The organism is Acerihabitans sp., from assembly GCF_036398755.1.
Taxonomy (GTDB): domain Bacteria; phylum Pseudomonadota; class Gammaproteobacteria; order Enterobacterales; family Enterobacteriaceae; genus Acerihabitans.
In genome coordinates this window covers 1-85857 of sequence record NZ_DASWOM010000123.1, presented here as the reverse complement: position 1 = coordinate 85857, position 85857 = coordinate 1, and the positions used below count along the sequence as shown (strand labels likewise).

General features: G+C 60.0%; 80 protein-coding genes, 1 tRNA gene and 2 pseudogenes. 53 read left to right on the top strand and 30 right to left on the bottom strand.

What is annotated here, in order from left to right:
- Positions 1-165 precede the first annotated feature (165 nt).
- Positions 166-241, bottom strand: a tRNA-Asn gene (locus VGC33_RS20605).
- Positions 242-665: 424 nt separating this feature from the next.
- Here VGC33_RS20605 and nifH point away from each other — a divergent pair.
- From nifH to VGC33_RS20580, 5 genes are all read left to right on the top strand, one after another.
- A complete protein-coding gene (gene nifH / locus VGC33_RS20600; RefSeq protein WP_331122638.1) occupies positions 666-1550 on the top strand; it encodes a nitrogenase iron protein in 885 nt (294 codons plus the stop codon).
- A gap of 77 nt (positions 1551-1627) precedes the next feature.
- Positions 1628-3076 (top strand): nitrogenase molybdenum-iron protein alpha chain, encoded by a 1449-nt coding sequence (gene nifD, locus VGC33_RS20595; RefSeq protein ID WP_331122637.1) that lies wholly within the window; start codon positions 1628-1630, stop codon positions 3074-3076.
- Between the two features lie 62 nt (positions 3077-3138).
- The gene (nifK, locus tag VGC33_RS20590; protein ID WP_331122636.1) at positions 3139-4710 is read left to right on the top strand and encodes a nitrogenase molybdenum-iron protein subunit beta; all 1572 of its coding nucleotides are present in this window, start codon (positions 3139-3141) and stop codon (positions 4708-4710) included.
- Positions 4711-4758: 48 nt separating this feature from the next.
- Positions 4759-4974: a putative nitrogen fixation protein NifT gene (gene nifT / locus VGC33_RS20585; RefSeq protein WP_331122635.1), complete on the top strand. Its 216-nt coding sequence runs from the start codon at positions 4759-4761 to the stop codon at positions 4972-4974.
- A 24-nt stretch (positions 4975-4998) separates the two neighbouring features.
- On the top strand, positions 4999-5676 hold the full coding sequence (locus VGC33_RS20580; RefSeq protein WP_331122634.1) for a NifB/NifX family molybdenum-iron cluster-binding protein: 678 nt from the start codon (positions 4999-5001) through the stop codon (positions 5674-5676).
- 70 nt (positions 5677-5746) lie between these two features.
- Here the strand turns inward: VGC33_RS20580 and VGC33_RS20575 are convergent, their stop codons facing one another.
- Positions 5747-6817 (bottom strand): ankyrin repeat domain-containing protein, encoded by a 1071-nt coding sequence (locus VGC33_RS20575; protein WP_331122633.1) that lies wholly within the window; start codon positions 6815-6817, stop codon positions 5747-5749.
- Between the two features lie 104 nt (positions 6818-6921).
- Complete coding sequence (locus tag VGC33_RS20570; protein WP_331122632.1) at positions 6922-7827, bottom strand: hypothetical protein; 906 nt, start codon at positions 7825-7827, stop codon at positions 6922-6924.
- Positions 7828-8078: 251 nt separating this feature from the next.
- Here VGC33_RS20570 and nifE point away from each other — a divergent pair, with 251 nt between their 5' ends.
- From nifE to nifM, 10 genes are all read left to right on the top strand, one after another.
- The gene (gene nifE / locus VGC33_RS20565) at positions 8079-9461 is read left to right on the top strand and encodes a nitrogenase iron-molybdenum cofactor biosynthesis protein NifE (protein WP_331122631.1); all 1383 of its coding nucleotides are present in this window, start codon (positions 8079-8081) and stop codon (positions 9459-9461) included.
- 10 nt (positions 9462-9471) lie between these two features.
- Positions 9472-10851: a nitrogenase iron-molybdenum cofactor biosynthesis protein NifN gene (nifN, locus tag VGC33_RS20560; RefSeq protein WP_331122630.1), complete on the top strand. Its 1380-nt coding sequence runs from the start codon at positions 9472-9474 to the stop codon at positions 10849-10851.
- Positions 10848-11303, top strand: coding sequence for a NifB/NifX family molybdenum-iron cluster-binding protein (locus VGC33_RS20555; RefSeq protein ID WP_331122629.1), 456 nt, complete (start codon positions 10848-10850; stop codon positions 11301-11303). Before nifN ends, VGC33_RS20555 begins: the two co-directional genes overlap by 4 nt.
- 159 nt (positions 11304-11462) lie before the next feature.
- Positions 11463-11783: a hypothetical protein gene (locus VGC33_RS20550; RefSeq protein WP_331122628.1), complete on the top strand. Its 321-nt coding sequence runs from the start codon at positions 11463-11465 to the stop codon at positions 11781-11783.
- Between the two features lie 68 nt (positions 11784-11851).
- Positions 11852-12721 (top strand): Fe-S cluster assembly protein NifU, encoded by an 870-nt coding sequence (gene nifU / locus VGC33_RS20545; RefSeq protein WP_331122627.1) that lies wholly within the window; start codon positions 11852-11854, stop codon positions 12719-12721.
- A gap of 9 nt (positions 12722-12730) precedes the next feature.
- The gene (nifS, locus tag VGC33_RS20540) at positions 12731-13939 is read left to right on the top strand and encodes a cysteine desulfurase NifS (RefSeq protein WP_331122626.1); all 1209 of its coding nucleotides are present in this window, start codon (positions 12731-12733) and stop codon (positions 13937-13939) included.
- A gap of 18 nt (positions 13940-13957) precedes the next feature.
- Positions 13958-15118 carry a homocitrate synthase gene (gene nifV / locus VGC33_RS20535; RefSeq protein WP_331122625.1) on the top strand — a complete coding sequence of 387 codons (1161 nt, stop codon included), beginning with the start codon at positions 13958-13960 and terminating at the stop codon, positions 15116-15118.
- 1 nt (position 15119) lies between these two features.
- Complete coding sequence (locus tag VGC33_RS20530; RefSeq protein ID WP_331122624.1) at positions 15120-15479, top strand: nitrogenase-stabilizing/protective protein NifW; 360 nt, start codon at positions 15120-15122, stop codon at positions 15477-15479.
- Positions 15476-15919, top strand: a complete 444-nt coding sequence (locus VGC33_RS20525; protein ID WP_331122623.1) for a nitrogen fixation protein NifZ — start codon at positions 15476-15478, stop codon at positions 15917-15919. The genes VGC33_RS20530 and VGC33_RS20525 overlap by 4 nt, the downstream gene beginning before the upstream one ends.
- Positions 15916-16851, top strand: a complete 936-nt coding sequence (gene nifM / locus VGC33_RS20520) for a nitrogen fixation protein NifM (protein WP_331122622.1) — start codon at positions 15916-15918, stop codon at positions 16849-16851. Before VGC33_RS20525 ends, nifM begins: the two co-directional genes overlap by 4 nt.
- Positions 16852-16926: 75 nt before the next feature.
- On the opposite strand, the gene VGC33_RS20515 is transcribed toward nifM, so the two are convergent.
- On the bottom strand, positions 16927-17829 hold the full coding sequence (locus tag VGC33_RS20515) for a LysR substrate-binding domain-containing protein (protein WP_331122621.1): 903 nt from the start codon (positions 17827-17829) through the stop codon (positions 16927-16929).
- 106 nt (positions 17830-17935) lie between these two features.
- Here VGC33_RS20515 and VGC33_RS20510 point away from each other — a divergent pair, with 106 nt between their 5' ends.
- From VGC33_RS20510 to VGC33_RS20500, 3 genes are all read left to right on the top strand, one after another.
- Positions 17936-18181, top strand: a complete 246-nt coding sequence (locus VGC33_RS20510) for a hypothetical protein (RefSeq protein WP_331122620.1) — start codon at positions 17936-17938, stop codon at positions 18179-18181.
- A complete protein-coding gene (locus VGC33_RS20505; protein ID WP_331122619.1) occupies positions 18168-18791 on the top strand; it encodes a pyridoxamine 5'-phosphate oxidase family protein in 624 nt (207 codons plus the stop codon). Before VGC33_RS20510 ends, VGC33_RS20505 begins: the two co-directional genes overlap by 14 nt.
- Positions 18792-18946: 155 nt before the next feature.
- Positions 18947-19267, top strand: a complete 321-nt coding sequence (locus VGC33_RS20500) for a PTS sugar transporter subunit IIB (RefSeq protein WP_331122618.1) — start codon at positions 18947-18949, stop codon at positions 19265-19267.
- A 20-nt stretch (positions 19268-19287) separates the two neighbouring features.
- Here the strand turns inward: VGC33_RS20500 and VGC33_RS20495 are convergent, their stop codons facing one another.
- The 8 genes from VGC33_RS20495 to rsxA all read right to left on the bottom strand — a co-directional run bounded on the left by VGC33_RS20495 (position 19288) and on the right by rsxA (position 25161).
- Positions 19288-19815 carry a flavodoxin gene (locus VGC33_RS20495; protein ID WP_331122617.1) on the bottom strand — a complete coding sequence of 176 codons (528 nt, stop codon included), beginning with the start codon at positions 19813-19815 and terminating at the stop codon, positions 19288-19290.
- A 177-nt stretch (positions 19816-19992) separates the two neighbouring features.
- Positions 19993-20253, bottom strand: a complete 261-nt coding sequence (locus VGC33_RS20490; protein ID WP_331122643.1) for an RnfH family protein — start codon at positions 20251-20253, stop codon at positions 19993-19995.
- Positions 20253-20954: an electron transport complex subunit E gene (rsxE, locus tag VGC33_RS20485; protein ID WP_331122616.1), complete on the bottom strand. Its 702-nt coding sequence runs from the start codon at positions 20952-20954 to the stop codon at positions 20253-20255. The genes VGC33_RS20490 and rsxE overlap by 1 nt, the downstream gene beginning before the upstream one ends.
- The gene (gene rsxG / locus VGC33_RS20480) at positions 20947-21618 is read right to left on the bottom strand and encodes an electron transport complex subunit RsxG (RefSeq protein ID WP_331122615.1); all 672 of its coding nucleotides are present in this window, start codon (positions 21616-21618) and stop codon (positions 20947-20949) included. The genes rsxE and rsxG overlap by 8 nt, the downstream gene beginning before the upstream one ends.
- The gene (locus tag VGC33_RS20475) at positions 21615-22592 is read right to left on the bottom strand and encodes an RnfABCDGE type electron transport complex subunit D (RefSeq protein WP_331122614.1); all 978 of its coding nucleotides are present in this window, start codon (positions 22590-22592) and stop codon (positions 21615-21617) included. The genes rsxG and VGC33_RS20475 overlap by 4 nt, the downstream gene beginning before the upstream one ends.
- Positions 22586-24037, bottom strand: coding sequence for an electron transport complex subunit RsxC (gene rsxC, locus VGC33_RS20470; RefSeq protein ID WP_331122613.1), 1452 nt, complete (start codon positions 24035-24037; stop codon positions 22586-22588). Before rsxC ends, VGC33_RS20475 begins: the two co-directional genes overlap by 7 nt.
- Positions 24030-24572 carry an RnfABCDGE type electron transport complex subunit B gene (locus VGC33_RS20465; RefSeq protein ID WP_331122612.1) on the bottom strand — a complete coding sequence of 181 codons (543 nt, stop codon included), beginning with the start codon at positions 24570-24572 and terminating at the stop codon, positions 24030-24032. Before VGC33_RS20465 ends, rsxC begins: the two co-directional genes overlap by 8 nt.
- 10 nt (positions 24573-24582) lie before the next feature.
- Positions 24583-25161, bottom strand: a complete 579-nt coding sequence (gene rsxA, locus VGC33_RS20460; RefSeq protein ID WP_331122611.1) for an electron transport complex subunit RsxA — start codon at positions 25159-25161, stop codon at positions 24583-24585.
- A gap of 338 nt (positions 25162-25499) precedes the next feature.
- On the opposite strand from rsxA, the gene VGC33_RS20455 reads away from it, so the two are divergent.
- Both VGC33_RS20455 and nifA read left to right on the top strand, forming a co-directional pair.
- Positions 25500-27011 carry a PAS domain S-box protein gene (locus VGC33_RS20455; protein ID WP_331122610.1) on the top strand — a complete coding sequence of 504 codons (1512 nt, stop codon included), beginning with the start codon at positions 25500-25502 and terminating at the stop codon, positions 27009-27011.
- Complete coding sequence (gene nifA / locus VGC33_RS20450) at positions 27008-28591, top strand: nif-specific transcriptional activator NifA (RefSeq protein ID WP_331122609.1); 1584 nt, start codon at positions 27008-27010, stop codon at positions 28589-28591. The genes VGC33_RS20455 and nifA overlap by 4 nt, the downstream gene beginning before the upstream one ends.
- 34 nt (positions 28592-28625) lie before the next feature.
- Here the strand turns inward: nifA and rlmF are convergent, their stop codons facing one another.
- Positions 28626-29600: a 23S rRNA (adenine(1618)-N(6))-methyltransferase RlmF gene (rlmF, locus tag VGC33_RS20445; protein ID WP_331122642.1), complete on the bottom strand. Its 975-nt coding sequence runs from the start codon at positions 29598-29600 to the stop codon at positions 28626-28628.
- A 298-nt stretch (positions 29601-29898) separates the two neighbouring features.
- Between rlmF and VGC33_RS20440 the strand changes: the two genes are divergently transcribed.
- The 3 genes from VGC33_RS20440 (at position 29899) to VGC33_RS20430 (ending at position 34037) form a co-directional block, all read left to right on the top strand.
- On the top strand, positions 29899-31893 hold the full coding sequence (locus VGC33_RS20440; protein ID WP_331122608.1) for an ArnT family glycosyltransferase: 1995 nt from the start codon (positions 29899-29901) through the stop codon (positions 31891-31893).
- 177 nt (positions 31894-32070) lie between these two features.
- Positions 32071-33492 carry a nitrogenase cofactor biosynthesis protein NifB gene (gene nifB / locus VGC33_RS20435; RefSeq protein ID WP_331122607.1) on the top strand — a complete coding sequence of 474 codons (1422 nt, stop codon included), beginning with the start codon at positions 32071-32073 and terminating at the stop codon, positions 33490-33492.
- Positions 33492-34037 carry a nitrogen fixation protein NifQ gene (locus VGC33_RS20430; RefSeq protein WP_414636968.1) on the top strand — a complete coding sequence of 182 codons (546 nt, stop codon included), beginning with the start codon at positions 33492-33494 and terminating at the stop codon, positions 34035-34037. The genes nifB and VGC33_RS20430 overlap by 1 nt, the downstream gene beginning before the upstream one ends.
- Before the next feature lie 42 nt (positions 34038-34079).
- On the opposite strand, the gene hutG is transcribed toward VGC33_RS20430, so the two are convergent.
- The 3 genes from hutG to hutC form a co-directional block, all read right to left on the bottom strand.
- Positions 34080-34880 (bottom strand): N-formylglutamate deformylase, encoded by an 801-nt coding sequence (gene hutG / locus VGC33_RS20425; protein WP_331122606.1) that lies wholly within the window; start codon positions 34878-34880, stop codon positions 34080-34082.
- A 39-nt stretch (positions 34881-34919) separates the two neighbouring features.
- Entirely contained in the window at positions 34920-36140 is a 1221-nt protein-coding gene (hutI, locus tag VGC33_RS20420) for an imidazolonepropionase (RefSeq protein ID WP_331122605.1), read from the bottom strand.
- Between the two features lie 77 nt (positions 36141-36217).
- Positions 36218-36928 (bottom strand): histidine utilization transcriptional repressor HutC, encoded by a 711-nt coding sequence (gene hutC, locus VGC33_RS20415; RefSeq protein WP_414636969.1) that lies wholly within the window; start codon positions 36926-36928, stop codon positions 36218-36220.
- A gap of 175 nt (positions 36929-37103) precedes the next feature.
- Between hutC and VGC33_RS20410 the strand changes: the two genes are divergently transcribed.
- The 7 genes from VGC33_RS20410 to hutU all read left to right on the top strand — a co-directional run bounded on the left by VGC33_RS20410 (position 37104) and on the right by hutU (position 45423).
- A complete protein-coding gene (locus VGC33_RS20410; protein WP_331122603.1) occupies positions 37104-38477 on the top strand; it encodes a formimidoylglutamate deiminase in 1374 nt (457 codons plus the stop codon).
- Complete coding sequence (locus VGC33_RS20405; RefSeq protein ID WP_331122602.1) at positions 38474-39076, top strand: HutD/Ves family protein; 603 nt, start codon at positions 38474-38476, stop codon at positions 39074-39076. Before VGC33_RS20410 ends, VGC33_RS20405 begins: the two co-directional genes overlap by 4 nt.
- Before the next feature lie 402 nt (positions 39077-39478).
- On the top strand, positions 39479-40369 hold the full coding sequence (locus tag VGC33_RS20400) for an ABC transporter substrate-binding protein (protein ID WP_331122640.1): 891 nt from the start codon (positions 39479-39481) through the stop codon (positions 40367-40369).
- 10 nt (positions 40370-40379) lie between these two features.
- Positions 40380-41243, top strand: a complete 864-nt coding sequence (locus VGC33_RS20395; protein WP_331122601.1) for an ABC transporter permease — start codon at positions 40380-40382, stop codon at positions 41241-41243.
- Positions 41240-42025, top strand: a complete 786-nt coding sequence (locus VGC33_RS20390) for an ABC transporter ATP-binding protein (RefSeq protein ID WP_331122600.1) — start codon at positions 41240-41242, stop codon at positions 42023-42025. The genes VGC33_RS20395 and VGC33_RS20390 overlap by 4 nt, the downstream gene beginning before the upstream one ends.
- Positions 42026-42160: 135 nt before the next feature.
- On the top strand, positions 42161-43720 hold the full coding sequence (hutH, locus tag VGC33_RS20385) for a histidine ammonia-lyase (RefSeq protein ID WP_331122599.1): 1560 nt from the start codon (positions 42161-42163) through the stop codon (positions 43718-43720).
- 17 nt (positions 43721-43737) lie between these two features.
- The gene (gene hutU / locus VGC33_RS20380) at positions 43738-45423 is read left to right on the top strand and encodes a urocanate hydratase (protein ID WP_331122598.1); all 1686 of its coding nucleotides are present in this window, start codon (positions 43738-43740) and stop codon (positions 45421-45423) included.
- Between the two features lie 154 nt (positions 45424-45577).
- Here the strand turns inward: hutU and VGC33_RS20375 are convergent, their stop codons facing one another.
- The gene (locus tag VGC33_RS20375) at positions 45578-46450 is read right to left on the bottom strand and encodes a DMT family transporter (protein WP_331122597.1); all 873 of its coding nucleotides are present in this window, start codon (positions 46448-46450) and stop codon (positions 45578-45580) included.
- A gap of 276 nt (positions 46451-46726) precedes the next feature.
- Here VGC33_RS20375 and VGC33_RS20370 point away from each other — a divergent pair, with 276 nt between their 5' ends.
- From VGC33_RS20370 to VGC33_RS20360, 3 genes are all read left to right on the top strand, one after another.
- Positions 46727-47383 carry a metallophosphoesterase gene (locus VGC33_RS20370; protein WP_331122639.1) on the top strand — a complete coding sequence of 219 codons (657 nt, stop codon included), beginning with the start codon at positions 46727-46729 and terminating at the stop codon, positions 47381-47383.
- 180 nt (positions 47384-47563) lie between these two features.
- Positions 47564-47812 (top strand): GlsB/YeaQ/YmgE family stress response membrane protein, encoded by a 249-nt coding sequence (locus VGC33_RS20365; protein WP_331122596.1) that lies wholly within the window; start codon positions 47564-47566, stop codon positions 47810-47812.
- A 770-nt stretch (positions 47813-48582) separates the two neighbouring features.
- Positions 48583-52779 carry an Ig-like domain-containing protein gene (locus VGC33_RS20360; RefSeq protein ID WP_331122595.1) on the top strand — a complete coding sequence of 1399 codons (4197 nt, stop codon included), beginning with the start codon at positions 48583-48585 and terminating at the stop codon, positions 52777-52779.
- A gap of 55 nt (positions 52780-52834) precedes the next feature.
- Here VGC33_RS20360 and VGC33_RS20355 read toward each other — a convergent pair whose 3' ends face one another.
- Together VGC33_RS20355 and pdxR are read right to left on the bottom strand one after the other, a co-directional pair.
- Entirely contained in the window at positions 52835-53935 is a 1101-nt protein-coding gene (locus tag VGC33_RS20355) for an ABC transporter ATP-binding protein (protein ID WP_331122594.1), read from the bottom strand.
- Between the two features lie 351 nt (positions 53936-54286).
- Entirely contained in the window at positions 54287-55762 is a 1476-nt protein-coding gene (gene pdxR, locus VGC33_RS20350) for a MocR-like pyridoxine biosynthesis transcription factor PdxR (RefSeq protein WP_331122593.1), read from the bottom strand.
- 129 nt (positions 55763-55891) lie between these two features.
- Between pdxR and VGC33_RS20345 the strand changes: the two genes are divergently transcribed.
- From VGC33_RS20345 to VGC33_RS20325, 5 genes are all read left to right on the top strand, one after another.
- On the top strand, positions 55892-57160 hold the full coding sequence (locus VGC33_RS20345; RefSeq protein ID WP_331122592.1) for a 4-aminobutyrate--2-oxoglutarate transaminase: 1269 nt from the start codon (positions 55892-55894) through the stop codon (positions 57158-57160).
- 21 nt (positions 57161-57181) lie between these two features.
- Positions 57182-58642 carry an NAD-dependent succinate-semialdehyde dehydrogenase gene (locus VGC33_RS20340; protein ID WP_331122591.1) on the top strand — a complete coding sequence of 487 codons (1461 nt, stop codon included), beginning with the start codon at positions 57182-57184 and terminating at the stop codon, positions 58640-58642.
- A gap of 251 nt (positions 58643-58893) precedes the next feature.
- Positions 58894-59922, top strand: coding sequence for a polyamine ABC transporter substrate-binding protein (locus VGC33_RS20335; protein WP_331122590.1), 1029 nt, complete (start codon positions 58894-58896; stop codon positions 59920-59922).
- A gap of 43 nt (positions 59923-59965) precedes the next feature.
- Positions 59966-61231, top strand: a complete 1266-nt coding sequence (locus VGC33_RS20330) for an ABC transporter permease (RefSeq protein ID WP_331122589.1) — start codon at positions 59966-59968, stop codon at positions 61229-61231.
- A 13-nt stretch (positions 61232-61244) separates the two neighbouring features.
- Complete coding sequence (locus tag VGC33_RS20325; RefSeq protein ID WP_331122588.1) at positions 61245-62072, top strand: ABC transporter permease; 828 nt, start codon at positions 61245-61247, stop codon at positions 62070-62072.
- Positions 62073-62148: 76 nt separating this feature from the next.
- On the opposite strand, the gene VGC33_RS20320 is transcribed toward VGC33_RS20325, so the two are convergent.
- Entirely contained in the window at positions 62149-62832 is a 684-nt protein-coding gene (locus VGC33_RS20320) for a GntR family transcriptional regulator (protein ID WP_331122587.1), read from the bottom strand.
- Positions 62833-63083: 251 nt separating this feature from the next.
- On the opposite strand from VGC33_RS20320, the gene VGC33_RS20315 reads away from it, so the two are divergent.
- The 3 genes from VGC33_RS20315 (at position 63084) to btsR (ending at position 66841) form a co-directional block, all read left to right on the top strand.
- Positions 63084-64094, top strand: coding sequence for a zinc-binding alcohol dehydrogenase family protein (locus VGC33_RS20315; RefSeq protein ID WP_331122586.1), 1011 nt, complete (start codon positions 63084-63086; stop codon positions 64092-64094).
- Between the two features lie 336 nt (positions 64095-64430).
- The gene (locus VGC33_RS20310; RefSeq protein ID WP_331122585.1) at positions 64431-66131 is read left to right on the top strand and encodes a LytS/YhcK type 5TM receptor domain-containing protein; all 1701 of its coding nucleotides are present in this window, start codon (positions 64431-64433) and stop codon (positions 66129-66131) included.
- Entirely contained in the window at positions 66116-66841 is a 726-nt protein-coding gene (gene btsR / locus VGC33_RS20305; RefSeq protein ID WP_331122584.1) for a two-component system response regulator BtsR, read from the top strand. The genes VGC33_RS20310 and btsR overlap by 16 nt, the downstream gene beginning before the upstream one ends.
- 31 nt (positions 66842-66872) lie before the next feature.
- Here btsR and VGC33_RS20300 read toward each other — a convergent pair whose 3' ends face one another.
- Positions 66873-67715, bottom strand: a complete 843-nt coding sequence (locus VGC33_RS20300; RefSeq protein ID WP_331122583.1) for a helix-turn-helix transcriptional regulator — start codon at positions 67713-67715, stop codon at positions 66873-66875.
- Positions 67716-67884: 169 nt separating this feature from the next.
- Between VGC33_RS20300 and VGC33_RS20295 the strand changes: the two genes are divergently transcribed.
- From VGC33_RS20295 to VGC33_RS20280, 4 genes are all read left to right on the top strand, one after another.
- A complete protein-coding gene (locus VGC33_RS20295) occupies positions 67885-69273 on the top strand; it encodes a CoA transferase (protein ID WP_331122582.1) in 1389 nt (462 codons plus the stop codon).
- Positions 69274-69384: 111 nt separating this feature from the next.
- Entirely contained in the window at positions 69385-69699 is a 315-nt protein-coding gene (locus VGC33_RS20290; protein WP_331122581.1) for an ArsR/SmtB family transcription factor, read from the top strand.
- The gene (locus VGC33_RS20285; protein WP_331122580.1) at positions 69696-70049 is read left to right on the top strand and encodes an SRPBCC family protein; all 354 of its coding nucleotides are present in this window, start codon (positions 69696-69698) and stop codon (positions 70047-70049) included. Before VGC33_RS20290 ends, VGC33_RS20285 begins: the two co-directional genes overlap by 4 nt.
- 68 nt (positions 70050-70117) lie before the next feature.
- Positions 70118-70738 carry an ATP-dependent Clp protease proteolytic subunit gene (locus VGC33_RS20280; protein WP_331122579.1) on the top strand — a complete coding sequence of 207 codons (621 nt, stop codon included), beginning with the start codon at positions 70118-70120 and terminating at the stop codon, positions 70736-70738.
- Here VGC33_RS20280 and VGC33_RS20275 read toward each other — a convergent pair.
- Positions 70701-71534 (bottom strand): EamA family transporter, encoded by an 834-nt coding sequence (locus tag VGC33_RS20275; RefSeq protein ID WP_331122578.1) that lies wholly within the window; start codon positions 71532-71534, stop codon positions 70701-70703. The two genes, VGC33_RS20280 and VGC33_RS20275, sit on opposite strands and share 38 nt — an antisense overlap.
- A 1016-nt stretch (positions 71535-72550) precedes the next feature.
- Here VGC33_RS20275 and VGC33_RS20270 point away from each other — a divergent pair.
- The gene (locus tag VGC33_RS20270) at positions 72551-73819 is read left to right on the top strand and encodes a flavin-containing monooxygenase (RefSeq protein WP_331122577.1); all 1269 of its coding nucleotides are present in this window, start codon (positions 72551-72553) and stop codon (positions 73817-73819) included.
- Positions 73820-73832: 13 nt separating this feature from the next.
- Here the strand turns inward: VGC33_RS20270 and VGC33_RS20265 are convergent, their stop codons facing one another.
- Positions 73833-74408 carry a TetR/AcrR family transcriptional regulator gene (locus VGC33_RS20265; protein ID WP_331122576.1) on the bottom strand — a complete coding sequence of 192 codons (576 nt, stop codon included), beginning with the start codon at positions 74406-74408 and terminating at the stop codon, positions 73833-73835.
- Between the two features lie 152 nt (positions 74409-74560).
- On the opposite strand from VGC33_RS20265, the gene VGC33_RS20260 reads away from it, so the two are divergent.
- On the top strand, positions 74561-75295 hold the full coding sequence (locus VGC33_RS20260) for an SDR family NAD(P)-dependent oxidoreductase (RefSeq protein ID WP_331122575.1): 735 nt from the start codon (positions 74561-74563) through the stop codon (positions 75293-75295).
- 190 nt (positions 75296-75485) lie between these two features.
- Positions 75486-75692: pseudogene (locus VGC33_RS20255) on the top strand (hypothetical protein); the annotation flags it as partial.
- Positions 75693-75785: 93 nt separating this feature from the next.
- Here VGC33_RS20255 and VGC33_RS20250 read toward each other — a convergent pair.
- Positions 75786-75980: pseudogene (locus VGC33_RS20250) on the bottom strand (tyrosine-type recombinase/integrase); the annotation flags it as partial.
- An 89-nt stretch (positions 75981-76069) separates the two neighbouring features.
- Complete coding sequence (gene ychF / locus VGC33_RS20245; RefSeq protein WP_331122574.1) at positions 76070-77161, bottom strand: redox-regulated ATPase YchF; 1092 nt, start codon at positions 77159-77161, stop codon at positions 76070-76072.
- A 296-nt stretch (positions 77162-77457) separates the two neighbouring features.
- Here ychF and VGC33_RS20240 point away from each other — a divergent pair, with 296 nt between their 5' ends.
- A complete protein-coding gene (locus tag VGC33_RS20240; protein ID WP_331122573.1) occupies positions 77458-78933 on the top strand; it encodes a SulP family inorganic anion transporter in 1476 nt (491 codons plus the stop codon).
- Between the two features lie 14 nt (positions 78934-78947).
- Here the strand turns inward: VGC33_RS20240 and pth are convergent, their stop codons facing one another.
- Positions 78948-79532 carry an aminoacyl-tRNA hydrolase gene (gene pth / locus VGC33_RS20235; RefSeq protein ID WP_331122572.1) on the bottom strand — a complete coding sequence of 195 codons (585 nt, stop codon included), beginning with the start codon at positions 79530-79532 and terminating at the stop codon, positions 78948-78950.
- A 292-nt stretch (positions 79533-79824) separates the two neighbouring features.
- Between pth and VGC33_RS20230 the strand changes: the two genes are divergently transcribed.
- The gene (locus VGC33_RS20230) at positions 79825-80247 is read left to right on the top strand and encodes a GNAT family N-acetyltransferase (protein ID WP_331122571.1); all 423 of its coding nucleotides are present in this window, start codon (positions 79825-79827) and stop codon (positions 80245-80247) included.
- On the opposite strand, the gene VGC33_RS20225 is transcribed toward VGC33_RS20230, so the two are convergent.
- Positions 80222-80344: a hypothetical protein gene (locus tag VGC33_RS20225; RefSeq protein WP_331122570.1), complete on the bottom strand. Its 123-nt coding sequence runs from the start codon at positions 80342-80344 to the stop codon at positions 80222-80224. The two genes, VGC33_RS20230 and VGC33_RS20225, sit on opposite strands and share 26 nt — an antisense overlap.
- 251 nt (positions 80345-80595) lie before the next feature.
- Between VGC33_RS20225 and ychH the strand changes: the two genes are divergently transcribed.
- Positions 80596-80865: a stress-induced protein YchH gene (gene ychH / locus VGC33_RS20220; protein WP_331122569.1), complete on the top strand. Its 270-nt coding sequence runs from the start codon at positions 80596-80598 to the stop codon at positions 80863-80865.
- Between the two features lie 362 nt (positions 80866-81227).
- Here the strand turns inward: ychH and prs are convergent, their stop codons facing one another.
- The 3 genes from prs to lolB all read right to left on the bottom strand — a co-directional run bounded on the left by prs (position 81228) and on the right by lolB (position 83809).
- A complete protein-coding gene (gene prs, locus VGC33_RS20215) occupies positions 81228-82175 on the bottom strand; it encodes a ribose-phosphate diphosphokinase (protein WP_331122568.1) in 948 nt (315 codons plus the stop codon).
- Positions 82176-82325: 150 nt separating this feature from the next.
- Positions 82326-83189: a 4-(cytidine 5'-diphospho)-2-C-methyl-D-erythritol kinase gene (gene ispE / locus VGC33_RS20210; RefSeq protein WP_331122567.1), complete on the bottom strand. Its 864-nt coding sequence runs from the start codon at positions 83187-83189 to the stop codon at positions 82326-82328.
- Entirely contained in the window at positions 83186-83809 is a 624-nt protein-coding gene (gene lolB, locus VGC33_RS20205; RefSeq protein ID WP_331122566.1) for a lipoprotein insertase outer membrane protein LolB, read from the bottom strand. The genes ispE and lolB overlap by 4 nt, the downstream gene beginning before the upstream one ends.
- A gap of 221 nt (positions 83810-84030) precedes the next feature.
- On the opposite strand from lolB, the gene hemA reads away from it, so the two are divergent.
- Together hemA and VGC33_RS20195 are read left to right on the top strand one after the other, a co-directional pair.
- Complete coding sequence (gene hemA, locus VGC33_RS20200; RefSeq protein WP_331122565.1) at positions 84031-85287, top strand: glutamyl-tRNA reductase; 1257 nt, start codon at positions 84031-84033, stop codon at positions 85285-85287.
- A 32-nt stretch (positions 85288-85319) separates the two neighbouring features.
- Positions 85320-85857 (top strand): PCRF domain-containing protein (locus tag VGC33_RS20195; RefSeq protein WP_331122564.1); only part of this gene is annotated, 538 nt, incomplete at its 3' end.

Below are 85857 nucleotides of genomic sequence, written 5' to 3'. Positions count from 1 at the left end.
ACATATGGGGGTCACTCCATAATCGAACCAACCTGACCCCAAATCTGACCACCAATTTTTCCCGATGCAGAGGAAAAACTGAAAACGCATCGGGAAGATTTTTCACGCTAACTTATTGAATCTGAATCACATAAGAATTCGCAAAGAGGCATGAAAACAAGAATTTGGCTCCTCTGACTGGATTCGAACCAGTGACATACGGATTAACAGTCCGCCGTTCTACCGACTGAACTACAGAGGAATCGCGAGAACGGGGCGAATACTAAAGGGGCCGGCCGCGTTTGTCAAAGTTCTTTTCAGCATTTCCCGCCAGATGGCCAGGAGATCGCCAGATTGCTGATTATCCGCGCAATTTCGCCTTATCCAGCGCCGCTTTCACGTCTTCAAAGCCCACTTAAAATGGCGACGCGCGCCACGTGGCGCTGTGCATATCGCATGTATCCGCCCTATGTCCATCGCGTGCCAACCCGGACTCACGACGCGGCCACAGGCCGCACAGGCTGTGTCCGCTTTATGACAAAAGGGACGGTCTTTGTTCACAACCCGGTGGCGAGTAGCCTGCCACTAAAATAATAAACATTATATTTCAATAAGTTATAATGTGTCGTCTTCTGGTACGTTCCCTGCTTAATAGAAAGGGTCAATCCACTAACAGGAGAATGCACATGGCTATCCGTCAATGCGCCATTTATGGCAAAGGTGGCATAGGTAAATCCACCACCACACAGAATCTCGTTGCCGCTCTGGCCGAGATTGGCAAAAAGGTAATGATCATCGGCTGCGATCCAAAAGCGGATTCCACCCGTCTGATCCTGCACGCCAAAGCGCAGAACACCATTATGGAACTGGCCGCCGAAGTCGGCTCGGTAGAAGATCTGGAGCTGGAGGACGTGTTGCAGATCGGCTATCGCGGCATCCGCTGCGCGGAATCAGGCGGCCCTGAGCCGGGCGTCGGCTGCGCCGGACGCGGCGTTATCACCGCCATTAACTTCCTGGAGGAAGAGGGCGCTTACGAGGAAGATCTGGATTTTGTGTTTTACGACGTGCTGGGCGACGTGGTCTGCGGCGGGTTCGCCATGCCGATCCGGGAGAACAAGGCGCAGGAAATCTATATCGTCTGCTCCGGCGAAATGATGGCGATGTATGCCGCCAACAATATTTGCAAGGGTATCGTCAAATACGCCAAAACCGGCAAGGTGCGCCTCGGCGGCCTGATCTGCAACTCGCGCCAGACCGACCGCGAAGATGAACTGATCATGGCGCTGGCGGACAAGCTCGGTACGCACATGATCCACTTCGTGCCGCGCCATAACATCGTGCAGCGCGCTGAAATCCGCCGTATGACGGTCATCGAATACGATCCGACCTGCGAGCAGGCCAATGAGTATCGCACGCTGGCCCAAAAAATCGTCGACAACAAAAAAATGATAGTGCCCACCCCGGTCACCATGGACGAGCTGGAAGCGCTGTTGATGGAATTCGGCATCTTGGATGTGGAAGACGAAACCATTATCGGCAAAACCGCGGCGGAAGAAGCGCAGTCGGCCTGAAACCGTAGGCGCAGGTCCCTGAGCCGGCAACGGCTGGCTTGGGTCAACTACCCTGATTATTATGTAAGGACATCGCCATGACCGATATAACCGGCGAACACACGCTGGCGCTGATTCAGGAAGTTCTGGAAGTCTTTCCCGAGAAAGCCCGCAAAGAGCGTGCCAAGCACTATATGCTGAGCGATCCGGAAATGGAAAGCGTTGGCAAATGCATTACTTCCAACCGTAAATCCCAGCCCGGCGTGATGACGGTGCGCGGCTGCGCCTACGCCGGCTCGAAAGGGGTGGTGTTCGGACCCATCAAGGACATGGCCCATATCTCCCATGGCCCCATCGGCTGCGGCCAGTATTCCCGCGCCGGCCGCCGCAACTACTATACCGGCGTCAGCGGCGTCAATGCCTTCGGCACCCTGAACTTTACCTCGGATTTCCAGGAAAAGGACATTGTGTTCGGCGGCGATAAAAAGCTGACCAAACTGATTGAAGAAATGGAAACCCTGTTCCCATTGACCAAAGGCATCTCCATCCAGTCCGAGTGTCCGGTCGGCCTTATCGGCGACGATATCGAGGCGGTGGCGCGGGAAATGCAGAAAAAACTCGATAAACCGATCGTGCCGGTGCGTTGCGAAGGGTTTCGCGGCGTGTCCCAGTCGCTGGGCCATCATATTGCCAACGACGTGGTGCGCGACTGGATTTTATCCAACCGCGACGATAAAGCGTTTGAAACCACCCCTTACGATGTGGCGATTATCGGCGATTACAATATCGGCGGCGACGCCTGGGCCTCCCGGATCCTGCTGGAGGAAATCGGCCTGCGCGTGGTGGCGCAATGGTCGGGCGACGGTACCCTGGTGGAAATGGAAAATACCCCCAAGGTGAAGCTGAACCTGGTGCACTGCTATCGCTCCATGAATTACATCTCGCGCCATATGGAGGAAAAATACGGCATTCCCTGGATGGAGTACAATTTTTTCGGCCCGACCAAGATTGCCGAGTCCCTGCGCAAAATCGCCGCGCTGTTCGATGCGGCCATCCAGGCCAATACCGAGGCGGTGATCGCCAAATACCAGGCGCAGACCGAGGCCGTTATCGCCAAATACCGCCCCAGGCTTGAAGGCAAGCGCGTGCTGCTGTATCTCGGCGGCCTGCGTCCGCGCCATGTGATCGGCGCGTATGAGGATTTGGGGATGGAAATCATCGGCAGCGGCTATGAATTCGCCCATAACGATGACTATGACCGTACGTTGCCGGACCTGAAAAAAGGGACGCTATTGTTCGATGACGCCAGTAGTTACGAGCTGGAGGAAATCATCAAGGCGCTGAAACCGGATCTTATCGGCTCCGGCATCAAGGAAAAATACATCTTCCAGAAAATGGGTTTCCCGTTCCGCCAGATGCATTCCTGGGATTATTCCGGCCCTTATCACGGCTACGACGGTTTCGCCGTTTTCGCCCGCGATATGGACATGACCCTGAATAACCCGAGCTGGACCCAGTTGACCGCGCCCTGGCTGAAAACCGCCTGAGATTGTTTGCCTGAAGCCTGAACCCGCCGGTTCACAGATTTGTGGCGCGGGAGGAGAGAATCATGAGTCAGAGTGTAGAAAAAACCAAGGCCTGCTATCCGCTGTTCGAGCAAGCGGAATACCAGGCGCTGTTTACCAGCAAACGCGAGCTGGAAGAGGCCCACGGCGAAGCCCGGGTCAAGGAAGTATTCGAGTGGACCACCACCCGGGAATACCAGGAGCTGAACTTTAAGCGCGAGGCGCTGACCATCGACCCCGCCAAGGCCTGCCAGCCGCTGGGCGCGGTGCTTTGTTCGCTCGGTTTCGCCAATACGCTGCCCTATGTGCACGGCTCGCAAGGCTGCGTGGCGTATTTCCGGACCTATTTCAACCGCCATTTCAAGGAGCCCGTGGCCTGCGTATCGGATTCGATGACCGAGGACGCGGCGGTGTTCGGCGGCAATAATAACCTGAACAACGGCCTGCAGAACGCCCATGCGTTGTATAAGCCGCAGGCCATCGCCGTCTCCACCACCTGTATGGCGGAGGTGATCGGCGACGACCTGAGCGCCTTTATCGCCAATGCCAAGAAAGACGGCTTTATCGACCCCGCGGTGCCGGTGCCTTATGCCCATACCCCGAGCTTTATCGGCAGCCATATCACCGGCTGGGATAATATGTTCGAGGGTTTTGCCCGCGAATATACCGATAAAACCGACGCCCGTGATTACCAGCCCGGCCGTAACGGCAAAATCAACCTGGTGGCCGGTTTTGAAACCTATCTCGGCAATTTCCGGGTGCTGAAACGCATGATGGATCAGATGGGCGTCGGCTACAGCCTGCTGTCCGATCCTTCCGACGTGCTGGACACCCCGGCGGACGGCGAATACCGCATGTATGCCGGCGGCACCACCCAGGATGAAATGCGCGACGCGCCGAACGCCATCGATACCCTGCTGCTGCAACCCTGGCACCTGCTGAAAACCAAAAAAATGGTGCAGGAAAACTGGCGGCAGCCCGCCACGCCGGTGGATGTGCCGCTGGGGCTGGAAGCCACCGATCGGCTGCTGATGACCCTAAGCCGGCTGACCGGCAAGCCGATTCCGGACGCCCTGACGCTTGAGCGCGGCCGGCTGGTGGATATGATGCTCGATTCCCACACCTGGATCCACGGTAAAAGCTACGGCCTGTACGGCGATCCGGATTTTGTCATGGGCATGACCAAATTTCTGCTGGAACTGGGCTGCGAGCCGACGGTGATCCTGTGCCATAACGCCAATAAACGCTGGCAGAAAGAGATGAAAAAGGTGCTGGCCGCGTCGCCCTATGGTCAGGAAAGCGAGGTGTATATCAACTGCGATCTGTGGCATTTCCGTTCGCTGATGTTTACCCGCAAGCCGGATTTCATGATTGGCAATTCCTACGGCAAGTTTATCCAGCGCGATACCCGGGCCTTGGGCGAGCAGTTTGAAGTGCCGTTGATCCGCATCGGCTTCCCGATTTTCGACAGGCATCATCTGCATCGTATCTCCACCTGGGGCTATGAGGGCGCCATGACGGTATTGACCACGCTGGTCAACGCCACACTGGAAAAACTGGATCGCGATACCATGAAAATGGGCAAGACCGATTATAACTTCGACCTGATCCGCTGACCGGCCGGTCCAGGCGCGTCCTGGGCCGCCCTTTGGGAGAAAGCCGCTATGCCGAGTGTGTTATTCAGTGAAAAGGGCGCCGAACTGTACTGCTATATCGCCAAGCAGGATTTGGAAGCGCGGGTGGTGCGTATTGAATTTGACGATGCCGACTGCTGGGGCGGCATGTTCGAGCTGGAGGGCGGCAAGTCGTATTATATCTTTCCACAGCCGGGGAAACCGCCGTTCCCGGTGCGTTTACGCGCCAGTAAAAATGCCGGCTAAAACCATGGCAACAGGAGCCTAACGATGAATGTCGCAACCGACGATCCTTTATTCTGGCGTTTATTCGCCCTGGCGCAGACCTTGCCGCAGATGGCGCCCAGGGAACTGGTGCTTTGGCTGGAGAAAGCCGCGGGTGAGGCGTTGACGCCGGCCCGTCTTGCCCAGCTTCCCCTTGACGCCCTGGCGCGGGAATTTCCGGCGGGCAGCGGGAAGCCAACGCTCGCGCTATGGCAGGTGGTGATGTCCTGCCTGTCCGGAACGCTGCCGCAGCACCTTACCACCTCGCCGGAGCGGGCGCAGCCGTTGCAACTGCGCGTCGCCTTTGCCTCCAGCGACGGTCTGATGGTGGACGGTCATTTCGGCCAGAGTAAGCTGTTCTTCATTTACGCTTTTGACCACCGCCTGCCTTTTCTGTATCAGGTGCGCCGTTATCGCGACACGCCGGATGCGCGGGAAGAGGGTAATGAAGCGCGGGCCAGGATGATAAGCGATTGCCATTTGCTCTTTTGCGAGGCCATCGGCGGTCCGGCCGCGGCCCGGGTTATCAGGAACAATATCCACCCGATAAAAATCAAGCCGCCGATGCCCATCGGCCAACAACTGCAGGCATTGCAAATCATGCTGGCGGGACGGATCCCGCCCTGGCTGGCGAAAAGGATGGGTAAAACGCAACCCTTTACGCAACCCGATTTAACAGTGTAACCCTATAATAATTTTACTTTCAGTTAGTTAGCCATTGCGCATCTGCGCATCTGCGCAGTGGCGAGTTCATTTACACACTTTCCGCTAGAAAGATAGCCATAATATTTTCATTGCCGGGGATGCTTGCCATCATCATTGGTGTTATGCCATTTTTATCCATGATATTTATATCAATAAGCCGTTTTTGCAATAGCGCCCGAACTATGGCTTCATTACGCATGGCTACAGCAATATGCAATGCGGTCCGGCCCTTCGCATTACACCGGTTCACGTCGAGATCGGGTGAGGTAAGAAATAATTTCACAATATCCAATCTTTTTTCTATTATGGCTTTGCACAATGGGTTATAACAACCGTCACGACTGTTGATATCGATGTTGTTGTGCTTAACGATGCTTTCCACAGTGGGGAAATCATGCAATATCGATAAATATAAAACCGAATGGCCCTTGTTATTAATTAAGTTGATATCATTTCGGCCGTCATTTATAAGATGCTTCATCTTATATTTTTTCCCCCCTATTATTGCATGAAATAAGGCGGTGTTCCCATCGCAATCCTGAATATTGACATTGATAAGGTTGCTTTTTAGCAAACTTGAGACCTGGGCTGTCGTGCCGTATTTAACCGCCAGCACCAACGCAGTCATACCGAACTCGTCTTTGCAATTGATATCAACGTCCGTGCGTTTCATCAAACTGTTGATGGCCTCTTTATTTCTTATGATAACGGCCGCCATCAACACGGTCCTGCCGTGCCTGTAAGCTTTATTGGCTGACAAAATATTATTGCTGACGCAAAGCAAGGCGACGGCAAAAATGGCCGGGTGGTCTATTTCATAAAACATATCTGAGGATTGTTGAAACCATGATGGCGTAAAATAGGTCTCTATGTGGTCAATGGTCGAGTTGCATATGGCAAATTTAATCATGTTCACATCAAGCTTATCGACGATATGTTCCTTCCTTAGCACGGCCAAATCAAGAGGGAATTGCTTACCATTGGATTTTTGTTCAACCCAATATAATCCTTCGACGAATTTTATCTTTACATTCATCGTCTCCATCGCCAGCCTGATTTTAAAATAACATTGGCTTAAGTCCTGTGTTTCTAACTGAGCCGCGATGGCGCTACAAAACATATCCGGGTATTCCAAAAGATATTTATTTGTGCTGTTGCTGACTTTAATGCAATCTGTAAGCTTGAGGTAAGGGTGGTGATTTTGCAGGTAGTCGGTGATGGCTTTTAATAACTCATGACTGAAAACATTATCATTCCCACGCAGTTTTTTTTTAAGATTGCACAGATGTTTTCATATATGCCAGTGCCTAAAAAAATGATTATTTTTCCCAGAGTGACCTTTTGTTCCAGCTCTTTCATCAGTCTACAAAGAGAATTTTCAGCCTCAATGAGATTATGTTGCTTGATAATCTTGTTGTCATCCGGGTAATCAATGCCCCAAGGCGTGTCCCGCAATAGGTGGTAATAGGCGTTAACGTAACTTTCGTTATCATATTTACCATGAGTTTGAATAACATAATCAAAAATCACTTTTCTGATAAAGTCTATTTTTATCTCCCATATTTTTTCATAGATAGCCCCTTTGACCATACTGTTGATTTTTTCATAGAAGGCGGGAATGACATTTAATGCTATCGCCAAGCCTTGATCTATATTGGAAAACATCCTTGCTAAAATTGGGGGTATGCGACGATCGTTTTGTTCGGCGCTCAGCTGATGTAAACCCAGCAGATAGAGGCCGAGATCGTGATAAACAATTGATTTCAACTCGTCAAGGAAATAATCGCATAAGGAAAGTTGGACGATGAATGTATCGATTATCTTGTGCAAATCAACTGACGAATTCGCCCGGTACGCGAGCTGATGCAGCGAATCGCTGATCCAGCTGATATAGACGTAGCCAGGATGCCCTCTTTCGTATTCTGCGAGATTTGCATAATGCGGCGCAGGGGGAGGTAGGGCGTGATTGGCGGGGTAGGGATAAGGTGGCGGTGGGCTTGCGGAGGTGGTCGCTATGCCATGATGTGAATTTAATAGCATGGATATGGTTTTATCGCAGTGATTTTCTATTGGCATAAATCCTCGTTTTTTTACCAGGTGATAATAGAAGCGGCAGGCAATCTCAGCCATAACTGCCTTATTAATTTACGTTACTAATATTCAACCCTATGTCAATTCGTCGTAATTCCATTACGGGTTTTAGCAAAATAGCGACCCGGCGAGGCGTGGCGGCCAACGCGGTCAAGACGTGCGGGCCTATTTGCGCCGTTGTCTGGTTTGTCGTATTTGCGACAAAGAAAATTTGTTTTAAAACAATAAGTAAAGAGTGGCCTCGGAATTGCAATAATTGTTAAACAACGCCGCTTAACCGAGAAGTCAGGATGAATAATAATGAACTCGCCGCCCTGTTTGTTGAACCCGCCTGCGGACACAATGGTAAACAGAAAGCCGGTTGTACACCGCCCAAACCGGGATCCACCGCCGGCGGCTGCGCCTTCGACGGTGCGCAGATTACGCTGCTGCCGGTAGCGGATGTGGCGCACCTGGTGCACGGCCCGATTGGCTGCGCCGGCGGCTCCTGGGATAACCGCGGCAGCCGCAGTTCGGGACCGGCGCTTAACCGGCTGGGTTTCACCACCGATTTAAGCGAGCAGGATGTGATTATGGGGCGCGGCGAACGCCGGCTGTTCCATGCCGTCAGGCATATCGCCGAGCGCTATCATCCCGCGGCGGTGTTTATTTATAATACCTGCGTGCCGGCCATGGAGGGCGACGATATCGAGGCGGTCTGCCGCGCGGCTTCGGCGGCGGCGGGCATACCGGTGGTCGCCGTCGACGCCGCCGGCTTTTACGGCAGCAAAAACCTGGGCAACCGCATCGCGGGCGAGGTGATGCTGCGCCAGGTGGTGGGGCGGCGCGAGCCGGCGCCGTGGCCGGTGAATTATCCGGTGCCGGAGGCCCGGGGCCATAACATCTGCCTTATCGGCGAATACAATATCGCCGGCGAATTCTGGCGGGTGCTGCCGCTGCTTGATGAGCTGGGGGTGCGGGTGTTGTGCACGCTCTCCGGCGACGCCCGTTTCGCTGAAATCCAGACCATGCACCGCGCCGAAGCCAATATGCTGGTCTGCTCCCGCGCCCTGATTAACGTTGCGCGCAAGCTGGAGGAGCGTTACGACACGCCCTGGTTCGAGGGCAGCTTCTACGGTATGCGCGAAATGTCGGCCTCCCTGCGCCAGATGGCGCGGTTGCTGGACGACCCTGATCTTAGCGAGCGCATCGAACTGCTTATCGCGCGCGAAGAGGCGGCGACCCAACGGCGGCTTGCGCCCTGGCGCGAACGGCTGCGCGGCAAACGGGTGTTGCTGTATACGGGGGGCGTGAAGTCCTGGTCGGTGGTCTCGGCGCTGCAGGATTTGGGGCTGGAGGTGGTGGCCACCGGCACGCGCAAATCCACCGAGGAGGATAAGGCGCGCATCCGCGCGCTGATGGGCGAGGATGCGCTGATGCTTGACGAAGGCAATCCGCGCCTGCTGCTGGATACCGCCTATCGTTTTCGCGCCGACATGATGATTGCCGGCGGCAGGAATATGTACACCGCCTATAAAGCCCGGCTGCCGTTCCTGGATATCAACCAGGAGCGCGAGGAGGCCTTCGCCGGCTACAGCGGGATGGTTAATCTGGCCGAGGCGGTGTGCCGTACGCTGGAAAGCCCGGTATGGACGCAGGTGAACCAGGCTGCGCCATGGCGGATAAAAGGCTGAGGAGAAGGTCATGACACAGGTTGTCCGTTCGCTAAAACCGCTTGCCACCAGCCCGATTAAAAGCGGCCAGCCGCTGGGGGCCATCCTGGCCGCGATGGGGTTGGAAAGCTGTATTCCGCTGGTGCACGGCGCCCAGGGCTGCAGCGCTTTCGCCAAGGTATTTTTTATCCAGCATTTCCATGAGCCGGTGCCGCTGCAATCCACCGCCATGGAGCCCATCACCACTATCATGGGCGCCGACGATAATATTTTCACCGCGCTGGAAACGTTATGCGAGCGCAATACGCCGCGCATTATCGTCCTGCTCAGCACCGGCCTGTCGGAAGCCCAGGGCAGCGATCTGACGCGGGCGGTGGCGCTGTTCCGTGAACGCCGCCCCAGGTACCGCCAGGTCGGCATCCTGACCGTCAGCACGCCGGATTTTTACGGCTCGATGGAAAACGGCTATGCCGCGCTGCTGGAAAGCGTGGTGCAGCAATGGGTGCCGGCGGCGCCGTCGGCGGGGATCCGCGTCAAACGGGTGAATATTTTCCTAAGCCATATGTTTACCCCGGGCGATCAGGAACTGATCCGCAGTTATGTCGAGGCGTTCGGCCTGCAGCCTGTGATCCTGCCGGACCTGACGCAATCCATGGACGGACACCTGGCGGCGGGCGATTACAGCTCGCTCACCCAGGGCGGCACGCCGCTGCGCCTGATGGAACAACTGGGCCAAAGCGTCGCCACGTTTGTGATAGGCGTTTCGCTCGCCAGGGTGGCCGCGCTGATGGAACCGCGCGGACGCGGCATCTGCGTGCGTTTGCCGCATCTGATGACCCTGGCGCAGATGGATGACTTTATCGGGCAACTGCACCGGCTATCCGGGCGCGAGGTGCCGGCCTGGATTGAGCGGCAGCGCGGACAACTGCTGGACGCGATGATCGATTGCCATGGCGAACTCCAGGGCGGGCGTATGGCGTTGGCCGCCGAGGCGGACCTGCTGCGCGGCTGGGGCGATTTCGCCGTCAGCCAGGGCATGAGCGTGGTGAACGCGGTGGCGCCGGTCAACCAGCCCGGGCTGGCCGCGCTGCCGGTGGAAAAGGTTATTATCGGCGATCTGGAGGATCTGGCGGATTTGCTGGCCGCGAGTCCCGCCGATATGATCATTGCCAATTCCCACGCCGCCTCTCTGGCGGAGCGTCTGGATATGCCGCTGGTGCGCACCGGCTTTCCCCTCTACGACCGCCTGGGCGAATTTCGCCGAACCCGCCAGGGCTACGCCGGCATCCGCGATACCCTGTTTGAACTGGGCAACCTGATGCGCCATCGCCATCATCATCAGCCGGTATACCACTCGCCGCTCAAACAACAATTTCCCGCCGTCTCACCCGCGCAGGACGCCGGCTTATGAATAACTTCCAGCGCAATCTCACCGTCACCACCGGCTCCGACTGGGCGCTGCGCGTCGCGTTCGCCAGCACCGACCTGCATCTGGTCAACCAGCATTTCGGATCCACCCCCCGTCTGGCGATTTACGGCGTCAAACCCGACCAGGTGACGCTGCTGCAGGTTACCGAGTTTATCGTCCAGCCGGGACATGACCTGGATAAGCTGGGATGCCGCATCGCCGCGCTGGATGGCTGCCTCTCCCTGTACTGCGTGGCGGTGGGGGAAAGCGTGTTCCGGCAACTGCTGCGCATCGGGGTTAGGGCGATAAGCGTGCCGGCCACCACCGCCATTGACCATTTGCTCACGGAGATCCAGCGGAACTGGGATGCGCCGATTGTGCGGCGTCATCAAGAAAAACGCGATCCCGGGCGCTTCGAGCGTTTCCAGCAGGAGTGCCGCTGGGAGGAAGAGTAGCGCTGGATTGTGTCAATTCCCTGACAAAACCGACAACCAACCCCGACACGTGCGGGGTTTTTCATGCATGCCGGCACGCTATCTTATTGAATTAATGACAAAGATGTGACTGGCATCACATTTGCTCATGATTAACTACCCCTCTTGCGGAGCGACATCATGATTCAGATTGAAGCGCAAGCCTTGCAGCACCTGCTTTTATTACGCCGGCAACTGGCCGAACCCTGCGCCGGCCTGCGTCTGCGGCTTGAAGGCGACGCCTGTCAGGGCTGGCGGGTTACCCTGGAATGGGGGGCGGCGCAACGGGAAGACGAGTACCGCGTCGATTATCAGGGACTGGCTTTGCTGGCGGCTATCGCGCACTGGCCCTATTTACAGGGCGCGACGCTTACGGCGGGCGCCCGGGACCAGGATCAGGGCATCTGGATAGAGATTAAGGCGCCGGCCTGCCACTGCGACAACCAGGCCTGCCCATCATAACCGGAAGTCAGCTACGGCATTCACCCGGGGTATCGCAAAGCATCGCCCCGTGAACTGGAGAAAAATGTATGTGGAACTATTCAGAAAAAGTTAAAGACCATTTTTTTCATCCGCGCAATGCCAAAGTCGTCGAACAGGCGAACGCGATAGGCGACGTCGGCTCGCTGAGCTGCGGCGACGCGCTGCGCCTGATGCTGCGCGTCGACCCGGTGACGGAAATCATCGAAGAGGCGGGTTTCCAGACCTTCGGCTGCGGCAGCGCCATCGCCTCATCCTCGGCCCTGACCGAACTGATTATCGGCCGTACCCTGACCGAGGCGGCGCAGTTGACCAATAAGCAGATAGCCGATTACCTTGACGGCCTGCCGCCGGAAAAGATGCACTGTTCGGTGATGGGCCAGGAAGCGCTGCGCGCGGCCATCGCCCAGTTCAGGGGGGAGGCGCCCGACGCCGATCACGAAGAAGGGGCGCTGATCTGCAAGTGCTTCGGCGTCGACGAAGGCCATATCCGCCGCGCGGTGCTGGAAAACGGCCTGACCACCCTTGAGGATGTGGTCAACTACACCAAGGCCGGCGGCGGCTGTACCTCCTGCCATGAAAAAATCGAGCAAACCCTGGAACAAATCCTGAACGCCCGCCCGGCGGCGCGGGCCAACGGCCTGGCCGCGCCCATACCGCGGCCGCGTGATGAAAACTGGCTGGCGGTCGAGGAGGTGATTGCCGGCCTGCGTCCGCATATCCAGGCCGATGGCGGCGATATGCGTCTGCTCGGCGTCGATGATAAACAGGTGACCGTTTCGCTGTCCGGCAGTTGCAGCGGCTGCATGATGACCGATATGACCCTGGCCTGGCTGCAGCAGAAGCTTATTGAACGCCTGGGCCGGTTTATGCACGTGGTGGCCGATCCGGCCACGGTCTCCATCAGTGAAGTTGAATGAGGTACGCCGATGAAAGCTGTTTATCTGGATAATAACGCCACTACCCGTCTGGACCCGATGGTCCTGGAAACGATGATGCCGTTTCTCAGCGAACATTACGGCAACCCGTCCTCCATCCATGATTTCGGCCAGCCCGCGGGCATTGCGCTTGCCAAGGCGCGGGAACAGGTGGCAACCCTGCTCGGCGCGCGCCACGACAGCGAGGTCATCTTCACCTCCTGCGCCACCGAGGCGACCTCCACCGCCATTTTATCGGCGGTGGAAGCCTGCCCCGGACGGCGGGAAATCATTACCAGCATCGTGGAGCATCCCGCGACGCTTGCCGTATGCGAACATCTCGAGCGCCAGGGTTATGTCATTCACCGCCTGCCGGTGGACGGCGCGGGGGCGCTGGATATGGCCGCCTATCGCGCGGCGCTCAGCGACCGCGTGGCGCTGGTCAGCATCATGTGGGCCAATAACGAGACCGGCGTGGTGTATCCGGTGGCCGCCATGGCGGACCTGGCCCATGAGCACGGCATACTTTTCCATTGCGACGCGGTGCAGGCGGTGGGCAAGCTGCCGGTGGCCGTCGGGTCGACCGCCATCGATATGCTGTCCTGCTCGGGCCATAAGTTCCATGGCCCCAAGGGCATCGGCTGTCTGTATCTGCGCCGCGGCACCCGGTTCCGTCCCTTGCTGCGCGGCGGCCACCAGGAACGCGGACGGCGCGCCGGCACTGAAAACATCGCCGGCATCGTCGGCATGGGCGCGGCGGCGCAATTGGCGGACATTCATCTGCCGATGATGGACAGCCAGGTTTCCCTGATGCGCGACCGTCTGCAGGACGGCATTCTCAGCGCCATCCGCCATACCCTGGTGATGGGCGGCGATCAGCCGCGCACGCCGAACACGGTAAACATCGCCTTTGAATATATCGAAGGCGAGGCCATTCTGCTGCTGTTAAACCATGTCGGCATCGCCGCCTCCAGCGGCAGCGCCTGTACGTCCGGCTCGCTGGAGCCGTCCCACGTGATGCGCGCCATGGGCATTCCCTATACCGCCGCCCACGGCACCATTCGTTTTTCGCTATCCCGCTATACCCGTGAAAAAGAGATTGAATACGTCTTGGCGCAACTGCCGCCGGTTATTGCCCAGCTACGCGCCTTATCGCCGTACTGGCAGGGCGATCGTCCGCTGGTGGCGGAAAACGCCACTTTCGCCCCGACCTATGGTTAACCCGGGGAGATCAGGCCGATGACCGCAATCGTTGTCAACGACACGACGCTTCGCGACGGCGAGCAAAGCCCCGGCGTGGCGTTCAGCGCCGGGGAGAAGGTGGCCATTGCCCTGGCGCTGGCCGGGGCCGGGGCCGGCGAGCTGGAGGTCGGCACGCCGGCGATGGGCGATGAGGAGTGCCGGCGCATAGCGCTGGTGCGCCGGGCGCTGCCGCGCCACACCCTGATGTCGTGGTGCCGGTTAAACCGCCAGGAGATCCGCCTGTCGGCCGATCTGGGGCTGGACTGGGTGGATATCTCGCTGCCGGCGTCCGGGCCGATGCGCGACTATAAGCTGCGTATGACCTGGCCGCAGCTGGCCCATCAGCTGTCGGACCATATCGGCTACGCGCGGGCGCTGGGGCTTAAGGTCAGCGTCGGCTGCGAGGACGCCTCGCGCGCCAGCGACGAGGAACTGCGCCAGATCGCCCTGGTGGCCGCCGACGCCGGCGCGCTGCGGCTGCGCTTTGCCGATACCCTGGGCGTGCTCGATCCCTTCACCACCTTTGATCGCATAGCCGCGTTACGGTGTCACTGGCATGGCGAAACCGAAATGCACGCCCATAACGATTTGGGGCTGGCGACGGCCAATACGCTGGCGGCGGTGCGGGCCGGGGCCTCCCATGTCAATACCACGGTTCTTGGGCTGGGCGAGCGCGCGGGCAACGCAGCGCTTGAAAGCGTGGCCATGGCGCTGGACGCCTGCCTGCATATCGAAACCGGTATCCGCCTCGACAGCCTGCCCGGTCTTTGCGCGCAGGTCGCGCTGGCGGCGCGCCGTTCGATTGACCCCCAGCAGCCGCTGGTCGGGGAGCAGGTGTTTACCCATGAATCGGGTATTCACGTGGCCGGATTGCTGAAAAACCCCGCCTGCTACCAAAGCATCGACCCGGCGCGGCTGGGACGCGGCCATCGGCTGGTGCTGGGCAAGCATTCCGGACGACACGCGATAGACCGTATTTACGGCGAGCTGGGGTATTCGCTTACCGGCGGCCAGGTGGAGCAACTGCTGCATGCGTTGCGCGCGCGCGCCGAGGTGTGGAAGCAAATCCCCTCCGACGAGCGGTTGCGCTGTCTTTACGCCGAATTATTCGGTTTGCCCGGGCCGGATTTCGGCCTGGCCTGTTGCGCGGGAGGATAGGATGGAGTGGTTTAGCACATTACCCGGCGTCGATGAGCTTGAATCCGCCGAGGCGTTTTTCGCCTATTTTGAACTGCCCTGCGATCCGGCGGTGATCCGCACGAAACGCCTGCATATCATGCATGATTTCCATCAACGCCTGGCGGGGGTAATCGGCCTGCCGCTGGCCGATTTGCCGCCGGGAGACGCCGGAGAACTGCGGCGCGTCAGGGCGTACTGGTCGCTGGCGAGAAGCCTGCTGGACGAGAGCTATCGGCACTTTGCCCAGGGACGGCTGGCCGAGCGGTCCGGGCTGTCGGTTTACCAGCGCCACAAACGCTGCTTTACTCCCTGGAGCGGATTAACGGAGGTGCATCCTTGAAACCCACCTATGATTTCGGCGACCGGGTGCGGGTCATCCGTTCGCTGCGCAACGACGGCACCTTTCCCGGCCAAGAACGGGGCGCCATGCTGGTGCGCAAGGGCAGTATCGGCTACGTGCGCGAATGGGGCACCTTTTTACAGGATAATATTATTTACCAGGTGCATTTTGTCGAGGAGGACCGCATCGTCGGCTGCCGCGAGCAGGAGCTGATTTCAGGCTCGGCGCCCTGGATTGCCGGGCAGTTCCAGTTCGGCGACTGGGTCAGCGCCGCGCTGCCGCTGGGGATTAACGGCTCGCCGGTGGTGACGGAAGGACAGGTGGGGCAGATTATGGATGAAATCCGCGATGTCCAGCCCATGGCCTATGTGGTGCTGTTCGAGGGACGGTTGTTCCGGGTGCCCGAAATGGCGCTGGTTCCCCGGGTCTGTGAACCTTGAGCGACGCCCCGGCCTTTCGTCGCGGCGGCACGCATCGCAACGCGGGCAAACCTATCGACCCCCAGGAAAATCGAATGGAAAAATGGCAGGTGTTTTCCCGTTTAAAACTGGCGTTGGCGCTGTATAACACGCCGCCGTGGTTATTAACCGCCGATAGGCTTGCGGAATTCGAGCCGCGCTATGCCCGCCAACTGCTGCTGGAGAGCCGGATCGTGGCGCGGGCCGCGCCGCTTGGCCTGCGCGCCACCGAAAACGATATCCGCGCGGTGGTGGCGGATCTCGATCAGCGCCTGGACCATGCCGCGCTGCAGCCACGGCAGTTGGCGGCCATAGGACTGGACGCCAAGGGGCTTTACCAGGCCATGACGCATGAGGTGCTGCTGGACAAGGTGCTCGAACACGTGGCGCAGCAGGCGCCGGCGCCCACGCCTGTGGAAGTGGCGCAATGGTACGCCGACCATCGGGATAAATTCATGCGTCCGGAGCAGCGTGAATGCAGCCATATTTTATTGACGGTGGATGAGGATCAGCCGGGCTGCGAGCCGGATCGGGCGGCGCATCGCATCGCCGTGCTGCACCAGAGCCTGCGCCGCGACGCGGGCGATTTCGCCAGGCTGGCGCAGCGCCATTCCGAATGTCCCACCGCGCTCGATGGCGGCAATCTGGGCTGGGTCAGTCGCGGCCTGTTATATGCATCCCTTGATAAAATCCTGTTTAACCTGCCGGCGCGGCATATCAGTGACGTTGTCACTAGCCCCATGGGACTGCATATCCTCTACTGCCGGGATATTCGCCCGGCAGCGCCGATCCCGCGGGAGGAAGCCATGAATGCCGTTGAAACCCGGCTCCGGGCCAAAGCGCGCCAGGATTACCAGCGCCAGTGGCTGGAATCGCTGGCGCGGGACGACCGGCCGCCTCCGGCGGCGCGCTAAGCCGGCAGGCTATGGCGAGCCGGCCGGCAAGCTGATGACCCGATGCGCCGGAAAGGCGGCACGCGTGGCATGGCGTTATGGCTGTGTCGCCTCCGGCGGTCTGGATCGCATGCTTGCGACATACTCCTGCGCCGCGGTTTCCAGCCACCGGCAAAAAATGTCGGCCTTGCGGTTTTGCTTCCGGCGCCGCAGGGCCACGTAGTCGAGACCGCTGTCGATAAAGCCGAACGGGGCGATCAGTCGTCCCGACGCCACATCTTCCGCCACCAGCGGCCAGGGGGATATCGATACGCCCAGCCCCGCGATAGCCGCTTCCAGCATAAAATAAAAATGCTCGAACTCGGCCGCGCCTTCACCGGCCGCGGCGATACCCGAACGCGCGCTCCAGTCAGACCAGGCGCTGCGCCGGGAAACCGTGTGCAACAGCGCCGCCGGCCATGGCTTTCCGGCGACAAGCCGGACTGACGGCGCATGGACCGGGCCGAATTTCTCGCTGAACAAAGAGATGACGTCGACGCCCGGCGGCCAGGGCGCGCGGCCTACTCTGATTGCCACGTCGACATTATCCCTGATGGGATCCGCCGAGGTGCCCGCCGAGTTCAGGCGTACCTCGACCCGGGGATGATGCGCGTTAAAGTGATGCAAGCGCGGTATCAGCCAGCGCATGGTAAAAGTGCCGGGACATGAAACGTCAAGCGTGCCCTCATCGGTATCCGCAATCTGCTGTACGGCCAGATCCAACTGATCAAAGGCGGAGGTTAAGGCCGGCAACAGCCGGCATCCCGCCTCCGTCAGCGTCGGCGCATGTTTCGGACCGGCGAACAAGGCGACGCCAAGCCGGTTTTCCAGCTGTTTAACCTGCCTGCTGACGGCGCCGTGCGTGACGCACAGCTCCTCAGCCGCCAGTTTCATCAGTCCCAGCCGCCCGGCCGCTTCAAAGGCCTTGAGCGCGTTCAGCGAAGGAATGCGTCGTCTCATTGTGATTTTTTCTCACATAGCTCGTCGCCAAAAGTCGATTAACAACCATCTAATCAGGAAGTAGGGTGGTATGCAAAAGAAAGGTTCAATGACAGGAGGAGGCCGTATGGGACAACAGATGTGGCAGAAGGTGAATGATTATCTTAACCGCCTGCTGATCCCGGAAGATCCGATCCTGCGGCGGGGCGCGGCGGAAAACCGCCGGGCGGGCCTGCCGCCCCAAGATGTCGCCCCTAACCAGGGCAAAGTGCTGTTTATATTTGCCCGTAGGGTCAGGGCCAGGCGGATTATGGATGATGCCCGACCCCTGCGCCCGCATTATCCCGCAGGAGAAACGTATGCCACAAGATGATTTTCGCCTCACCACGGCTGAACAACTGGAGGCGTTGTACGGCGCGGTAGCGCCTCCCTCGATAATCAAGGAAACGGATTATATTCACCCGGCCTACCGGCCGTTTATTGAAGCCGCGCCGTTCGCGGTGCTGGCAACGGCGGGCAGCGGCGGCCTGGATGCGTCGCCGCGCGGCGATCCGGCCGGATTTATTCATATCGAGGACAGCCGCACGCTGCTCTTGCCCGACCGGCGCGGCAATAACCGCATCGACAGCCTCAGGAATATCGTCGAGGACCCGCGCGTCGCGTTATTATTCCTGATCCCGGGCATCGGCGAAACGCTGCGGGTCAACGGCACGGCCGACATCAGCGTCGAACCGGCGCTGCTGGCGCGTTTCGCCGTGGCGGGCAACCCGCCGCGAACGGTGCTGCGCATCAGGGTGCAAAGCGTGTTCTTTCAATGCAGTCGCGCCGTCATCCGCTCGCGCCTGTGGGATCCCGCCACGCAAATCGCGCGCGACAGGCTACCCAGCGCTGGGGCGGTGCTGAAAGATATTTCCAACGCCGGCATTGATGGGGACGCCTACGACCAGGCCTTGCCGGACCGGTTGAAAAAGACGCTTTACTGAATCAGGCGGATACGGGACGCAGCTTACGACACGCCGCCCGGCGGGCGTGAGTCTGGATTAACCCGAAGTGTAATTCGGGATATGAGCCACAATTTTCCCCGGTTGCCGGCGCATACTACGCTTAACCTCACAAAGTTAAGGGTTAAGCATTAAGCATGAAAAAAATCCTTTTATGCTGCGTTTCCGGCACTTCTTCGTCGGTGCTGGCCCGCAGAATGCAGGCCCTTGCCGCGGCCAAGGGCCTTCCTGTCCAGGTCAGCTTTGTCGATCTGGAGCATATCGGCGATACCTGCGCCGACTACGACTGCCTGCTGCTGGGGCCGCATATTCAGTACAAACTGAATGAAATCGTCGGCATCTACAACTCGCCGTCCAAGCCGGTCGCCATTATCCGCAGCATTGACTACGGCATGATGGATGTGGAGAAAATCCTGCACGACGCCCTGGTGATGCTGGACGGGTCGACCCCGGCATAGCCGGGCTCCCGCCGGCGGCGTTAAAGCGCGGCTTTCACCAGGCTGACCCAGGTTGCCACCCGCTCGGCGCTCAGGTCGGCCTGGTTATCCTGGTCCAGCGCCAGTCCGACGAATTCGTCGCCGTCAAGCGCCGCCGACGCGCTGAAGACATACCCTTCCCGGGGCCAGGCGCCGACGACATTGGCGCCCGCGTCCGAGACGATATCGTAAAGTTCACCCATGGCGCTGACAAAATTATCCGGATAGGCCTCCTGGTCGCCCAGACCGAACAGCGCCACGGTTTTGCCGCTTAAATCCGCCTGCGCCAGGGTATCGGCGAATTCCGCCCAGGATTCGCTCTGGCATTCCGCCTCCAGGCCCGGCAACTGGCCGTCGGCAAGCGTCGGCGTGCCGAGGATCAGTATCGGGTAGGCGAGCAGATCCTCGAGGGTGGCGCGGTTGATGTTTTTCGGTTCGTCCGCTTCGCCGTCAAACTGCTGATGGATCAGCTTGGCGATCTTGCGGGTTTTGCCGGTGTCGGTACCAAAAAAAATGCCGATCTTAGCCATACGAATGTTCCCCAATTGTTAACCTTGTCAAAAAATACCCTGGCTGGCTGGCTGGCTGGCTGGCTGGCCCGCCCGCCGGCGCGTCATGCCGGATTACCCGCGGTCCGCCGCCGCCCTGCCGGGAGCGTGCCCTGGGCGGAGACCGTGCCTTGAACCGGGGGATGATCCCGGACTTCGTTAGTCCTGCTCATCTTCATCATCGCCGGCGCGGCGCGTCGCCGGTAAATAAATCTCCACCCGATCGCCTTCGCCGACCTGCGTATCCGGCGGGCACAGCCGGCCGTAGATGCCGATGCGGTGCGTATCCGGATCGAGATAAGGAAACAACTGCGGCAGCGGCGAGGCCAGGATGGCCTGGCGTACCGTTACCGGCGCGTCCAGCTTCATTTCAATACAGCGTCCCCGCGCGCCGTTAACGTGCACCACGGAAAATTTCATCAATGACAGCCTCCGGTGGGTTGACGGGCAAGCTTAAGCGACGCGCTTTCCCGGCTGGTCAGCCGTTTTACCAGCCGAATGCCGCCGAGCAGCATGCCCATCACCACAAACCCGCCGGGCGGCAGCAGCATCAGCAAAAAGCCCCGGTAGCCGGGCAGCAGATGCAGTTCGAGAAAATGAAAATGGGGACCGAGCAGCAGGGCCGCGCCGCTGAACAGCGTGCCGCTGCCGAGGATCTCGCGCACCGCGCCGACGCTGGTCAGGCCGAGGGTAAACCCCAGTCCGGTGGCCAGGCCGTCCAGCGCCGCCGGCAAGATTTTGTTATGGGCGGCAAACGCCTCCGCCCGGCCAAGCAGGGCGCAGTTGGCGACGATCAGCGGAATAAACAGCCCCATCACCTTATGCAAATCATGCATCCAGGCGTTCATGGTCAGGTCGAGAATGGTCACCAGCGAGGCGATAATGGAGATATAGACCGGAATACGGATCTGGTTGGGCGTGACCTTGCGCAACGCCGACACGATAAAATTCGAGCAGGCCAGCACCATGGCGGTCATCAGCCCCAGGCCAAGGCCATTGGTGGCGGTGGTGGTAATGGCCATCAGCGGGCACAGCCCGAGGATCTGCACAAAGGTGACGTTATTGGTCCACACGCCGGATTTCATAATATCCCGCAGCTGCGGCTGGCTGTTTTCACTCATTATTGGGTCCCCCGTTTTCCGGCGCGCCTTGGCCGCTCAAGAATTCCGCCTGTTTTTCCCGATACAGCACCAGGTTTTCATGCACTCCCCTGACCACGGCGCGCGGCGTGATGGTGGCGCCGGTAAAGGCGTCAAACCGGCCGCCGTCTTTTTTGACATGCCACTGCTGCTCGGTAAGATTAGTCAGCGACTTGCCGTCAAAGCTGCGGATCCACGGGCTATGGCCGAGCTCGATGGCGTCGCCCAGGCCCGGGGTTTCCTTGTGGCTTATCACCCTGACGCCGGTGATGACGCCCTTGGCGTCAATGCCGGTCAGCAGTTGGATAGGGCCGCCGTAGCCCTGGGTTTCGCTGGTCATGACGATGCCGCTGGGTTGCCCGTTGAGGCTGGCGCGGAAAAAGCTCACCGTCCGGCCGTCGATAACCAGGCTTCGCTGCGCGTCCGCCAATGCGTTGTCGTAATGACCGGCGGGGAACACCTGCGACAGCATGTTTTGGGTATCCTCCTTCTCGCGCTGCACGATTTGCCGATGGGTCAGCCACCAGCAGCCGGCCACCAGCAAACAGACAATCAGGGTAAAGGAACCGAGTAAAAACCCCTGGGTAATCGGGCTTTCACGCGTCGGCAGATACGTTGCCGCCGTCTGGCGCAGGCTAACGCTCATGATGATTTCTCCTTGCCGCCGACGTAGCCGTAGGCTTTGGGCTGGGTATAATTGTCAATCAGCGGCGTGACCGCGTTAACCAGCAGCACGGCGAAGGCCATGCCCTCGGGAAAGTTACCGAAGGCGCGGATGCAATAGGTGAGAAATCCCGCCAGTAGGCCGTAGATCAGGCGCCCGCGCACGCTGCCAGGGCCGGTGACCGGATCGGTCAGGATATAAAACGCCCCGAGCAGCAGCCCGCCGCTGGTGAGCTGGGCCAGGGGCGGAACAATGCCCGCCGGCGCAATCAGCCAGTGGATAAGGCCCGGAATTAAACAGCCGGACAGCGTGGCCAGTGGGATATGCCAACTGAACACGCGCTGCTGCATCAGCCACAGACCGCCCAGCAGCAGCAGGAGAGAAGAGGTTTCGCCCAGGCTGCCGCTGTGGTTGCCCAGGACATCGGACAGCAGTTGCGCCGGCGCGTGCCCGCTCTCCTTAAAGCCGCCCAGCAAGGTGGCGCCGGAGATGCCGTCCACGCCCAGGCGATAAAAGTCGCCGTTGTAGAACGCCGCCGGGCTTACCCAGCGGGTCATCTCCACCGGGAAGGCAATCAGCAACACCACCCGCGCCAGCATGGCAGGATTGAACAGGTTCTGCCCCAGGCCGCCGTAGATATGTTTGCCGAAGATAATCGCCACCGCGCTGCCGAAAGCGCCCAGCCAGAGCGGCGCATGCGGCGGCAGGCTCAGCGCCAGGATAAGCGCCGTGAGGATGGCGGCGCCGTCGAAGGTATGTCCAAGCGCCGCCGGATTGAGCTTCAGGCACAGGACTTCGCAGACAAGCGCCGTGAGCAGGCAGCAAAATATCAGCAGGACCGATTGGGCGCCAAACTGCAAAAAGGCCAGGATCGCCACCGGACACAGGGAAATATTGACCCGGTACATCAGCCGATCGACGCTGAGGCCCTGGTGGGCGTGGGGCGCGCTTAACATGGCGTTTCCTCCGAGGGCGGCGCGGCGCGCCTGGAACGGCGCGCGGGTTTCGCCGCCAGGGCGGCCGCTTTTTCGGCCGCCTCCCGCGCCAGTCGTTGCTGGCGTTTGGCGCTGTTGGCGCGGGTGCGCGTCAGTTTGTCTTCCTGGCGTGATATAAGCCTCAACTGCTGCTGGCCCCAATCAAAAAACTGCGTCAGCGGCAGCGCCGCCGGACAGACATAGGCACAGGAGCCGCACAGCAGGCAGGCGTTCAGCCCCTGCCGCCGGGCCTTGGCGAAACCGTCGTTTTTCAGCTCGGCGAATATGGCCTGCGGCGCCAGGCTCATCGGGCAGGCGTCCAGGCAACGGCCGCAGCGCAGGCAGGCGCTGGGCCGGGTTTGCGGCAGCTCATCGCCGTTAAGCAGCAACAGCCCGCTGGTGCCTTTGGTGATCGGCGTATCCAGGGAATCCACCGCCCGGCCCATCATCGGTCCGCCGAGCACCATGCGCGCCGGCGGTGACTTCAGCCCGCCGCACTGGCCGATAATCTCCTTAATCGTCGTGCCGACCGGCACCAGCAGGTTGGCCGGCTGTTCAATGGCGCGGCCGCTGACGGTAATGACCCGGTGGGTAACCGGCTTGCCGAAACGGATGGCGTGGAAGATGGCGATGCAGGTGCCGACATTCTGCACCAGCACGCCCATCTCGGTGGAGCGGCGATTTTGCGGGATCTGGCGGCCGGTCACCGCTTCTATCATTTGTTTGGCCGAGCCGATGGGGTAGAGCGACGGTAAAATCACCACCTCGATACCGTCTTCCAGCCGGCATAGCGCGTCGAGGCGGGCGATGGCCTCGGTTTTGTTATCCTCGATGCCGATATAAACCCGTCTGGCGCGGGTAATCTCCCGCAGGTAGCGAATGCCGCCGATGATAAATTCGGCCTGCTCGCGCATCAGCCGATCGTCGGTGGTGAGATAAGGCTCGCATTCGCCGCCGTTGACAATCAGGGTTTCAATGGGATAGCGCAGGCTCATGCGGATTTTATCAGCGGCGGGAAACATGGCGCCGCCCATGCCGACGATACCCGCCTGCTCAATCAGCGACAGCATGGACTGTATCCCGTCCAGCCCCGCGGCGGCCATCAGGCGGGGCGCCGCCGGCTGGTCGGCGGACACCCTGACGGTAATGGCGCCCAGTTCGCCGGCCATAACCTGGGTAACCACGCCGGCCAGGGCGCTGTGCACTGGCGCCGACATGCGCTCGCGCGCCTCGGCGATCCGCTGACCGGCAGTGACGTTGTCACCAACGGTCACCAGCGGCACCGCCGCCGGACCGGTATGCTGGCGCAGCGGAATCACCAGCTGGCGCGGCATGGACGCCAGCGGCCGGATGGCGATATCGCGGGTTAATGATTTGTGGCTGTAGGGGCGGATGCCGCCGTGCGGTTTTAACCTGGCGCTAAACATAGGATGCCTCCCGGACGTCGAAACGGGGTTTCGCGGCCGACGGGGTGAGCTGCGGGTCGTTTTGCAGCGAAATAGCCCGCCGCGGACACAAGGCGATACAGGCGGCGCAGCCGGTGCAATCATCACCCAGGATGCCGTGCTGTTGCCGGGCCGCGCCGATAATGGCGTCAAAATTACACTTCTTCTGGCAGCGCCCGCAGCCGTCGCAGTCCTGGGCGTTGATAACCGCCACCTGGGGCAGGCTTTCCCCGACGTCCCGCGGCGGCAGATCGAGCAGCTCGGCGATGCGTTTCGCCAGCGCCGCGCCGCCCGGCGTACAGGCGTCCACCGGCGCTTCGCCGCGCGCCATGGCGCCGGCCGCCTGGACACAGCCGGGGAAGCCGCACTGGCCGCACTGGCCGTTGGGCAGCAGGGCGACCACCGCTTCAATGCGCGGATCCTTGTCCACCTTGAAATAGAGGGCGGCATAGCCCAGCAGGTAACCTATCAGGGTGCCGATGGCGGGCACCGCCAGCACCGGTAAAATACTGTCCATGGGTGACTCCTTATCCGGCCAGCCCGGCGAAGCCGGTAAACGCCAGCGCCAGAATGCCGGCGGTAATAAAATTGATCGGCGCGCCGCGAAACGCCTGCGGCGGCGACGCGTTGTCCTGGCGCTCGCGCAGGCCGGAAAAAATGACCATCACCAGTGAATAACCCAGCGACGAACTGAAGCCGAACACCAGGCTATGGAGGAAACTCAGATTATCGTCCAGCACCAGCAGCGCCACGCCCAATACCGCGCAGTTGGTGGTAATCAGCGGCAGGAAGATGCCCAGGGTGCGGTATAGCGCCGGGCTTTGCTTGGCGAGAAACAGCTCCAGCAGCTGTACCAGCGAGGCAATCACCATAATCAGCGACAGCAGCCGCAGATATTCCATACCCAGCGGCACCAGGATCCAGTGATAGATAACCCACCCCAGACCCGCCGACAGGGTGATGACAAAGGTGGTCGCCATCGACATGCCCAACGCCGAATCCACTTTATTGGTAACGCCCATAAAGGAGCACAGGCCGAGAAAGCGCGCGAGCACGATGTTATTCACCAGGCCGTTGGCCAGCACTATCAACAATATTTCTTTCATTCGCATCCCCGACGGAACATCACCTTTTTATAGGGGGTTATTGCGAAAGCTGTGCCAACCCGTGCTGGATAAAAAATGGGCAAATTAAGTGCAGCGCAGGGATCATTACGGCGCGCGCCGCCGTCGGCCGGGGCCAGCCGGGGCGGCGGCGGCGGGCGAAAACGGCGTTTGCGGCCCTAAAACCCCTGTTCAGATCAAGGTTTCCAGCGGTTTTTAAACTTTCGGTACTAATCTTGCACAAATTATAGGGTTACAGCGGTTCATGCCATCCTGTCGGGTGATCAGACAAATTGTCGTGAATCGCACAGCCTGATTTTATCCCGTCCGCAGGAGTTGATATGCGTATTCCTTTATTTGACGATGCTTCGCTGATGGAACAAACCGTCCCTGCCGCGGTGTCCGCAACCTTGCATCCCGGGCTGTTTTATACGGCGGTTGAGCAGTCGTCGGTAGCCATCTCGATAACCGACCCGCGCGCGCGCATCGTTTATACCAATCTGGCGTTCCGGCAGTTGACCGGTTACGGCGAATCTGAACTGACCGGCGTGAACCACAACATACTGGCCAGCCGCCAGACGCCGAAAAAACATTACCAGGAAATGTGGAGCGCCATCACCCAGGGCCTGCCCTGGGTCGGGCAGTTAATCAACCAGCGCAAGAACGGTAGCCTTTACCTGGCCGAGGTCAGCATTTCGGCCGTTTTCAGCGCCGACGGCCGCATCGAACACTTCCTCGGCATGCATAAGGACATCTCCGACAGTTACGCCCTGATGCAGCGCCTGCGCAACCAGATGTCCCTGATAGCCGCGGTATTGAACAACGTGCCTGCGCCGGTGGTGGTGCTGGACGAGCATGACCATATCGTGATGGACAACCTGGCGTATAAAACCCTGTGCGCCGACTACGGCGGACGGGAACTGCTGGCGGAGCTGGGCTATCCGGCCAACAAGGCGCGGCTGGCGTCTGGCGCGCGCGTTACCTTGCAAATCGGCGGCGCGGCGCGGGTATTCGGCCTAAGCATCTGGCCGCTTGCGGAAGTGAATGAAGAGGTCAGCCGTTATTTCTCCGACGTCGCGCCGCCACGTACCCTGGTGACCCTGATCGATGACAGCGAGCAACAGCGACAGCGCGCGCAGCAGCGGCTGGAACAGCTTAAACAGAAATTGGTTTCCGGCAAGCTGCTGGCGGCGATCCGCGAATCCCTGGACGCGGCGATGGTACAGTTAAGCGGTCCGTTGAATATGCTGGCCGCCGCGCGCCGACTGAGTCCCGAAGGCTTGACGCACCCCGGACTTGATGCGGCCTGGCAGGAAGGGCAGCAGGCGCTGGCCCGGTTGCAGGCCTGCCGGCCTTCGCTGGAACAAGAGGAGAGCGATTTCTGGTCGGTGGGCGAACTGTTGCAGGATTTAGCCGATCTTTACCGGCCGCGCATTCGCTCACTGGGCGAACTGCAGTGGCGATGCGAGCCGCAGCTGTTGCTGGGCTTCGGCCAGCGCCACCAGATTTTAGCGTCATTAAGCCTGTGGCTCGATCGCTGCCTGATTCTGGCTAATGAACGTCCCGCCACGCCGCTTTTCATTACCCTGCATGCCTACGCGCAGGATAACGCGATCTTTTTCGCGTTAAGGGACAATTTGTCCCTGCAACCGGTACATCACGCCGCGCCGGCGCAAACCTTCACCCAGCCGGGGCACGGCATGGAGCTGCGGCTGATACAAACCCTGATCGGCAACCATCAGGGCATGATTGATCTTCATATCCAGGCGGAGGGTGGGACCTTGTTAACCCTGCGCCTGCCGCTGCCCGCCATGCAGCTCCGGCGTCCGGTCACGACAGGAGAATCAAAATGAGCCAGTTACCCACGCCCACGCAGGCTTCACGGCGTTTTGACCTTTCCCAGCAGTTTACCGCGCTGCATAAAATCAGCGTGGCGCTCAGCCGCTCGCTTGATTTGGGCCAGACACTGGAGGCCATGATCCAGGCGTTGTATGAACACGCCTATATGCAATACGGCATGGTATGCCTGTTTGACAAATCCCGCAGCGCCCTGTTTATCGAAGCATTGTACGGCGCCGATACCGAGGTGGTGAAGGGGTGCAAGAATGTACGTTATCGCATCGGCGAAGGCATTCTGGGCACGGTGATGAGCCAGCAGCGTTCGCTGGTGCTGCCGCGCGTGTCCGACGACCCGCGCTTTCTCGACCGGCTGAACCTGTATGATTACGGCCTGCCGTTTATCTGCGTGCCGATCCCGGGGCCTGACGGCGTGCCGCTGGGGGTGCTGGCGGCGCAGCCGATGGAACTGCATGAGGACCGGCTGCCGGCCAGCACCCGTTTTCTGGAAATGGTGGCTAACCTGATTTGCCAGACCGTGCGGCTGGTCGGCCATATGAGCGTTGAGACCGAGGCCCTGCGCCAGGAGCGCGATACCCTGCGGCGCAAGGTTAAACATCAGTATGGCTTTGACAATATGGTCGGCAACAGCCAGCCGATGCGCCAGATTTTCGACGTCATCCGCCAGGTGGCGAAATGGGACACCACCGTGCTGGTGCGCGGCGAAAGCGGCACCGGCAAGGAGCTGATTGCCAATGCCATCCATTACAACTCACCGCGTACCATCGAACCGTTCGTTAAGTTTAACTGCGCGGCGCTGCCCGACAACCTGCTGGAAAGCGAACTGTTCGGCCATGAAAAAGGCGCTTTTACCGGCGCGGTGCGCCAGCGCAAAGGCCGGTTCGAGCTGGCCGACGGCGGCACGCTGTTCCTGGATGAAATCGGCGAGAGCAGCCCGTCGTTCCAGACCAAGCTGCTGCGCATCCTGCAGGAGGGCGAAATGGAGCGCGTGGGCGGCGATACCACCATTAAGGTCAACGTGCGCATCATCGCCGCCACCAACCGCAATCTGGAGGAGGAGGTGCGCGCCGGGCGTTTTCGCGAGGATCTCTATTACCGGCTTAACGTAATGCCTATCAATCTGCCGCCCCTGCGCGAGCGCCAGGACGATATCGTCGGGCTGGCCCAGTTCCTGATCGCCAAGCTGGCGGCAAAGCAGGGGCGCAATCTGCGCATCAGCGACGGCGCGCTGCGCCTGCTGATGGGATATGGCTGGCCGGGCAATGTGCGCGAGCTGGAAAACTGCCTGGAGCGGGCGTCGGTGATGTCGGAGGAGGGGCTTATCGATCGCGACGTGATCCTGTTCAATCACAGCGAGGCATCGTCCATGGCGCCGGCGGGAATGCCGCGCGGTCCGGCGCCAACGGCGCTTGGCGACGCGGCGGGCGACGGCGATATGGACGATCGGCAACGGCTTATCGCCGCGCTGGAAAAATCCGGCTGGGTGCAGGCCAAAGCCGCGCGGCTGCTGGGCATGACCCCGCGCCAGGTGGCATACCGCATCCAGATTTTAAATATCAATATGCACCGTTTGTAGGCCGGGGGCGATATCTTTGCCTAACCGCTTTACGCTATTTGCGGGCTTGCCAGCGTTCGGCGGCCCACAGCGCGCGCTGTTCCTGGTCATGGAAGGTCCAGGCGATAAAGCGGCTGATTTTCTGCCCCTGGGCCATTTCCACGGTACGCACGTCGGCGGCGTTGGCGTGCTTTAACGCCTCATACAGCGGCGGCAGCGTGGTATGCCTGGACACCAGCGAGGTAAACCAGAGGCAGTTTTTGCTTTTGCCGACGCTCTCGGCCACCATTTTACCGACAAACGCCAGCTCTCCGCCTTCGCACCACAGCTCACTGCCTTTGCCGCCGAAGTTTTGCACCGGCTTGGCGGTCACCTCGCCTTTACCCAGCTTATGCAATTTACGCCGCGTGCTGGCATCCGCTTCTTCCTGCGAGGCATGGAACGGCGGATTGCACAAGGTGGCGTCAAATCGTTCGGCGATACCTATCATGCCGTCAAGAATGGCGCTACCGTCTTTTTGCTGACGCAGGCGCACGCTGTTTTTAAGCGAAGGGTTCATGGTCACGATCATTTTTGCTGCGTTCAGCGACAGCGGGTCGTTTTCCGTGCCGGTAAAGCGCCAGCCGTATTCGCGCTGGCCGATAATGGGATAAATACAGTTGGCGCCGATACCGATATCCAGCACGGCCACGCCTTTGCCGGTGGGAATCTCGCCGCCGTTGCATTCCGCCAGCAGATCCGCCAGGTAATGCAGGTAGTCTGCCCGGCCCGGGATCGGCGGGCAGAGATAATTGGCCGGAATATCCCAATGCTCGATGCCGTAATACAGCTTGAGCAGCGCGCGGTTAAGCATTTTCACCGCATTGGGATCGGCGAAATCAACCGAAATATCATCCCAGGCGTTGGGTTTGACAAAGGGTTCCAGCGCAGGGAGACAGGCTATCAACGCGGTGAAATCATAGCGTGAACGATGACGGTTGCGCGGATGCAGGTGATTTTTCTGCTGCGGGAAGGTCTTCTTTTTTTCCATCATGGTTTCCACCACCTCGTGTCCATCCATAAGCCGTCATGGGTCAACCGGCTTTTCCGGCGCTTAAGATAACACATCGCGCGCCGAAAGGCCGCTTGCCCCGGGACCGGCCCGGTCGTCCAGGATCCCGCGCTGTCGCCGCCGCGCGACGGGCGCGCATAAAAAGACGTTTCCGGCTTGGCAACCGGGCGGGAAAAGTGGCATGATGCGCAACCGTTTTTTTATCATAAAAATGATAATGTTCAATTAGTTACACTTGCAATTATGCTTATTTGCATTACTGGGGAATAAACGCAACATGCTGTTAAACAGGCTGAAATACCGTCCGTGCCGTGCGGCGCGATTTGTTGGGCCTGCCGACAATGCACAGCGCCCCGGCGCCGGCGAACGGGCAGGCGGCCGGACCCTGGTGCGCCGCTGCGCTTATCTGTTGATGACCGCCTATGTTTTGCTGGGCACCTTCGGGCGTTTTCCCTGGAAGGCGGACGAACCTTATTCGTTCAGCATCGTCTGGAATATCCTGGCCCACGGGCAGTGGCTGGTGCCCCACGTCGGCGGGGATCCTTTCCTGGAAAAACCACCGCTGATGTTCTGGCTTGGGGCGCTGTGCGCCAGGCTGATGCCGTGGCTGCCGCCGCATGAGTCTTGCCGGCTGGCGGTGTTGCTTTGCCTGGTCCTGACGTGTTGCGCCTATTGCCTGGCGGCGGCGCGGTTGTATGACGAAACCCTTCATCCAGGGCAAGGGGCGCCGGGCATTCCCTCGCGGCGCGACTGGCATCTGACGGCGCTTTGCCTGCTGGCCGGCACCGTGGGGCTGGCCGAGCACGCCCATAAATTTACCGCCGATCTCGGGCAAATGGCGGGCGCGGCGCTGGCGCTGGCCGCGCTGGTGCTGGCGTGCCCACGGCGTGGGGTTCCTCCCCCGGTGGGGCGTGCCTTTCGTCATGGCCTGTTGTTCGGGCTGGGAACGGGCGTGGCGTTTTTGTCCAAAGGGCTGCTGGTGCCGGGTATCGCCGGGCTGACCCTGCTGTTGTGCTTGGCGCTGGTGCCCGGGTTTTACCTGGGCGCGGGCAGGCGCTTTTGGCTGGGCGCGCTGGCGGCGGCGCTGCCCTTTGCGTTGCCCTGGCCCTGGGCCTTATATCGTGTCGAGCCGGATTTGTTCAACGAGTGGTTTTGGACGAACAATATCGGGCGCTTTATCGGCGCCACAGCGCTTGGCGGCCATGATAATCCCTTTCAGGACAGAGTCAGGGCATTGCTGGTGAACGGCGCTCCCGCCTCGATAATCGTGCTGGCGGGCCTGTGCGGCGTCTTGATGCGCTCGGCGCGGCGTCGCCTGGGCCCTGGATTGGCGCCACACCGCTTACGCCATGGCGCGGCGCGGATGCCTCAGGCTCTCCCGGCGCGCGCCGTGGGAGGCAGCGAAGGGAACGGGCTATCGGCCTGGCGGTCGTTCAGGCCCGCTTACGGCGTGACGGTGCTGTTCACCGCCGTCTCGGTGGTGACGCTGTGTGCGTCGGGGGCGATGCGCGATATTTATCTGATGCCGGTATATCCGGCCCTGGCATTGCTGGCCCTGCCTGCGGCGGCCGGTCTTGAGCGCCGCGACGGCAAAGGATGGATCATCGCGAGACGCACGCTGGACGGGCTGTTCTGCGCGGCGCTGGTGGTTATCGTCAGCACCTGGTACGCGCTGGTGAAAGGAACCGAACCGGCGCTACTACGCGGTCTGTGGCCAGGGGTCGACCAGGTTTTCCCATTGCCTTTCGCGCTGCGCCGCGAGCCGTGGGCGGCGATCGCCGCCGGCGGGCTGATGGCGCTGTGGTGGATGATCGCGCGCGCCCGTTGCGGCGTCGGCCCGCTTTTGGCGTGGACGTCAGGTCTTGCCACGGTGTGGGGAGTGGCCTTTGTCCTGTTGATGCCCTGGATTGACGCGGCGCGCAGCTATAAGGACGCCTTTTCGCCGCTGCGAAATTGGGTGGGCGCGTCCGGCTGCCTGGCCACCGACGGGATGGGCGAATCGGAGCTGGCGATGCTGCAATATGTTACCGGCACGGCGGGGCGGCGTATTTATGCCGGCCATTCCGGGCAAGGTGACGGTGTCACTAAAAATCCGGCCGCGCGGTCATGCGCGCTGCTGCTGGTGCAGGACAGCATCGCCCGGCCGGAGAAAAAAACCGGACGCCAATGGCTGCCCCTATGGCGCGGCGGACGGCCGGCCGACGATAACGCCTTTACGCTCTACCGCCTGGCCGGACGGGACGACCAGACGACCCCGCCGGGCTTGCCGTGACGCATCCGGCGTATTGTCGGTTTTAAGACAATGTCGGCACCGCCTGTTGTCATGCGCCGGGCGCGTTATGGCGAATTGGGAAATAATACCTGTTAAAACAGGCTCTTTATGGCCCCATCCATCCGGGCATGGCGATTGCAACAACCCGATCATGTGGTTTTGCATAAGGCGGTTTTCATGGCAACTTGTCAGTCCCCATCCGGCGGCTGCGGCTCTTCCGGCCCCGGCGCTTCCCTGACGCCGCTTCAGGCGGATAAAGTGGCGCAGCATCCCTGCTATTCGCGTTTGGCCCATCACCGCTACGCCCGTATGCACCTGGCGGTGGCGCCGGCCTGCAATCTGCAATGCCATTATTGCAACCGCAAATACGACTGTAGCAATGAATCCCGGCCAGGGGTGGTCTCCGAGGTGCTCTCTCCCGCCCAGGCGATTGCCAAGGCGCGCCATGTGGCGGCGGCGCTGCCCCAGTTGGCGGTGATTGGCATCGCCGGTCCCGGCGATCCGCTGGCGAATATCGCCCGCACCTTCAATACCCTCGAGGGCCTGAGGCTGGCGCTGCCGGATATGAAACTGTGCCTGTCCACCAACGGCCTGGGGTTGCCGGAGGTGGTCGACCGGCTGGTGGATATCGGCGTGGATCATGTGACCGTTACGGTCAATGCGCTGGACGCGGATATCGCGGCGCGCATTTATCCCTGGCTCTGGTTTGACGGCGAGCGGCTGGAGGGGCGGGAGGCGGCGGCGCTGCTGCTGGAACGCCAGCAGGAGGGTATCCGCCGCCTAACCGCGCGGGGCGTGCTGGTGAAAATCAATTCGGTGCTGATCCCGGGCATTAACGATCGGCATTTACCGGCGGTCAGCGAAAAGGCGCGCCAGTGGGGCGCCTTTTTACATAACGTTATGCCGCTGATTTCGCGGCCGGAGCATGGCACGGTATTCGGCCTGCGCGGTCAGGCGGAGCCCACCGCCGCGCAGGTGGACGAGGTGCGCCGGTTTTGCGGCGGGTCCATGCGGCAAATGTCGCATTGCCAGCAGTGCCGCGCCGATGCCATCGGCATGCTGGGGGAAGATCGCAGCCAGAATTTCCCGCTGTCGGCCATCCCCAGGGATGCCGGATCCTACCTGCCGGTACTGCGCCGGCGGGCGCAGATCCAGGCCGGCATCGCCTCGCAGGGGGAATCGGCCTCCGACGCCGCCTGCCTGGTGGCGGTGGCGACCACGCAAGGGGCGGCTATCGATGAACATTTCGGCCATGCGCGGCGTTTCCAGATTTACAGCCTGTCCGCCGCGGGCGTCATCCCCATCGGCGAGCGGTTTACCCCACCGTTTTGTCGCGGCGCCACCGACTGCGATGAGGATGAACGCGCAACGGAACAGCGCCTGGGCGAGGTGGTTGATCTGCTGGCGGACATGGCGGCGGTATTTTGCGCCCGTATCGGCTTGGGCCCCTGGCAGCGCCTGGAGCAGGCGGGCATAGAACCTTGCGTCGGCGGTGCCTGGCAACCGGTTGCCGCCACGCTCGGCCAGTGGTGGCAGCGGCGCAACAAGGCGGCGAGCGGCGCGGCCGGCGCGGATCCGGCCATCAAAGGGGTGGCCTGATGTGCTCGTGTTCCGCGAACATCATGCCTAACGCGCCGGTGGACATCTGGCTGCGCCGGCTGCTGGCCAATCATCTGGCGGGCGGCGCGCGTTTCCCCGCCCTCATGGGGTTGTCGCCGGCGCAGTACCAGGAACTGGCGCGGCGGGTGCGACTGGAGTCCGATCCGCGCTCGGCGGTCTTGCAACAGCAGGACGCGCTGCTTGCCCTGCTCGCGCGCGGCCGGCAGCAGGAATGCCGCGCGCTTGCCGACTGGCTGGCGCAATATATGGCCGCCGACGCCGCGCCGCTGCACCAACTGATCGCCGTCGCGTCGATGGGGTTTAATCATTTATGGCAGGATCTTGGGCTGGCGTCGCGCGGCGAACTGCGGGAACTGATGCAGGCCTGTTTTCCCGCGCTGGTGGCGATCAACGCCGGCAACATGCGCTGGAAAAAGTTTTTTTATCGCCAGGTTTGCCTGGCGCAGACCGGCGAGTCGACCTGCCGCTCCCCAAGCTGCGGCAGTTGCTGCGAATACGCCGGTTGTTTTGCTCCCGAGGACTGATCACCCCGCGCCGGCGGGTATCCGGTCGCCTGGGCGATGAGGCTAGCGCGGCTGCTGGCCCCAGGTCAACAACATGGCGACCAGCGCGCGCAGCGCCTGCTGTAGCTGGGCCGCGCGCGCTTCCAGGTAGTCGAACGGCGGCTGTTCGCTCATATAGTTGCACTGGGCCAGTTCCAGCTGTACCGCATGCTGGCGGGCATGCGGCTGGCCGTAGGCGCGGGTAATATACCCTCCCTTAAAGCGGCCGTTTATCACATGGCTAAACGGCTGTTGCCGGCAAAACGCGGCCAGCGTCTCGCCCAGCGACGGCGCGCAGCTCAGTCCGTCGTTGGTGCCGAAATTCAAATCAGGCAAGGTGCCTTCGAACAGCCGCGGAATAACCGAGGCGATGGAATGGGCGTCCAGCAACAGCGCATATTCATGCCGTGCCTTGATGTCGCTCAGGCAGTCCTGCAATGTGCGATGGTACGGATGCCAGATCTCATCCAGATAACGCTGCCGTTCAGCCTTATCGGGCGTGGCGCCCGGTTTGAATACCGGCGTGCCGTCAAACAGCGTTTCGGGATACAGGCCGGTGGTGGCGGTCGTGTACAAGGGCTGATCGTCGGCGGGGCGGTTAAGATCGATAACCATGCGCGAGTAGTTGCCGATAAGAATATGCGCGCCCAGGGCGCGGGCAAAATCATACAGCCGGGGAATGTGCCAATCGGTATCCGGCAACGGGCGGGCGGCGTCGCTCAGCCCGGCCTCCACCGCCGGCGTCAGCCGGGTGCCGGCATGGGGAATGCTCAGTAGCAAAGGAATGGTGCCCGCTTCATAAGTAAAGGGTTGGGTAATGCTCATCTGGGATGCCCTCCTGAAAGATCATGATAAAATGGGAAATTAAACGCGGCGTACGCCGCGGTAAATGACGCTGCCGGCCAGTTGTCCGCCCAGCCAGTACGCTAATTCCGCCGGATGCGCCACCGGCCAGTGGACAAAGTCGGCCATCTTGCCGGCTTCGAGCGTGCCCAGCGATTCCGCCAGGCCCAACGCCCGCGCCGCGTTTATCGTCACGCCGGCCAATGCCTCCTCGGGCGTCATGCGAAACAGGGTGCAGGCCATATTCAGCATCAGGCGCAGGGAGCAGGCGGGCGAGGTGCCCGGATTGATATCGCTGGCCAGCGCCATCGCCACACCCTCGCGGCGAAACAGCGCCACCGGCGGCAGTTGGGTTTCCCGCAGCATATAACAGGCGCCCGGCAGCAATACCGCCACGGTGCCGGACCGCGCCATGGCGCGGGCGTCGGCATCGGTGGCATATTCCAGATGATCCGCCGACAGCGCCCCGTAGCGCGCGGCCAGGCTACTGCCGCCCAGGGACGAAAGCTGCTCGGCATGAAGCTTGACCGGCAGGCCCGCCTGCCGGGCGGCGTCGAAAACCCGCGCAATCTGCGCCGGCGAGAAGGCCAGGTGCTCGCAAAAGCCGTCCACCGCATCTGCCAGCCCCAGCGCCGCCACCTCGGGGATCCAGTTTTCGCAGATGAGTGTTATGTACTCGTCGGCGCGTCCCCGGTATTCCGGCGGCAGCGCGTGCGCCGCCAGCAGGGTGGTCCTGACCTGCACCGGATGCTCCTGCGCGATGCGCCGGGCGACGCGCAGCATTTTTATTTCGCTCTCAAGGGTCAGGCCATAACCGGATTTAATCTCGATGCAGGTCACGCCGTCGGCCATCAGCATCGCCAGCCGGGCAACGGCCGCCGCCATCAGCGCATCCCCGGACGCGTCGCGGGTGGCATTGACGGTAGAGAGTATCCCGCCGCCGGCGGCCGCGATATCCGCGTAGCTGACCCCGTTAAGACGCTGCTCGAACTCATGGCTGCGGTTGCCGCCGAAGACCAGGTGGGTGTGGCAGTCGATAAAGCCGGGAGTGACGATGCCGCCGCCAAAATCATGGCCGGCCGCCACCGCCGCCGCCGGCAGCTCGCGCCGGGGGCCGACCCAGGCGATGCGATCGCCTCTGACGGCGATCGCGCCGTCCTTGATGATGCCATAGCGGCCGTCGCGCAGGGTCGCCACATCGGCGCCCGACCAGACGGCGTCAAACTGTTCCATTACCGGCATGGGTTTGCTCTCCCGATACGTTGATAAAAAAGCCGCTTCATTTTCCGCGGTGGTTCAGGCGCCGCGCGTGACATCCGCTAGACGATAAAACTGCCGAACAGTTGATAACGCGCGCCGGGATACAGCAGACGCGCGGAGGTCACCACCAGTTTGCCGAACCAGGTGCGGCGGTGAATCAGTAAACAGGGTTCGCTATCCGCCAGCTGGAGCAGCTCGCGCTCGCGGCTGCTGGCGTTTACCGCCTCGACCCGGTGCTCGCCGGCGGTAAGCGGCGCGACCTGGGTCAGGTAAATATAGGGCGTGATCAGCTTGAAATCCTGCCGCAGATAGTCGGGCGCGGTCAAGGGGTTGACACAGCGGTCTTCCAACTGCACGGCAATGTCGTTTTCATAGTGCACGATCAGCGAATGAAACAGCTGTTCCCCGGGCTGGATACCCAGCGACAATGCTTCCTCGCCGGTCGCCTGGCGCGCCTCGAGCGTCAGCAGCGTACTGCTGTGGCGATGGCCGCGGGCGGCGATTTCATCGGCGATATTGCGGACCTCAAGCAAGGCTGTCTGAGGCTTCAGTTCGGCGACAAAAGTGCCGACGCCCTGCATCCGCAACAGGTAACCCTCGCCGGTCAGCTCGCGCAACGCCCGGTTAATGGTCATCCGGCTGACGCCCAGTTCCGTCACCAGTTCGCTTTCCGACGGGATGCGCCGATGCGGCTCCCAGGCGCCGGAGCGTATCTGCTGCACGATAGCCTGTTTAACCCGTTGATAAATCGGCGCCGGCGTATCGCTCATGATGGCGGACAGTTGCGCGGCGGACTGTAATTCAGACACGTTTCCGACCTCTTCTGGCAGGGAGAATAAAAAACAGTTTACTGTTCAATTCAGCGTATGTATATGTATAGACAAGTGGATAAGCATTTCGTCTGGATACGCACCCCTATCACCCAAACATTAACCGGAAACCGCCATGCCCGTTTATTTCGCCCCCCGTGCGCTGCTGGCGCAGGGATGGACCCATAATGTCCGCCTGGAGGTCAATGCCCAGGGAACCCTGGTCGCCATTGACCCGAACGCCGGCGCGCAGGGCGCCGAAACCCTCGCCGGGCCGGTGTTGCCCGCCATGGCCAATTTGCATTCCCATGCCTTCCAGCGCGCCATGGCCGGACTGACTGAAGTCTTCGGCGACCCGAAGGACAGCTTCTGGACCTGGCGCGAGGTGATGTACCGCATGGTGCAACGCCTGTCGCCGGACCAGGTGGGCATTATCGCCCGCCAGCTGTATATCGAGATGCTGAAGGGCGGCTACAGCCAGGTGGCGGAATTCCACTACCTGCACCAGGATGCCCAGGGCCATGCGTACGCCCATCCGGCGGAAATGGCGCTGCGCATCAGCCAGGCGGCGGCCGAGAGCGGCATCGGCCTGACGCTGCTGCCGGTGCTGTACACCTACGGCGGCTTCGGCGAGCAGGCGGCAACGCCCGGACAGCGGCGTTTTATCCAGGATACCGACGGCTACCTGCGTCAGCAGCAGGCGCTGCAAGCCCATCTGTCCGGCCAGCCGCGCCAGCGCCTGGGCCTGTGTTTCCATTCCCTGCGCGCCGTCGGCGCGCGGCAAATCCACGAAGTGCTGCAGGCTTCACCGCCGGATGCGCCGGTGCATATCCACGTGGCCGAGCAGATCAAAGAAGTGGAGGATTGCCTGGCGTGGTCGGGCGCCCGCCCGGTCCGCTGGCTGATGGACCAGGTCGGGGTGGATGAACGCTGGTGTCTTATCCATGCCACGCATCTGGACAAGGCGGAGCTGGACTCCCTGGCGCGCAGCGGCGCGGTGGCGGGGCTGTGTCCCACCACCGAGGCCAACCTGGGCGACGGTATCTTCCCGGCCGCCGACTATTTCTCCCAGGGTGGACGCTGGGGCATCGGTTCGGACAGTCATGTCTCGCTTAACGTGGTGGAAGAACTGCGCTGGCTTGAATACGGACAGCGTCTGCGGGACCGGCGGCGCAATCGCCTGGCCGATGCGCTCCACCCCTCGCTCGGCGATAATCTCTACCTGGCGGCGCTGCGGGGCGGGGCGCAGGCCTGCGGCGTACCGCTTGGCGCGCTGGCGGTCGGCATGCGCGCCGATTGGCTGGTTCTGGACGGCGACGATCCTTACATCGACGCGACCGCCGACGGCGACCTGCTCAATCGCTGGCTGTTTGCCGGCGGCCCCGGCCAAATCCGCGATGTGTTCGTCGCCGGCCGCCGGGTCATCAGCGACGGGCATCATGCCCTGGAGCGGGAGAGCGCCCGGGCGTTCGCCCAGGTGCTGCGCGAGCTGCGCCGGGAGGCGGCATGAGCCGGCCGGTCAGGTTTTCGTTCGCCGGCCTGCCGGTGTCCCGCTGGCGCAACGGCGGCGGCGAGACGCGCGAAATCATCAGTTGCCCGCCGGATGCGGGCGCCGAGCCGGCGGCGTTTGCCTGGCGCGCCAGCATCGCCACCATCGACCGCGATGGGGCCTTTTCCTCTTTCCCCGGCGTGGATCGGATCATCGCCCTGCTGGAGGGGGACGGCGTGCTGCTGGACAATGCCGCGGGCGGCACGCATGCCCTGACCCGGCCCGGCGTGCCGCACGCCTTTGCCGGCGAGGACCGCATCAGCGCCCGGCTGGCGGGCGGACCGAGCCGGGATTTTAATATCATGATCCGCCGCCAGGAGCGGCGGGCGCGGGTAGAACGCCTTATCGGCGAGCAGATTCTGCCCGCCGGGCGCGACGGCGTGCTGTATGTGCTGGCGGGCCGCTGGCGCCTTGACGGCGAGGCGGCGCTTACGCCAGGCGAGGGCGTATGGTGGCAGCAGCTTGGCGCGCCGCTACGCCTGCGGCCGGCCGACGGCGACGGTGTGGCGCTGTGGGCGGATATCACCCACGGCGAGTTGCCGGCCATGCGTTGCGAATAGGATGAAAACTGTATCGATTCAACCCACCCCTGCATGGTTTTGGTGCATGACGCGCCATAATGCATCACCGGCCGCGCGCACCGCGCGCGCGACCTGCCCGGGGTCGCCGGGCCGGCCCCTTCAGGACGATGCCCGACGCCAAATAACGGACGGCGGGCAATATGGCACAGGCTTTGCTTAATTTCCCTTGGCGAAAGGGTCTTGTATAGACAAGCTTATACAGTTGTCGTCCAGGGCGGCCTTCGCCAGCCGCGAACCAAATGTTTGCCGGTGATTTTTCCGGCGCTATTTCAGGAGTGGGATATGAGCATCGCCTGTGCCAGTACGTTATTCAAACGCCGCGTTCAACCGCTGCGGACCGCCCTTATTCTGGCGCTTGGCCTGTCCGGCGCCCTGCCGGCCATGGCCGCCGACACGCCGCTGGCCATCGGTATTTCCGGCTGGACCGGTTTTGCGCCGCTGACCCTGGCGGACAAGGCGGGGATATTCAAACGCCACGGCCTGGATGTCACGGTCAAAATGATCCCGCAAAAAGACCGCCACCTGGCTATTGCCTCCGGCGACGTACAGTGCGCCGCCACGACGGTGGAAACCTATATTTCCTGGAACGCCAACGGCGTGCCCATCACCCAGATTGTCCAGCTGGATAAATCCTACGGCGCCGACGGCCTGGTGGTGCGCAACGGCATCGACAGCATCAAGGCGCTGAAGGGCAAAACCATCAGCGTCGACGCGCCGGGCACCTCGCCGTATTTCGCCCTGGCCTGGATGCTGGATAAAAACGGCATGAGCCTCAAAGACGTCAAGACCACCACGCTCTCCCCCGAGGCCGCCGCCCATTCGTTTATCGCCGGCAGCAACGACGCCGCCATGACCTACGAACCTTATCTTTCCTCGGTACGGCAAAGCCCGGATAAAGGCAAGATCCTGGCCACCACGCTCGATTATCCCATGGTCATGGATACGCTTGGCTGTACCCCGGCGTTCCTGAAAAAAAATCCCCAGGCCGCCAAGGCGCTGGTCGACAGCTACTTCGACGCCCTGGATATGATCAAAGCCCAGCCGGATAAGGCCAACGAAATCATGGGCGCGGTGGTTAAGGAATCAGGCAAGGAATTTGCCGAGTCCGCCAGCTACCTGCGCTGGCAGGACCGGGCGCAGAACCGCCAGTTCTTTAATGGCGAAATCGACAGCTTCAGCCGGGAGGCGGCGCAACTGCTGCTGCAAATGAAGGTGATCCGCAAGATCCCCGATATCAAGACGCTGTATGACGCCGGCTACGTTAATCAATAAGGTGCGCGTAATGTCTGTTGAACAGACCCCGCCAACGCCGGCCGCCGGGCAACCGGCGCCGTTGCCCGCGGCGAAAAAAGTGCGGCATAATCCGCTGCTGGTGCCGCTGCGCGCGGTATCAACCGGGCAACGCTGGTTTCTCGGCCTGGGCTTTTTTATTTTGTTTTTCGCCTTTTGGGCCTGGGTCACCTTTGCCGGCTGGGTGTCGCCGACTTTTTTGGCCGACCCGCTGACCATGGTGAACGAAGGCTACCTGTTGTTTACCCAGTACAATTTTTCGCTGGATATCGGCATGACGGTGATGCGCGTGCTGGGCGGTTTTATCCTGGCGGCGGTACTGGCGGTACCGCTCGGCATCATGATGGGGTCATACAAGCTGGTGGAAGCCTTTCTTGAGCCTTTTGTCTCGTTTTGCCGCTACCTGCCCGCGTCGGCGTTTATTCCCCTGCTGATCCTGTGGGCCGGTATCGGCGAAATGCAAAAAATCCTGGTGATTTTTATCGGTTCTTTTTTTCAGATCGTGTTAATGATTGCGGTCACGGTGGGCGCGTCACGGCGCGATCTGGTGGAGGCGGCCTATACGCTTGGGGCTTCGAACCGCAGTATTGTGCGACGGGTGCTGATCCCGGGCGCGGCGCCCGAGATTGCCGAACTGCTGCGCCTGGTGCTGGGCTGGGCATGGACCTATGTCATCGTGGCGGAGCTGATCGGCTCGTCCAGCGGCATCGGCCATATGATTGTCGACAGCCAGGCGTTGCTCAATACCGGACAAATCATTTTCGGCATTATCGTCATCGGCTGTATCGGCCTGATGTCGGATTTCCTGTTCAAGGCGGTGAACCGCCGCCTGTTTGCCTGGAGCGTCGCGTCATGAACCCCGATAAGCTCGCCATCCGCCAGGTATCGCGTATTTTCAACGGACCGAAGGGCCGGCAGACCCAGGCGCTGCTGCCCATCGACTACCGGGTGGAAGAAAATGATTTTATCACCATCCTCGGCCCGTCGGGCTGCGGCAAATCCACCCTGCTGCGCATTGTCGCCGGCCTCGATAGTCCCACCACCGGGGAAGTATGGCTGGACGGGGGGCTGATAGACGGCCCTGGCGCGGACCGGGGCATGGTGTTTCAAAGCTATACCCTGTTTCCCTGGCTGACCGTGGCGCAGAATATCTGCTTTGGCCTGCGCGAACGCGGCCTGAGCCCGGCCATGCAGCGGGAACGCTGCGATTATTTTGTCAATCAGGTCGGCCTGCGCGGATTTGAGCAGCATTACCCGCGCCAGCTGTCCGGCGGCATGCAGCAACGCACCGCCATCGCCCGCGCGCTGGCCAACGATCCAAAAGTGCTGCTGATGGACGAACCCTTTGGCGCGCTGGATAACCAAACGCGGGTGCTGATGCAGGAACTCTTGCTGAAAATCTGGGAGTCGTCACGCAAAACGGTGCTATTTGTCACGCATGATATCGACGAGGCGATTTTTATGGCCAACAAAGTCGCCATCTTCAGCGCCAGGCCGGGGCGGATAAAAACCGAGGTGGCGGTTAACTTCCCGCATCCCCGTGACTATACCTTGAAAACCACGGCGGAATTCATGGCGCTCAAGGCGCGCGTTACCGAGGAAATCCGCGGAGAAACGCTGCAAAGCATGGCGCTTTGACTTTGCCTGCCGGACCGGAGCGGCCCGGCGGATTTTGTGGAGCAAGGCAGCATATCGGGCCGCAATCGCGACGATCGGGCGCACTTTAGGGATGCGCTTTACTAGCGGCTTTACTTGTATAGACAGGAATAGATTATGTCATCTTCTGTAACATCTTTACGCCCATGCCGTCTGGTGCCGGGCGAGGTGGACCTGGCGACGCTCAGGGCCATTTATCACGGCGAGCTGGAACTGTCGCTCGATCCCGCCGCCTTCGCCGCCATCAACGCCGCGCAGCAAACGGTGGAGGCGATCCTGGCCACCGGCGAAGTGGTCTACGGCATCAACACCGGTTTCGGCAAGCTGGCGCAAACCCGCATACCGGCCGCGCGGCTGGCCGAGCTGCAGCGCAATCTGGTGTTGTCGCACAGCGTCGGCACCGGCGCGCTGCTCGAGGATAATGTGACGCGACTGATCATGGCCTGCAAGGTGATAAGCCTGGCGCGCGGCCATTCCGGCATTCGGCCGGCGGTGGTGGAGGCCCTGCTGTCATTATATAACGCCGGCGTCATGCCCTGCATCCCGGCCAAAGGCTCGGTGGGCGCCTCGGGCGACCTGGCGCCGCTGGCGCATTTATCCCTGATGCTTATCGGCGAAGGGCAGGTGCGGGTCAAGGGGACGCTGATCAGCGCGGTGGAGGGGCTGGCGCTTGCCGGCTTACGTCCGATCGAACTGGGGCCGAAAGAAGGTCTGGCATTGCTCAACGGCACGCAAGTGTCCACCTCGCTGGCGCTGGTCGGCCTGTTTGAAGCCGAACGCTCCTTTGCCGCCGGGCTGGTGGCGGGCGCCCTGACCCTGGAAGCCATCAAAGGCTCGGTGAAACCCTTTGATGACCGCATTCACCAGGCGCGCGGCCAGGCGGGACAAATTGCGGTGGCGCGGGCGGTGTCCTCGCTGCTCGACGGCAGCGACATCGTGGTATCCCACGCCGACTGCGGTCGGGTACAGGACCCGTACTCCATCCGCTGCGTGCCGCAGGTGATGGGCGCGTGCCTGGACAATCTTAACTATGCGGCGCGTACCCTGCAAATCGAGGCCAACGCCGCATCCGATAATCCGCTGGTGTTTACCGATAGCGGCGAAGTGATTTCCGGCGGCAATTTCCATGCCGAGCCGGTGGCGTTCGCCGCCGATATTATCGCCCTGGCCATCGCGGAAATCGGCGCGATTTCAGAGCGGCGTCTGGCGCTGCTGCTCGATACCGGGCTGTCGGGCCTGCCGCCGTTCCTGATAAACGAAGGCGGCGTCAATTCGGGTTTTATGATAGCCCAGGTCACCGCCGCCGCGCTGGCGTCGGAAAACAAATCCCTGGCGCATCCGGCCAGCGTCGACAGCCTGCCGACCTCGGCCAACCAGGAAGATCACGTGTCGATGGCCACCTTTGCCGCCCGTCGCTTGGGGGATATGTGTTTCAACACCTCGGTGGTGGTGGGGATCGAAGCCATGGCCGCCGCCCAGGGCATTGATTTCAACCGGCCGCTCGCGAGTTCGGCCGCGCTCGAACAGCAGCTGACCGCCATTCGCGAACGCGTGGCGTTTCTGGCAAGCGATCGGCTGCTGGCGCCGGATATTGAAGCGATGCGTCTTTGGGTCGCCGAATTCAGCCTGCCGCCGCAGGTGCAAGCTCTTTTACCCAGCTATGCGTCAACGCGCTAAAGATTAAGGAATCCGTCATGAAAAACGATTTTAGCAATGCTGTTTCCCGTCCGGTCAGCGCGCCGCGCGGCACCGAACTGACCTGCAAAAACTGGCTGATTGAAGCGCCGTACCGCATGATCCAGAACAATCTCGACCCGGATGTCGCCGAGCGTCCGGACGACCTGGTGGTATACGGCGGCATCGGCAAGGCGGCGCGCAACTGGCCCTGTTTCGAGACCATCCTGCAAAGCCTGCGCGACCTGGAGGAGGATGAAACCCTGCTGGTGCAGTCCGGTAAACCGGTCGGCGTGTTCCGTACCCATGTGGACGCGCCGCGCGTGATGATCGCCAACTCCAACCTGGTGCCGCACTGGGCTACGTGGGAACATTTCCACGAGCTGGACCGGGCCGGGCTGATGATGTACGGACAAATGACCGCCGGCTCCTGGATTTATATCGGCGCCCAGGGCATTGTCCAGGGCACCTTCGAGACCTTTGCCGAGGCCGGCCGCCAGCATTACGGCAACGACCTCAAGGGTAAATGGATCCTCACCGCCGGCCTGGGCGGCATGGGCGGCGCCCAGCCGCTGGCGGGCGTTCTGGCCGGTGCCTGCGTGCTGGCCATTGAATGCCAGGAGTCGCGCATTGATTTTCGCCTGCGCACCCGCTACCTGGACCGCAAAGCGTTTACCATCGACGAAGCGCTGGCGATAATCGAGGACGCCTGCGCCAAAGGCGAGGCGATTTCCGTCGGGCTATTGGGCAATGCGGCGCAGATTATGCCGGAGCTGGCTAAACGCGCCGCCGGCGGCGGCGCCCGTCCGCATATCGTCACCGACCAGACTTCCGCCCATGACCCGCTCAACGGCTACCTGCCGGCCGGCTGGAGCCTTGAGCAATGGAGCCAGGCCAAAAAAGACGATCCGCAACGGGTTATCAGCGCCGCCAGGGCATCGATGGCGGTGCACGTCAAGGCCATGCTGGCATTCCATGAGATGGGGGTGCCGACGGTGGACTACGGCAACAATATCCGCCAGGTGGCGCTGGAGGAGGGGGTGGCGAACGCCTTTGATTTCCCCGGGTTTGTTCCCGCCTATATCCGGCCGCTGTTTTGTGAAGGCAAGGGGCCGTTCCGCTGGGTGGCGCTGTCGGGGGATCCGCAGGATATCTATAAGACCGACGCCAAACTGAAGGCATTGTTTCCGGATAACCGGCTGTTGCATAACTGGCTCGATATGGCGCAGGAGCGCATCGCCTTCCAGGGCCTGCCGGCGCGCATCTGCTGGCTGGGGCTGGGCGAACGTCACCTGGCCGGGCTGGCGTTTAACGAAATGGTGCGCACCGGCGAGCTGAAGGCGCCCATCGTTATCGGCCGCGATCATCTCGACTGCGGGTCGGTGGCCTCGCCCAACCGTGAAACCGAATCCATGAAAGACGGCTCGGACGCGGTATCCGACTGGCCGCTGCTCAATGCGCTGCTCAGCACCGCCGGCGGCGCCACCTGGGTCAGTCTGCATCACGGCGGCGGCGTGGGCATGGGCTTCTCGCAGCACGCGGGCATGGTCATTGTCTGCGACGGTACGGAAAAAGCCGATGAGCGACTGGCGCGGGTATTATGGAACGATCCGGCCACCGGCGTGATGCGCCATGCCGATGCCGGTTATCCCGAGGCCATTGCCTGCGCGAAGAAATACCGCCTTAAACTGCCGATGATCGGTTAAACGCCAGGCGGCGGCACCCACCGGGAAAGCCCCTTATCCCGGTGGCGCGGCCACAAGCGACGGGTACAGGCCGTTGCCCGGGAAAAACCTGGTTCCGGCCGGTCCGGGCAAAGCACCGCCCCGCGTACCTGGCACCGAACGGGCCGGGCCGCGTTTATCCGGCCGCCGCCGCGCCTTTTTTGCCTTTGCGCGAGAACAGCGTTACCGACACAATAATCAGCGCGGCGCCGGCGAACATTTTCAGCGTCGGCCGTTCGCTGAACAATGCCCAGGCAAACGCAATGGCGTAGACCGGCTCGAGTGCGAAAAACACCGCCGCGGCGCGCGCTTTCACAAAGCGTAGACTGGTAACCATCAGACTGTGCGCCACACCGGTGCAAAATATCCCCAGCAACGCCAGGCAGAGCCAGTCGCCGGCGGTCGCCCGCGGCAACTCCCGCAGCGCCAGGGGCAGCATCAGCAGGCTGATGATGAGGTTCTGACATAACGCCGCCTGTACCGGCCTGATGCTCAAGGCGGTAACGCGATTGCAGATAATCAGCAACGCCAGCAGCGCCCCGGATAAAATTCCCCATAAAAAGCCCCGGGTATTGCCGCTGCCCAGGTCAAACGACGGACACACCATCATCAGGCCAAGGCAAATCAGGGCTATCAGCATCCCTTCGTTAAGCGAAATCCGCTCGCGAAATCCGATGCTTTCAAACAGGGTGGTAAACGCCGGAAAGCTGGCAAAACCCAGGGTGGCGATCGCGACCCCCGAAGCTTTGACCGAAATAAAAAAGGTCAGCCAATGTCCCGCCAGGATAAGGCTTGCGCCAATCAATACCAAGGCGCTTGCGCACCTGACGCGCTCCCAGCGAAAGCCGCGAAAGCACAGCATCGGCAAGGACAGCGCCAGCACCGCGAACAGGGCGCGGCCGAATACGATGGCGGCGGGCGAGACGGCAATCACTTTGCCCAGGATGCCGGAAAGGCCAAAAAAGACGGCGGCGATATTCAGCCAGACCAGGGCATGACGTTTGTTCATTAGGCAAACCGGGAAAAAATGGATTTTACCATGCTGCCTGTCAGCGGACTGTTTTAACAGCTTTTATCGACGATTTATCATCATTTTCACCTCAGGCGCGATTATTCATCTCCGCGTTTCCCGGCCTGCTATGCTGTTAATAACGGCCTTTCCAGGGCCTATAGCGCATGGGTTTCGGGCCGGCGGGCCGGGTCTGACACCGCGCCCGCCGGATACGGATAATGAAAGCCTTGGGCTTTTCGCGGGGGAATGATGAATCAGATGATGCCGGAGCAGATATACCGCAAAATCAATCCCGACAATTGGCGGCGTATCTTCGTGGTGGGGGATTTGCACGGCTGCTATGATCTGCTGTTGTCCAAACTGGCGCGGCAGCGCTTTGACCGCGCGGCCGATCTGCTGATCTCGGTGGGGGATCTTATCGATCGCGGCGCGCAAAACCTGCAGTGTCTGGAATTGCTTGAGCAACCCTGGTTTTGCGCGGTACGCGGCAATCATGAGCAAATGGCCATCGATGCCATCACCTGCGGTGAACAGGGACTTTGGCTGGCCAACGGCGGCAGTTGGTTTATGCATCTGGAGCAGGAACAGCGGGGGCGGGCGGCGGAGTTGATAGCAGGCTGCGCCAGCCTGCCGCTGATTATCGATATCGACATGGCGGACCGACATGTGGTCGTCGCCCATGCCGATTATCCCCTCGACGACTATCGCTACCTGCGGGAGGTCGATCCTGAATTGGTGGTATGGAGCCGGCAGCGGATAAACCGCAACCAGCGTGGGCGTGGCGGAGCCATCAGCGGCGCGTCGCATTTCTTCTTCGGCCATACCCCGCTTGAGCGCGTGAGGCATTTTTACAATCAGTTTTACATCGATACCGGCGCGGTGTTCGGCGGCGCGTTAACCCTGATCGAACTCAATACCCTGCCGTTTTAGACCTCGCCGTGTCGCGCAAGACGTTGGCGGTCTCTGTGCGGCGAATGGCGGGGGATGGATGACTCTTTTTCAGCATAATCATCAGAATTGGCTATAATAATTGTGGTTTCTGGTATTGCTGGGCCAAGCGCTGTATAGGGTATCTTTTAAATAAAGGCAATCGATAAAAGGAGTTGGTTTATGGGAATTTTATCCTGGATTATTTTTGGACTTATCGCCGGCGTCATCGCTAAATTCATCATGCCGGGCAGGGACGGCGGCGGATTCATCATTACCATTATCCTCGGTATTATCGGCGCCGTGGTGGGTGGTTATATCAGTACGTTCTTTGGCTATGGCCGCGTCGACGGCTTCAATTTCGGCAGTTTTGTCGTGGCGGTAATCGGCGCCATCGTCGTGCTGTGGATTTACCGGCTGATACGCCGGTAAGTCGGATAATCACCATTACTCCATATTAACTTTATGGGTATTACCTTTGCCTGCCGTGCGGGCGGGTAATACCCCCGTTAACGCCACTACGCTTTCCCTTCCTTTGCCGCGCACCGCCGCACTGGCGGATTACTCCTGTGGATGTAATCATATAGCCATCAAATTTATTAAACAATAATGTGATCCAACATGGCTGATTTCGTCAGTAAAGGTGAGTAACAGGTAAGGAAGTCCGTTCCCCCAGACTGGTATAGTCATCGAAATCCATTGCCTATATGCGCTCATGCACTAATAAAGCGTTACTCTAGGTTTTATTCAATAAGTGGATTAAATATATTGTCAGGTCAGCCGATATTATGGTTGAAGTGTATTGATGACATAGGTGTAATACTTTTGATAAGCATTATTTAATAATGACCAAGTTCATGTAATTGCATGTAATTAAAGGATTTGTAATTTTTTATCTATTTATTGATCTTAGGGGGTATTTTAAGTATTAATTCTGATATTGTCATCGATATCATCGACCACTGCTGTCCATATATCGATAACATTGCCTGTTATAAACTACCGGATAAATCGGTTTAATGTGATTTATTATGGCCAGGTAACATTTTCCGGCTGTGGATTGAACAGGATGAATAATGTTAACTATTGACCAGAGAGACATTTTGATGCCTTTTGAAAAACCACTTAATCATTCTAAAAATAAAGATTTACTTCCCGTGCCATCACCGGCCATTCATCAAAAGTGGCGGGTCACGGCGTGGATGAATATTATTTTCCAGCTGATTTTCCCGCTGAGCCTGTCTTTTACGCCGGCCATGGCAAAGGCCGCGGCCGCCGCGGCATCCCCGGGTGGGCTCCCATTCGCGGCCACCGCCACCGTGCCCTATGTCCTGGGGCCGGGCGAGACGACATTGTCGGTGGCGAAACGCTATAACCTGACGCTTGAAGAATTAAAAAAGCTCAATCAGCTGCGCGGTTTTTCCAACGCGTTTTCGGCCCTTGGCGCCGGCGACGAAATAGAGGTTCCCCGTAGTTCCGCCGCATTGTTTAATTCGTCCATCCCCACCCAGTCCTCTTCCCAGGCGGAGGATAAACTGGCGCGCGGCGCCCAGACGGCGGGCAGCCTGCTTGCCGGCGGCAACACCGGCGGCGCCGCCGCCGATTTGGCGCGCTCAAGGGTGGTGGGCGGCGCGGGACAGGCGGGGGCGCAATGGCTAAACCAATTTGGCACCGCTCGGGTCCAGCTTAACGCCGACAGCGATTTCAGATTTACCAACAGCGCGGCCGACCTGCTGGTCCCCCTGCGTGACTCGGAGCGTTCCACGCTGTTTTCACAATTAGGGGTACGTAACAATGACCAGCGCAATACGTTAAATCTCGGCATGGGGGTGCGCACCGAAAAGGACGGCTGGCTGTACGGCGCCAATACCTTTTATGATTACGATATGACCGGCAACAATCGCCGGCTCGGCGTCGGGGCCGAAGCCTGGACCGATTATTTCCGGTTGTCGGCCAATAGCTATTTTGGCCTGACGGACTGGCATCAGTCGCGGGATTTCGCCGATTATAACGAACGGCCGGCCAATGGATTTGATGTGCGCGCCCAGGCCTGGCTGCCGTCCTATCCCCAGTTGGGCGGCTCGCTGATGTTTGAGCAATATCGCGGTAATGAAGTGGCGCTGTTTGGTAAGGACAACCGGCAAAAAGATCCTTACGCCCTGACCGCCGGCATTAACTATACGCCTATCCCCTTGTTCACCGTCGGCGCGGAGCACCGGACCGGCAAAGGGGGCGCCAACGACAGCAGCCTTAATTTCCAGCTGAATTACCGTCTGGGTGAATCCTGGCGGTCGCATATCGATTCCTCCAACGTCGGACCATCGAGGACGCTGGCCGGCAGCCGCTACGATTTGGTCGATCGCAACTACAATATCGTGCTCGATTACCAGCGGCGGGAGCTGATCCGCCTGGCGCTGCCGGCGCAAATCACCGGCTTGGCCGGCACGACGCTGACCTTAACCGCCGATGTCACCGCGGAACACGGCCTTGATCGCGTTGATTGGGATAGCGCGTCGCTGCTGGCGCACGGCGGGCGCATCAAGCAGCTTTCCCCGCAGGCGATAACCGTCGTCATGCCGGCCTACCAGGGCACCCCCGGCGCGGACAATACCTATCGTATCAACGCAATAGCCTACGACAGCCGGGGTAATGCCTCCAACCGGGCGGTGACCACGGTAAATGTCACCGCACCGGAAATCATCACCCTGGCAAGCCTGGCGATAGAAGACAATAACGCCGTCGCCGATGGGCAGGCGGCGATTCGCGTCCGCGCCAGGGTTATCGACGGCAATGGCAACCCCGTGCCCGGCGAGACGGTCACATTCAGCGCGGAAAGCAGCGCCACGGTGTTGTCCCCGACGATGGTGAGCGATGACGAAGGTTTTACCGAAACCGCTATCACTTCCCGCACGGCCGGACCGGTTACGGCGCGGGCAAGCGTGACCGGCGCGTCGCAGCAGGCCGCCATTACCTTTGTGCCCGGCGGCGTCGACCAAACCTTGTCGCGGCTGGACGTCATCACCACGGGAAACAAAGCGGCGGACGGCATTGACGCGCATCAGGTCCGTCTGAGCGTACGGGACGCCAATGATAATCCCATCGGCGGCCAGGCGGTGAGCTTTACCGCCGATAACAAAGCGCAGGTCATTGCGCTGGAGGGCGACCAGACGGCCGAGGACGGCACGCTGACCGCCAATGTCATTACCGGGCAAGCAGGGACGACCAAGGTTACCGCGACGATTGGCACTGTTACCACCAGCGCCGTGGAGATGAAGTTTACCGCCGGCAAAGCCTCCGAGGCCAACACCCTTGTTAAGGTTTTGACCCAGGGCGATAAGATTGCCGGTTTGGAAACCCATCAGGTGCAGGTCACCGCGCGCGACGCCCAGGATAATCCGGTGGCCGGCGTGGCGGTGAAATGGGTTGCCGCGGGCGCGCAGCTGTCCATCCCCGGCGGCGAGACCGGCGAAGATGGCACCTTGATGGTCGAGGTGGGCGGCATGCGGGCGGGCACGGTTATCGTTTCCGCCGCGCTGCCGGGCTTTACCAAAGCCAGCGACCACATGAGTTTTATCGCCGGCGCCGCATCGGAAATCCATTCCGCCATTGAGGTTTTAACCACCGGCGACAAGATAGTCGGCGACGGCCACCGGCTAAAGGTCAGGGTACGCGACGCCAATAATAATCCGATAGCCGGGCAGGCGGTGGCTTTCGCCTCGGACAGCCTGGGCGCCACGCTTTCCAGCCCCGGCGGCGATACGGCGGCCGACGGCACAATTGAGGTCGGCGTCACCAGCACCCAGGCGGGCAGGGTAACCGTTAACGCCACGGTGGCGGGCTTTACCCTCACCAGCGACGGCATGAATTTTGTCGCCGGCGCCGCGGCGGAAAATACCACCTCGGTCGAGTTGGTCACCACCGGCGATAAAGTGGCCGGCGACAGTGATGGCCACCGGGTGAAGGTCACGGTGCGCGATGCCAATAATAATCCCATAGGCGGGCAGGCGGTAACCTTTGCCGCCCTGAGCCCGGACGTCGCGCTCTCCATCCACGAAGGCAATACGGCGGCCGACGGAACCCTTGAGGTGGGGGTCACCAGTACGCGGCCGGCCACGGTAGTGATAAACGCCACGGTGGCGGGCTTTACCAAAACCAGCACCGGCATGATTTTTGTCGCCGGCGCCGCGGCGGAAAATACCACCTCGGTCGAGTTGGTCACCACCGGCGATAAAGTGGCCGGCGACAGTGATGGCCACCGGGTGAAAGTCACGGTGCGCGACGCCAATAATAATACCATTGGCGGTCATGCGGTGACCTTTGCCACCCTCAGCCCCGCTGCCGTGCTCTCAAGCACCGGCGGCGATACCGCGGCCGACGGCACTATCGAGGTGGACGTCACCAGTACCCAGCCAGGCATGGTAGTGGTTAACGCCACGGTTGCGGGCTTTACCAAAGACAGCGACGGCATGAATTTTATCGATGCACTGGGCACACTGTCATTCGACGTGTTGCGCAACCGGTCGCTGGACAATGGCACGGAAAGTAATCAGGTACAGCTGCTGGCGGCGGACCGCCATGGTGCCGGGATGGCGGGCAAGAGCGTGACGTTCTCGGTGAGCAACGGCGCAACCCTGACCTCGCCCGCAACCGCCGTCACCGACGAAAACGGCAAGGCAAGTATCTCGTTTACCAATACCCTTGGCGGTATTGCTACCGTTACCGCGGCGGTCGACGGCGTGGTAGCCACACAAGATACGATTTTTTTGGCTCTCCGGACGGTGAGCTCGGTCTCGCCGGTGTTAAATCCGCATGACTTTGGGCCGACGTCGGGTTTTCCTAAGGTGGGATTTGATCCTGGACCCTACATAGGCACCAGCAAGCCGCGGTTTCAAATCAACCCCACCGGCACCATCGCCGATAACGCGGGTCTGACCTGGAGCACCTCACATGCGTTAGCTGCGCCGATAGATGCCAACGGTATCGTCACCATCAATGCCGACCCGGGTTCGCAGGTGACTCTCATCGCGCGAGGAGATCAGTATTATTATACGTATAAATTTACCATATCAAAATGGTTGACCTATTATGCCCCCCCTGGGACCCAAAGATTTACATGGGATGAGACTCAGACTTTGTGCGTTAACAATGGCAAATCAATGCTGCGGGTGGCGGATCTCACCTCCGGCGTCAATCAGCGGGCGGTAGGCAGCCTGTTTGGGGAATGGGGGTGGCGCCCCGGCGGGTGGCCGGCTGGGGAAGCAACGGAAACGAATTCAGAGGGCTTATGGACTACGGACGGAGGCTTTAACGGGCGCCAGGTTGTGAGCCTGTGGAACGGTGCCCAGGTGGTTGGCAACACCTATGGTTTTAGATATAGGGATGCGGGATGTAAAAAATAGGCCGGCGTCCGCGGCCTGCCAACAGTAAAAAAGGCTGGCGTTGCCAGCCTTTTTCTTATTGGAGGATCACAGCGTCTAGTGCCCGTAGGTGCCGTTCCTGCCAGGACAGGGTCACCTCGCTGCCCGGCAGCCAGGAGGGGTCCATATCGGCGGCGCCGAGCTTCACCATAAAATCGGGCTGTCCCGCCACCTCGGTCATCATGCGCACATGATCGCCCAGGTAGATAAACTGCGTTATCCTGGCGCTGATATGCTGCGAGCCGGCCGGCAGCCGATCGATCGGCACGTTGATTTTCACCCGCTCCGGCCGGATGCACAGCAGGATCCTGCGTCCCGGCGAGCTGGGGTGCACCTTTAGCGCGCGCAGCGATGTGCCGTCATCCAGGGTGGCGCGATAAAATTCATCCTCGCTGCCCGCCTGGGTAGCCAGCAGGCCGTTGTTCTCGCCGATAAACTGCGCCACAAAACTGTTGCGCGGTTCTTCATAGAGCGTGCTGGGGCTGTTAATCTGCTGGATAATACCGTCGTTGAACACCGCCACCCGATCCGACATGGTCATCGCTTCGCTTTGATCGTGGGTAACATAGACAATGGTCAGCTCCAGCGCCTGGTGCAGCGCCTTGATTTCCATCTGCATATGCTCGCGCAGCTGTTTATCCAGCGCCCCCAGCGGTTCATCCATCAACACCAGCTTGGGTTCAAACACCAGCGCCCGCGCCAGCGCCACGCGCTGCTGCTGCCCGCCCGACATCTGAGCGGGATAGCGGTCGGCCAGGGCGGTCAGTTTCACCCGATCCAGCACCTTGTCCACTTTTTCCTTGATATCGCTTTTATTCATCCGGCGGATCGACAACGGAAAGGCCAGATTCTGCGCCACCGTCATATGGGGGAATAATGCGTAGTTTTGGAATACCATGCCGATATCGCGCCGGTGGGGCGGCAGATGATGCAACGGCATATCGCGCAGGTAGATTTCGCCCTGGGTGGGTGTTTCAAACCCCGCCAGCATCATCAGACTGGTGGTTTTACCGGATCCCGACGGACCGAGCAGCGTCAGGAATTCCCCTTCGCCTATATCCAGGTTGAGGTTTTTAACCACCAGCTTGTCGCCGTCGTAGGTCTTTTGGATATTTTTAAAACTAACGTAACTATTCATGATAAACGCAACCCCGTGATCAAGACCGATTCGGAAACGATGTCCTGTTAATGGGAGTCAAGCAGGAACAGCGGTTTGCCGACGAGGTTATGGCACGCAATATGCTTACCTCTGTACGGGCGGCATATTTTTGTGCGTACGTTGAATATTTCTACCATCGCGCCCGGCGCGCGACAAGTGATTTCCGCGCCGAACAGGCAAATAAAACGGGCCGGCTTTATTGAAGCAGGCTCTTGAATAGCCATGCTTTTTTATCGTACCCCGCGCATTACGCCCATGCCGTTTCCCCTATTATCAGCGCGACGGACGGCGCGTTGGACACCGCCACGACGCCGCCGGCGTTTTGCACCATCAGGGCGCATCCCGCCCCATACAGTCCAGCAGGATCATAAACGCGCTTTCGATCCGCTCCTCGTCCACACAGGCATAGCCCAGCAGCAATCCTTTTTTGCGCGCCGGGCCGAGATAATAGGTCGATAGCGGCCGGACATAGACGCCTTTCCGGCCCGCCGCCTGCGAAAGCCGCACGTCGTCGACGTCATCGGGCAGCGACAACACCAGATGCAGCCCGGCGTTGCTGTCGTCGCGTAACGCGTCCGGCCCCAGATGCGCCAGGATAAGACGGCTCAGGACGGCGCGGCGCTTGCCGTACAGCAGGCGCATACGGCGTATATGGGAGGCGTAATGACCCTCGGCGATAAACTGCGCCAACGCCAGCTGCGTTATCCAGTGACCGCCGCGGTACAGCTCGGCATGGGCCACGCGCATTTCGCCGGCCAACGCCCGCGGCAGCACCATATAACTGATGCGCAGGCCGGGATACAGCGTCTTGCTGAATGTGCCGATGTAAATCACCGGCGCCCGGGGCGTCAGGCTTTGCAGCGCCGGGATGGGATTGCCGGAAAAACGGAATTCGCTGTCGTAGTCATCCTCGATAACCCAGGCATTATGCTCCTGGGCCAGCGCCAGCAGCCGCTGGCGCCGCTGCAGGCTCATCACCGCGCCGGTGGGATATTGATGTGACGGCGTCACACAAATCAGCCGCGGCGGTCTCGTCACCGCCGTTTCCGGCGGCTTTAAACCCTGCTCGTCCACCGCTACCGGCCGCACATCCACGCCGTTAATCGTCAGCACATTGCGCATGCCCCAGTAGCTGGGTTCCTCAATCCAGGCGCAATCGCCGGGATTGCACAGCATCTTGGCCAGCAGATCGACCGCCTGATGCGTGCCCTCGGTAATAATAATCTGCTGCGCGTCACAGTTTACCGAACGCGCCACCCGCAGGTAATCCACCAGCGCCTGCTGCAGCTCCGGGCTGCCGCCCATGCGCGAATAGGTCAGGTAATCGGGCTTGATGCGTCTGATAAGCCGGGAATGGATACGTCGCCACAGGCCGTGCGGGAAGCTGGAGACATCCGGCACTCCCGGCATAAAAGCGCCCCATTGGTGGGGCGAGGCGCCGGAACGGGCCAGCAGATTGGCGCCGCGCGCCGAAAACTCCTCACCGGCCAGGCGCTCGCGGCCGGGCTGCTGCGCCTTCACCGCCGGCATGGCGCCGTCGGGCATCTGATCGGTCACAAAGGTGCCGCTGCCGGCGCGGGTAAAGATATAGCCTTCGGCCAGCAGCTGTTCATAGGCGGCGCTGACGGTATTGCGCGAGAGGGCAAGCTCTTTGGCCAGATCGCGCGTCGGCGGCAGGCGGCTGCCGGAGCGGATGCCGCCATCAAGGATCGCCAGACGAATACAATCATAAAGGCGGCGGTGCAGCGGCCCCTGGGTACGGGCGGAAAGATGCTGCAGCAGCATATCGGTTAATAGCGAACGCAATTGGCACCTGCAATAAATTAAAACTGGCACTGGATTATAGATCCACAAAGCGGATAAATAGAATCGGGAGTTAGGCCGGGATCTGTAACAGCGCACGTTATGCCGCATCATTTTGGGAGAAGCAGCACCATGAACAACAGCGAACTTAACCAACGTCGTCTGGCCGCCACGCCGCGCGGCGTCGGGGTAATGTGTGATTTTTATGCGGCACGGGCGGAAAACGCCACCCTATGGGATGTCGAAGGCCGCGCCTATACCGACTTCGCCGCCGGCATCGCGGTACTGAACACCGGGCATCGCCATCCAAGCCTCGTCGCCGCGATAAAGACGCAGCTTGAGCTGTTTACCCATACCGCCTATCAGATTGTTCCTTATGGCAATTATGTAGAACTGGCCGAGCGGCTCAACGCCCTGGTGCCGGTGGCGGGGCCGGTAAAAAGCACGCTGTTCAGCACCGGCGCCGAAGCGGTGGAAAACGCGGTGAAAATTGCCCGCGCCTACACCAAACGCCCCGGCGTCATCACCTTCGGCGGCGCGTTTCACGGTCGTACGTTGCTCACCCTGGCGCTGACCGGCAAAGTGGCGCCCTACAAGCTGGGTTTCGGCCCGCTGCCCGGCCAGATTTTCCATGCCGCTTATCCCAATGCCCTGCACGGCGTATCGGTAGAGCAGGCCCTGGCCAGCATCGACAGCCTGTTCCATACCGATATCAGCCCGGATCAGGTGGCGGCCATTTTATTTGAACCCATCCAGGGCGAGGGCGGATTTAACATCGCGCCGCCGGAATTTATCATTGGCCTGCGCCATTTGTGCGACCAGCACGGCATTTTGCTGATTGCCGACGAAGTGCAGAGCGGCTTCGCCCGTACCGGCAAAATGTTTGCCATGGATCATTGCCCGCAGGTCAAGGTGGACCTGATCACCATGGCGAAAAGCCTGGGCGGCGGCATACCCATTTCCGCGGTCGCCGGCCGCGCCGAAGTGATGGACGCCCCGGCGCCGGGCGGGCTGGGCGGCACCTATGCCGGCAACCCCCTGGCCGTGGCGTCCGCGCTGGCGGTGCTTGGCGTTATCGATGACGAGCAGCTTTGCCAACGCGCCCAGCGCCTTGGCGGCCATCTGGTGGAGGTGTTGCAACAGGCCCGGCTGTCTTGTCCCGCCATCTCGGCCGTGCGTGGGCGAGGCTCGATGGTGGCGGTCGAATTCGCCGATCCGGCTACCGGCCAGCCCGACGCGCAGTATGCCAAGACCCTTCAAAAACAGGCGCTGGAAAATGGATTGTTACTGTTGACCTGCGGTGTGCATGGCAACGTAATTCGTTTTCTGTATCCGCTCACCATCCCCGATGACCAGTTCACCGCGGCGCTGGACCTGCTGAGCCGGCTACTGAAGCCTTGAAAACATAAGGACGTAAAGACTATGCAGTTAGATAACCCGCAATTGCTCCGCCATCAGGCCCTGATTGACGGCGAATGGCGCGACGGCGACGGCGGCGCGCGCGAAGCCGTCACCAATCCGGCCACCGGCGAAGTATTGGCCGAGGTGGCGCAAATCAGCGCCGCCCAAACCCGGCTGGCCATTGATGCCGCCGCCGCGGCGCTGGTGTCCTGGCGGGCCTTGACCGGCAAGCAGCGCGCCGCGCTGTTGCAAAACTGGTCGCGGCTCATAGCCGAACACCAAGACGATCTGGCCCGGCTGTTGACCGCCGAGCAGGGCAAGTCCCTGGCCGAGGCGCGCGGTGAAATCACCTATGCCAACAGCTTTATCGACTGGTTTGCCGAAGAGGGCAAACGGGTGGAGGGCAGCGTCCTGCAGTCGCCCCAGGCCCGGCAACGACTGTTGGTGTTAAAGCAGCCCATCGGCGTTACCGCGGCGATCACGCCCTGGAATTTCCCGGCGGCGATGATCACGCGCAAGGTGGCGCCGGCCCTGGCGGCGGGTTGCACCATGATTGTCAAACCCGCCGAGCAAACGCCGCTTACCGCCCTGGCCCTGGCCGAACTGGCGGTGCAGGCGGGCATTCCGCGCGGCGTTTTGCAGGTGGTCACCGGTCCCGCCGCCGCCGTGGGACAGGTGCTGTGCGCAAGCCCGGTGGTGCGCAAGCTGAGCTTTACCGGCTCAACCGAAGTAGGCCGCCTGCTGATGGCACAGTGCGCGCCGACCATCAAAAAACTCTCCCTGGAACTGGGCGGCAACGCGCCGGTTATTGTGTTTGACGACGCGGATCTGGACAGCGCCGTCGCCGGCATTATGGCCTCGAAATTCCGCAACAGCGGCCAGACCTGCGTCTGCGCCAACCGCATCTATGTGCAGCGCGGCATTTATCCCGCCCTGGTCGCCCGATTGGTCGCCGAAGTCTCACGGCTCAAGGTGGGCGACGGCATGGCGGAAGGCACGACGCAGGGGCCGCTTATCGATGCCGACGCCGTGGAAAAAGTGCGCGCGCATATCGACGACGCGCTGTCCCAGGGCGCCACGCTCCTGGCCGGCGGCAGGCCCCACGCGCTGGGCGGCACCTTTTTTGAACCCACCCTGATAGGCGACGTCACCGGCAAGATGCGCTTTGCCCGAGAGGAGACCTTCGGCCCGGTGGCGCCGCTGTTTCCCTTCGACGACGAGGACGAAGCCGTCGCCATGGCCAACGCCACTGAATTCGGGCTTGCGGCCTATGTCTTTACCCGCGACGCCGCCCGTCAATGGCGGGTGCCCGAAGCGCTGGAATACGGCATGGTCGGCGTCAACACCGGCCTTATTTCCAACGAAGTGGCGCCGTTCGGCGGCGTTAAACAATCGGGGCTGGGGCGCGAAGGTTCACGCTTCGGCATCGACGAATACCTGGAAATGAAATACCTGTGCGTGGATATCGCCCCCACCCGGTAATCAGGCTTCCCCGGCCCGTCGCTTGCGCGGGCCGGGGAGGGAAATACGGTTGCATCGACAGGGTGCAACCTCGTGCAACTTTGCACGGCTTTAAGGCATACACCGGGTGCAACCCGACAGCCTGACCCACGCCGTACCCCGTTCCCGCCGCATTCGGCCTTCTTAAAAAAAAATCGCAGATTGGCACGAAAGATGCTTGATGTATGATGCATCATTTAACCTTTCGTTGGCGAAATTTTAGGGGACAGGATATGTTGAAACAATTAGCGGTATCCACATTACTGGTCGGCCTGGCCTTCCAGGCCCAGGCGGAAACACTGACCGTGATTTCCTTCGGCGGCCAGAACAAAGTGGCGCAGGAGAAAGCGTTCTACCAACCGTTCAAGGCGGCGGGTAAAGGCGATATCGAAGCCGGGGAATACAACGGCGAAATGGCCAAGATCCGCTCCATGGTGGAAACCAAGCAGGTAAGCTGGGACCTGGTGGAAGTGGAAGGGCCGGAGCTGCGCCGCGGCTGCGACGAAGGTTTGTTTGAAACCCTGGACTGGAAAAAGCTCGGCGATAAAAGCGAGTATGTGCCGGGGTCGGCCACCGAATGCGGCGCCGGCATATTCTTGTGGTCGACCGTGCTGACCTATGACGCGCAGAAGCTGAAAAAAGCGCCGACCAGCTGGGCGGACTTTTGGAACGTCAAGGATTTCCCCGGCAAGCGCGCGCTGCGCAAGAGCGCCAAGTTTACGCTGGAAATCGCCCTGCTGGCGGACGGCGTAAGGCGCGAGGATGTCTATTCACAACTGGCGACGCCGGTGGGCGTCGACCGGGCCTTTCGCAAGCTTGATGAAATCAAGTCCAATATCCAATGGTGGGAATCCGGCGCGCAGCCGTTGCAATGGCTGGTTTCCGGCGACGTGGTCATGAGCTCCGCCTATAACGGCCGGGTGGCCGCCGCCGCCACCGAAGGGCATGATTTCAGGATGGTATGGGACAACAGCCTCTACGATCTGGACAGCTGGGCCATCGTCAAAGGCTCCCAGCATAAGGCGTTGGCCGAACAGTTCATCGCCTTCGCCAACCGGCCGGAAAACCAAAAAGTCTTCGCGGAAAATATTCCCTACGGCCCGACCAATAAAAACGCCATCGGCTTGATCGCGCCGGCTATCGCCGCCAACCTGCCGACCTCCCCGGACAACCTGGCCAATGCGCTGGCGGTGGATACGCAGTTTTGGATTGAGCACGGCGAAGATCTGGAGCAGCGCTTCAACGCCTGGGCCGCCCAATAATCTTGGACCTTAGGGCAACGCCACGCACACCGGAGACGAAACAATGACATCAAGCGGAGCCATGCCGGCGCAAAACGCCGCCGGCGCGTTAACCAGCGCCACGCTCAAGCAGCAGCTGTATCAGTCGCAAAAGGTCTACAAACGCCGAACCTGGCTGTTGGTGGCCCCGCTGCTGCTGTTTATCCTGATAAGTTTTGTGGTGCCCATCGGCTCGGTACTGATAAAAAGCGTGGCAAACCCGGAAGTGCGCGAAGGTTTGCCCACCCTGACGGCGGCGTTGTCCCACTGGGACGGCGCCGCGCTGCCGGATGAAGCCACTTTTCAGGCGTTGATTAGCGATCTGCGCCGGGCGCGCGCCGGCGGGCAAATCGCCACGGTGGCGAAACGCCTGAGCTACGAAAGCCCCGACTACCGCGGCTTGATTATGCGTACGCTGCGCGCCGCGCCCGATACGCCGGGCAACACGCGCGCCGCGCTAATCCAGGCGTTGCCGCAGTGGGGCGATATTACCGTCTGGCGCTCGGTGCGGCGCGCCAGCCGGCCCTTTACCAGTTTTTATGTCTTGGCGGTATTTGACCACAAGGTGGATGTCCGGACCGCCGAGATCACCCGATTGCCCACGGGGCAGGCGCTGTATATCGGCGTGCTGCTGCGCACGCTGCTGATGGCGGCGGTGGTGACGCTTCTTTGCCTGGCGTTGGGCTATCCGCTGGCCTATTGGTTGGCGAAACAGCCGGCCGGACGCGCCAATCTGTTGCTTATCATGGTGCTGCTACCGTTTTGGACCTCGTTGATCGTACGTACCGCCAGCTGGATTGTGCTATTGCAATCCGGCGGCTTGATCAACGGCGCCCTGCTGCACACGGGTCTGATCGATAAACCCTTGGTGCTGGTGTTTAACCGCGTCGGCGTCTATATCGCCATGACCCATATTTTAATGCCGTTTATCGTCTTGCCGCTGTTTGCGGTAATGAAAGGCATCTCGCCTAATTATATGCGTGCCGCCATTTCACTGGGCGCGCATCCCTTTACCGCCTTCTGGCGGGTGTATGTGCCGCAAACCTATGCCGGCATTGCCGCGGGGGGATTGCTGGTCTTTATCATGGCCATCGGCTATTACATCACGCCCGCGCTGCTTGGCGGTCCCGGCGACCAGATGCTGAGTTATTTCGTGGCGTTTTTTACCAATACCACGATGAATTGGGGCATGGCGGCGGCGCTTGGCAGCCAATTGCTTATCATCGTTATCCTGCTCTATATCGTCTATATCCGGGTTACCCGGACGCAGGCGGAGCTGGCGGCGCATTAACCGGGGAGTGAATATGATAAGACAGGAAGGCCTGTTGCTGATGCGGTTGTGGAATACCGTTTTCAATTTTTACGGCGCGGCGGTGCTGTTGTTTCTGGTGGTGCCGGTGCTGATTATCGTGCCGTTGTCGTTTAACGCCGGCTCGTTCCTCAGCTATCCGCTTAACGGTTTCTCGCTGCGCTGGTACCAGGCGTTTTTTCATTCCCGCGAATGGCTGGGCGCGTTGGGCAACAGTTTGCTGATAGCGCCGCTGGCCACGCTGCTGGCCACCGCCCTGGGCGTATTGGCCTCGGTGGGCCTGGTACGCGGCGAGTTTCGCGGCAAAACCCTGGTGATGGCGATTATTGTCTCGCCGATGATTGCGCCGGTGGTTATCGTGGCGGTGGGCATGTTTTTCTTTTTTGCCCGTATATCGCTATTAAACAGCTATATCGGGCTGGTGCTGGCGCACGCCATGCTGGGCGTGCCCTTCGTGGTGATTACCGTTACCGCGGTGCTGAAAAACTACGATCGCAACCTGTCGCGCGCCGCCGCCAGTCTCGGCGCGCCGCCCTGGCTGGTGTTTGCCAGGGTAACCCTGCCGCTGATTGCCCCCGGCGTGTTTTCGGGCGCCTTGTTCGCTTTTGCCGCGTCTTTTGACGAGGTGGTGGTTACCCTGTTCCTGGCCAGTCCCGCCCAGCGCACCTTGCCAATCCAAATGTTCGCCGGCATCCGTGAAAACCTGGATCCGACCATCGCCGCCGCCGCCTCGCTGATGGTGGGCGCCTCGCTGATATTATTATTGGTGATGGAAATGCTGCGCCGCCGGGCCGCGCGCATCCGCGGCACCGCAGGCGGGTGAATATAAGGGCATGCGGCGCCGGGCGCACGATGGCCCGGCGCGGGCGCAACGCCCACGGGACGGGGGAATAACCGGATTACCGCCGCGGCAACGCCGCTTCGTTGGCGGTGGTAAATCGCGCCAATGTGTCATCACAGTCCAGGATGTCCTGGCGGATGGCGGCGGCGGCGGCATCACCGTCCTGAAGGCGCAGCGCGGCCAGCAGTTCCTGATGATGGCCAATGGTCATCTGTTGGGTGAGCTGGGCGTAGGCCTGGGCAATCAGCGGTCCGGTGCGCATCCACAGCCGGTCGATAAAGCTGCTCAGCACCGGCATCATGGCGCTTTGCGCCACCAGTAAATGAAATTCGCTGTTAAGCCTAAGCGCCGACACCCAGTCCTCTTCGGTAATCGCGCGGATGTTGCGCCGGATATTGATGGTCAACAGCTGGAGGACGGCGGGGGTGATGCGCGCCGCCGCGCGCCTGGCGCCCAAACCTTCCAGCTCAAGGCGCAGGGTTTTCAGTTCCAGGTATTGTTCCTGGTTCAGCAACGGCACGCGAATATCCTTCGGCGTGCGCATTTCCAGCGCCTGTTCATTGGCTAACTGTAATACCGCATCCCTGACCGGCGTGACGCTGGTGCCGACCTGGGCCGCCAGTTCCCGTATACGTAATCGATCGTTGGGTTTCAGTTGGCCGGTAATCAGCGCCTGGCGCAGGTTGGCGTACACGCTGGAGCCGAGATACGCGTGCTCTATTGGACCTGGTTGATAACTCACCAATTTCCCCGCATGAAGGCCGCCGTGGCGGCAAAAATTCTACTGCATCAAATATACAACATGATGCGTCAAAATAGCCATGCGCTTTAGCTCTTCCCGATCACCGGTATCCTTGTGCCGACAACAGGATGCGGATTTTCACCGCCGCAGAGTAAGTGTTAGTGCATTTTATGGGTGGGTGAGGGTAAAAAAAAAGACTAGGCTTGCAGGATAGTGATCAAGGCGCATTTTATCTAACGGGAGACAGAACTATGAAAGCAATTGCCTATAACCGGCATGGATTACCCATTGAAGACCCTCAGGCGCTGGTGGATATCGAACTGGAAAAACCGGTACCGGGACCGCGCGATTTGCGGGTGGCGGTCAAGGCGATTTCGGTGAATCCGGTCGACACCAAGGTGCGCGCCAAGGCGGCGGTCACCTCTCCGCGCGTGCTGGGCTGGGACGTCGCCGGTATTGTCGAGGCGGTGGGGACGGACGTGTCGCTGTTCAAACCCGGTGATGAGGTGTTTTACGCCGGTTCTATTATGCGTCCGGGCTGCAACAGCGAATTTCACCTGGTGGATGAGCGCATCGCCGGACACAAACCGGCCTCGCTCGACTTTGCCAACGCCGCCGCGCTGCCGCTGACCTCGATAACCGCGTGGGAATTGCTGTTCGACCGGCTGGGCGTGGCCGAAAACGGCGGGGAAGGCGACAGCCTGCTGATTATCGGCGCCGGCGGCGGCGTGGGATCGATATTAACCCAACTGGCGCGCAGGCTGACCCGCATGACGGTTATCGGCACCGCGTCGCGTCCGGAAACCCGGGACTGGGTAATGAATCTGGGCGCGCACCAGGTTATCGATCACAGCCGCCCCATGGTTGCGCAGTTAACGCAGCTCGGCATCGCCAATGTGACCCACGTGGCGAGCCTGACGCACACCGACAGCTATTATCCGCAGCTCATCGAGGCCCTGGCGCCCCAGGGACGTCTGGCCCTGATTGACGATCCGGCCGCTCTCGACGCCCTGCCGCTTAAGGCCAAATCCCTGTCGCTGCACTGGGAATTGATGTTTACCCGATCCAGGTTTGAAACCGCGGATATGATTAACCAGCACCGGATACTGGAACGCGTCGCCGGGCTTATCGATCAGGACGTGCTCAAGACCACGCTCGGCCAGCATTTCGGCGCCATCAATGCCGCCAATCTACGTAAAGCGCACGCGCTGCTGGAAAGCGGCAAATCGAGGGGTAAGCTGGTGCTGGAAGGGTGGTTGTAAGGGCCCATAGTCGTGCGTAAGGCGTTTTCATCAAACTGATGCCGCACCAGCCCAACGTATGGCAAGAGAAACCCCCGCCGGCGTGGCATAAACCCTCCCGCCGGCAATTCCCACCGACGTGGCATAAACCCTACCTCCAGCAATTCCCCACTCCGTAAAAGTAAGACGGCAGGCTTGCCAACCGCTTTAGGCCGCTGTTTACCACAGCGCAATGTAATCAGCATGCAAATTAGTGAGTACCATCAAAGACAACGCCGGCGTTTTTCGTTAAATTAACGCCACTGAGTCCCGAGTGCCTCCCGCGCGTAACGGGCGCTATTTTACGAGCCGTTGTTTATGCATGAGTTCAATCTGGTTTTACTGCTGCTTCAGCAGATGTGTGTCTATCTGGTCATTGCCTACCTGCTGAGTAAAACACCGCTGTTTATCCCGCTGATGCAAGTCACCGTTCGGCTGCCGCACAAGCTGCTGTGCTATGTCATGTTCTCCATGTTTTGCATTATGGGCACCTATTTCGGCCTGCATATCCAGGATTCCATCGCCAATACCCGCGCCATCGGCGCGGTGCTCGGCGGTCTGCTGGGCGGACCGGTGGTCGGCGTGCTGGTCGGTTTGACCGGCGGCCTGCACCGTTATTCCCTGGGTGGCATGACCGCCGTCAGCTGCATGATTTCCACCGTGATGGAAGGCCTGCTCGGTGGCCTGGCGCACCGCCTGCTGCTGCGGCGCGGGCGCATCGACAGGCTGTTTAATCCTTTTACCGCCGCGGGGGTAACCCTTGTGGCGGAAATTGTGCAGATGGCGATTATCCTGTCGGTCGCCCGTCCTTATGAAGAGGCGCTGCGGCTGGTGAAGAGCATTGCCCTGCCGATGATCGTGACCAACAGCGTCGGGGCGGCGATGTTTATGCGCATCCTGCTGGACCGGCGGGCGATGTTCGAAAAATACACCTCGGCCTTTTCCGCCCGGGCGCTGAAAATCGCCGTTTGTACCGAAGGTTTGCTGCGCCAGGGGTTTAACCAGGAAAACAGCATGAAGGTCGCCGAGGTGATTTACCATGAGCTGGATATCGGCGCGGTGGCCATTACCGACCGGGAAAAGCTGCTGGCGTTTATCGGCATCGGCGACGACCATCATTTGCCGGGCACGCCGATTTCTTCCGCCCATTCGCGTCGGGCTATTGATAATAATGAAGTATTTTACGCCGATGGCAATGAAACGCCGTATCAGTGTTCGTTACAACGTCACTGCAAACTGGGTTCGGCGCTGGTGATACCGCTGCGCGGCGAGAACCACGAGGTGATAGGCACCATCAAGCTGTATGAGGCCAAGAACCGGCTGTTCAGCTCCATTAACCGCACCCTGGGCGAAGGCATTGCCAGCCTGCTGTCGGCTCAAATCCTGGCCGGGCAGTATGAGCGTCACAAGCTGCTGCTGACCCAGTCGGAAATCAAGCTGCTGCACGCCCAGGTCAACCCGCATTTTCTCTTCAACGCCCTTAATACGCTGGTGGCGGTGATCCGGCGCGACAGCGACCAGGCCAGCCAACTGGTGCAGAATTTGTCGACGTTTTTTCGCAAGAACCTCAAGCGCTCCGAGGAAGTGGTCACGCTCGCCGACGAAATCGAACACGTCAACGCCTACCTGCAAATTGAAAAGGCGCGTTTCCAGGACCGCCTGCAAATCCGCTTTGATTTGCCCGTGGCGCTGCTCGGCATGCATCTGCCGGCTTTTTCGCTGCAACCGCTGGTGGAAAACGCCATTAAGCACGGGACGTCGCAACTGTTGGGCCAAGGCATCGTGACCCTGAGCGCGCGGCAGTTTGATCATCGCCTGCTGCTGTGCATCGAGGATAACGCCGGCTTGTACCGGCTGGCGGCCGGCAACACCGGTCTTGGCATGAACCTGGTGGATAAGCGCGTGCGGGTGCGTTATGGGGAGGCGTACGGCATTAGCGTGGAATCCAGGCCCGAGCTGTTTACCAGGATCACGCTTAGCCTGCCGCTGGAGGAAGAGGCGCTATGCTCAGCGTGCTGATTGTCGATGACGAACCGCTGGCGCGGGAGAACCTGCGCTGCCTGCTCCAGCAGGACGCGCAGATAGCCATCGTCGGCGAATGCGCCAATGCCCTTGAAGCCATAGGGGCGGTGCACCGGCTGCATCCGGACGTGTTGTTCCTGGATATCCAGATGCCGCGCATCAGCGGGCTGGAAATGGTGGGCATGATCGATCCGGCCAGCAAACCGTATATCGTCTTCCTGACCGCCTTTGATGAATATGCCGTGCGCGCCTTTGAAGAGCATGCGTTTGATTATCTGTTAAAACCCATTGAGCCGCGCCGTCTGACCAAGACCCTGAGCCGTTTGCATAATGAGCGGCCCGACCAGGATCTCGCCCTGCTGGCGGGACAGGAAGGCGACCTGAAATATATTCCCTGCGCCGGCCATAGCCGTATCTATTTATTGAAAACCGAAGACGTATTGTTTGCCCATTCCAGGCTGAGCGGGGTCTATGTCAGCGGTATCGAAGGCGGGGAATGCTTTACCGAGCTGACGCTGAAACTGCTGGAAATCCGCACGCCCCTGGTGCGGTGCCACCGGCAATTCCTGGTCAACATGGCGCATCTGCGCGAAATTCGCCTGGAGGAGTCCGGCCAGGCGGAAATGGTGCTGAACAACGGCCAGACGGTGCCGGTCAGCCGGCGCTATCTTAAATCCCTCAAGCAGAGTCTGGGCCTCAAGGGATAACGCGCCCGGCCCCGACCGGCGTCATCAACGCTCAGGTTAGGGATAGGGTCTTTTTTTCGATGAGCGCCCGTATGCCGACCCGATCTTCGGGCGTGGCCGGGGTATAAATCACCAGGCCCAGATCCGGTTTGCCGTCGACCGAGAAGGCAGAATACTCAAGGGTGATAAGTCCCAGGGTCGAATGCTGGATATATTTGGTGCCTTCGCCATAAAGACCGACGTCATGATCGCGCCACAACGCCGTGAATTCCGCACTGGCCAGGCTGAGTTCCTCGACCAGCGCCCTGGCACGGGCGCCGCCGCCGCTCCGGGCCGTTTCGGTGCGAAAGGTGGCCACCACGAAACGGGCCACGCTTTCCCAGTTGGGTATTTTGTTGCGGATGCCCGGCTCGCAGAAAATAATGCGCAAGATATTGCGTCGCTTTTCGGGCAGCACCGCATAATCGGTCAGCACCACCGTGGCCGCGCGGTTCCAGGCGATAATATCCCATTCAGCGGTTTTTACGTAGGCGGGGCAATTCTCCAGCGAGTCCAGCATGCGTTGCAACTGCGGCGTCACGCTGCGGCTTTTGGGGTAAGCCCCTTCCGGCGGCCGGTTCAGCGCCAGCAGGAACAGATGTTCGCGCTCGACGTCCGTCAGCGCGAGCGCGCGGGCGAGCCGGTCCAGCACCTCGGCCGACGGCGCGCCGCCGCGTCCCTGCTCAAGCCAGGTATACCAGGTGGTGCTGACATTGGCGAGCAGCGCCACCTCCTCGCGCCGCAAGCCGGGCGTGCGCCTGCGGGTCATGGAATAGCCCAGGCTCGCCGCGTCAAGCCTGGTGCGGTGATAGCGGAGATAATTTCCCAGCAGATTATCATCCTGCACAGTCGCCATGCGTTGTCCTCCCCAGATGTTTAACCGCATTATCGCCGTATTGCGCCGGTTTGTCACAAACCGCCTTATCACCCGGCGGCTCTCCCTCAGCATTTGCGGCCGGCCGGCTTGGCAGACCCTAAATTATAAGGCAAGCTGGCGGTAAAACGACCGATAAGGAACCGGGATCATGCCACATAATGAGCACTATGACCTCCTGGCCTCGCTGTGGGACCTGGCGGGCCTGCCGCCCGAAGCGTTGACCCAGGCCGCCCTGAGCGGCGCCGACCCGCTTTTCCCTTCGTCTTTTCGCGTGGGCGCCGCCGCGCAAAGCACCATTGCCGCAGCGGCGCTGGCGGCCTGTGAGCTGGGACAGGCGCGCGGCGCGGCGCGCCAACGGGTAACGGTGGACATGGCCCATGCGGCGGTGGAATGCAGCGGTTGGTTTTCCCTTGACGGCCGGGTGCCCGATTTATGGGATGCTTTCTCCGGTCTTTACCCCTGCCGTGATGGATATGTGCGCATCCACGCCAATTTTGCCCATCACCGTGCGGGGGCGCTCAGGTTGTTGGGCCTGGATCCGGCCCACGCCACGCGCGCCGACGCCGAGCGCGCCCTACAGGCCTGGAGCGCGCCGGATTTTGAACAGGCCAGCGCCGAACGCGGTCTGGTGGCGGCGGCGCTGCGCCGTTTTGATCAATGGGACGCCACGCCGCAAGGGCGGGCGATTGCCGCCCAGCCTCTACTGACCATTACGCGGATTGGCGACGCTCCGGCGCTGTCGCTGCTGCCGCTGCGCGACGATCGCCTGCCGCTTTCCGACGTGCGCCTGCTGGACCTGACCCGTATCCTGGCCGGGCCTGTGGGCGGCCGGGCGTTTGCCGCCCTCGGCGCCGACGTGATGCTGGTTAACGCGCCCCATCTGCCCAATATCGAGGCGATCGCGGACACCAGCCGCGGCAAACGCTCGGCGCTGGTGGATTTGCGCACTCCGCAGGGCAAGGACCAGCTCTGGCGCCTGATTGAGCACGCGCATGTCTTTTCACAAGGCTATCGCCCGGGCGGGCTGGCGGCGCTCGGATTTTCACCCGAGGCGATTGCCAGACGCCGGCCGGGAATGATTTGCGTTTCCCTTAGCGCCTACGGCAGCCAGGGCCCCTGGGCCGAACGCCGGGGGTTCGACTCATTGGTGCAAACCGCCATGGGTTTTAACCATGCAGAAGGAGAGGCCGCCGGTAATGGCCGGCCGCGCGCGTTGCCGATGCAAATCCTCGATCAGGCCACCGGCTACCTGATGGCCTTCGGCGCGGCGGCGGCGCTTTGGCGCCAACGGCGGGAGGGGGGCAGCTGGCATGTGCAGGTTTCCCTGGCCCAGACCGGCCACTGGCTGCGTGGCCTGGGACGCCTTGAACGGGGACTGCACCGGGTCCCGCCTGATTTCAGCCCGTACCTGGAGACCACGGCGTCCGGCTTCGGCGAGCTGTGCGCCGTGCGGCCCAGCGCGCGGCTGGCGCGCACTCCGGCGGGGTATGCGCTGGCCTCGATGCCGCCCGGCAGCAGTCCGGCGGTGTGGTGGTAAGCCCATTTTTCCCGGCGGGATAAAGCCGCGGTCGGCATGCCCGGGCGTTGGCGCCGACCTGCATTACCGGGGTGCTTGCATAACACATAAGTGAGTGCTAATGTATTTGTCATGATTGAAAATAACATCTTCAAGGCGCTGGCCGATCCGACCCGCCGCGCCATTTTCGAAAAACTGGCGACCGGCGGCATGAACGCCAGCGCATTGCGCGCAGGCATTGATATCAGCCAATCCGCCATGTCCCAGCATCTGGCGGTGCTGCGCGGCGCGGGGCTGGTGCGCGAAGAACGGCGGGGCCGTTTTGTCCACTACGAAGTCGATCCGGACGGTCTCGCCCTTATCGCCCGCTGGCTGGCGAAGTATCGCGCCTACTGGCCGGCGCGGGTGGACGATTTAAAGATTTTGTTGAAGGACATGGATCAATGACCAGCAAAAAAACCGACGACAACGCGCTGTTATTTGAATACGCGCTTGATGCGCCTGCGGAAAAGGTATGGCGGGCCATCAGTATTCCCGCGCTGCGCGAGCAATGGCTGCCCGGTATAGCCGGCGCGCGGGCGGATATCCTGTCTGCGACTCAGGGGGCGGAAATCTGTTTGCGTCTGCGCGAGGACGAACCGCCTTACCTGGAAAGCCGCGTGACGTTGCGCATCAGGCCAAATCACAGCGGCGGCACCCTTTTGACCATCATCCACCGGCTGGATGACTCACGGCTGAATAACCCTACGTCGCCGGCGGCAAACGACGACACGTCCTGTCTGATGCTGGTTGCCTGACCTTACGCGGCTGCCTGACCTTACCGTCGCCGGGCAGAAGAAAAAATGCCAAAAAAAAGGAGCCGTCCATGCGCGAAGCGCTGCAACTCATCCCGATGGTGGTCGAGCAATCCAGCCGTGGGGAACGATCGTTCGATATCTATTCACGGCTGCTGCGTGAGCGCATTATCTTCCTGAACGGCGAAGTGGAGGATACGCAGGCCGCCCTGGTCTGCGCCCAGCTCCTGTTCCTCGAAGCCGAGAATCCGGAAAAGCCCATCCATCTGTATATCAATTCGCCCGGCGGCGTGGTCACCAGCGGTTTCGCCATATATGACACCATGCGGTTCATCAAGGCGCCGGTCCATACCCTTTGCCTGGGCACCGCGCGCTCAATGGGATCGTTTCTGCTGATGGCGGGCGAGCCGGGCCAGCGTGTCGCGCTGCCCAACGCAAGTTTGCACGTGCATCAGCCGTTGGGCGGTTTCCAGGGACAGGCATCGGACATTTTTATCCACGCCGAGGAAATGCAGCAGACCAAACGCCGGATCACGCGCCTGTACGCCGAGCATTGCGGACGCGCCTATGCAGAGGTTGAGCGTACCCTCGATCGCGACCGTTTCATGACCGCGGAGGAAGCGCTGGCGTGGGGATTAATCGATCGCATCCTTTTCAAGCGAACCGCAGTACCCCCGCGCCGGCGGCGATAATGCACACCGCCACCAGCCGTGATGGACGTATGCGCTCGCGCAAGACCAGCCCCGAAAGAACGAGGGCAAACACAATGGAAGTTTCCCGCAGCGCGGCAACCACCGCGACGGGCGCGACCGTCATGGCCCACAGCGCCAGCCCATAGGAGGCGAGGGTGCCAAACCCGCCCGCCATGCCGAGATGCCAATGGGCGACGAAATAGTCTTTTGTCGCCGCGCGTCGCCTGAAGAGGGTCCAGGCAAGCAGGGGCGCGCCGGTAAACAGGAAAATCCACAGCGTATAGGCGGCGGGAGCGCCGGACAGGCGCACCCCTGTCCCGTCAATAAGGGTATAACCCGCGATAACCCCGGCATTGAGCAACGCCAGGCCCAGGCCTTTGATGTCTTGCCCGCGCGCGAATACGGCCATGCTGAGTATGCCAGCGCAAATAATGCTTATTCCCAGCCATGCGGTCGGCGTCAGTAATATGCCAAAAAATAACGCGCCGGTCGCCGCCACGATAAGCGGTGCGCTGCCGCGCATCAAGGGATAGGTCTGGCTCATGTCGGCGATGCGATAGGTTTTCGCCACCAGGCAAAAATACAGGATCTGCAGCAGGGCCGACGCGCCGATAAAAGGCCAGCTTTGCCTGGCGGGGGCGGGCAGGAACGGCAGCGCCAGGGCGGCGATCAGCGAAGCGCAAGCGGTGACCAGTATCGTGGTCAGCAGCGTGTCGGCGCCGCCTTTAACCACCGCATTCCAGGAGGCGTGCAACACCGCGGCAAACAGCACTACGCTAAAGACCAACGCGGTCATGCGCGCCACCGCCCAGAGAAGTAAAAGAGTGTCATAGATATAATGCGGTATGCAGATGATAAAACAGCATGCCGCATAATGGCCCATGAAATCAAATGCTCATGCTGAAGGGATAAAACAATTTTTCGGCTATGGGGCAGAGTAGCGGCGGCGCCCGCGCGTCCCGTTCAGGTTTCCAGTAAACGTATTCGACGCTAAATAAGGTTGTTATTTACCACAGGGCGCGTAAAGGAACGGATGTTGTTTGTTGTTTAAATAGAACTGCTAATAAATGGATTAGCATAATTAATATTGGATAAGGTGTGACTTTACCTAAAATTAATTAAGCCTGCATGGGGTTCAATGTTATCGATAATGGCTATTCCCACAGGATGATTTGCCGGGTTTTTGCCCCATATACATAAGAAATATTCCTTAAGCCATTGATTATATTAATATGATAACGAGTAAATTTTTTATTTTTCGCTTGCCATTGTGTAAAATATTCCGTTATTATAACCCGGCATATAGTCATATAATGCCGAGGCTCTCAATCCCTTAGGTTTAAACAGCGGTATAATATGCAGGTTGTATTATGTCGTCTTCCACGTAATCATTGCACAGCAAGCTTATGCTCGTCTGTACAGTCAATGGTGGCTCAGGTCGGGCAGCTTAAGGGCTGGCCGGGAACAGTTGAGACCCGGTTGTGAGATCCCGATGTGGGCCACCGCCATTGATTTTTTTAGCGGCGGCGCTCGCAACCGAGTTCATCGTATCTCATTAACGCTGCGATTTTTTCCCCGTCAAGACTGAAAACGAGAGGGAATGGGTACAGCCCCCGGCAAAACGAAATACCCGGCAGCGTCAGCGGCAAATATTAGATAACCGGCAAATCGAGCGTCTGCAACAGCCGGATATGACCATGCTTTTTGCCGATCCGCTTTATCCGCAATTTACTATTGAATGACATGGTTATTCTCCTTACATGCCATCGGCGTGATCATTAGCCTATTTATGGCTGCCTGAAGGACGTCGGAATGACAGATAAAAAAACGGTAACAGACACCCTGGTCGTCGGGGCGGGCCAGGCGGGCGTTGCGATCAGTGAACACCTGAGCCGTCTTGGCATCCCACATCTCGTCTTGGAGAAACATCGCATCGCGCAAGCATGGCGCAGCGGCCGCTGGGCATCGCTGGTGACCAACGGGCCCGCCTGGCATGACCGCTTTCCGGGCATGGCTTATGCGCATTGCCAACCCGACGGTTTTGTTCCCAAGGAACAGGTGGCCGACTATTTTGTCGCCTATGCGGAAAAATTCAATGCGCCGATCCGTACCGGCGTTGAGGTGACGCGGGCACGGCGCAATCAGCACCGTCCCGGTTTTACCGTTGAAAGCGCGGCGGGCATCATCGAGGCGCAGCGCATCGTGGCGGCGACGGGGCCGTTCCAGCGCCCGGTCATCCCCGCGATGGCCCCGCCGGGTGGCCGCATCCATCAAATACACTCCGCGCAGTACCAACATCCCCGGCAACTGCCCGCCGGGGGCGTGCTGGTGGTGGGCGCCGGCTCATCGGGCGTGCAGATTGCCGATGAATTACGGTGCGCGGGCAGGAAAGTCTGGCTTTCGGTCGGCCCCCATGACCGGCCGCCGCGCGCCTATCGTAACCGCGACTTCTGCTGGTGGCTGGGTGTGCTGGGTCTCTGGGATGCCCCGGCCGGCAAGCCGGGTAAAGCGCATGTCACCATTGCCGTCAGCGGCGCACGCGGCGGTTATACCGTTGATTTCCGCCGGCTGGCTCGACAGGGCGTACAACTGGTCGGCATGACCCAATCGTTCGCCGGGGATGTGGTCAGCTTTCAACCGGACCTGGCGCGGCACATCGCACGTGGCGATGAAAACTATCTCTCGTTGCTGGATGCCGCCGATGCGTGGATTGTCCGCAATGGATCGTTGCTGCCGGAAGAACCCGCGGCCCGACACTTTTTGCCCGATCCCGACTGCCTCACGCAACCGGTGCTTGAACTGGATCTGGCGGCGGCAGGCATCGGCTCGATTATCTGGGCTACCGGCTATCAGGCCGACTACAGCTGGTTGGAAGTGGATACCTTTGATGCGCAAAACAAGCCGCTTCATCATCGCGGGGTAGCCAGGGAGCCCGGCGTGTATTTCCTCGGATTGCCCTGGCTTTCACGCCGTGGTTCCGCATTTATCTGGGGCGTCTGGCATGACGCGAAGTACATTGCCGATCACATTGCCACACAGCGCCGGTATCAGCAGTACCAAAGCGCCTCTGAGCAGCCGTAGCGCTCGCCGGCGCTTAGGTAGCCTTCTTGATGGCGTTGCCAGCATGATTTGTCAGGATGGCGCCGGTGATAATATGAAACAGATGCTCCCCCCGTGGCGCGAAGCCGGGCTGGCCGGCCAGCCAGCCGAGCGCCGACATCAGGGCGAACAGGTCGTCCGCATCCATATCGGGGCGCGCCGTTCCCTCGGCCTGAGCGCTGTGCAGGAGTCGCGCGCCCGCTGAGCGCACCGCTTTGCAGGGGGCATAAAGCGCGGAGTCAGGGTCGGCGTGGGCGCTCGCCATCAAGGCGACAACGCCGCTGTAGCTATTAACGAACGCCACCCCTACGCGAAACCAGGACACCAGTGCTTCATCAGGTGGACTCGACGTTTCGAGTTCGCCTGCCTTGTGCGTCAGCGCCTCCAGATTGTCGCGCAGCAAGGCTTCGAACAGGGTTTCTCGCGTCGGGAAATGACGAAGCAGCGTGGCCAACCCGACGCCGGCCCGACGGGCGATATCGCGCATGGACGCATCGGCGCCATGTTCGGTGACGACCTCACGCGCGACCGCAAGCAGGAGGCAGTAATTTTTTTGGGCGTCGGCGCGCATAGGTTACCTTGACAAGTGGACCGGTGATCCGTATATTTGGATCACTGGTCCGGATTGGCGCATAAAGATCTGGATCAGTGATACACAAGATATAACGTCCTTGTGCCAATGGCAACAGGGATGCCGTCCAACACAATGAAAGGTAGAAAATCATGGGAAAGCTTGAAGGTAAGGTTGCGGTCGTCACGGGTGGATCGAGCGGCATGGCGCTGGCGAGCGCCAAGCGGTTTGTGGAAGAAGGCGCCTATGTTTTCATCACCGGCCGCCGGCAGGAGACGCTCGACGAGGCCGTCAGGCTGATTGGCCGCAACGTGACCGGCGTGCGTGGCGACGCGTCCAATCTGGACGACCTCGACCGCCTGTTTGACACGGTCAAGCGGGAAAAGGGCAGTATAGACGTCCTGTACGCGAGCGCCGGCACGGGCGAAGCCGTCCCACTGGGCGAGATTACCGAGCAGCACTTCGATGCGACATTTGGCCTGAATGCGCGCGGCACGCTGTTTACGGTTCAAAAGGCGTTGCCGCTGTTTAACGACGGCGGGTCGATATTCATGACCGGGTCAATTGCTTCAATCAAAGGGTTTCCCGGTTTCAGCGTGTACGCGGCCAGCAAGGCGACGTTGCTCGCATTCGCGCGCGGGTGGCTCAACGAATTGAAGGGCCGGAAAATCCGGGTGAATGTGCTGAGCCCGGGGCAGATCGCCACACCGATTCAGGAGCAAATCTTCGACGACGAAACGAAGCGGTATTTCGAATCCCTGGTTCCGCGGGGAAAGATGGGGGAACCTGGGGAAATTGCGGCGGTCGCGCTGTTTCTTGCTTCCGACGAATCTAGCTTCGTGAATGGGGTGGAGCTGTATGTCGACGGCGGCACCTCCGCCATCTGAAATCGTAGGTCAGCGCGACGCCCATTACGCTTTTCCCCGGCAGCGCAAACGCAAGGAACAGTATTTCAAACACAATCCATATGATGCCGCCCAACACCATGACACGGCGTGGGCCAAACAGGGTTGAGAGTGAGCCGGCCAGCCATGAGCCAAGCGTTACCGTCACGCCATAAAAGGCGATAACCGTTGCAGCGCCATAACACCAGACCAGCTGCTGGCGGCAATCGAAGCGCTATGGCGCCGGATAAGTCAGCAGTGGCCAAACCATAAAATTAATCTGGCGCTTGCGGTGCGTGGCCAGGTGGACCCGTTCACCGGCGTATCGCAGCATATGCCGCAGGCGGCCTGGAAAGCACCGGTTGAGTTGAAATATCTGCTGGAAGAGCGTTTGCAAATCTGAAAAATGCTGCCCGCCAGCGCAGCGCTGAGCGTCCACCACAAACCAACCGACAGACAGCTTTTCGTGAGTAGCATGGTTCTACGATCCCCCAACAGCCTTTGAATCAGCATGAGCAAGCTGGGCTTTAATCGCATCTGATCCGTACCCCATTTCATTTAAACGAGTATTGCCAGTGGTACGCGTACCCTGAGGGTTATATATTCCACTTTAACCTAAGTCATGCAGTAACTGACGGAGTGTGTGGGTAGACATTGCCCCAGCAACTGGCTTATCCCGCCCCGGAAAGAAAAAAAAGTCCACGCAAGTGCGTGGACGCTAAGTGATTATTATATATTTCGAGACGCCGTGAGACGTTTTGAAATTAAGTTACCTATTTAAACGTTAAACAAAAAGTTCATCACATCGCCGTCCTTGACGATATATTCCTTGCCTTCGGAGCGCATCTTGCCGGCTTCCTTGGCGCCTTGCTCGCCTTTATAGGCGATAAAGTCTTCGAAGGCGATGGTCTGCGCGCGGATAAAGCCTTTTTCAAAATCGGTATGGATTTTACCGGCCGCCTGCGGCGCGGTGGCGCCGACCGGGATAGTCCAGGCGCGAACTTCCTTAACCCCGGCGGTAAAGTAGGTTTGCAGATTCAGCAAATCGTAGCCGGCGCGGATAACCCGGTTCAGGCCCGGTTCTTCCAGCCCCAGCTCGGCCATGAACTCCGCGCGCTCGTCATCTTCCAGCTCCGCGATATCGGATTCCACCGCCGCGCAAATCGCCACCACCACCGAGCCTTCCGCGGCGGCTATCGCCCGTACTTTGTCCAGGTAGGGATTATTTTCGTAGCCGTCTTCATTGACGTTGGCGATATACATGGTCGGCTTAAGCGTCAGGAAGCTGAGATAACGGATGGACGCTTTTTCTTCCCCGGTCAAATCGAGGGAGCGCAACATGCCGGCGTTGCTCAGGTGCGGCAGGCATTTTTCCAGCGCGGACAGCTCGATTTTGGCATCCTTGTCGCCGCCCTTGGCGCGTTTTTGCACCCGGAAGATGGCGCGCTCACAGGCATCCAGATCGGACAGCGCCAGTTCGGTATTGATCACATCGATATCATCCGCCGGATCGACTTTGCCGGCGACGTGAATAATATTATCGTTTTCAAAGCAGCGCACCACGTGGCCGATGGCCTCGGTCTCGCGGATATTGGTCAGGAACTGGTTGCCCAGGCCTTCGCCCTTGGACGCCCCTTTGACCAGGCCGGCGATATCAACAAATTCCATGGTGGTCGGTACAATACGCTGCGGCTTGACGATGGCCGCCAGCTGATCCATGCGCGGATCGGGCATCGGCACCACGCCGGTGTTCGGTTCAATGGTACAGAACGGGAAATTGGCCGCTTCAATGCCCGCTTTGGTCAATGCATTGAACAGCGTGGACTTGCCCACGTTCGGCAGACCCACAATACCGCATTTAAAACCCATGGTTATATTACCTTAAATAGCTTTATTATCAGATGGTTAATGTTGAATAACACTATTATCATTACCTTAATGCCCCATTATACACACAAAACAATCATAACTCGATTGGCTGCGCATTGGACGTCGCCTTGAGGGGCGCGTCGCAAGGTGTATCGCCCGGTGTGAGGAAAATGCCGCCATTCCCGGGCCGTTGCTGCCGATGCTTATACCGCAGCGCGGGACGAATTGCTTGAGATCCGGGCGGTTAACCGGGATACTTTACATTGTTAATAAATTGGTTAATCTGGAATAACTACATGTTTTACCTGAAATCATTACGGATCAATGACGTTAAGAACGATATTTTGTCCGGTTCGGTGGTGGCGGTGGCCTTAATCCCGGAAGCGGTGGCATTTTCGCTGGTGGCCGGATTATCACCCATTATTGGTCTGCACACCGCGTTTATCCTGGGACTGGTCACCGCGTTATTCGGCGGCAAACCCGGTATGATTTCCGGCGCGACCGGCGCCATTGTGGTGGTCTTGGCAAGCCTTGCCGCACAGTATAGCCTGGGTTATGTATTATGGGCTACGCTGTTGGCCGGGGCGATACAAGTCCTGATCGGCTTACTGCGGCTGGGCAAATTCATCCGCCTGGTACCTTTGCCGGCCATATTCGGTTTTGTCAACGGACTGGCGATCGTTATCATGCTGGCTCAATTGCCGATGATCAAAGGGCAAGGCGTGTTGATGTATTCGCTGGTGGCGTTGTCTATGCTTATCGTTTGGGGTTTCCCGAAAATCAGCGGTGCTATTCCCGGCTCGCTGGCGGCATTGCTGGTGATAAGCGGCCTGGTTATCGGCCTGGACATCGACACCAAACGCGTCGGCGATTTGGCGAATATCGCCGGCGGCCTGCCGGTATTCTCGTTGCCGGACGTTCCCCTCAATCTCGCCACGCTAAAAGTGGTATTACCCTATGCCGTGATTATCGCGTTTGTCGGCCTGATTGAATCCTTGCTGACGTTAACCGTGCTGGATGAAATGGGCGGTAAAAAAGGCGCGGGCAATCGCGAATGCCTGGCGCAGGGCGCAGGCAATATCCTGTGCGGGTTGTTCGGCAGCTTTGCCGGCTGCGCGATGATAGGGCAGTCGATTATCAATTTCACCTCCGGCGGCCGCAGCCGGCTTTCCAGCGCGCTGGCGGCGGTATTGTTGATTGTCTTTGTCGTCAGCCTGGCTGATTATATTGCCGTGCTGCCGGTGGCGTCGCTTGTGGGCATCATGTTTATGGTCTGCATCAATACCTTCGAGTGGAGCTCGCTGCGCCGTATCCGCCGGATGCCCAAGGCCGATGCGCTGGTTATGGTGGCGGTGTCGGTTATCACCATCTTCACCGATCTGGCGGTGGCGGTTGTCTCCGGGGTGATTATTTCGGCCTTGGTTTTCGCCTGGAAGCAGGCCCGCATACGCATTGACCGGACGGAACACCGCGCGGAGGAAGTGGTGTATCATTTGAACGGGCCGCTGTTTTTTGGCTCCGCCACCGCATTCGCCGAGCTGTTTCATCCCCAGGACGACCCGCGGCGGGTGGTATTGGATTTTGCCCATACCCGGGTGATGGACGCCAGCGGCGTCGAGGCCGTTGATAAACTGACCGCGCGTTATCTGGCGGCGGGCAAGCAGATCCGGTTACGACATCTCAGCGACGACTGCATCACCTTATTACGCCGCGCCGGACCGTTTTGCAGCCATGAGCTCGATGATCCTACCTATAACGTCGCCTGTGAATAGCACCGGCCCGGTGTTCAGGCGGCTTTAAAGCTGTGCAGGCGGTTCATGGCCTTTACCTGGCCCTCCTGGATCAGGATCTCGGTGCATTTTACCGCTTCGGTTATGGCTTGATCGATTAAGGCCAGCTCGCTGGCCGGCGGTTTGCCCAGCACAAAACCGACCACTTTGTTTTTGTCGCCCGGATGGCCGATGCCGATGCGCAGGCGGTGAAAGGCAGGGTTATTGCCCAGCCGGCTGATGATATCCTTCAGGCCGTTATGGCCGCCGTGTCCGCCGCCAAGCTTTAGCCGGGCGTTGCCGGGCAGCAGATCCAGCTCATCGTGCGCCACCAGGATTTCCTCCGGCAGGATGCGGTAAAAGGTCGCAACAGCGGCGACCGCCTTGCCGCTCAGGTTCATAAAGGTGGTCGGCACCAGCAGCCTGACGTCCTGTCCGGCAAGCGAAAGGCGGGCGGTATAGCCGTAAAATTTGCTTTCTTCCTTCAACGGCTGGCGAAACTGTTCCGCCAGCAGGTCAACATACCAGGCGCCCGCGTTATGGCGGGTGGCGGCATATTCCGCGCCCGGGTTCGCCAGGCCAACAATCAGCTTGATAGTCATTAGGGTATCATTCTCTACAATTACAATAATTTAAACAGCTCAACGCATTGCGGGAATTCAGGCGGCCGTAGTCCAGCACGCAGGCGGTACCCGCGGCGATAATGCCAGTCGGTCATGTTAACAGATTTGCCCCGCGGCGACTTAGTGAAGTGTTATTAACCCGGCCTGCGCTCTGGATTTGTCTCAGGTCTTGCCGGCCACCTGAAACATCGAAAAAACACCCTTTCGCTGCTGCGGGATTGCGGGACATAATATGATGATGCATAGAGGGTCAAACTTAAAAAGGAACATCATGGAACTGCGGCTGGCGCGCCCCGAAGAGGCGCAGGGGTTATGGGATATTCGCAATCAGGCCGTATGGGCGGGGTGCGCGCAGGTATACGATGCCGACGCCATCAGCGCCTTTACGCCACAGGTCATGCCTGCGGGCTATCTTGCCTGCATCACGCAAAATCCGTTTTTCGTCGTTACCGATACCGCCGCCGGCGGGCCGGTGGCAACGGGATTCCTGGATTTGAAGCAGCAGACGGTGGAGGCAATTTTTACCCTGCCGGCGTATCAGGGCAGGGGCTATGCCGCGCGTATCCTGGCTCGGATCGTCAGCGAGGCGACAAGCCGGAAAATGAAGCGTTTAACGCTGTCATCCACGCCTAACGCCGTAGAGTTCTACCGCCGCCAGGGTGCGAGTGTTACAGCAACGCGCAAAACAGAATAATGATCGCCAGCGCCAATCCCATGCTGCTGATGACTTCAAGATCGTCGGTATACATAATCACCTCCTCTTGCCTGACCCGATCATGGCGCCTTGCCACTTGCCCGGCTGTGATCGACCCTTCAAAAAAGCCGCAATATCCGCCGCTCGTACAGGATTGACTGGTACATTGATCGCGATCAATTTCCTTAAAAAACAGAAAGACAGGGAAAAATGATTTGTGTGATTAATTGTCAACTCTGTGATCGCGGACACGATGCCTAAAGCACAATATTGACTATACTTTACACAGATTGATAAGGACGACGGATGAAGACATCACGATTTCATTGAGTAACCCGGAGGTGAACGATGAAACGCAAATCAGCACTCTTATGTGGCAACGGCTTGATGGGCGTGGGTATGATTATGATGCTCGGCGGGCTCGCCTGCTCGGTATTGAATCAACTGCCCCAGTTACACTTTACCCCGCTGGTCGCGCATAGCGCCGTAATGGGTATTTTTATCGGCGCCCTGTTATGGGTAGCCGGCGCCCGCATGGGCGGACACGAACGTATCAGCGACCGTTACTGGTGGCATCGCCGGTTTGACGCGCGCTGCCGTCGGTCGGGACATCGTTAATCATCATGCCATGATTTGTCATGGCATTGCTCCGGCGGAACGCATGATTGCGCCGCTGGCTGGCAACCTGTCATTTAGCGCCGCCATTACAACGGTGGCTTATGTCTCACACTGCGCGTTAAAATCGGGCGATAACATCCAAAAAATAACGACATAGGTTACGATCATTAATGACTGGTTTTTCCCTATCCTGAACCTGCCTTGCCGGTTTGGGATTTTTTTGTCTTTTTACAAGTAACCACAAAACGGGCGGGCCTGACGGCCCGTAGCCGGATTACATCCTCCGGCGCACATGCGTGCCGCGCGTCGAGAGGCTGGGGGTAAAGCCGGGCGCGCCGCCGCAGCGGCAACGCCGGTCGCTATCAATGCTCAAACATGGCGGAAATGGATTCTTCGTTGCTAATGCGCCGGATAGCCTCTGCCAGCATGCCGGACAACGTCAGGGTACGCACGTTGGGCAACGCTTTGATTTTCGGATCCAGGGGAATGGTGTCGCACACTATCACTTCATCGATAACCGAATTCTTGATGTTGTCGAACGCATTACCGGAAAAAATCGGGTGAGTGGCATAAGCGAAAACGCGTTTCGCGCCTCGATCCTTGAGCGCTTCCGCCGCTTTGCACAGCGTGCCGCCGGTATCGATCATATCGTCGACAAGCACGCAGTCGCGGCCCGCAACGTCGCCGATGATATGCATCACCTGGGAAACGTTTGCGCGCGGGCGGCGTTTATCGATGATGGCCATATCGGTATCGTTCAGCAGTTTGGCGATGGCGCGGGCGCGAACCACGCCGCCGATATCCGGCGACACCACAATCGGATTTTCCAAATCCTGCTGCAGCATATCCTCCAGCAGAATCGGGCTGCCGAAGACATTGTCGACCGGGACATCAAAGAAGCCCTGGATTTGTTCCGCGTGCAGGTCCACCGTCAAAACACGGTCTACCCCTACGCTTGATAAAAAGTCCGCCACCACTTTCGCGGTGATGGGCACGCGTGCGGAGCGCACGCGACGATCCTGGCGGGCATAACCAAAGTAGGGGATAACAGCGGTAATACGACCGGCTGACGCGCGGCGTAACGCGTCGACCATGACCACCAGTTCCATCAGGTTGTCATTGGTTGGCGCACAGGTGGACTGGATGATGAAAATATCACCACCGCGTACATTTTCATTGATTTGCACGCTGACTTCGCCGTCGCTAAAGCGACCTACAGCGGCGTCACCAAGACTGGTGTATAAACGGTTGGCAATACGTTGTGCTAGTTCGGGGGTGGCGTTACCAGCAAAAAGCTTCATATCAGGCACGAGAAGAACCTCAGGCTTGCGTCCAGAGAAGGTATTGCACAGCATAACACTCGGGACCGGAGCGCCATACAGGGCAATGCCACACGGGTATAGATAATTAAGATAATCGGGCGTAACCGACCGCTTTGGGCGGTAAAAGGCCCGACTATCTTAATGCGCCCCGGCCAACGCGCTATGCAGCGGCGAGACGTTAACGCCTCGGGCCACAAAACCACGCATCCATGCCGGGGCATGCTCAAGCACCTGACGGGCGGCGGCCTCGGTATCGAATTCGGCAAATACACAAGCACCGGTGCCAGTCAGTCGCGACGGCGCGTATTCTAACAGCCATGAAAGATGCTGTTCAACCTCGTAAAAATGTTTTCTTGCGATTGGCTCACAATCATTATGAAAAGGCCGGGATAATAAGTCGGTCAGCGAGCGTACCGGCGTATCTCTTTTTAACGCCGGATCGGCAAAAATCACCGGCGTTGAAATACTCACGCCGGGCAGGGTAACCAGGTACCATTTTTCCGGCGGATCGGCAGGGGTCAATATTTCGCCAATTCCCTCGGCGAAGGCCGCGTGGCCCCGCACGAACACCGGTACGTCGGCGCCAAGCGATAGGCCGAGCCGTGCCAGCTCTTCGTGTTCCAGACCACATTGCCACATATGATTAAGGGCCACCAGCACTGTCGCCGCGTCGGAGGATCCCCCGCCCAGTCCGCCGCCCATCGGCAGGCGTTTTTCCAGGCGGATCCCGGCGCCGGGCGGGGCAAAATTATTTTTTCCCCCGCCCCAACGGTGACGCTGTAGCAGCCGCGCCGCCCTGACGATGAGATTATCCTCGTCCCGCACGCCGGGAAGCGGCGTCAACAGGCGAATAGCCCCGTCCGCGGCCGGTTCTATGGTCAGCGTGTCGCCGTAGTCAAGAAACTGGAACAGCGTTTGCAGCAGATGATAGCCGTCGGGACGCCGGCCGGTGATATATAAAAACAAATTGAGTTTGGCCGGCGCCGGCCACTGGTGAATCATTGCAGGTTCCAGCTGTCCATTTTAAGTTTGATGCGCTGGTCGCCCTGGCGCAGTTCCAGATTGGCCGGCAGCACCGGACGGCTGTCGTCGTGGTAGCCCAGGTAGACCACGGTCCATTGCTGCCCATCCTGATGGTAATTGACCTGTTTGAGCAAGCCGCGCGCATCGAGGGTGAAATCGGTGGCGTCGCCCGGCAGCCCGAGCATCCACTTGCGCAGGTTGTCGAGGGGAATGTTCATGCCGGTCAGTTTCTGAATCATCTGCTGCGGATCGTTACTGACATATTTTTTGCCCTGGTTGTTGGTAATCTGCGCCATACCCGGCTGAACGTTTAAATCCATTTCGGTACTGCCGAGCGGATTGGTCAGCAGCAGCCGGTAGCGATCGGCGCCGGTTTGCTGCCAATTGAAGCGGGCATAGACTTTTTGCTGGCCCGAGATATAGGCGAAAGAGCCGCGCGTTTGGTAGCTCGACAGCTGCGACACCGATTGTTGATGTTGCTGCCATTCAGGCGAGGTTTGGCTTTTTGCCGGGCCGGAGGGTGTGTGGACGCTACAGGCGGCCAATAGCAGGCCGGCCAGCGGCAGTACGCGGTAGAAGGCTGGAATACGCTTCGGCATAGGGAACTGCTTCCTTAATTTTCTCGTGTGTAAGGCGTTTAGTCGGGTGATTAAAACCATGATAGCGTCAATTTTCACCCTAGGCGGCATTTATTTCATTACCGGCATCACGCCGGGATGGGTCGAAAATGCGGTGTGACTTTTCTTGATCACGCGCATCAAGTAGAATGCACTCAAACCATAACCATACTAACACTCGTATTATTTAATAGCCGTATTCCATGACCCTGCTTGCATTAGGTATAAATCATAAAACAGCGCCGATTGCGTTACGCGAGCGGATAGCGTTTTCGCCCGAAACCCTTGACCTGGCGCTGGTCAGTCTGCTCCAGCAGCCCCTGGTGCGGGGCGGCGTGGTGCTGTCTACGTGCAACCGGACCGAATTATACCTAAGTCTGGCGCAACAGGATAATTTCAAGGAATCGCTGGTCAGCTGGTTATGCGATTATCACCATCTGCAGCCGGACGAGGTGCGTCAAAGCCTCTATTGGCACCTGAACGACGGCGCGGTCAGCCATCTGATGCGCGTTGCCAGCGGTTTGGACTCCATGGTGCTGGGCGAGCCGCAGATACTCGGGCAGGTAAAAAAAGCCTTCGCGGATTCCCAGCGCGGCCATTCCGTTTCCGGTGAGCTGGAACGCCTGTTCCAGAAATCCTTTTCCGTGGCCAAGCGGGTGCGCACTGAAACGGAGATTGGTTCCAACGCGGTATCGGTGGCGTTTGCCGCCTGTACCCTGGCGCGACAGATTTTCGAATCCCTGGCCGACGTTACGGTGCTGCTGGTCGGGGCCGGTGAAACCATCGAGCTTGTGGCGCGGCATCTGCGCGAACACCATGTCAAACAGCTGGTCATCGCCAACCGCACCCGCTCGCGGGCGCAACTGCTGGCCGACGAAGTCGGGGCGCGGGTCATCGGCCTGTCCGAGCTTGACGCTCAGTTGGCCAACGCCGACATCATCATCAGCTCCACCGCCAGCACTTTTCCCATCATCGGCAAGGGCATGGTCGAACGGGCCATGAAACAGCGCCGCAACCAGCCGATGCTGCTGGTGGATATCGCGGTGCCGCGCGATATCGAGCCGGAAGTGGGCAAGATCCCCAATGCCTATCTCTACACGGTGGATGATCTGCAGGCCATTATCGAAAAGAACCTGGCGCAGCGACAATCGGCGGCCGTACAGGCCGAAACCATCGTCGCCCAGGAATGCCTGGATTTCATGGGCTGGCTGCGCGCGCAAAGCGCGGTGGAAACCATTCGCGATTTTCGTTCCCAGGCCGATAGCCTGCGCGCGGAGATTGAGGAGCGCGCCGTGGCGGCCATAAGGCTTGGCGCCGATCCTGAGGTGGTCATCCGCGACATGGCCCATCGCCTGACCAATCGTCTTATCCACGCGCCCACCAAATCACTGCAACAGGCCGCCCGCGACGGTGATGTCGAACGGCTGCAAATCCTGCGGGACAGTCTGGGACTGGACTAGCTCATTATACTAATAAGGTAAAACCATCACCTATGAAGCCTTCTATCGTTGCCAAACTGGAAGCGTTGCAAGAGCGCCAGGAAGAAGTCGAGGTATTGCTTGGCGACGCCGGCATTATTAACGATCAGGATAGATTTCGCGCGCTGTCGAAAGAGTACGCGCAACTGACCGATGTTACCGCGTCCTTTAAGCGTTGGCAGCAGGTGCAAGAGGATATCCACACCGCCGAAGCGATGCTGGACGACCCGGAAATGCGCGACATGGCGCAAGAAGAACTGAAAGAGTCCAAGGCCTTGCAGGAGGAGCTTGAGCAACAATTGCAACTGCTGTTGCTGCCAAAAGACCCCGATGATGAACGCGGCTGTTTCCTGGAAGTCCGGGCCGGCACCGGCGGCGACGAAGCGGCGATCTTCGCCGGCGACCTGTTCCGGATGTATAGCCGGTTTGCCGAAACCCGGCGCTGGCGGGTGGAGATCGTCAGCGCCAGCGACGGTGAGCACGGCGGCTACAAAGAAGTCATCGCCAAAATCGATAACGACGGCGCCTACGGCCAGCTTAAGTTCGAGTCCG

Coding starts and splice junctions, on each gene's coding strand:
- VGC33_RS20500 (WP_331122618.1), top strand. CDS start 18,947: ATGAAAAAAATCCTTTTATGCTGCGTTTCCGGCACTTCTTCGTCGGTG.
- hutG (WP_331122606.1), bottom strand. CDS start 34,880: ATGAGCATTACCCAACCCTTTACTTATGAAGCGGGCACCATTCCTTTG.
- VGC33_RS20490 (WP_331122643.1), bottom strand. CDS start 20,253: ATGAAATTTTCCGTGGTGCACGTTAACGGCGCGCGGGGACGCTGTATT.
- pth (WP_331122572.1), bottom strand. CDS start 79,532: ATGACTATCAAGCTGATTGTTGGCCTGGCGAACCCGGGCGCGGAATAT.
- hutI (WP_331122605.1), bottom strand. CDS start 36,140: ATGCCGGTAATGGAACAGTTTGACGCCGTCTGGTCGGGCGCCGATGTG.
- VGC33_RS20275 (WP_331122578.1), bottom strand. CDS start 71,534: ATGACCGCGTTGGTCTTTAGCGTAGTGCTGTTTGCCGCGGTGTTGCAC.
- VGC33_RS20505 (WP_331122619.1), top strand. CDS start 18,168: ATGCCACAAGATGATTTTCGCCTCACCACGGCTGAACAACTGGAGGCG.
- VGC33_RS20440 (WP_331122608.1), top strand. CDS start 29,899: ATGCTGTTAAACAGGCTGAAATACCGTCCGTGCCGTGCGGCGCGATTT.
- VGC33_RS20515 (WP_331122621.1), bottom strand. CDS start 17,829: ATGAGACGACGCATTCCTTCGCTGAACGCGCTCAAGGCCTTTGAAGCG.
- VGC33_RS20455 (WP_331122610.1), top strand. CDS start 25,500: ATGCGTATTCCTTTATTTGACGATGCTTCGCTGATGGAACAAACCGTC.
- VGC33_RS20375 (WP_331122597.1), bottom strand. CDS start 46,450: ATGAACAAACGTCATGCCCTGGTCTGGCTGAATATCGCCGCCGTCTTT.
- nifN (WP_331122630.1), top strand. CDS start 9,472: ATGACACAGGTTGTCCGTTCGCTAAAACCGCTTGCCACCAGCCCGATT.
- lolB (WP_331122566.1), bottom strand. CDS start 83,809: ATGCCGAAGCGTATTCCAGCCTTCTACCGCGTACTGCCGCTGGCCGGC.
- VGC33_RS20295 (WP_331122582.1), top strand. CDS start 67,885: ATGCCACATAATGAGCACTATGACCTCCTGGCCTCGCTGTGGGACCTG.
- VGC33_RS20395 (WP_331122601.1), top strand. CDS start 40,380: ATGTCTGTTGAACAGACCCCGCCAACGCCGGCCGCCGGGCAACCGGCG.
- hutH (WP_331122599.1), top strand. CDS start 42,161: ATGTCATCTTCTGTAACATCTTTACGCCCATGCCGTCTGGTGCCGGGC.
- VGC33_RS20285 (WP_331122580.1), top strand. CDS start 69,696: ATGACCAGCAAAAAAACCGACGACAACGCGCTGTTATTTGAATACGCG.
- nifA (WP_331122609.1), top strand. CDS start 27,008: ATGAGCCAGTTACCCACGCCCACGCAGGCTTCACGGCGTTTTGACCTT.
- VGC33_RS20510 (WP_331122620.1), top strand. CDS start 17,936: ATGGGACAACAGATGTGGCAGAAGGTGAATGATTATCTTAACCGCCTG.
- VGC33_RS20280 (WP_331122579.1), top strand. CDS start 70,118: ATGCGCGAAGCGCTGCAACTCATCCCGATGGTGGTCGAGCAATCCAGC.
- VGC33_RS20330 (WP_331122589.1), top strand. CDS start 59,966: ATGACATCAAGCGGAGCCATGCCGGCGCAAAACGCCGCCGGCGCGTTA.
- VGC33_RS20270 (WP_331122577.1), top strand. CDS start 72,551: ATGACAGATAAAAAAACGGTAACAGACACCCTGGTCGTCGGGGCGGGC.
- VGC33_RS20315 (WP_331122586.1), top strand. CDS start 63,084: ATGAAAGCAATTGCCTATAACCGGCATGGATTACCCATTGAAGACCCT.
- VGC33_RS20575 (WP_331122633.1), bottom strand. CDS start 6,817: ATGTTTTGTAGCGCCATCGCGGCTCAGTTAGAAACACAGGACTTAAGC.
- VGC33_RS20550 (WP_331122628.1), top strand. CDS start 11,463: ATGATTCAGATTGAAGCGCAAGCCTTGCAGCACCTGCTTTTATTACGC.
- VGC33_RS20390 (WP_331122600.1), top strand. CDS start 41,240: ATGAACCCCGATAAGCTCGCCATCCGCCAGGTATCGCGTATTTTCAAC.
- VGC33_RS20410 (WP_331122603.1), top strand. CDS start 37,104: ATGCCCGTTTATTTCGCCCCCCGTGCGCTGCTGGCGCAGGGATGGACC.
- VGC33_RS20355 (WP_331122594.1), bottom strand. CDS start 53,935: ATGAATAGTTACGTTAGTTTTAAAAATATCCAAAAGACCTACGACGGC.
- ychF (WP_331122574.1), bottom strand. CDS start 77,161: ATGGGTTTTAAATGCGGTATTGTGGGTCTGCCGAACGTGGGCAAGTCC.
- ispE (WP_331122567.1), bottom strand. CDS start 83,189: ATGATTCACCAGTGGCCGGCGCCGGCCAAACTCAATTTGTTTTTATAT.
- VGC33_RS20405 (WP_331122602.1), top strand. CDS start 38,474: ATGAGCCGGCCGGTCAGGTTTTCGTTCGCCGGCCTGCCGGTGTCCCGC.
- VGC33_RS20345 (WP_331122592.1), top strand. CDS start 55,892: ATGAACAACAGCGAACTTAACCAACGTCGTCTGGCCGCCACGCCGCGC.
- rsxG (WP_331122615.1), bottom strand. CDS start 21,618: ATGAGCGTTAGCCTGCGCCAGACGGCGGCAACGTATCTGCCGACGCGT.
- ychH (WP_331122569.1), top strand. CDS start 80,596: ATGAAACGCAAATCAGCACTCTTATGTGGCAACGGCTTGATGGGCGTG.
- VGC33_RS20230 (WP_331122571.1), top strand. CDS start 79,825: ATGGAACTGCGGCTGGCGCGCCCCGAAGAGGCGCAGGGGTTATGGGAT.
- nifK (WP_331122636.1), top strand. CDS start 3,139: ATGAGTCAGAGTGTAGAAAAAACCAAGGCCTGCTATCCGCTGTTCGAG.
- VGC33_RS20325 (WP_331122588.1), top strand. CDS start 61,245: ATGATAAGACAGGAAGGCCTGTTGCTGATGCGGTTGTGGAATACCGTT.
- VGC33_RS20430 (WP_414636968.1), top strand. CDS start 33,492: ATGTGCTCGTGTTCCGCGAACATCATGCCTAACGCGCCGGTGGACATC.
- nifH (WP_331122638.1), top strand. CDS start 666: ATGGCTATCCGTCAATGCGCCATTTATGGCAAAGGTGGCATAGGTAAA.
- VGC33_RS20360 (WP_331122595.1), top strand. CDS start 48,583: ATGAATATTATTTTCCAGCTGATTTTCCCGCTGAGCCTGTCTTTTACG.
- nifT (WP_331122635.1), top strand. CDS start 4,759: ATGCCGAGTGTGTTATTCAGTGAAAAGGGCGCCGAACTGTACTGCTAT.
- VGC33_RS20475 (WP_331122614.1), bottom strand. CDS start 22,592: ATGTTAAGCGCGCCCCACGCCCACCAGGGCCTCAGCGTCGATCGGCTG.
- hemA (WP_331122565.1), top strand. CDS start 84,031: ATGACCCTGCTTGCATTAGGTATAAATCATAAAACAGCGCCGATTGCG.
- VGC33_RS20340 (WP_331122591.1), top strand. CDS start 57,182: ATGCAGTTAGATAACCCGCAATTGCTCCGCCATCAGGCCCTGATTGAC.
- hutU (WP_331122598.1), top strand. CDS start 43,738: ATGAAAAACGATTTTAGCAATGCTGTTTCCCGTCCGGTCAGCGCGCCG.
- VGC33_RS20335 (WP_331122590.1), top strand. CDS start 58,894: ATGTTGAAACAATTAGCGGTATCCACATTACTGGTCGGCCTGGCCTTC.
- VGC33_RS20365 (WP_331122596.1), top strand. CDS start 47,564: ATGGGAATTTTATCCTGGATTATTTTTGGACTTATCGCCGGCGTCATC.
- rsxC (WP_331122613.1), bottom strand. CDS start 24,037: ATGTTTAGCGCCAGGTTAAAACCGCACGGCGGCATCCGCCCCTACAGC.
- nifD (WP_331122637.1), top strand. CDS start 1,628: ATGACCGATATAACCGGCGAACACACGCTGGCGCTGATTCAGGAAGTT.
- nifE (WP_331122631.1), top strand. CDS start 8,079: ATGAATAATAATGAACTCGCCGCCCTGTTTGTTGAACCCGCCTGCGGA.
- hutC (WP_414636969.1), bottom strand. CDS start 36,928: ATGAGCGATACGCCGGCGCCGATTTATCAACGGGTTAAACAGGCTATC.
- VGC33_RS20495 (WP_331122617.1), bottom strand. CDS start 19,815: ATGGCTAAGATCGGCATTTTTTTTGGTACCGACACCGGCAAAACCCGC.
- VGC33_RS20265 (WP_331122576.1), bottom strand. CDS start 74,408: ATGCGCGCCGACGCCCAAAAAAATTACTGCCTCCTGCTTGCGGTCGCG.
- VGC33_RS20300 (WP_331122583.1), bottom strand. CDS start 67,715: ATGGCGACTGTGCAGGATGATAATCTGCTGGGAAATTATCTCCGCTAT.
- nifV (WP_331122625.1), top strand. CDS start 13,958: ATGACCGCAATCGTTGTCAACGACACGACGCTTCGCGACGGCGAGCAA.
- VGC33_RS20465 (WP_331122612.1), bottom strand. CDS start 24,572: ATGGACAGTATTTTACCGGTGCTGGCGGTGCCCGCCATCGGCACCCTG.
- VGC33_RS20400 (WP_331122640.1), top strand. CDS start 39,479: ATGGCCGCCGACACGCCGCTGGCCATCGGTATTTCCGGCTGGACCGGT.
- VGC33_RS20555 (WP_331122629.1), top strand. CDS start 10,848: ATGAATAACTTCCAGCGCAATCTCACCGTCACCACCGGCTCCGACTGG.
- nifB (WP_331122607.1), top strand. CDS start 32,071: ATGGCAACTTGTCAGTCCCCATCCGGCGGCTGCGGCTCTTCCGGCCCC.
- VGC33_RS20580 (WP_331122634.1), top strand. CDS start 4,999: ATGAATGTCGCAACCGACGATCCTTTATTCTGGCGTTTATTCGCCCTG.
- VGC33_RS20310 (WP_331122585.1), top strand. CDS start 64,431: ATGCATGAGTTCAATCTGGTTTTACTGCTGCTTCAGCAGATGTGTGTC.
- rlmF (WP_331122642.1), bottom strand. CDS start 29,600: ATGGAAAAAAAGAAGACCTTCCCGCAGCAGAAAAATCACCTGCATCCG.
- nifS (WP_331122626.1), top strand. CDS start 12,731: ATGAAAGCTGTTTATCTGGATAATAACGCCACTACCCGTCTGGACCCG.
- rsxA (WP_331122611.1), bottom strand. CDS start 25,161: ATGAAAGAAATATTGTTGATAGTGCTGGCCAACGGCCTGGTGAATAAC.
- VGC33_RS20290 (WP_331122581.1), top strand. CDS start 69,385: ATGATTGAAAATAACATCTTCAAGGCGCTGGCCGATCCGACCCGCCGC.
- nifU (WP_331122627.1), top strand. CDS start 11,852: ATGTGGAACTATTCAGAAAAAGTTAAAGACCATTTTTTTCATCCGCGC.
- rsxE (WP_331122616.1), bottom strand. CDS start 20,954: ATGAGTGAAAACAGCCAGCCGCAGCTGCGGGATATTATGAAATCCGGC.
- VGC33_RS20240 (WP_331122573.1), top strand. CDS start 77,458: ATGTTTTACCTGAAATCATTACGGATCAATGACGTTAAGAACGATATT.
- VGC33_RS20530 (WP_331122624.1), top strand. CDS start 15,120: ATGGAGTGGTTTAGCACATTACCCGGCGTCGATGAGCTTGAATCCGCC.
- btsR (WP_331122584.1), top strand. CDS start 66,116: ATGCTCAGCGTGCTGATTGTCGATGACGAACCGCTGGCGCGGGAGAAC.
- VGC33_RS20570 (WP_331122632.1), bottom strand. CDS start 7,827: ATGGCTGAGATTGCCTGCCGCTTCTATTATCACCTGGTAAAAAAACGA.
- VGC33_RS20260 (WP_331122575.1), top strand. CDS start 74,561: ATGGGAAAGCTTGAAGGTAAGGTTGCGGTCGTCACGGGTGGATCGAGC.